Source organism: Pseudomonas sp. DSP3-2-3, assembly GCF_049898225.1.
GTDB lineage: Bacteria > Pseudomonadota > Gammaproteobacteria > Pseudomonadales > Pseudomonadaceae > Aquipseudomonas.
Map to the genome: position 1 here is coordinate 1 of NZ_JAFCXH010000012.1, position 110,649 is coordinate 110,649.

At 57.6% G+C, this 110,649-nt stretch carries 114 protein-coding genes, 5 tRNA genes and 2 pseudogenes (1 of these 121 only partly in view); 41 read left to right on the forward strand and 80 right to left on the reverse strand.

Annotated elements, in window-relative coordinates; genetic code table 11:
* Positions 1-266: 266 nt before the first annotated feature.
* The 10 genes from ACP7E4_RS15240 to ACP7E4_RS15285 form a co-directional block, all read right to left on the reverse strand.
* Positions 267-461 (reverse strand): helix-turn-helix transcriptional regulator, encoded by a 195-nt coding sequence (locus ACP7E4_RS15240; protein WP_426115967.1) that lies wholly within the window; start codon positions 459-461, stop codon positions 267-269.
* A gap of 39 nt (positions 462-500) precedes the next feature.
* Entirely contained in the window at positions 501-773 is a 273-nt protein-coding gene (locus tag ACP7E4_RS15245) for a pyocin activator PrtN family protein (protein WP_426115965.1), read from the reverse strand.
* A gap of 46 nt (positions 774-819) precedes the next feature.
* On the reverse strand, positions 820-1,029 hold the full coding sequence (locus tag ACP7E4_RS15250) for a DNA-binding protein (protein ID WP_426115986.1): 210 nt from the start codon (positions 1,027-1,029) through the stop codon (positions 820-822).
* Positions 1,030-1,238: 209 nt separating this feature from the next.
* Positions 1,239-1,481 carry a hypothetical protein gene (locus ACP7E4_RS15255; protein ID WP_426115963.1) on the reverse strand — a complete coding sequence of 81 codons (243 nt, stop codon included), beginning with the start codon at positions 1,479-1,481 and terminating at the stop codon, positions 1,239-1,241.
* Between the two features lie 70 nt (positions 1,482-1,551).
* The gene (locus tag ACP7E4_RS15260; RefSeq protein ID WP_426115961.1) at positions 1,552-1,737 is read right to left on the reverse strand and encodes a DUF3606 domain-containing protein; all 186 of its coding nucleotides are present in this window, start codon (positions 1,735-1,737) and stop codon (positions 1,552-1,554) included.
* A 344-nt stretch (positions 1,738-2,081) separates the two neighbouring features.
* Positions 2,082-3,065 carry a P63C domain-containing protein gene (locus ACP7E4_RS15265; RefSeq protein ID WP_426115959.1) on the reverse strand — a complete coding sequence of 328 codons (984 nt, stop codon included), beginning with the start codon at positions 3,063-3,065 and terminating at the stop codon, positions 2,082-2,084.
* Positions 3,066-3,139: 74 nt separating this feature from the next.
* The gene (locus tag ACP7E4_RS15270) at positions 3,140-3,403 is read right to left on the reverse strand and encodes a hypothetical protein (protein ID WP_426115957.1); all 264 of its coding nucleotides are present in this window, start codon (positions 3,401-3,403) and stop codon (positions 3,140-3,142) included.
* A gap of 56 nt (positions 3,404-3,459) precedes the next feature.
* Positions 3,460-3,684, reverse strand: coding sequence for a hypothetical protein (locus ACP7E4_RS15275; RefSeq protein ID WP_426115955.1), 225 nt, complete (start codon positions 3,682-3,684; stop codon positions 3,460-3,462).
* A 39-nt stretch (positions 3,685-3,723) separates the two neighbouring features.
* The gene (locus ACP7E4_RS15280) at positions 3,724-3,963 is read right to left on the reverse strand and encodes a hypothetical protein (RefSeq protein WP_426115953.1); all 240 of its coding nucleotides are present in this window, start codon (positions 3,961-3,963) and stop codon (positions 3,724-3,726) included.
* A 778-nt stretch (positions 3,964-4,741) separates the two neighbouring features.
* Positions 4,742-5,281, reverse strand: a complete 540-nt coding sequence (locus ACP7E4_RS15285) for a DUF4224 domain-containing protein (RefSeq protein WP_426115951.1) — start codon at positions 5,279-5,281, stop codon at positions 4,742-4,744.
* 320 nt (positions 5,282-5,601) lie between these two features.
* Between ACP7E4_RS15285 and ACP7E4_RS15290 the strand changes: the two genes are divergently transcribed.
* The 5 genes from ACP7E4_RS15290 (at position 5,602) to ACP7E4_RS15310 (ending at position 7,122) form a co-directional block, all read left to right on the forward strand.
* The gene (locus ACP7E4_RS15290) at positions 5,602-5,826 is read left to right on the forward strand and encodes a hypothetical protein (protein WP_426115949.1); all 225 of its coding nucleotides are present in this window, start codon (positions 5,602-5,604) and stop codon (positions 5,824-5,826) included.
* A 150-nt stretch (positions 5,827-5,976) separates the two neighbouring features.
* The gene (locus ACP7E4_RS15295) at positions 5,977-6,288 is read left to right on the forward strand and encodes a hypothetical protein (protein ID WP_426115947.1); all 312 of its coding nucleotides are present in this window, start codon (positions 5,977-5,979) and stop codon (positions 6,286-6,288) included.
* A complete protein-coding gene (locus ACP7E4_RS15300; protein ID WP_426115945.1) occupies positions 6,285-6,518 on the forward strand; it encodes a hypothetical protein in 234 nt (77 codons plus the stop codon). The genes ACP7E4_RS15295 and ACP7E4_RS15300 overlap by 4 nt, the downstream gene beginning before the upstream one ends.
* Positions 6,515-6,811, forward strand: a complete 297-nt coding sequence (locus ACP7E4_RS15305) for a hypothetical protein (RefSeq protein WP_426115943.1) — start codon at positions 6,515-6,517, stop codon at positions 6,809-6,811. Before ACP7E4_RS15300 ends, ACP7E4_RS15305 begins: the two co-directional genes overlap by 4 nt.
* The gene (locus ACP7E4_RS15310; RefSeq protein WP_426115941.1) at positions 6,808-7,122 is read left to right on the forward strand and encodes a hypothetical protein; all 315 of its coding nucleotides are present in this window, start codon (positions 6,808-6,810) and stop codon (positions 7,120-7,122) included. Before ACP7E4_RS15305 ends, ACP7E4_RS15310 begins: the two co-directional genes overlap by 4 nt.
* Before the next feature lie 481 nt (positions 7,123-7,603).
* Here the strand turns inward: ACP7E4_RS15310 and ACP7E4_RS15315 are convergent, their stop codons facing one another.
* From ACP7E4_RS15315 to ACP7E4_RS15335, 5 genes are all read right to left on the reverse strand, one after another.
* Entirely contained in the window at positions 7,604-7,822 is a 219-nt protein-coding gene (locus ACP7E4_RS15315) for a hypothetical protein (protein ID WP_426115939.1), read from the reverse strand.
* A gap of 183 nt (positions 7,823-8,005) precedes the next feature.
* Positions 8,006-8,260 carry a helix-turn-helix transcriptional regulator gene (locus ACP7E4_RS15320; RefSeq protein ID WP_426224895.1) on the reverse strand — a complete coding sequence of 85 codons (255 nt, stop codon included), beginning with the start codon at positions 8,258-8,260 and terminating at the stop codon, positions 8,006-8,008.
* Entirely contained in the window at positions 8,224-8,523 is a 300-nt protein-coding gene (locus ACP7E4_RS15325) for a pyocin activator PrtN family protein (RefSeq protein WP_426115935.1), read from the reverse strand. Before ACP7E4_RS15325 ends, ACP7E4_RS15320 begins: the two co-directional genes overlap by 37 nt.
* An 82-nt stretch (positions 8,524-8,605) precedes the next feature.
* Positions 8,606-9,142 (reverse strand): helix-turn-helix domain-containing protein, encoded by a 537-nt coding sequence (locus tag ACP7E4_RS15330; protein ID WP_426115933.1) that lies wholly within the window; start codon positions 9,140-9,142, stop codon positions 8,606-8,608.
* 215 nt (positions 9,143-9,357) lie between these two features.
* Entirely contained in the window at positions 9,358-9,600 is a 243-nt protein-coding gene (locus tag ACP7E4_RS15335; protein ID WP_426115931.1) for a hypothetical protein, read from the reverse strand.
* 113 nt (positions 9,601-9,713) lie between these two features.
* Here ACP7E4_RS15335 and ACP7E4_RS15340 point away from each other — a divergent pair.
* The 3 genes and pseudogenes from ACP7E4_RS15340 to ACP7E4_RS15350 form a co-directional block, all read left to right on the forward strand.
* Positions 9,714-9,980: pseudogene (locus tag ACP7E4_RS15340) on the forward strand (IS66 family transposase); the annotation flags it as partial.
* Positions 9,981-10,823: 843 nt separating this feature from the next.
* Entirely contained in the window at positions 10,824-11,306 is a 483-nt protein-coding gene (locus ACP7E4_RS15345; RefSeq protein ID WP_426115929.1) for a hypothetical protein, read from the forward strand.
* A 1,077-nt stretch (positions 11,307-12,383) separates the two neighbouring features.
* On the forward strand, positions 12,384-12,785 hold the full coding sequence (locus ACP7E4_RS15350) for a hypothetical protein (protein ID WP_426115927.1): 402 nt from the start codon (positions 12,384-12,386) through the stop codon (positions 12,783-12,785).
* A gap of 58 nt (positions 12,786-12,843) precedes the next feature.
* On the opposite strand, the gene ACP7E4_RS15355 is transcribed toward ACP7E4_RS15350, so the two are convergent.
* The 3 genes from ACP7E4_RS15355 to ACP7E4_RS15365 all read right to left on the reverse strand — a co-directional run bounded on the left by ACP7E4_RS15355 (position 12,844) and on the right by ACP7E4_RS15365 (position 15,323).
* Positions 12,844-13,464, reverse strand: coding sequence for a recombinase family protein (locus tag ACP7E4_RS15355; protein ID WP_426115925.1), 621 nt, complete (start codon positions 13,462-13,464; stop codon positions 12,844-12,846).
* 239 nt (positions 13,465-13,703) lie between these two features.
* Entirely contained in the window at positions 13,704-14,366 is a 663-nt protein-coding gene (locus ACP7E4_RS15360; protein ID WP_426115923.1) for a DUF4145 domain-containing protein, read from the reverse strand.
* A 357-nt stretch (positions 14,367-14,723) separates the two neighbouring features.
* Positions 14,724-15,323: a hypothetical protein gene (locus ACP7E4_RS15365; RefSeq protein ID WP_426115921.1), complete on the reverse strand. Its 600-nt coding sequence runs from the start codon at positions 15,321-15,323 to the stop codon at positions 14,724-14,726.
* A gap of 32 nt (positions 15,324-15,355) precedes the next feature.
* Between ACP7E4_RS15365 and ACP7E4_RS15370 the strand changes: the two genes are divergently transcribed.
* Both ACP7E4_RS15370 and ACP7E4_RS15375 read left to right on the forward strand, forming a co-directional pair.
* Positions 15,356-15,577: a hypothetical protein gene (locus ACP7E4_RS15370; RefSeq protein ID WP_426115919.1), complete on the forward strand. Its 222-nt coding sequence runs from the start codon at positions 15,356-15,358 to the stop codon at positions 15,575-15,577.
* A 129-nt stretch (positions 15,578-15,706) separates the two neighbouring features.
* Positions 15,707-15,997 carry a hypothetical protein gene (locus ACP7E4_RS15375; RefSeq protein ID WP_426115917.1) on the forward strand — a complete coding sequence of 97 codons (291 nt, stop codon included), beginning with the start codon at positions 15,707-15,709 and terminating at the stop codon, positions 15,995-15,997.
* Positions 15,998-16,028: 31 nt separating this feature from the next.
* Here ACP7E4_RS15375 and ACP7E4_RS15380 read toward each other — a convergent pair whose 3' ends face one another.
* Positions 16,029-18,326, reverse strand: coding sequence for a hypothetical protein (locus tag ACP7E4_RS15380; RefSeq protein WP_426115915.1), 2,298 nt, complete (start codon positions 18,324-18,326; stop codon positions 16,029-16,031).
* Positions 18,326-20,155 (reverse strand): hypothetical protein, encoded by a 1,830-nt coding sequence (locus tag ACP7E4_RS15385; protein ID WP_426115913.1) that lies wholly within the window; start codon positions 20,153-20,155, stop codon positions 18,326-18,328. The genes ACP7E4_RS15380 and ACP7E4_RS15385 overlap by 1 nt, the downstream gene beginning before the upstream one ends.
* 659 nt (positions 20,156-20,814) lie before the next feature.
* Between ACP7E4_RS15385 and ACP7E4_RS15390 the strand changes: the two genes are divergently transcribed.
* Positions 20,815-21,474 carry a DUF4145 domain-containing protein gene (locus ACP7E4_RS15390; protein WP_426115911.1) on the forward strand — a complete coding sequence of 220 codons (660 nt, stop codon included), beginning with the start codon at positions 20,815-20,817 and terminating at the stop codon, positions 21,472-21,474.
* 478 nt (positions 21,475-21,952) lie between these two features.
* Here the strand turns inward: ACP7E4_RS15390 and ACP7E4_RS15395 are convergent, their stop codons facing one another.
* From ACP7E4_RS15395 to ACP7E4_RS15455, 13 genes are all read right to left on the reverse strand, one after another.
* Positions 21,953-22,864: a hypothetical protein gene (locus tag ACP7E4_RS15395; RefSeq protein WP_426115909.1), complete on the reverse strand. Its 912-nt coding sequence runs from the start codon at positions 22,862-22,864 to the stop codon at positions 21,953-21,955.
* Between the two features lie 122 nt (positions 22,865-22,986).
* Positions 22,987-23,373: a hypothetical protein gene (locus ACP7E4_RS15400; RefSeq protein WP_426115907.1), complete on the reverse strand. Its 387-nt coding sequence runs from the start codon at positions 23,371-23,373 to the stop codon at positions 22,987-22,989.
* Between the two features lie 60 nt (positions 23,374-23,433).
* The gene (locus tag ACP7E4_RS15405; protein WP_426115905.1) at positions 23,434-23,988 is read right to left on the reverse strand and encodes a hypothetical protein; all 555 of its coding nucleotides are present in this window, start codon (positions 23,986-23,988) and stop codon (positions 23,434-23,436) included.
* 713 nt (positions 23,989-24,701) lie between these two features.
* Positions 24,702-24,977 (reverse strand): hypothetical protein, encoded by a 276-nt coding sequence (locus ACP7E4_RS15410; RefSeq protein WP_331150932.1) that lies wholly within the window; start codon positions 24,975-24,977, stop codon positions 24,702-24,704.
* 3 nt (positions 24,978-24,980) lie between these two features.
* Positions 24,981-25,223, reverse strand: a complete 243-nt coding sequence (locus ACP7E4_RS15415; protein WP_426115988.1) for a hypothetical protein — start codon at positions 25,221-25,223, stop codon at positions 24,981-24,983.
* A gap of 350 nt (positions 25,224-25,573) precedes the next feature.
* Complete coding sequence (locus ACP7E4_RS15420; protein ID WP_426115903.1) at positions 25,574-25,813, reverse strand: hypothetical protein; 240 nt, start codon at positions 25,811-25,813, stop codon at positions 25,574-25,576.
* On the reverse strand, positions 25,810-26,163 hold the full coding sequence (locus ACP7E4_RS15425; protein ID WP_426115901.1) for a hypothetical protein: 354 nt from the start codon (positions 26,161-26,163) through the stop codon (positions 25,810-25,812). The genes ACP7E4_RS15420 and ACP7E4_RS15425 overlap by 4 nt, the downstream gene beginning before the upstream one ends.
* A 1-nt stretch (position 26,164) precedes the next feature.
* Complete coding sequence (locus tag ACP7E4_RS15430; RefSeq protein WP_426115899.1) at positions 26,165-26,821, reverse strand: hypothetical protein; 657 nt, start codon at positions 26,819-26,821, stop codon at positions 26,165-26,167.
* Positions 26,821-27,066, reverse strand: coding sequence for a transcriptional regulator (locus ACP7E4_RS15435; protein WP_426115897.1), 246 nt, complete (start codon positions 27,064-27,066; stop codon positions 26,821-26,823). The genes ACP7E4_RS15430 and ACP7E4_RS15435 overlap by 1 nt, the downstream gene beginning before the upstream one ends.
* 125 nt (positions 27,067-27,191) lie before the next feature.
* Positions 27,192-28,064: a DUF6387 family protein gene (locus ACP7E4_RS15440; protein WP_426115895.1), complete on the reverse strand. Its 873-nt coding sequence runs from the start codon at positions 28,062-28,064 to the stop codon at positions 27,192-27,194.
* A 100-nt stretch (positions 28,065-28,164) separates the two neighbouring features.
* Complete coding sequence (locus tag ACP7E4_RS15445) at positions 28,165-29,478, reverse strand: tyrosine-type recombinase/integrase (protein WP_426115893.1); 1,314 nt, start codon at positions 29,476-29,478, stop codon at positions 28,165-28,167.
* 175 nt (positions 29,479-29,653) lie between these two features.
* A tRNA-Thr gene (locus ACP7E4_RS15450) sits at positions 29,654-29,727 on the reverse strand.
* A gap of 99 nt (positions 29,728-29,826) precedes the next feature.
* Positions 29,827-30,249, reverse strand: coding sequence for a pilin (locus ACP7E4_RS15455; RefSeq protein WP_426115891.1), 423 nt, complete (start codon positions 30,247-30,249; stop codon positions 29,827-29,829).
* Positions 30,250-30,471: 222 nt separating this feature from the next.
* Between ACP7E4_RS15455 and pilB the strand changes: the two genes are divergently transcribed.
* Genes pilB through yacG form a run of 5 tightly spaced genes read left to right on the forward strand, consistent with a single transcriptional unit; the run spans position 30,472 to position 35,084 of the window.
* A complete protein-coding gene (pilB, locus tag ACP7E4_RS15460) occupies positions 30,472-32,169 on the forward strand; it encodes a type IV-A pilus assembly ATPase PilB (RefSeq protein ID WP_426115889.1) in 1,698 nt (565 codons plus the stop codon).
* A 2-nt stretch (positions 32,170-32,171) separates the two neighbouring features.
* A complete protein-coding gene (locus ACP7E4_RS15465; RefSeq protein ID WP_426115887.1) occupies positions 32,172-33,389 on the forward strand; it encodes a type II secretion system F family protein in 1,218 nt (405 codons plus the stop codon).
* Between the two features lie 2 nt (positions 33,390-33,391).
* Positions 33,392-34,264 carry a prepilin peptidase gene (locus tag ACP7E4_RS15470; protein WP_426115885.1) on the forward strand — a complete coding sequence of 291 codons (873 nt, stop codon included), beginning with the start codon at positions 33,392-33,394 and terminating at the stop codon, positions 34,262-34,264.
* The gene (gene coaE / locus ACP7E4_RS15475; protein ID WP_426115883.1) at positions 34,261-34,884 is read left to right on the forward strand and encodes a dephospho-CoA kinase; all 624 of its coding nucleotides are present in this window, start codon (positions 34,261-34,263) and stop codon (positions 34,882-34,884) included. The genes ACP7E4_RS15470 and coaE overlap by 4 nt, the downstream gene beginning before the upstream one ends.
* Positions 34,881-35,084, forward strand: a complete 204-nt coding sequence (gene yacG, locus ACP7E4_RS15480) for a DNA gyrase inhibitor YacG (RefSeq protein WP_426115881.1) — start codon at positions 34,881-34,883, stop codon at positions 35,082-35,084. The genes coaE and yacG overlap by 4 nt, the downstream gene beginning before the upstream one ends.
* Before the next feature lie 23 nt (positions 35,085-35,107).
* Here the strand turns inward: yacG and ACP7E4_RS15485 are convergent, their stop codons facing one another.
* Positions 35,108-35,803, reverse strand: a complete 696-nt coding sequence (locus tag ACP7E4_RS15485; protein ID WP_426115879.1) for an energy-coupling factor ABC transporter permease — start codon at positions 35,801-35,803, stop codon at positions 35,108-35,110.
* Complete coding sequence (locus ACP7E4_RS15490; protein WP_426115877.1) at positions 35,800-36,267, reverse strand: hypothetical protein; 468 nt, start codon at positions 36,265-36,267, stop codon at positions 35,800-35,802. The genes ACP7E4_RS15485 and ACP7E4_RS15490 overlap by 4 nt, the downstream gene beginning before the upstream one ends.
* A gap of 307 nt (positions 36,268-36,574) precedes the next feature.
* Between ACP7E4_RS15490 and ACP7E4_RS15495 the strand changes: the two genes are divergently transcribed.
* From ACP7E4_RS15495 to ACP7E4_RS15510, 4 genes are all read left to right on the forward strand, one after another.
* The gene (locus ACP7E4_RS15495; RefSeq protein WP_020291059.1) at positions 36,575-37,204 is read left to right on the forward strand and encodes a DUF1780 domain-containing protein; all 630 of its coding nucleotides are present in this window, start codon (positions 36,575-36,577) and stop codon (positions 37,202-37,204) included.
* On the forward strand, positions 37,201-37,710 hold the full coding sequence (locus tag ACP7E4_RS15500) for an MOSC domain-containing protein (RefSeq protein WP_426115874.1): 510 nt from the start codon (positions 37,201-37,203) through the stop codon (positions 37,708-37,710). The genes ACP7E4_RS15495 and ACP7E4_RS15500 overlap by 4 nt, the downstream gene beginning before the upstream one ends.
* 39 nt (positions 37,711-37,749) lie before the next feature.
* Positions 37,750-37,923, forward strand: a complete 174-nt coding sequence (locus ACP7E4_RS15505; protein ID WP_020291057.1) for a DUF3094 family protein — start codon at positions 37,750-37,752, stop codon at positions 37,921-37,923.
* Between the two features lie 69 nt (positions 37,924-37,992).
* Positions 37,993-39,291, forward strand: a complete 1,299-nt coding sequence (locus ACP7E4_RS15510) for an NAD(P)/FAD-dependent oxidoreductase (protein ID WP_426115872.1) — start codon at positions 37,993-37,995, stop codon at positions 39,289-39,291.
* A gap of 166 nt (positions 39,292-39,457) precedes the next feature.
* Here ACP7E4_RS15510 and ACP7E4_RS15515 read toward each other — a convergent pair whose 3' ends face one another.
* Positions 39,458-39,958 carry a helix-turn-helix domain-containing protein gene (locus ACP7E4_RS15515; protein ID WP_426115870.1) on the reverse strand — a complete coding sequence of 167 codons (501 nt, stop codon included), beginning with the start codon at positions 39,956-39,958 and terminating at the stop codon, positions 39,458-39,460.
* A 69-nt stretch (positions 39,959-40,027) separates the two neighbouring features.
* Here ACP7E4_RS15515 and ACP7E4_RS15520 point away from each other — a divergent pair, with 69 nt between their 5' ends.
* Complete coding sequence (locus ACP7E4_RS15520) at positions 40,028-41,251, forward strand: MFS transporter (RefSeq protein ID WP_426115868.1); 1,224 nt, start codon at positions 40,028-40,030, stop codon at positions 41,249-41,251.
* Between the two features lie 177 nt (positions 41,252-41,428).
* Here ACP7E4_RS15520 and ACP7E4_RS15525 read toward each other — a convergent pair whose 3' ends face one another.
* Positions 41,429-42,274 carry an AraC family transcriptional regulator gene (locus ACP7E4_RS15525; RefSeq protein WP_426115866.1) on the reverse strand — a complete coding sequence of 282 codons (846 nt, stop codon included), beginning with the start codon at positions 42,272-42,274 and terminating at the stop codon, positions 41,429-41,431.
* Positions 42,275-42,409: 135 nt separating this feature from the next.
* Between ACP7E4_RS15525 and ACP7E4_RS15530 the strand changes: the two genes are divergently transcribed.
* The gene (locus ACP7E4_RS15530; RefSeq protein WP_426115864.1) at positions 42,410-43,822 is read left to right on the forward strand and encodes an MFS transporter; all 1,413 of its coding nucleotides are present in this window, start codon (positions 42,410-42,412) and stop codon (positions 43,820-43,822) included.
* Positions 43,823-44,387: 565 nt separating this feature from the next.
* Here the strand turns inward: ACP7E4_RS15530 and ACP7E4_RS15535 are convergent.
* From ACP7E4_RS15535 to rluD, 7 genes are all read right to left on the reverse strand, one after another.
* Positions 44,388-44,464: transfer RNA gene (locus tag ACP7E4_RS15535), tRNA-Pro, on the reverse strand.
* Positions 44,465-44,559: 95 nt separating this feature from the next.
* Positions 44,560-44,635: transfer RNA gene (locus tag ACP7E4_RS15540), tRNA-Lys, on the reverse strand.
* Positions 44,636-44,640: 5 nt separating this feature from the next.
* Positions 44,641-44,717: transfer RNA gene (locus tag ACP7E4_RS15545), tRNA-Pro, on the reverse strand.
* Positions 44,718-44,738: 21 nt separating this feature from the next.
* A tRNA-Asn gene (locus ACP7E4_RS15550) sits at positions 44,739-44,814 on the reverse strand.
* Between the two features lie 307 nt (positions 44,815-45,121).
* Positions 45,122-47,686 carry an ATP-dependent chaperone ClpB gene (clpB, locus tag ACP7E4_RS15555; protein ID WP_426115862.1) on the reverse strand — a complete coding sequence of 855 codons (2,565 nt, stop codon included), beginning with the start codon at positions 47,684-47,686 and terminating at the stop codon, positions 45,122-45,124.
* Positions 47,687-47,859: 173 nt separating this feature from the next.
* The gene (gene pgeF, locus ACP7E4_RS15560) at positions 47,860-48,588 is read right to left on the reverse strand and encodes a peptidoglycan editing factor PgeF (RefSeq protein WP_426115860.1); all 729 of its coding nucleotides are present in this window, start codon (positions 48,586-48,588) and stop codon (positions 47,860-47,862) included.
* A complete protein-coding gene (rluD, locus tag ACP7E4_RS15565; protein ID WP_065836188.1) occupies positions 48,585-49,547 on the reverse strand; it encodes a 23S rRNA pseudouridine(1911/1915/1917) synthase RluD in 963 nt (320 codons plus the stop codon). Before rluD ends, pgeF begins: the two co-directional genes overlap by 4 nt.
* A gap of 148 nt (positions 49,548-49,695) precedes the next feature.
* Here rluD and ACP7E4_RS15570 point away from each other — a divergent pair, with 148 nt between their 5' ends.
* The 4 genes from ACP7E4_RS15570 (at position 49,696) to ACP7E4_RS15585 (ending at position 54,071) form a co-directional block, all read left to right on the forward strand.
* Positions 49,696-50,712 (forward strand): outer membrane protein assembly factor BamD, encoded by a 1,017-nt coding sequence (locus ACP7E4_RS15570; RefSeq protein ID WP_331152877.1) that lies wholly within the window; start codon positions 49,696-49,698, stop codon positions 50,710-50,712.
* Between the two features lie 194 nt (positions 50,713-50,906).
* The gene (locus ACP7E4_RS15575) at positions 50,907-51,146 is read left to right on the forward strand and encodes a PP0621 family protein (RefSeq protein ID WP_080482337.1); all 240 of its coding nucleotides are present in this window, start codon (positions 50,907-50,909) and stop codon (positions 51,144-51,146) included.
* Complete coding sequence (locus ACP7E4_RS15580) at positions 51,136-52,728, forward strand: sensor histidine kinase (RefSeq protein WP_426115857.1); 1,593 nt, start codon at positions 51,136-51,138, stop codon at positions 52,726-52,728. The genes ACP7E4_RS15575 and ACP7E4_RS15580 overlap by 11 nt, the downstream gene beginning before the upstream one ends.
* A gap of 5 nt (positions 52,729-52,733) precedes the next feature.
* Positions 52,734-54,071, forward strand: a complete 1,338-nt coding sequence (locus ACP7E4_RS15585; RefSeq protein WP_426115984.1) for a sigma-54-dependent transcriptional regulator — start codon at positions 52,734-52,736, stop codon at positions 54,069-54,071.
* 105 nt (positions 54,072-54,176) lie between these two features.
* Here ACP7E4_RS15585 and thiO read toward each other — a convergent pair whose 3' ends face one another.
* The 7 genes from thiO to ACP7E4_RS15620 are packed head-to-tail and all read right to left on the reverse strand — an operon-like array spanning position 54,177 to position 61,103.
* Entirely contained in the window at positions 54,177-55,283 is a 1,107-nt protein-coding gene (gene thiO, locus ACP7E4_RS15590; protein WP_426115855.1) for a glycine oxidase ThiO, read from the reverse strand.
* A 26-nt stretch (positions 55,284-55,309) separates the two neighbouring features.
* Complete coding sequence (locus tag ACP7E4_RS15595) at positions 55,310-55,705, reverse strand: type IV pilin protein (protein WP_426115853.1); 396 nt, start codon at positions 55,703-55,705, stop codon at positions 55,310-55,312.
* 12 nt (positions 55,706-55,717) lie between these two features.
* Complete coding sequence (locus ACP7E4_RS15600; protein WP_426115851.1) at positions 55,718-58,903, reverse strand: pilus assembly protein; 3,186 nt, start codon at positions 58,901-58,903, stop codon at positions 55,718-55,720.
* Complete coding sequence (locus ACP7E4_RS15605) at positions 58,890-59,372, reverse strand: pilus assembly PilX family protein (protein ID WP_426115849.1); 483 nt, start codon at positions 59,370-59,372, stop codon at positions 58,890-58,892. Before ACP7E4_RS15605 ends, ACP7E4_RS15600 begins: the two co-directional genes overlap by 14 nt.
* A gap of 35 nt (positions 59,373-59,407) precedes the next feature.
* Positions 59,408-60,115 (reverse strand): PilW family protein, encoded by a 708-nt coding sequence (locus ACP7E4_RS15610; protein ID WP_426115847.1) that lies wholly within the window; start codon positions 60,113-60,115, stop codon positions 59,408-59,410.
* Positions 60,112-60,636, reverse strand: a complete 525-nt coding sequence (pilV, locus tag ACP7E4_RS15615) for a type IV pilus modification protein PilV (RefSeq protein ID WP_426115845.1) — start codon at positions 60,634-60,636, stop codon at positions 60,112-60,114. The genes ACP7E4_RS15610 and pilV overlap by 4 nt, the downstream gene beginning before the upstream one ends.
* On the reverse strand, positions 60,636-61,103 hold the full coding sequence (locus ACP7E4_RS15620; RefSeq protein WP_426115843.1) for a GspH/FimT family pseudopilin: 468 nt from the start codon (positions 61,101-61,103) through the stop codon (positions 60,636-60,638). Before ACP7E4_RS15620 ends, pilV begins: the two co-directional genes overlap by 1 nt.
* A gap of 132 nt (positions 61,104-61,235) precedes the next feature.
* Here ACP7E4_RS15620 and ACP7E4_RS15625 point away from each other — a divergent pair, with 132 nt between their 5' ends.
* Complete coding sequence (locus tag ACP7E4_RS15625) at positions 61,236-61,736, forward strand: GspH/FimT family pseudopilin (protein ID WP_426115982.1); 501 nt, start codon at positions 61,236-61,238, stop codon at positions 61,734-61,736.
* Between the two features lie 133 nt (positions 61,737-61,869).
* Here ACP7E4_RS15625 and ispH read toward each other — a convergent pair whose 3' ends face one another.
* The 6 genes from ispH to murJ all read right to left on the reverse strand — a co-directional run bounded on the left by ispH (position 61,870) and on the right by murJ (position 69,297).
* Complete coding sequence (gene ispH, locus ACP7E4_RS15630; RefSeq protein WP_426115841.1) at positions 61,870-62,817, reverse strand: 4-hydroxy-3-methylbut-2-enyl diphosphate reductase; 948 nt, start codon at positions 62,815-62,817, stop codon at positions 61,870-61,872.
* A 71-nt stretch (positions 62,818-62,888) separates the two neighbouring features.
* Complete coding sequence (fkpB, locus tag ACP7E4_RS15635) at positions 62,889-63,356, reverse strand: FKBP-type peptidyl-prolyl cis-trans isomerase (RefSeq protein ID WP_426115839.1); 468 nt, start codon at positions 63,354-63,356, stop codon at positions 62,889-62,891.
* Entirely contained in the window at positions 63,349-63,855 is a 507-nt protein-coding gene (gene lspA / locus ACP7E4_RS15640; protein ID WP_065836173.1) for a signal peptidase II, read from the reverse strand. Before lspA ends, fkpB begins: the two co-directional genes overlap by 8 nt.
* Complete coding sequence (ileS, locus tag ACP7E4_RS15645) at positions 63,848-66,679, reverse strand: isoleucine--tRNA ligase (protein ID WP_426115836.1); 2,832 nt, start codon at positions 66,677-66,679, stop codon at positions 63,848-63,850. The genes lspA and ileS overlap by 8 nt, the downstream gene beginning before the upstream one ends.
* Positions 66,676-67,626 (reverse strand): bifunctional riboflavin kinase/FAD synthetase, encoded by a 951-nt coding sequence (gene ribF, locus ACP7E4_RS15650; RefSeq protein WP_426115834.1) that lies wholly within the window; start codon positions 67,624-67,626, stop codon positions 66,676-66,678. The genes ileS and ribF overlap by 4 nt, the downstream gene beginning before the upstream one ends.
* Positions 67,627-67,758: 132 nt before the next feature.
* A complete protein-coding gene (gene murJ, locus ACP7E4_RS15655; RefSeq protein ID WP_426115832.1) occupies positions 67,759-69,297 on the reverse strand; it encodes a murein biosynthesis integral membrane protein MurJ in 1,539 nt (512 codons plus the stop codon).
* A gap of 251 nt (positions 69,298-69,548) precedes the next feature.
* Between murJ and rpsT the strand changes: the two genes are divergently transcribed.
* Positions 69,549-69,824: a 30S ribosomal protein S20 gene (rpsT, locus tag ACP7E4_RS15660; protein WP_341521313.1), complete on the forward strand. Its 276-nt coding sequence runs from the start codon at positions 69,549-69,551 to the stop codon at positions 69,822-69,824.
* Positions 69,825-69,999: 175 nt separating this feature from the next.
* On the opposite strand, the gene ACP7E4_RS15665 is transcribed toward rpsT, so the two are convergent.
* The 5 genes from ACP7E4_RS15665 to rplU all read right to left on the reverse strand — a co-directional run bounded on the left by ACP7E4_RS15665 (position 70,000) and on the right by rplU (position 73,810).
* Entirely contained in the window at positions 70,000-70,470 is a 471-nt protein-coding gene (locus ACP7E4_RS15665; protein WP_426115830.1) for a CreA family protein, read from the reverse strand.
* 29 nt (positions 70,471-70,499) lie between these two features.
* Positions 70,500-71,618 (reverse strand): glutamate 5-kinase, encoded by a 1,119-nt coding sequence (gene proB, locus ACP7E4_RS15670; RefSeq protein ID WP_426115980.1) that lies wholly within the window; start codon positions 71,616-71,618, stop codon positions 70,500-70,502.
* A gap of 103 nt (positions 71,619-71,721) precedes the next feature.
* Positions 71,722-72,945: an Obg family GTPase CgtA gene (gene cgtA, locus ACP7E4_RS15675; protein ID WP_020291030.1), complete on the reverse strand. Its 1,224-nt coding sequence runs from the start codon at positions 72,943-72,945 to the stop codon at positions 71,722-71,724.
* Positions 72,946-73,187: 242 nt separating this feature from the next.
* A complete protein-coding gene (rpmA, locus tag ACP7E4_RS15680) occupies positions 73,188-73,463 on the reverse strand; it encodes a 50S ribosomal protein L27 (protein ID WP_341521316.1) in 276 nt (91 codons plus the stop codon).
* A 32-nt stretch (positions 73,464-73,495) separates the two neighbouring features.
* Positions 73,496-73,810: a 50S ribosomal protein L21 gene (rplU, locus tag ACP7E4_RS15685; RefSeq protein ID WP_020291028.1), complete on the reverse strand. Its 315-nt coding sequence runs from the start codon at positions 73,808-73,810 to the stop codon at positions 73,496-73,498.
* 240 nt (positions 73,811-74,050) lie between these two features.
* Between rplU and ACP7E4_RS15690 the strand changes: the two genes are divergently transcribed.
* Complete coding sequence (locus ACP7E4_RS15690; protein WP_426115827.1) at positions 74,051-75,019, forward strand: polyprenyl synthetase family protein; 969 nt, start codon at positions 74,051-74,053, stop codon at positions 75,017-75,019.
* Between the two features lie 282 nt (positions 75,020-75,301).
* Entirely contained in the window at positions 75,302-75,544 is a 243-nt protein-coding gene (locus ACP7E4_RS15695; RefSeq protein WP_426115825.1) for a hypothetical protein, read from the forward strand.
* Between the two features lie 89 nt (positions 75,545-75,633).
* Here the strand turns inward: ACP7E4_RS15695 and ACP7E4_RS15700 are convergent, their stop codons facing one another.
* From ACP7E4_RS15700 to ACP7E4_RS15720, 5 genes are all read right to left on the reverse strand, one after another.
* The gene (locus tag ACP7E4_RS15700; protein ID WP_426115823.1) at positions 75,634-76,251 is read right to left on the reverse strand and encodes an FKBP-type peptidyl-prolyl cis-trans isomerase; all 618 of its coding nucleotides are present in this window, start codon (positions 76,249-76,251) and stop codon (positions 75,634-75,636) included.
* Between the two features lie 196 nt (positions 76,252-76,447).
* Positions 76,448-76,753: a DUF6482 family protein gene (locus ACP7E4_RS15705; protein WP_065836166.1), complete on the reverse strand. Its 306-nt coding sequence runs from the start codon at positions 76,751-76,753 to the stop codon at positions 76,448-76,450.
* A 141-nt stretch (positions 76,754-76,894) separates the two neighbouring features.
* Positions 76,895-77,383: a TIGR00645 family protein gene (locus ACP7E4_RS15710; protein ID WP_020291023.1), complete on the reverse strand. Its 489-nt coding sequence runs from the start codon at positions 77,381-77,383 to the stop codon at positions 76,895-76,897.
* Positions 77,384-77,552: 169 nt separating this feature from the next.
* Positions 77,553-77,882: a hypothetical protein gene (locus ACP7E4_RS15715; RefSeq protein ID WP_426115821.1), complete on the reverse strand. Its 330-nt coding sequence runs from the start codon at positions 77,880-77,882 to the stop codon at positions 77,553-77,555.
* Between the two features lie 254 nt (positions 77,883-78,136).
* Positions 78,137-80,572, reverse strand: a complete 2,436-nt coding sequence (locus ACP7E4_RS15720) for a Lon protease family protein (protein ID WP_426115819.1) — start codon at positions 80,570-80,572, stop codon at positions 78,137-78,139.
* 277 nt (positions 80,573-80,849) lie between these two features.
* Here ACP7E4_RS15720 and ACP7E4_RS15725 point away from each other — a divergent pair, with 277 nt between their 5' ends.
* The 4 genes from ACP7E4_RS15725 to ACP7E4_RS15740 all read left to right on the forward strand — a co-directional run bounded on the left by ACP7E4_RS15725 (position 80,850) and on the right by ACP7E4_RS15740 (position 84,332).
* A complete protein-coding gene (locus ACP7E4_RS15725; RefSeq protein ID WP_331152114.1) occupies positions 80,850-81,338 on the forward strand; it encodes a DUF3015 domain-containing protein in 489 nt (162 codons plus the stop codon).
* An 80-nt stretch (positions 81,339-81,418) separates the two neighbouring features.
* The gene (locus ACP7E4_RS15730) at positions 81,419-83,272 is read left to right on the forward strand and encodes a DUF4105 domain-containing protein (RefSeq protein WP_426115817.1); all 1,854 of its coding nucleotides are present in this window, start codon (positions 81,419-81,421) and stop codon (positions 83,270-83,272) included.
* Between the two features lie 135 nt (positions 83,273-83,407).
* Entirely contained in the window at positions 83,408-83,761 is a 354-nt protein-coding gene (locus tag ACP7E4_RS15735; protein ID WP_426115815.1) for a hypothetical protein, read from the forward strand.
* A gap of 73 nt (positions 83,762-83,834) precedes the next feature.
* Complete coding sequence (locus ACP7E4_RS15740; RefSeq protein WP_426115813.1) at positions 83,835-84,332, forward strand: GreA/GreB family elongation factor; 498 nt, start codon at positions 83,835-83,837, stop codon at positions 84,330-84,332.
* Positions 84,333-84,518: 186 nt separating this feature from the next.
* Here ACP7E4_RS15740 and ettA read toward each other — a convergent pair whose 3' ends face one another.
* On the reverse strand, positions 84,519-86,183 hold the full coding sequence (ettA, locus tag ACP7E4_RS15745) for an energy-dependent translational throttle protein EttA (protein WP_426115811.1): 1,665 nt from the start codon (positions 86,181-86,183) through the stop codon (positions 84,519-84,521).
* A 1,111-nt stretch (positions 86,184-87,294) separates the two neighbouring features.
* On the opposite strand from ettA, the pseudogene ACP7E4_RS15750 reads away from it, so the two are divergent.
* Both ACP7E4_RS15750 and glyA read left to right on the forward strand, forming a co-directional pair.
* Positions 87,295-90,450, forward strand: a pseudogene (locus ACP7E4_RS15750) (sensor domain-containing protein); the annotation flags it as partial.
* A gap of 225 nt (positions 90,451-90,675) precedes the next feature.
* Entirely contained in the window at positions 90,676-91,929 is a 1,254-nt protein-coding gene (gene glyA / locus ACP7E4_RS15755) for a serine hydroxymethyltransferase (RefSeq protein WP_331153157.1), read from the forward strand.
* A gap of 177 nt (positions 91,930-92,106) precedes the next feature.
* On the opposite strand, the gene yjiA is transcribed toward glyA, so the two are convergent.
* From yjiA to ACP7E4_RS15770, 3 genes are all read right to left on the reverse strand, one after another.
* Positions 92,107-93,084, reverse strand: coding sequence for a GTPase (gene yjiA, locus ACP7E4_RS15760; RefSeq protein WP_426115809.1), 978 nt, complete (start codon positions 93,082-93,084; stop codon positions 92,107-92,109).
* 209 nt (positions 93,085-93,293) lie between these two features.
* The gene (locus tag ACP7E4_RS15765) at positions 93,294-93,491 is read right to left on the reverse strand and encodes a YbdD/YjiX family protein (RefSeq protein ID WP_065836155.1); all 198 of its coding nucleotides are present in this window, start codon (positions 93,489-93,491) and stop codon (positions 93,294-93,296) included.
* 27 nt (positions 93,492-93,518) lie between these two features.
* Positions 93,519-95,594, reverse strand: a complete 2,076-nt coding sequence (locus ACP7E4_RS15770) for a carbon starvation CstA family protein (protein ID WP_426115807.1) — start codon at positions 95,592-95,594, stop codon at positions 93,519-93,521.
* 287 nt (positions 95,595-95,881) lie between these two features.
* On the opposite strand from ACP7E4_RS15770, the gene ACP7E4_RS15775 reads away from it, so the two are divergent.
* Complete coding sequence (locus ACP7E4_RS15775) at positions 95,882-96,250, forward strand: PilZ domain-containing protein (RefSeq protein ID WP_426115805.1); 369 nt, start codon at positions 95,882-95,884, stop codon at positions 96,248-96,250.
* 148 nt (positions 96,251-96,398) lie between these two features.
* Here ACP7E4_RS15775 and radA read toward each other — a convergent pair whose 3' ends face one another.
* Positions 96,399-97,766, reverse strand: coding sequence for a DNA repair protein RadA (radA, locus tag ACP7E4_RS15780; protein ID WP_020291009.1), 1,368 nt, complete (start codon positions 97,764-97,766; stop codon positions 96,399-96,401).
* A gap of 193 nt (positions 97,767-97,959) precedes the next feature.
* Between radA and mscL the strand changes: the two genes are divergently transcribed.
* Positions 97,960-98,406: a large-conductance mechanosensitive channel protein MscL gene (gene mscL, locus ACP7E4_RS15785; protein WP_426115802.1), complete on the forward strand. Its 447-nt coding sequence runs from the start codon at positions 97,960-97,962 to the stop codon at positions 98,404-98,406.
* A gap of 194 nt (positions 98,407-98,600) precedes the next feature.
* Here the strand turns inward: mscL and ACP7E4_RS15790 are convergent, their stop codons facing one another.
* Positions 98,601-99,377 carry a ferredoxin--NADP reductase gene (locus ACP7E4_RS15790; RefSeq protein WP_426115800.1) on the reverse strand — a complete coding sequence of 259 codons (777 nt, stop codon included), beginning with the start codon at positions 99,375-99,377 and terminating at the stop codon, positions 98,601-98,603.
* A 347-nt stretch (positions 99,378-99,724) separates the two neighbouring features.
* Between ACP7E4_RS15790 and ACP7E4_RS15795 the strand changes: the two genes are divergently transcribed.
* Positions 99,725-99,958, forward strand: coding sequence for a helix-turn-helix domain-containing protein (locus ACP7E4_RS15795; RefSeq protein WP_065836149.1), 234 nt, complete (start codon positions 99,725-99,727; stop codon positions 99,956-99,958).
* Positions 99,959-100,078: 120 nt separating this feature from the next.
* Positions 100,079-101,203: a methyltransferase gene (locus ACP7E4_RS15800; RefSeq protein ID WP_426115798.1), complete on the forward strand. Its 1,125-nt coding sequence runs from the start codon at positions 100,079-100,081 to the stop codon at positions 101,201-101,203.
* 44 nt (positions 101,204-101,247) lie between these two features.
* Here the strand turns inward: ACP7E4_RS15800 and ACP7E4_RS15805 are convergent, their stop codons facing one another.
* The 3 genes from ACP7E4_RS15805 to ACP7E4_RS15815 are packed head-to-tail and all read right to left on the reverse strand — an operon-like array spanning position 101,248 to position 103,927.
* A complete protein-coding gene (locus ACP7E4_RS15805; protein WP_020291004.1) occupies positions 101,248-101,421 on the reverse strand; it encodes a DUF2474 domain-containing protein in 174 nt (57 codons plus the stop codon).
* 52 nt (positions 101,422-101,473) lie between these two features.
* The gene (gene cydB / locus ACP7E4_RS15810) at positions 101,474-102,481 is read right to left on the reverse strand and encodes a cytochrome d ubiquinol oxidase subunit II (RefSeq protein WP_426115796.1); all 1,008 of its coding nucleotides are present in this window, start codon (positions 102,479-102,481) and stop codon (positions 101,474-101,476) included.
* A gap of 3 nt (positions 102,482-102,484) precedes the next feature.
* Entirely contained in the window at positions 102,485-103,927 is a 1,443-nt protein-coding gene (locus ACP7E4_RS15815) for a cytochrome ubiquinol oxidase subunit I (RefSeq protein WP_426115794.1), read from the reverse strand.
* Between the two features lie 409 nt (positions 103,928-104,336).
* Between ACP7E4_RS15815 and ACP7E4_RS15820 the strand changes: the two genes are divergently transcribed.
* Positions 104,337-105,590 carry an MFS transporter gene (locus ACP7E4_RS15820; protein ID WP_426115792.1) on the forward strand — a complete coding sequence of 418 codons (1,254 nt, stop codon included), beginning with the start codon at positions 104,337-104,339 and terminating at the stop codon, positions 105,588-105,590.
* A gap of 127 nt (positions 105,591-105,717) precedes the next feature.
* Here ACP7E4_RS15820 and ACP7E4_RS15825 read toward each other — a convergent pair whose 3' ends face one another.
* The 4 genes from ACP7E4_RS15825 to ACP7E4_RS15840 all read right to left on the reverse strand — a co-directional run.
* Positions 105,718-106,620 (reverse strand): alpha/beta hydrolase, encoded by a 903-nt coding sequence (locus tag ACP7E4_RS15825; RefSeq protein ID WP_426115978.1) that lies wholly within the window; start codon positions 106,618-106,620, stop codon positions 105,718-105,720.
* A 230-nt stretch (positions 106,621-106,850) separates the two neighbouring features.
* Positions 106,851-107,792, reverse strand: a complete 942-nt coding sequence (locus ACP7E4_RS15830; protein ID WP_426115790.1) for a choline ABC transporter substrate-binding protein — start codon at positions 107,790-107,792, stop codon at positions 106,851-106,853.
* Between the two features lie 261 nt (positions 107,793-108,053).
* Positions 108,054-110,264 (reverse strand): xanthine dehydrogenase family protein molybdopterin-binding subunit, encoded by a 2,211-nt coding sequence (locus ACP7E4_RS15835; RefSeq protein WP_426115788.1) that lies wholly within the window; start codon positions 110,262-110,264, stop codon positions 108,054-108,056.
* A protein-coding gene (locus tag ACP7E4_RS15840) for an FAD binding domain-containing protein (protein WP_426115786.1) crosses the window boundary here: on the reverse strand, positions 110,261-110,649 show its final stretch. The gene runs 601 nt beyond the window's last position; only the last 389 of its 990 coding nucleotides appear in the window; its start codon lies beyond the right edge, outside the window — the gene reads right to left on this strand; the stop codon is at positions 110,261-110,263. The genes ACP7E4_RS15835 and ACP7E4_RS15840 overlap by 4 nt, the downstream gene beginning before the upstream one ends.

Below are 110,649 nucleotides of genomic sequence, written 5' to 3' on the forward strand. Positions count from 1 at the left end.
GGGACTTCAGACTAACAATGCAAACCTGCGTCGCTGCGCTCCGACTGCCCGGCCGGATGAGCGTGGAACGGGTGGCCGGATGTTGGTGGACTGGGTGGCCAGATGGCGTGGAATGCGCAACCATATTGACCAGCAAAACCGAGTGAACAACCCAGATTTCTCTTAAACGTATACCTATACGTATACCAAAACCGATTTCCAATACCCGAAAGGGCACCATACTGCGGACTTGTTAATCTCGCGCTAAACCGCATCGATTCAAAGATTCAAATAGGACGAGTTGGATCAGACATCCATTTTATGATTTCCGACTCACGCCATGCTACTGAGTTGGGGCCTATCCTCACCTGCTTCGGAAATGTCCCCTGCCTGATCCGGCGATAAACCGTGTTTCGCCCAAGGCCGGTCGTGTGAAGCACCTCGTCGAGGCGCAGAAATCGATCAATGGGATTTTCGGACATTATTTCTCGCCCCCACGCTATGCCTGGCTCAAAGTCAGGCTATCGAGCCCGACGCCCCACAAGCCGATCATGCTCCGCCCTGGCTACCGCGTGCTGGGTGCCCAGATAATCGGCAAGGTCATTGACGTGGACGCCCTGCGCAGACTTCTGGCTGTTCTCCATTCGGACAATCACTAGGTCGATCAGGCCCGCCGCCACCTTCAGCTTGAGCTTCGCCGGCGTCAGATGGGTGAAGTAGTCGGCACAGATCCGCTCAAGGGGAATGATCACTTTGCCGTCGTACTGGGCTATGAGGAGGAACAGTGTTTTCATCAGGCCGAACTCCCTTCCCTGGCGCCGGGCTGTCAAAATGGCACGGTTAAAGCTCGCCGCCCATCCAGGCCTCGATAGCCTGGCGACTGTAGACTATTCGGTTGGCCGGATCGGTGCGCCAGTGCTTGCCCTCCAGCCACAGACCTCCAGAGCGATACTTGCGCGCCGCCTCGGCGCTGATGCCGAACACAGAGGGCAAAAGATCTCCTCTGAACCACGCCGCCGAAAAGGAATGCTCAGCTATCGGCTCAGCCACACGCTGCCTGTTTTGCTGGGCCGGCTCGTTGATTTCAACCCACTGCGAAAGATCCTGGATGGCGCCGGTAAGAGCTGCCTGTTTTTCAGCGACCGCGCTGAGTAGCTGGGGAAGTGTTCTAGGTCGCTTCATGTGACAGCCTCTTCAAAGGATGGCGTACCCCGCAACTAATAAGCCCGCCCCAGGGGAGGCTTAGTACCAAGGGCTGATCAATCCTCGGGATCTTTTGGCTCTTCAGGCCTCCAGCGCTGGATCAACTCCGCCATACCCGCGACGATTGTGTCGGAATTGCTTTCCAGGATCGCTAAATAGCTACGGACACTATTGTATGTCTCTTGGCCACCCTGGCGCTCAATCCACATCCGAATCTCGTCCACGCCCGAGGCAATGGCATTGATGTTCTGATTGAAGCGCGCGAGCAGGATAGGGGTTGGATCGTCTGGCAGGGACATTGCGTTTCCTCCTCAGGAAGAGGAAAGCGTAGACGAGAATGAAACCCCGACGCGTGGCCGGGGCCTTTGATCATGCTTTCTGCATAAGCTTGATCTTTCGCTCGACGGCGGTAAGGGAAACGCCCACCGCCTTTACTGCCGACTTGATCTCATCTCTTGAGACGTTGAATTTTTGGGCCCAATATTTGAGCTCGCCAACGTCGTCAACGTTTACGCTAATGTCGTCAGTGCCTCGCACTACTTTGCGCCTATCCATATGACTCCCCTTGTCTTTCGGGAATACATGGACAGCTTAGCCGGGTAGGAGAGTGGCCGTATGGTTTTGTGAAAATTGCGTGAAATTAATGAAAAAGCCCGGCGCTTGGCCGGGCTGATCTCAGGAGCAGGTGCCACCTTTATGATGCGAGCCCGTTCCGCCCGTGGGATGCGTACCCTTGGGGCACGCTGAGGCTGAGATTGATACGATCGAAAGCAGCGCGACTAGACCAGCGATAGCTATTGTTTTCATTATTGCCTCTATGCACTGCGAAATGCCGTACTAGGTTGTCGGCAGCTAGGGGCATTCCTTGAACGAAAGCCCGGCGCTGGGCCGGGCTTACATCACGGTTTGAATAAGTCAGGTTGATCGCCGAACAGCTTGTCTACAAAGTCTTCGTATTGCTCCTTAGTGGAAGAGATACGCGCTATACCTAGCAACTGGCCGAGTTGCTGCCTGAGGGCCTTGACGCCAACGTCAGATAGGAATTGATGAAGCTTTTTGTGTCGCTCATCACTACCGGCTCGCTGAGCTTGAGTTAACTCAAGGATTCGCCCACTACTTTTCGCTAGCGGCTTGTACACCTGATTGATAGTGAGGTGCATAAATTTCCAAGGCTTGTTTCGTTCCGGTTTAGGCAATTCATAGAGACGATACCACTCAGCATAGAGCTGATCCGGAAACTCCTTCTCGTATTCTCGAGCCTCTTCACGTACAAAGAATTTAAATGCCGCTACTACCTCTTCCCTAGTAGCGTCATATCCAGAGAGCGCATACACCAAGCCGGTGATGCCGGCTTTCGCAGATGCGTTTAAAATTACGTGAGCTTGCTTGGCGATATTGAGCTGGCTGGAAAGTAATTTCCCGTCCCGCTCGGCATCAATTATGGCTTTGCAGACATCGATCAAAATAGTAACGTCATAGCCATTTACGTTGCGAGGCGGCGCGTTGTGGCCCGCCGCTGGGCCTTGAAATACAATGGGTTTATCCAATTTTTCACGTAGTTCTGGCCCAATGTAATTCGACAGCGTTTTACCGCTTACAAATCTAGGAAGCCTACTACCTCCTTCACCAAGACCTAGCGCCTCACCCATGCCACGCTGACTGATAACGGCCGTCTTTTTCTCATCTCCCAGCACGTAGCATTCAACGTCCAGCCCAAAGTCTTCTTTAAAGCTGCCTTTATGAGTTGCCTGCAGCAACGGTTCGATCTTGGCCTCAACTTGCTTAGCTTTCCTAGCTAGCGCAACTTTGACTGGTTTCGGTGTCGGTGGAGCTACTAGCTCAAGATGAGGAGCGTCGCTATCGGACTGCTTTTTCTTCGCCATATCTACTTCCCTGAATTCGCACAGACGTAATATTTAGTTTGCAATGCTATTCCTACAGATCCCTGCCGCGCCAGCTACTCAAGCCCGACCCTGACGATCCGGCCGTCCTTCGCTTCATCAGCGTACGCTGAAATCCTTCCTTGCTCGTTTTTGAGCAGCTTGCATATGCTGAGGAGGGCTGCGGCGTCATCGGAATAACCGCCAGCGTCGATGCGTAGGGCGATGCTGTCCAGCTCAACCGCAGACCACCCAAGTATTGCTCCGGAGTCTTCAAGATCGAAAAACAACTCCTGTTGAGCTGTTCTCTCCCCGTCGAGCCCCTGCATGTCGTCTGTCATTATTCTGCTGCCCTAGCTTGCCGTTCGTTATTGGCTACGAATCCGCGCTGCGCCACCTACTTAGCAGTGCCGTCACCATTGACGCCTTTGTCGGCTTGACCAGCAAGAAGCTTTAGTTGAGCGGAGGTGTAACGAATTTGCTTTATCAGGTCTGATGTTTCGGCATCCATTAACCCTTCAGCTTTCCGGAGCTTGCCCAAGCCAGCCGCAGAAAATTCAAGATCCTCTGCGAGCCTGGAAAGTTCTGAAACCATGTGTGCCCTGGCAATCTCGGTGCTCATAAAAAAGGCTCCTGATCTTATAAATGTCGTCGCGCTTCCTCAGTTGATACTGGACCGCGCCACTACTCCTGTTCTAACTTCCTTCGCGTAGGCAACGGCCGCGTCCTCGATCTCATTCAGGTCGCGCGCCATCGTAAGCAGCTTTAATGACTCATCTTCGAGCCCTGCCTCACTCAATCGAACAGCCATGCCGAGCAGGCCTACTGACGTACGACGGAGCTTCTTCGCAGCCTTGCTCAAGTCCATCCGCATATCATTCGACGGTTTGTTGATGATCACAGCTGTCTCCGGCTAGCTTGCCAGGCTAAAAGTTTATACCCCGCTAAGTCTACATCGCTGCCTTATTCACGCGTTAAGGCCAATGCAATGGACACCCAGGCCCATTTCGCGCCATCCCTGTTATGGGCGCCTAGCAGCCTAGTTACACGCCGTACCGCTTGTTACCACCTGATGTGATGCAATATCTCCCCCCCCTGGGACCGATACACACATTCCCGCCCGAACAGGCACAGGAGTACTCACGCGCAGCTGGCGCCGGGCGCTGCTTGGGTTCGGCCGGCCGTACAGGCGTAGCTAGCTGGAGTGTTGGGCTATGACAGCCCGGCCCGTTGCAGAGCGACAAGGCACTGACCCACTGCGCTGGCAGGCCGTCGGCAGAAATCCTCGCCCAAGAGGAGTTAGCGGTTCTCTCATAAATCCTCACTTTGCCACCACGGCTGACCTTCGACACGACCTTGCCCTCTGGCCTATCGCGCACATTCAAGGTGTCAGTGTTTACAAACTCCTCGGGGGCGACGGTCTGCTCAGGTAAAAGCGCAGTCGGTGAGGGGGAATACGATAGGACTGGTGACGGAGGGGTAGAGACCGACGCTGTAGGCGCCTTATGTTCTCCAGGCTTACCGAAAAGCCACAGGACAAACACCAGCGCCATCAGAGGTAGGAACCATCCTTGTTTTGATTTGGCCACGTTCGACATCCACTGTCAGAGATAGCGCACTAGACCACAAGAGTTGGCCATCCGATAGTACTCAAGGCAAGCGTGGATGTAATTACCCGCCTACACGAGCTTATAGACGTGATTTCCGGCAGGCTGCTTTCTTGGCTTCCTGACGGATTTGACTGTGGGCGGGATGTACTCTGGCCACTGATCGTCCAGCCAGGCACCGTACCTTCTTAGGCTGTACATGACACGACCGTCGATCATCGCCCAGACGTCTTTCGGGATAGTTCCGGCCAGGCGCTTCCCCTCCAATGATCGCTTGGTTAGGCCTGTCAGTTCCGCCATCAATGCCTCTGTCACCTTGTCCCAATTGGCGCAATCTTCGTGGAGTTTGGTGGAGGAATCTCCTCCGGCCGTACTTGGGCCAGAAACCACGCTGCCAGTTCCCGCGCCCAACATTTTGATGAGCGCCTCCTTAGATATCTTCGGCGCCCCATCGCCGCCGATGATGAACGGTATGGATTTGGATCTGAGCCACCGGGCTTGAGCCACTGATTTGAATTGCCCAGTTAGGTCAATGATATCCGCAGGACTGAGGAAAAAAGGCGTTAAGGAACTGTCCATATTTGCAATCTCTGAGCTGGTGTCTAGCAGCATGGTAGGTCGCCCTTAAGCGCTTCACCACCTCCCCACTCAGATGCAAAAGTTCGCGAAGATCGCCAGGCACAAGATGTACGCATAGCTGCTCAGGTCCAGAAGTGCGCCTAGAACACTTCTACGATCTGCTCGCAAAATGGCCTGATTTCAAATCGCACCCTTCTGGATTTCAAATCCGGATCTTCGCTGGATCTAGAATCCGAGCAAGACTGAGTCGACTATCTGAATTTGGGGTATTCAATTATTTTTCACCCCCTAGTTGCGTGACTAGTCACGAAGGTATACCTTCACTCCATCGTAACTAGTAACAGGGAGGACGGATGATAGACGAAAACAAGGCCCCTCGGTCGGCAGCAGCCAGACAGCGGGACTACAAGGAGCGTCAAAGAGCAGCAGGCTACAAGCTCACGGCGCTATGGATTAACACGATATCGCAGGACGAGGGAAAGCAGGCGGCACGGGACGGTAAACCACTCAAGCCGATGGCGTCGAAAGACCCCTTAAGCTGGGCGGCCGGTTGGATCAGCGAGAAGGGTAAGCAGTAGATGGCTCAGAAGTGAGCCATGGTCGGATTTGAAATCCAGCCAAGATGTAAGCAGTAGAAGTCCGATATTCGGACATCAAACGAAATGTGCCAGGCCACTGCGCTAACAGTGGCCCGGCGACCACACAGCACTGTCTTTGGGAGTAGTGCCATGCAGAACCAACAGAATACCATTTGCCTGTTAAACGTGGCCGGGGAAATCCTGGGCACCATGAAGGTTTCGGCCTCGATCAAACTGGTCGACCTGACTCCGCTGAAAGCCCTAGGTGCGGCGCGCGTTGAATTGCTACCCGCTGACAATACGGACGATCTGCGCGACGTTCACGAAATCCTCCTTCTGCTCAGCGCCGCGCTGTTCATCATCGCAAGCCCTGGTACCCATCCGTTTGTGTCGAAGGTGCTGGCCACCATTGCGCAGCACACAGCCATGGCCTGGGCTGACGTGATTGGGGGTGCGCAATGAACGCCACCACCGACCGCCTGAGCCTTCGCACCCGGCTGGACCGATACTCCGGCCAACAGGTAATCGACAATGAAATGCGCTTGGCAAAGGATAAGGGATTCCCGCCATATGCCGTAGGCATCGTGGTCGGAACGATAAACGCTGTCCGTGCTTTCGGCGCAATCGATGAGAGCGCTTATTTGGCAGCGTTCAGGCTGCTTGCTGCCTCAAAAACGGGGGCCGCCCAATGAGTCGCTCACTCTACCAAGTCGCTTGCACGGGCCTCGATGACCTGTACTCGGTTCAGAATGGCTTCGATAACCTGCGCGCCATTTTCACTCTGATGCTGCGAACATTTCCAGAGGATCACACTGCGAACGCATTCGCCCAGCTTGGCATTCTTGAAGTAGAAGACTGGTCGAGCATGGTTGATCAGTGGGCAGACTGCATGGACAACGAGCTTGATGCTTTCGCGGCTGAAAGGCAGGCGTATCTCGTGAAGATCCGCCGACGTGTTGCGCTCCAAATAGGGGCCGCGAAATGAGCATGATGAACTGGAAAGACCTGTTGCTCGGCATGGAATCAATCAACGCTATGGAGCCCGATCACTTGGAGGCCGTGCGACAAGCGTCGGATAACCACATGCACATCCTGGCTCACGGCATATCAGGACTGGGTAGTCTGCTGGCCTGCGCAGCGGACAATGATGACACTGGGCTGAACACGGAGGCTGTAACCAATGTCGGCTGGATGCTCGAGAGCCTTGGCATCCTGATCAGCAACCTGTCCGACACGGCCGTGCATGCGGAGCGTCAGATCAAAGCGAGGAAGGGCAAAACTACGAAAAGTCCGTAGTATCAAAGGTCGCCGGCCTGCCCACCCTCGGGAAAATTTTCGCTAGGGTTCTGCGCGGCGGCATTAGCGGCGACGTCCCGCGCGCCACCTTTTGGTAACTCCGAAAATTTTCCGGGCTTCGGCGGCATCGCGCTTCACGACACCATCTAGAGATGTCCTGAGTTTTGAGGACAACTTTTTTTCGTTACTACCCTGATATTGGGTAGTTCCCCAGATCTGGGGAGGTGCCCCGAAAATTTGGGGCACCTATCCGGCATCAGTTTGAGGCTGGGCCGACATTGCGGCTCAGTGAGACGATTTGGTCTCACTAAGACTACCAATTTTGGTAATTTCGACGGCGCTCAGCGGGATGGTCCAATCCTGGGTCATCCGGTAATTACGCGATCGGTACCGAGCGTGGCGGAAACGCCACACAGTGTTGAATTCAACACACTGTGTTGATTTCTACACGGTGGCGGGTATGGCGCCCTAGCACACGCAATCAGCACTCGCCGGCGTATACAAGGTCCTCGAGATATGCCAGCGCCTCTTTGCGGCACCGCTCGGAAATGCATGGTGCCTGCTCAATCACCCGTCGGCAGCCTTCAATACTCTGGACCGCAAGCGCAAGTATCAGGTGGTTACTCAGCAGTCTTTCCTCTGTGAGCTCCTCCCGTAGCATATCCATTGGGGTCAAATACTCCTGCTCTGGCTTGCTCATTCCAGTCTCCAGACAATGGAAAAGGGAAATCATAGACGGGCAGCAGCACTGACTCTGCCGGACGGACAAATGGCCGTCGTGAATCTTTGAGCGCGCAGCGGCCTCACTGTATCCCGACTCGCCGGAGAACTTCCTAATTGTCAGATAGCGCATCTCCCGCTCCGCATTGGCGTGTAGGTTCGCTCACTGTGCGGGGCTGCGAGAGGACGCAATCTTGGAGCGACTCCAATCCGATACCTCTGACCTTATCCACGCGACTGAATTAGCGCCAAGCTTTATTTGGCAGGGGAACTGACCACTGGCTAGCATTCTGTAAATGGTGGTGTGGCTTACTCCAGTTAGCCTCAATACTTCGGGTAAACGAATGAATTCGATAGGCTGCTCATCAGGATGTGCCCTCATCACCCTTTCCTCCCTACGTCTGCGTCCGACGTACATATTCGGCCCATCAGACGATCATGCTCCGCCCTGGCTACCGCGTGCTGGGTGTCCAGATAATCGGCAAGGTCATTGACGTGGACGCCCTGCGCAGACTTCTGGCTGTTCTCCATTCGGACAATCACTAGGTCGATCAGGCCCGCCGCCACCTTCAGCTTGAGCTTCGCCGGCGTCAGATGGGTGAAGTAGTCGGCACAGATCCGCTCAAGGGGAATGATCACTTTGCCGTCGTACTGGGCCATGAGCAAGAAAATTGTTTTCATCGGAAAAGGCAATCTTCAACACACTGGGCTAGTCAGAAAGCGACTGACAAATGACCACGGATAGAGACTCCCACCGCGCCACTCATACTTGAGCCCCAGGCTCATCCGGGCCTCGCTGATCACTTAGCCTGCCAGCCAACACTTCAGCAATAATCGCCGCATTGCCATTCAGGGCCTTCAAGGAGGCATCGACCCAAGACGGGACATTGTCGTATCCCTGGGCCTCTGCAACGGTAACGAGGTACTTAAGCGCTGCGATTACGGTCAGCTGGTTCTGACAGAAGATTTCGAGTTGGCGCGCTAACTGAGCCCCTTTGGCCGAGAGTTGGCTTAAAAGCTCGGACTGACTGAGATACACGTTGAAAACAGAATCTAGTGGCTCCGCCACGCCGTCGTGGTCTGGAGGTCCCGAAGGCGGCACCGGTTTCCCTGTTAGGACGTAAATTACGTCAACGCCAGCTGTCAGGATTTTCGCTAAATAGTCAGCTCGTGGTGATCTCTTATCCAGTTCGTAGGCGCCTTGAGCGTTAACTTTAACCCCGCCCACGCGGCCGAGTTCACGCTGGGTCAACCCGATCCGAACTCGCTCTTGCTTTAGCCTCATGCCGATCGTCGACATTGATCGTTCCTTTTGTGATCGCGTCTAACCCGTGTGACAACTCAGCGACCAGCTTTACAAAAATACTTTCAATCAAACATCGGATGCTCACGGCGATGTTCAGACATGAGGAACTTCAAGGGGAGCACTCATCCCCAATAAACAGCACCTCCACGCCTCAGTATGGTCGTGAATCGAAAAGCTCGCCGCTCGCTGGCTTACTCAAAACCCTAGCGTCACACTCCTTCGGTTGGTATGGCGTGAGCGATTCGCATGATTAAATCGCTCATACCCTCAGCGATGTCATCTGCGTTGTCCTCAATTACGGCCAAGTAGCCGCGGATGTTATGCGCAGTCTCTCCGTCATCATGCGTCACAATCCACATCCGGATTTCGTCGATAGCAGAGCCTAGAGCGTTGATGTTTTGGTTGAGCCGTACGAGCAAAGCGGCGGTCGGATCGCGGGGTAAGGCAGACATGACGTTTCCTCCATAGAAGAGGAAAGCTTAGGACATTGGCATCAGCAGAGACGGCTATCTGACGAATCACAACCAAGAAAAAGCCCGCGATGGGGATCAACGGTATGCGTCCGGCGATCAGCAGAACACTTGATTACACCCTCAAACGCTGGGTAGCGCTGTCGCGCTACCTAGATGACGGGGCCGTACCCATAGACAACAATTGGGCCGAAAACCAAATCAGGCCATGGGCTCTTGGGCGCAAGAACTGGCTCTTCGCCGGATCACTGCGCAGTGGAAAACGGGCGGCGGCGATCATGAGTTTGATCCAGTCTGCCCGGCTAAATGATCATGACCGGTATGCTTACTTGAAAGATGTTCTCATGCGCCTGCCGACGTAGCTGGCGAATGAGATTACTGCGTTGTTGCCGCATAACTGGACGCGCGCTTAACTACAGAGGTGTGTTGGGCGTGGGCGGATGCTTACCCCATGCGGAACGAAGCAGGTGCTCTGACAGCGAAATCCCAATCAACGAGTTCAGCAGTTCGTAGAACGTATTCAGTAATTCATCGCCATATATCGTGGCCGTATCGATATTCTGCTGCTCAAGCAAACATCTAAGCCGAGCAAAATCGTCATCAACGCGTTCATGCGTTTTGTTAAGGCAGGGATTAAGCGAGGTGCAAAGATGGAGACTGCGTCTGTAGAGCGCACAAAACTCTCCCTGGCCGATCATAGGGGTCAGGATTGCACTAATTTCTCTCAGCGTTGCCACGACTGCTTCGGCAATTCTCGCAGCGCTCGGATTTTCACCGGATCGCTGCGCCGTCGAGACCACAATCTTATGGCTCCCGTCGCTCTCCATGGGCATGTGTCACGTAGTGGTGCGAGAACCCCGATCGTACACCTTATCTGCTGCGCAGCGGGGTTGTTTCCAGCATTAACTCCATCAGAGTGGGGGCTAGTGACACGACACATCGCGACCTAGATGGGCAGGTGCCGGTGAATACCCACCCGCGTTGGCGGCGGCGGAGCACCTCTATTTGGTTGGTCAGATAAGCAGTCTCAGTGAGACCATATCGGCTCAGTGAGACTATCAATGCTGGTAATTCCGATGCTCGCGGCTTGGGCGAAAGCGTCCCGAACTCAGGCTACCTCGGTAACCAGGCGCACGATCATAACTGCTGTATGAACTCGGCCGCCGCTACCGGCACCGCTAAAGACCTACCACATGGAGTGAAGCATGGAAGAAAATAAGCAATTTGCGGTCTACAGCGACTTCAGAGAAGGTTTCCTGATCGGCGTCGGACCAAGCTTGTGGCACTACGATGCAGAATGCGCGATTAGGTTTGAAACCGAGAAAGAGGCCCGCACAGCGGCCTCACGCAGGCAGGCCGATATGGCCGTTGCTGTGCGGCTGACCGAGCTGGATGGAAAGGTGGAGTTCGAGCCGTTGCCCAAGCTGGAAAAAGCTCCGCCAGGGACGTGGATTGTGACGATCACATACGCCAAAGCACCCGGAAAACTCTTCTACCTCGTCAGCGGCGGTAAAACGGTGAAAATGTCGACATCACCTGAAGATGCCAAAGGCTACAAATTTGAGCGGGACGCAAGGAAGGCTGTCGAAGCGATTAACAAAGGTGAGCAGCTTCAGGCGCAAACCCAGCAGAAGACAGGCCAAGTGCTGAGTTTTACGGCCGCCAACGATCTTCGACTTACTCAATGAGTATCCACGGCAATAAGATGTAAAACGCGGATACCAGCTGGTATGCCACATTGTGCGCCGGACCTCGAAAGATGGATGAGGGTAACGGTCAGCCAACGCAGCGGGCGGCAAAGGGTTTAATACCTGGCTGACCGGCCGGGCACTCAAGCCGCGACTGCGTGATTTTAGAACAGGAGCCACGCAGGCCATGAACGAAACGACCGAGGGCTTGCGCGCATCACGGGGTGGGGGAATGAATCAAGATCGTGTACAGCGAGAAACCCTATACGCCGAAGTGTGGGAGACCCCCATGCTCAAGCTCGCCCCGAAATACGGCGTATCCGCAGTCTTCCTACGCCGGGTCTGCGTCAGCTTGGACATACCATGCCCGCCGCGAGGCTATTGGGCGAAAAGGCATGCAGGCCGAAAGCCAAAGATACCTCCACTCCCGAAACTAAAACCTGGCGGTTATTTCGAATGGAGAAAAGGCGATCGGTTAATTGGGGGGAACGCTATTGAACCGACTGAACCAGAGCCCAAAAATGACCGGGCCCGCCGCACTCAGGTAATGGCATCGCTCTCCTCATTTACCAGTGGAAGAGTTGCTGGTGACAGCTATCTGAAACCCTTTAAGCGAAATTTGCCCGACTTCGTAGTTACGGAAAGCTCTTTAAAGCGGGCCGCAACGCTCCTCTTAAAGCTTGCTGGTGCCTTTCGCGGGCTTAATCACCGAGTATCCGTGGCATGCGGCGAACCTGGGTATACGCGCAAAGAGTTAGGGGTGGAAGGTGGCAGACTGAAGCGGTCAGCATTGGAAACCGACGTTTGGAGACCGGGAAGGCCGACATTGGTCTTTATCGGCGAAACCGCGATCGGCCTTACTATTTATGAGCAGACAGTCGACCGAGATATGGTTTATCTGGATGGCCAGTACGTGCCGGTAAAGGAAGCCAAAGTGATGAAACCAGGGCTATGGGACCGGAGAACCAAAACATTTTATCGCGTAAGCAGTCACCGCGTGGCCTCCAAGCGGCTGTGTCTGAGGCCTACAGCCCTTTTTATCGAGTCGAGTGGTCGGAGACTTGGACCGAGGACAACGTGAGCCTGGGTAAGCAGGTTGACGTCATTGTGTCGTCGTTATGCGCCCAGGCAGAGGCACTGGCATCACAGGTTTCGGCAGCGAACCGGCAGGCGGAAGAGGAGCAGAAGCAGTGGGAGCGACAACGTGTGATTGCACACGAAGAGTACCAGCGGTCGCTGATCAAGCAGGCTCGTGAAGACTCGCTTCGTAATTTGCTGAAGATAATCGACAGGTGGAGTGAAGATAGGCGGCTCCATGACTTTTTCGAAGACATTACGACTCGCGCGGGCGACATGAGCGACGAAGCACGAGAAGAGATTTTGTTGAAAGTGCAGGAGGCGAAGAATCTGCGTGCGAGCAGTGACAGTATCGGCTCGCTGCTGGCATGGGAAGCGCCGCCACCGAAACCCCCAGAATAGATAGCGCGATGATGTTCTTACCTTTTTAAGCTAAGCACGCGACTTCAGTTATCCCAGTCTAGGGAGTATTCGCCAGTTCCCGAATTCTAAGCACTGTCGTTGTTGAGCAATCGGCGTGCCGGGCAGCAGCCCGGATACCAAGCCCGGCCTTCAGCAACTCCTTCACTCGCTTATGGAGATCGGCGTCAACCGGCCTCCCCTGATACTTCCCCTCAGCCTTGGCCTTCTCAATCCCTTGCGCCTGGCGCTCACGTCGCTGCTCGTAATCCTTGCGGGCAATTGCCGCCATCATTTCTACAAGCATTGAGTTGATAGCGCCCAGCATCCGCCCGGTGAACTCGTCGCCTTGGGTATCCTGCATTCCCTGGTGACTAGTTGGCAGATCGAGCGCAACGATCCGCAGCCCCTTGGAGTCGATAGCAGCCTTTAGTTTCTGCCAGTCATCCACAGGCAAGCGGGATAGCCGGTCGATTGACTCAACCAGAAGTACGTCCCCCTTACGCGCGTCTTTTAGCAGGCGGAGCAGCTCTGGCCGATCCGCAGCCGCGCCACTGACATTCTCCAGGTACACGCTGGCGATGCCCTTGTTGTGGTCGTCGGCGAACTGCTCAAGCGCTGCTTGGGCGCGGCTGGCGTCTTGCTCTTCGGTTGATGCTCGGAGGTATGCGCGGATGAACATGATGGGTGCCTGTATCAGTTAGGGCGTTTCACTAATACTGTTGCACTATGGGTGTTACTTATCAAGCGAAAAACCTGAAAAAGGCAAAATGAGCCTGTATCTGGATAGGCATACCCTGTGCGCACTGATCATTTACCACCCGCTCGTGATTTCGACGGCAGCCCTACCGATAATCCTGACCGTCTTTGGCGAGAGGCGTCCTCTGGCTCAGATTGGAGCGCTTTTCTATGAACTGCTGATCACCTCAAGGTCGTAGCAAGGAAGCGCTCAACCTCATCGATCATCCCTTTTACGTCTCCGGTGTCAAATTCGTCCTTCTTACCGTGCGCGGCGCTATTGCGGATGGCCGCCATTGCGGTGATGCGTTTTTGCTGTAGCGAGTTATAGGCGCCAGCCTTGGCTAAGTCGTCGTTCATTTTGTTGAGACCGGCAGCGCTGATGCCGTTGTCGGCGCAGAGATTTATAAGGCTCGTCTCCAAAACAACGCCAGCGATAACAGCTGACGCAGACGCATACCCAGCAGCAAGCAGCCCGCTTGCCTGCTCAAGCTCGCTTGTGAAGACATCCGCTTGTACGAGATTACGGAGTGAGTTCAGGTAACCACCCTCGAAATCTTCTTTCGCCGCCAGAAAAACAGCTCTCATCCGTTCAAAACGAGCAATGCCGACATCGAACATTTGGTTTCCATCGGCTTCAGTGAACCGTTGCAGGTAACTAGATTCTTTACCGCAAACCCTTTCCAGCAGTGCTCTGACCTTAACTGACCAATTCAGAGTTGATTCCGGAGCCAGGTACTCTGTCTGAAAGCCTCTTCTTGGGTGCCCCGTCATAGTGGTGGCGTTTTGCAGTTGAATTAGCTGTTTCTCCAACTCGACGAAGCGCTTCTCAAACAATGTTGTCACTTTGAATTCCCTATGCTTGGATCGCCGAATAGTGTCCTAAGGCCATTACAAGTTCAAGATCACATTTTTAAGCTCACTTAGGCTCCGCACTGACTCATCGCTTCGGCTTTGCGGGCGATTAGAAGGCCGGGGCCGGCGAGAACTTAACTTTGGTGCGCTGGGGCAGCTCAAGATCATTTCGCGCACCTTTGACTGCGCGATAAATGGTGCGCGAAGAAGCGCGCGAAACCGGTGGCGCCGCTTGCCCTATTCTGGTGTTTTCGCGGATACATGCATGGATACCGTGGCCTGGGTACCACCGTGTAGAAATCAACACAGTGTGTTGAATTCAACACTAAGTGGCGGATCGGCCCCTCATCAGGCACCAGCCAGCAGTCGCGCCAAGCGATCCTCGTAGGGCTCTTCAAGTGAGCCCTCCCCCATGCCGTAAGCCTGGCGTTGCAGAGCGATCAGCGTTCTAGAGATATCCGCTAGCTCCTTCATAGATTTCATTCTGGATGGAAGGCTCGACATTTTCGCCGCCAGTTCTAGCGCGTCGGCGCCGTCCACATCATCACCTTTGAGCCTTTTAACCAGGTCAGCGACGTCACCACGCAAGTCAGTGACCGATTCCAGTTCATCCATCAGCTTGTCAGCCAATGCCAAGCAGCGACCAATATGATTGCGCTGACCTATCTGCGTGTCTGCGATAAGCGTGGCCGTTGCTTCGACCTGAAGCTTTTCAGTGATGGCGGTTTCCGTGGAAACCAGTTTGGAAACTTCAGCTTTGGAAACCAACGCCTCAGCTCTTGCCTGTACTTTGGCTTTGAGATCTCGGGACCACTTAAAGGCTTTCGCCCGCTTGTTGATCGCCGTATGCGAGACGCCTTGAGCCGCGCCGATCTCCCGAACTGAGAGAACACCAATTCTGTAGGACCGTTCAATAGCTTCCCAGTCCAGTGCTGCTTTCTTGATCATGCCTCGCCCACCATTAAGTCAATCATCACCGCATGCTCCAGCAGGCCATGTACCTGTTGCGCCTCAATTCCGGGGTTAGCGCCTCCGTCCAGCTTTCCCCGCGCATCCTGCGCATCTTCACCGTCTGCCACTTCAGCCCCAGCCTGGCCGCCCATTCAGCGGCCGGGAGGGTTATGCCGTTCCGAGTGATGGGCGTTGCGCCGGCACAGACCGTGCTGCGGATCGGCATCCGGGGAATAAACTTCGCGGTTTGATCAAAGGTCGCGCCTTGCATTTCGGCCATCTCGATAGTGCAGATGGCTTAAAACTTATGTGACTAGATCCTACGCATCACCCTGTGCTAACAATGCGATGACAACTGCCGTCATGGGAAAGGACAGACCATGGATATCGCTATATGGGTCATCGCCGTACTTTTAGTTTTCGTGTGCGTCCTGCTGTCTCGAACATTGTCAGCGCTCAATCGCATCGCCACCCTCATCACCGCCGCATCCGACATGAACGACGAGAACCAGCGCCAAATTTTTTCCTGCGTGCGCCGCATCCACATGGTGGAACACATGCTGAAAGGCATTCGCAGTAAGGGCGTTACCGACGTCGAGGAAAAGGTTCATATCCTGGACGGGGATCGAAGCAAGGAAGAATCGATACGTGACGAATTTATTTCGCGGTGACCGCCCGGGTTAGCAGGCGGCCGTTATCCGTCTACGGCCGGACTATTGTCGCTGGTAGCTCGACAGCTTCGCGTTTCGGCCTTACTGCCCAGACCTTGCTTCCCTCGGGCCTGTACGCTTCGTACCCTTCCCTGATGCTTGCTTCCCGTAGCGCGGCATTCGCAGCCATCACCGTCGGGTAAAAGCCAGACGTCGCGGCCTGCTCTTCCCGCTGCTGCCTTGCGGCCCGATTGCGCGCTGGAGCGCCACGGGCGGCAGCGGCGCTTCCTGCGTATTGACCTGCGGCCACCCCACCCACTGCCGGCACAACTCCGCCGACCAGTGTTCGCGGCTGAACGCCCTTCAATGCTGACAGGCCATCGGCAGATGTGAGCGCTTTGGCGAGTATCCGGTTTGAGCGCTCGTTGATTTTCGAACCGACTGCCCGCGGCAAAGAACGCAGAAGCGTATGCATGATGCCTGTAGCCGGATTGGCACCGGCGAACCCGGCAGCTACCAAATCACCGATGACGCCATTCGCCTCGTCCATTTCCGCCTGGCGTCGAGCCGTCGCACTATTCCCTAGCGCTCTTCCGCTGAGTTTCGACACGCTAATTTCATGCTTCAGTGAGTTTTCCCAAATGGCGCGCGAAGCGTCATCCGGAAGCATTGCAGCAACTTTTGCACGGCCATTTGGCGACCGTAGGTATTTGGTGACGTCCGGCATTGCCGCCGCATCGTTGCCGATCTTGCTGATGATCGAAGAGACGGCACCGATCCTCACCGCTTCTTGTTCGGATGGGTTGAGGCGTGCAAACTCAGAGGCCCAGCGTTCCGGGGTGACCTTTCTCTCCAGGATGTCAGCCCCCCGCTCGATGCCTTCCATGTACTGGCTGTGCCCGGCGAACACCGCGCGAGCCTTCGCATAGGTCGGCGCGCTAGCGTCCATGATCCCAACCAGCTCATTCCTGATTCCGATGATGTCGCGCGCTTCGGAGCGGGCACCACTACCAAGCAGGCTTTCTATCTGTCCATCGAGATTCTGCTTAATGACGTCCAGGTCTTTGGTTTTGGGTACCGATCGCGGCGTCACGACACCATCAGCGCCAACTTCCATGAATTGACCGTCGAAGGTGCGCCCTTGGTTGGCGGCGCGACGTTGGGCATCACGATAGGCCGTTTGCATGGCTGGCCTGCCCATAAGCCCCTGCAATTGTGGAGACCACGGCACCTCTTCGGCATGGGCTGCGGCGTACAGTGGCGCAGCCTCAGCAGAGCGTTGCGCCATTGTTTGATCGATCGCGGCGTCTGCCGATCTGCTTACCCCACTCAATGACTTCACTGTATTGGTGAGTCGCTCGCCTTGTGCGGCTTGGCGGTTGGTCAGGGTGTCCGTTACCGTTGTGCGCGCCTGGCCTGGCGAATTTGCTAGTCGCTCAACCAAGCCGCGCACGTTCTCGCCGCCGGCGTCTGCTGGGATGGCGGATCCAGGCTGCTGCGTAGCCAGCTCGTCATACTGCTGGCGGAACTGCTCGGGCGTCAGATTATCGCGATCAAGCGCCTTGTTGAGCTGAGCCTGCGCCCGCATCTCTGGGGATGTAATGGCATTGGCCGCTCCACGGACACCGCCTATTACGGCCGGCAGCGCACCGCCTACGACCGCACCCAGGGCTGCGCCCTGGAGTGCTCCCGGTACCCGTTGTCCAAGATCCCCCTCCGCTGAGCCTGCGCCATAAAGGCCGCCGTACACAGCGCCAATCCCGGCCCCTTGGGTAAAGGCACGGCCGACAGTTTGACCTGCCATGGATGCCCCTCCTGTGGCCAACGCTGGAACGACGCCGCCCGCGATAGATCCCGCGACTGAGGCGTACGGGTGCTGCTCCTGCCCCGTCTTCAACTGAGCCCGCTGATTAGCGACGTTTTCGTCATACCGTTCGCGCCAGCTATCTGCCGATGAACCGTTTTCAGGAATCGAAAAGAGGGGCTGTGCGGCGGCGTCGAGACCGGCAAGGATTTCATCCTGGAGGCCAAACGTGATCCCGTCGCCTGCGCTGCGTAGAGCAGCGGTGCCCGCGCCCACGTCTTGCTCCGTGTCGCTGAACGCCTTCTCATACCAGGGTCTATCCTGCGCACCTGCAGGTGACGAGGCGCCACCCCCCATCTGCGCGGCCGGTGTAATAATCGGAGCAGCCTCCCAAGCGTTCTGCACTGGCGTCGAGGAAGCGATACCCGGCTGCGGCTGATGTACAGCATGATCCGCATCCGCACCGTCTTCATTCCAAATTCCGGCGGTCGCCTTGGGCCTTGCGGCAGCCGGCACGATGATTGGAGAGTCATCCCAAGCGGCCATTATGGCTTCCTCCGGTGGTTGCCTTGCGGATCTATAAAGTCTGCACCCGACGGCAGTCTTGCAAACTGATCGGCCGTGCTGATTGTATAAACGGGCCCGCGTTGCTGGGTTGTGGCTTGTTGCGGTTGCTGACCGTTTTCGCCTTGGGTTTGCGGGGTTCCCTGCTGGTCAGGCTGCTGTGGGTCCGGACCGAGAATGCTATCCACACTCAAGGACTTAGCACCTTGGCTAGTGCGACGGTTGTTGAGCATTGCACCCCTGAGTGAAGCGGCTCGCATATTGAGCTGGCTGATTTCCGCGAGCCGCTGCCTTACGATCCCGGGGTCTTTGATGTTGGTGACGAGCTCATTCCAGGCTCGCTGAGCGTCACCGTCAGTTTGGGTGCCCTTGTTCAACGCCAGGCTTTGATTCCTGAGCTTTTCCAAAGTCGAATTGAGGGATGCATAATTCTTGCTGTTCTCGTCACTGGCCCCTATCGCATTGCGGGAAGCGCTGACGGCGTTTTCCCACGGTCCTAGGACTAGAGCACCACTTTCGAGCTGCTTGTCGATTCTGCCTAGCTCAGAGTTCATCGAGCGAGTACCGCCAATAGCCTCGATATCAGCATCTTCATATTTCTGCAGCGAGACTGGCAGGCCGGCTTTTTTATCGCTGTCTGCTCGGTAGTTATCCGCCCGCGCGTTTGCCTGGCCAATTTGCGCCTCGTTAAGCCGCCGGCCAGCATCATCCTTGCCGGTCGGATCTAAGGCCCTACGCAAGGCAGCCTGGTCTTCAGCGGTAGCGTCTGGGCCTAACGCTGCGGCGTGCAGACTCTCTAGGCGGTTGGCTTGGCGCTGCTGCTGATCGTCGGCAACACCCTGACGACGGTTGTCGATAATTGCCTGAGAGCCGGTTACCGCATTCGCCAAACTCTGCGTCGTCGCCTTACGCTCCTCATTGAACTGAAGCTCTCTGCGCGTAACCGGCTGGGTGCTGTCACGAACAACGTTGAAATGACTGTCTCTGGTCTGAGCTGCGATGGCGTTGCGCTGACGGTCTTGATCGGCGTATGCGTCACGCAGATCGTTAGCCTTTTGGAAGCGACCCATAGCCAGCGCTGAATCACCGGCAGCGGCTTGGCTGAACGTGCCGACCCCGTCGCCAAGATTTCGCGCCGAGCCCAGTGATGCGAGGTCGGCATTCCGTCCAGGCGCCGCTCCAGTGCCCGGCATGATGTCAGCCAGCGATACAGGACGCTGAGGCGCTGCAGGCACGGTTCGGCCGCCTGGCGATAGGTCTTCAAGCGCCATGGGTTGAGCGCCTTGTCTCGGCTGCATGGTTGCTGCCTGGGCTAGTCCCTGCGGCGCATATTGGGCCAACGAAGTCACACGCTGCTCGGGCGGCAACTTCGGGGCGGTGAAGTTGGTAGCAAGGCTGTTCAGTGACGATGGCGCATTGCTGAACGAGGCTTCACCGTTGGCGCCCACACCTGCATAAATGGCTGATCGCCCATCACCGACTCCGGTTGAAAAGGCGTCGGCCAAGCTGGCGGGCTTCTCTGGCTGAGGGCTCGCTTGTAGTGGGGCTGGACCGCCGATCTGTTGGCTGGCGCGACCAACAGGCCCACCGCTTTGTGCTGCAGGGCCAGTGCCAGTCGGGGATAGGTATTTTGCTGAGGTGTTGCTTACGTCGAAACTGGTTTGTCGGGTAACTGAGCCCAAATCAGCGAGGTTCATCCGCGCACTGCGGAGTTCGCCGGTTTGCTGGCCGAGTCTTGCCTTGAGCGCCGCGCGTTGAGCCGATGTCATTCCCGCTGTTCCGATGTCGCCGTCGAGATCGCCGGTTGCCATGTATGTTTACTCCGAAAGGGTTGAGCGTTAGTCACAAGTACAGATCATGTGACTGAGGCGCTCACCGCAACCGAAGACTGAAGCAATTCAAGCCGCCAATGACGTCCCGGATCTGGGAAGCGGTCCCCCTTGATGGAGCCTAGCGAAAGCCTCATCCCAGTTTGTGCCGCGATACCGGCGCATCTTCACGGTTTGCCATTTCAGGCCACGAAGCGCCGCCCACTCCCGCGCTGGTCTGTGCTGGCCATTTATCGAAACGACGGTTGCCGCCGCACAGATGCTGTTCTGCTCAGTGTTACGCCCCATTTCCGTGTCCCATCGCTAAGTGATGTTGCTGGTATATGTGACTGAGTAAAGGTGGGAAATGTGTTGATCGAGAATAGCCTGGCTTGGTTGAATTTGAATTCCAGCTGCGGCCGACTGGTAAGCATCGCTTAAAACAGCCCATCCTGAGGGCGGACGCTATGCCAGATTTAGACCCGGCACCACGTATCCCACTCAGGCATGAGATGCCGGAATGTTTGCCGGCATCTGCATACTTTCCGGCACTTCGGATCGGAATACAGAGAGACTCCAATGTCTAATACAAACTTTCCCGGGCCGCAGCGCAGTATCAGCGGCGCACAGGGACCCCATTTCTCCGAGATAAGGAATACAGAATGACGAAGTTGTTCAGGCGGCGATTTGACGAACTCGAGCGTCAGCTTGAAGAAATCGCCGCGTCTAAGACGACGTCGGTCAGTCAGTTGACTGGTACCCAAGCAGTCTATGTCGACCAAAATGCCCTGCTAAATTGGCAAATCAAAGCAAAAACCTTACTGACGGGAGCCTGTGGGGAAGGTTCCCACCATGTGCAAAGCCTGCAGTCGGCGCGGCATACGATGATGGGCTCGAATTACGATGTGCTCAAACAAATGCGAGCGGTATTCCTAGCCGCCAAAGAGGATTTTGAAGGCGGCTATCTCAATACTTTGCGAGACCTTGTACATGCAGAGGTTTTTGGCAGCGAACTAGAGCAGGCGAGTGAGTTGCTTTCCAGTGGTTACGCAACGGCCGCTGCGGTAATTGCCGGAGTGGTGTTGGAAACCACAATCCGAAACTTGTGCACAGATCACGGCATTGATCTCGGAAAGCTCGACAAGATGAATGCGGATCTAGCGAAGTCTGGGGTCTACAATTCGATCCAACAGAAACGTATCACGGCGATGGCAGGTATTCGGAACGCCGCCGCGCACGGTGACGCAGACAGATTCAATCCTGGAGACGTCAAAGGAATGATTGATGACGTCGAGCGCTTCCTGGCGCTTAACCTTCAATGACTTTTGGTCGGCGATGACGACAGGAGTGATGTGCTCAACTAGGAGCACATCTGCTCGTATCTTTGAGACGGATTATCGGCTCGGCTGAATGAGACGTCTCGGCCCCATCGAGTTGATTCGGTTCTACTTCCGATTTTATCGGTACCGCTTCCGAGCGGTGGAAACGCCACAGAGTGGATATCAGATTGTCGGCGTCAGCCTGCCTCAAGGTGTGGTCATGTTCACCATGCCCCTGGGGCACATCACCGTGGTCGGGTGGTGTGGTGGTGGCGTTTGCGTCCTCCCGACTGGTAACCACTTTCGGCTGGTTACTTTTGGTGGTTACCGCCACCGGTTACGGCGTGCGTTGTGGCCAGCGAGATAGACAATATGTTCTCAGTGAGATCATTTGCTCTGTTTTATCCGCGCCACGATTTCTGCAATCGCGTTTCGTGGCGCGGGATTTCTGAACATTGCCGGCCGAGCAGCGAGCGGGCCGTCATCCGATTAGGTTGCACAGGATGGATTCGCTCTCCGCCATACCATCGCGCTCACTAGCGACCAAATAGCGAAACACAGCCAACGCCTCGGTCTTGTCCCGTGGGCGGATCTCTGCCAACAAGCCGAATACAAACCAATCTCGGGCTGTCGATTCGGGCGGGCCATCACTGCCGTAAATATCGACGACATTGCGGAGCCAGTAGAGATGGCTCCAGTATTTCAACTCGCAAAGACAGTCAGTCAGCGTTCTAGGCATAAGGTCTGGGCGAGCGTGAAACCTGGCCGCTACCTCGTCTTTATCGAAGTCCAGCATGCTGCCGCGCCGCTGGAGGCCGTCCATAGCTTTGATACAGAATACCTCTGCGGCAGTGTCAGCAAACAGAGAATCGCCGAAACGAGCAGCCCCTTCCACCCTCAGCGCCTGATCCCTTACTGACTTGCTTGCCAGCGCTTCCAAATCAGCGAAGCCGATGGATGAGAACGTCGCGAATGGGTTGTCTGGATTAGTAAGCCGTAAGAATGCGGTGTATCGCCCTTCAAGCTCTTTGAGAGGCGTCTTGATCTTCTTCGCAGCCTCAAGAGCGGTTGCTATTGGGCCAGGCTGTCCGGTGGCGATTACACTGCGCAGCCAAAGCAATGCGTCGACCTCCTTGTCGCCTGTGACCCGTTGCTGTGACGGCAAGACCTGGACGGCCGGCGCGGTGCTGGCGCTAACGCGGATGGTTGGAAGCGTGAACAATGCCCGGTGCTGGTCGTTGTCACGAAATGCGCCTGAGCGTGAAACCAGGGTCTTCACCGTCCCCAGCGGTAAACCCGTCATCGTGGCCACCTCCCTTAGCGAGTGGCGGCGGCGCAGATCAATTACCTGATTGCGTAAATCCTCTGAAACCCTCTGTTTCAATGCATGCACGCTGTACCCTCCGTTGCTGGTTGATCGCTATCAGACTCCCGCACCAGGTGCCGGGAGCCCCATCCTTGTCAGCTTGCGGAAAACCAGCAAACAAGGATGGGGAGAACTAGCAGGCAAGGCTGCTACAGGCTGGTGGCGGCCATTCGTTTGAATGTCGCGAGACCTTCAACTGCCGACCTGCAGCCCTCTTGTGCCTTCACCGCCGAGCCAATCAGCGTGGCTGCGGCTTCGGGATCTTTCGCCCGCTGAGCTTGGGAGAGCAGATTGTAAAACAGCGCATCCAGCGCCTCGGCGTGCCCGGCAAGCATCGCCTCAGGCCGCGCAAGGTCGCCAGCAAGGACCAGGCTGATCTGGTGCTTAATATCCTCAATGATCTCCTGCTCGCCGAGTAGCGAGTACGGTTTGATGACGCTGATAAAAACAGCTGCTTTTAGCGCCGGAGATAGATCTACCAAGGAAAGATGCTTATCTGTATGGGTATTGGCGTCTGAGTGTGTCTGGTGACTCATGATTGAACTCCTAGTTGGTTGGTCGAGCACTGCGATATGAGAGTCGGCGGGGGCGGTTCCTCAGCTGCTAGGCTGTTCAAGCACCCTTAAACTGTTCTGCACTAGATCGTGACTATGAGCGGCGTAGAACGCCTCGCAGAGCGGGCCACGACCTGCCCAGACTTCGTTTTCAATGTCAGCACTGTCCTCGACGTTTGCCTCGAAGATCAGGCCGCGCAATGTCCTGCAACGCTCTAAGTGAAGCTCGGAGCGACGGGCAGGGTTCACGTTGAGGATGTCGCAAAGCCGATCGAAGCCGAGGCGTTCGGCCACCGCGCTGCCGTCAGAGGACAGCAGACGTCCGAGTTCCACCAGCCGCGCGCGTGCGTACTCATACTCGGCAGCACGATGAGTGTCGGCGAGCTCTACAAGCATTTCGATGTCGCGAGCTGAGCGCGGCAGATCCCGGCTGATCTTCAGCACTGTTCGCAGAAAGTCTTTGCGCTCGCGCCAGATGCCGTCGCGGACAGCGAGGAGGATCCGGCAGGTCCGACGGGTGACGATCAGCAGAGTTCCGGGCGTTACGCCTGGCTTCGATGCGATTGCATGCAGGTCGCTCACTAACTTAGGGATCATTGCGAGCCCCTCCAATGACGGCTAGGAAAGTGAAGAGAAGATGTATGGGTATGGTTTACGTAGGAGTGGTCCATATTTGGTACCTGTAACCTCTGAAAAGCGTGTCCACAGGTACCAAAAACGACACCTGTGGATACGTTTAATGGCTGCAATGGTCCATATTCGATACCTGTGGAATTGCCACAGGTATCGTTTTTGGACCGGTAAGAATCGAAAGCTTTGGTTTTTCCCACTCGTTAGACGGCGCCTTATTGTTCCAGCACGGCATCCATGTGAGCCGCCAAGTGCGCGTTTTCGATTGGGTACGGCTGCAGAACAGGCTTTCATCTACAAGCACGATGAATCCTGCTTCGACGAGCTCGTTGAACACCCTCATGGCAAGAGTTCGAGAACAGGGTATTTCCTGCCCCGCCTGACGTACGCCAAATCCCACAGGGCCCGCCGGCGTCCAGTGTCGTTGCAATAGTGTGATGAGCGCCTTCGCCTGGGCACTCAAGCCAAGGTATGCCGGAGAGGCCAGCAAGCGACGTTGTGTCACTACCACCCCCCCGACGCTATCGAAAGGTAGGCGACTCTTCTTTCTCATTTAGCGACTCAAGCGCAGTAGAGACGCGTTTATAGGGTCGGTTAATCCCGCCGCTGCGCTCCACTGCAGGCTGACTGACGTGTGCCTGTTGAACACCAAGACGGGGAACAAAGCGACGGCTCTTAAGCTACTCATTGGCGATTCTCCCGGCGAAGGCTCGACATACCTGGCCATTGTTGATGGCGCGCCAATAAGTGAATTCATCGATCGACTCGGCGAGACCGGATGTCACCACCGCCAACTGGTTGCGCATTACCTGGCGCCCGCATTCGGCATCTGCAGCGCACAGAAACGGGCCAAGCAACGCCTTTACGACCTTTGGATGACTAACATAAAAAAGCTCGGTGGCTTTCTTTGGGCAAGCCGGGGCCGTTGGCGCAAGTGCGCCTTTTTGAATTTTCATGTTCTAGGCCTTTTGGCTGGCGGCGCTGCGCTGGCTGAGCGGAGGAACTTTCATGTGCGAAGCTGAGGTACCCAGACTGCAAGCGTCTTTGGCATCCAAGCTTCGGGCCTTGTCCATGTGCGTGTTGTAACGAGCCAAGCGAACGCTCAGCGAACTGTCTGCATGGAGCGCGGCGATGGCCATGGCGCGATGTGCGGCCGCTTTTCCGGATGTGGCGGGCGGATTTTGAGTGCTTGAAAACTGCATAGGTGATGCTCCTTTCGCTGCGGAGCTACCGGCTTCACTTGCACATGAAAGGCGGTAGCGCTGTGCAGGTGTGCAAGATCGGGGCAAAAGGAACCCGACAGGACCGAAGTCCTCCCACACAGCACCACCATAAAATGCAGGCGAAAAAAAACTCCGCGCTGTTTGGTGGAGCTTGTGCTCCTTATGCTTGCCGGGCTTGCACACCCAGATCGCTGAATTGGCAGCGACGGGTAAACAATACAGACCGACCCCGCCTGATGCAACCACGGGTTTCGGATCCCTTGGCGTTGGCGTGAATATAATCTCGCGTGCAAACCGGCCGCATCGCTGGCTATTAATGGTCAGGGGCATTAGTGCAACCCTCCAGGCGCATCATGGGTGTTGAGACGGGCCACATCGATTGCCTTCATCAGTGTGTCGCGGCCGAGCCCTTTGCTCTGGAGGATCGTAGCCAGGCTTAGAAAAGCAGCCATCACCACAACCTCCGGGGGCGTCTGGTTGCTATTGGCATAATTGACTATGTTCGGCAGTAGCTCATCGAACAGAAAGTCCTGATGATCTTGAACGGTATGTCCTGCGTATGAAGTCATGCCGCCACCTCACGACGCTGGCCCGCAGCGCTCGCCAACATCGCGAGCAGAAGCATGGCTCGCGACCTTTGAGCCACTGGTAGGGAATAGCGAACCACCCTGCATGGACTACCCCAGTTGTTAGGAACAGCCTCGGCATGACGGGTGAACGCTAAGCCGTGATAGTTGCAAAGCCTGCTAATCGTTGTATGCAGGCAATGCTCGCCGATGCGCTCTGCCTCAAACCGATTGAGGCTATGCCCATCAATCATATGGGCGAGAACACGGCAGATCTTGTTCGGAGCAGTAGCAGTGGTAACATCGCCGTGCGACAGGCTGCTTTGTTCTACGGAACGGGTGGCCTTTTTCATTCTAGACTCCCTGCATCAGGTCAATGCGAGCGCGTAGTACCACGGTGCGTTCAGCCGCGGAAACACCATCAGCCATCATCAAGCGGTCGATAGCTTCCAGATCCTTCATGGTTTGACAGTCAACCTCGCCAGCAAAGGCAGACATTACCGTCTTTGGCTTTGCGGGAGCTAGACGCTCACGAGGCGCCTCCTTGGTCGGTAGATTCTTTTCGAGGAATGCCAGAAGCGGCGTTTTCTGAACGGGTGCGTTACGAGCGGCGATCCACTTCGCGTAAGAAATGGCGAGGTCAAGGTGGAGCCATACCCCTGGAAGGTAATCAATCTCGCCCAGAATGCCGCCATGCTCAGTAAGCTTGGCTCGTCGACCGATGTCGCCGGGCACCCGCTCTGCGATCCTGGGAGCTTTGAGTCTTCGAAAATATTCGTCCTGCTGAGCAGCAACCACACTTACGTCAGCATATTTTTCGGCCAGCGGCAGCCCGGCATTAGTGGCCAGGTCATGGATCTTGGGGAGCTGGTCTTTGTTGATAAGGAAACCTATAGCCGGAACCGGCTGGGCCGCTACTTGCAGCACCGACGAGTTGAACATTTTTCCGCGAATGGCGAGGACGAATAGTCCGTCTTTGATAACGCTAAGTTCGTTGTTGATCGCGGCCATTATGCTGCCTCCCCGCGACTCTCAAGGCGACGGCTCAGGTACGCCATGAACTCCGCACGCACAAAGTAGATTCGCCCCCGGCGGTGGTCGCCCTCGCGGAGAGGTTTTGGAAAGGTGTTGTCACGTGCGCGGAGCTGGTCTACCGCGCCGGGCGACCGGCGCAGTTCAGATGCGATTTCCGCTTTGGTCATCAGCGCTGGGAGCGCTTCAGGCTTCGGGGTTGAGGTAGGTTTGATGTTGAGCATTTCCGTTCTCCTGTGTTGATAGGAGTTACGTTAATGCCCGGAACGTTTGGGGTCGCGGCGAGTAAACTAGCGAGAAACTTGACGGAACAAATGTTCCTTAGAAAGCTTCCGACCGCTTCTAAATCTCACTCTCCATAGCCGACAAACGCCTTCAACTTGGATAGATCCCGCATAAGTGGGGCCGCATATTTATTGTGAGTGGTTTTCCGGATGTCATCATGCGTCCGGTAATGACCGTCGCACAGTGCTTCAGCGTACATGGGCCAAGTCACATTTGTGTCGGTCTCCATTGCCCATAATGCCAAATCGAGATAGGGAAGCAGCTTGTACTTTGTGTAACGGTCGTATGTTGCTTTCCGGGTCTTGTCTTCATCTCCCGGCAACCTGGCCTTGCCCTTCCTTTTGAGTTCACCAGCGACTGCCTCAGGCGTAGCCTTTGAGGTCAGAGCGTCCCTATTTCTCGCAGCATCAAGCCATAGCTGAAAGGCCGCTCTGAGGGCGGCGTCGGTTGCGCCAAGGTCGACTTGAATCACTGCTCGGGGGGGCTTACGAATATCGTAGTAATCCATGACTACAGGCTGCTGGGAAAGTCGCTCATGCCGAAAAAATGATGCTTGCGGGTTACGAATAACTCTCCAGCGCTGAGTTGCCGTCTTATCGCAAAGTCCAAATCTGCGGGCGTCTCGATCTCGATCGGCTTGGCTCATTAGATCCATCACTCGTAGATCGCCAATAGGCTGAGCATCTGGCATCGCGAGACCTGTAACTGGCACCGACTCAAGCGGCCTCATCCTCATAGCCCTGGCTTCGTCAGCGACATGGATACGCCACAACCGATCCTCTAGGGCCTGGCCAATTTTCTCCCCGAACACGTAGCCATGCAGTAAAGACTGGCGTCGACATAGCTGCTCATACCATTGAAGGGCGCCGAAATCCTCGGTGCCTCGATAGCTTTGAATATTGAACCACGAAGGCGGAAAAGAACTTTCTGTTCCCATTGATTCGCCCTCCCAGGCGCCCCCACTGTGAATAGATAGGCTGACCAAGCAGGTGGGAAGCCTGCGATTCGCCCCGTCGGGCTAGATCAGCCAAAACTTGTCATGCGCGCTTGATCGTCACCACGTTGGCGGCATTCTCCCCACGGTGAGCAAAATCGAACGGAGTTATATGCTTTTCACGGTTTGCGTCGATGTAGTCCGCCCACCACTGAAGCATGAGGCGGCGCTCGTCGAGCATCTGGGCGCGGTGAACATAAGCTGCCCGGACAGAGTTTTGCTCCTTGTGGCTCATCTGCCGCTCTACAACGTCGCGTGACCATAAGCCGGACTCGACCAGTGCCGAGCAAGCCATGGTCCGGAAGCCATGACCGCAGACGTCGACCTTGGTGTCATAACCCATGCGCCGTAGGGCTTTATTGATCGTCGCATCGCTCATGGCCATCCATGATTTATGGTCCCCAGTAAAAACCAACGCGTGCTTGCCTGTCAGGGACTTCAGCCGGTCGACTACTTCAAGCGCTTGCCGGCTGAGCGGTACCATGTGCGCGGTGCCCATCTTCGAGCCACGCACCGAATGCTTTACGCCCTCTATGGCAGCCCGTTGTCCAGGTATCTCCCACATGGCTTTGCCCTGGTCTATCTCGCCCCATCGTGCAAACCGCAGCTCGCTAGACCTAATGAACACCAGCAGTATCATTTTCAGCGCTAGGCGTGTAAGCGGCCTACCCGTGTCGCCCTCGATCTTCTGCAGCAGTTCGGGCAGTCGATTCAGTGGCAGCGCGGGGCGGTGGACCGTCTGCGCGGGCGCGGTGATGCCAACCAGGTCGCGCGCTGGATTGCTGTCGATAAAACCGTGCTGGACCGCGTAACGAAGAATGCCCTCCTGATAGTTTCTCAGGCGGCTGGCCAAATCCAACGACTCGCGCGCCTCTGCCGCTTTCAGTGGCGGGATAAGGTCGCGAGCTTTCAATTCGGCTACAGGACGTTTGCCCAGATCAGGGAACAAATGGTTTTCAAGACGGCGCATGACCGTATTGGCGTGGCCAGGCGACCACTTTCTGACGTTGGCCGCATGCCACTCGCGCGCCATCAGCTCAAACGTCTGGAGTCGCTCCGCTGCCGCTTGGCGCTTTGTCTCTTTGGCATGCTCCATTGGATCGATCCCGACAGCCAGATTCTCAAGCGCGGCTGAACGCTTGCTGCGAGCCGCTTTCAGACTGAGTGCTGGATAGTTGCCGAACGTCGCGAGACCCGGCCGACCGTCTGGACGCTTGTACTTGAACCGCCAAACCTTCACCCCGCTCTTCTTCACCAGCAGGAAAAGGCCCTGGCCATCAAAGAGGGTGCTGTCTTTTTCTTTGGCCTTCGCTGCTTCGCATTTGGTGTCGGTAAGGGGGGGTACGGTGCGTGCCATAGGTATACGTCTCGAAATCGAACCGCTGATATACCTATGAATATACCTAAAAAGCGTGGTAACAGAAAGGAACAGAACGCAAGAACGCACAACCCCGCATAAGCGGGGCTGGCGTATCAAGCGTTCTAAAGGGTTACAGCGAGGTACCGCATGGAACAGAAAAGAACGTGTTCGGTGCCGAAAACAGGAATCGAACCTGCGACCTTCGCGTTACGAGTGCGCTGCTCTACCGGGCTGAGCTATTTCGGCTGTAAACCCAAAATGCTAGCGAAAAAAAGAGAACCCACCATCTAGCACGATGCCCCCCCTTAACGCCACCGGATAGAACCCTAAACCCACGACTCAAACTTAGTTTTTGACATAACCTTGGGTTTCACAACCACCGGAATAAACCCAAGTCAGAACGCCGCTGGTCAAAGTTGGAGTCAGAGTACAAGTTTCTGTGCTCACAATGCCCTTGAAATTGTTGGGTACGCCAACGACCGCCGCCGTGGTAGCAGTGACACTCACGCTATTCAGTGCACCGCCGGCTTTCGCTGCTGGCAATGTCAAGCCGAGCTCCTCAACAGTGTCACATGCTGCTAGGGAGGACTCTTGAGCAACACATACGCCAATCGCGGACTTCACTGGAGCCATCGCACTAGTGACTTCAGTATAGGCGGCCTTCTTAATATATGACTGATATGCGGGCAGCGCAACGGCCGCCAAAATCCCGATGATCGCAACAACGATCATCAGTTCGATAAGAGTAAAACCTTTCTGTGCCTTCATGGATACTGCTCCGCTGCGTCAATAAGATGTTGCCTACCCAGACAAAAGCATAGGTCGTGCCAACAAAATATTACCGCCTTCTATTACTCGCTTCGTCTCAATAGCGACTTTCAGCGTGAGCTTCCACGCACAAACTGACAAATTTCGTCACATTGCCTTGCATCATTGGCAGCATCGCCTGACTACGCTATAAACCTCACACTGTCTGTGTCTGGTGGTTTTATGAGTGATGTTGTCCTCACCGGTTTGGCCAAACAATTGGTTGTCGCCGAGCTTCTGAATGAAAAAGCTGCGCAGCAAGCTTTCCAGCAAGCACGCCGCGATAAGGTTTCGCTGGTCAACTATCTGGTCCAGAACAAGCTGGTCAAGGCACTGGTTCTGGCGGAAATGGCGTCCGATCAGTTCGGGATTCCGTTCTTCGATCTGAAATGCCTGGATAAGGAGAGCCAGCCCAAAGGACTGGTCAGCGAAAAACTCATCCGCCAGCACCAAGCGCTACCTTTATGGCGGCGCGGCAACAAACTGTTTATCGGGGTGTCAGATCCATCCAATCACCAAGCCATTACAGATATTCAGTTCAATACCGGGCTCACTACTGAAGCCATACTTGTAGAAGATGACAAACTCGGCGATGCAATCGAAAAGTTTTTCGACTCCGGTAGCGGCATGGGGGAAATGGCCGATGTCGACTTGGGTCTAGAAGTCCAGTCTGCAGAGGACGCCAAAGAAACATCCATCGCAGGCCAGGACGATGCAGACGATGCGCCAGTGGTGCGCTTCGTCAATAAGATGCTGATGGACGCCATTCGCCTGGGCTCATCTGACTTGCACTTTGAACCTTATGAGAAAATGTTCCGGGTGCGCTTGCGTACCGACGGTATCTTGCACGAAGTTGCCAAGCCGCCGATCCATCTCGCCAGCAGGATCGCTGCACGCTTGAAAGTTATGGCCAGCCTGGATATTTCCGAGCGACGCAAACCTCAGGACGGGCGCATCAAGCTGCGCATCTCGAAAACCAAAGCCATCGATTTCCGGGTCAATACGTTGCCGACGCTTTGGGGCGAGAAGATCGTGATGCGGATTCTTGACCCCACCAGCGCCAAAATGGGTATCGATGCACTGGGTTATGAACCGGAACAAAAAGAGCTGTATCTGGAAGCGTTGCGCCAGCCTCAGGGCATGATTCTGGTCACCGGACCTACCGGGTCCGGTAAGACTGTATCGCTGTATACCGGCCTTAATATCCTCAACACCGTTGATATCAATATTTCCACTGCCGAAGACCCGGTGGAGATCAACCTTGAAGGTGTGAATCAAGTAAACGTCAATCCGCGTCAAGGAATGGACTTTTCCCAAGCCCTGCGGGCCTTCCTGCGTCAGGATCCCGACGTCATCATGGTTGGCGAGATTCGCGACCTGGAGACAGCCGAGATTGCCATCAAGGCTTCGCAGACCGGTCACCTGGTATTGTCGACCCTGCACACCAACAGCGCTGCGGAAACGCTGACCCGCTTACACCATATGGGCGTTGCGGCATTTAACATTGCCACGGCCATTAACCTGATCATTGCTCAACGATTGGCGCGCAAGTTGTGCCCGCATTGTAAAAAAGAAGCGGATATACCCCGGGAAACCTTGATCAAAGAAGGCTTCCCGGAAGATCAGATCGGCAAATTCAAGATTTATGCGCCGGTTGGGTGTGATCTGTGCAACGGAGGTTACAAGGGGCGCGTCGGGATTTACGAGGTGGTCAAGAAAACCCCGGCGCTGGAACGGATCATTATGGAAGAAGGCAACTCTCTGGATATTTCCATCCAGATGCGCAAGGACGGCTTCAATGACCTGCGTACGTCAGGCCTGATGAAGGCCATGCAAGGCATTACCAGCCTCGAAGAAGTCAACCGCGTGACCAAGGACTGACCATGGCCAGCAAAGCAGTAAAAGTCGGCACCTACACATGGGAAGGCACGGACAAGAAAGGCGCCAAAATGACCGGCGAATTGACCGGGCATAATATTGCCTTAATCAAGGCGCAATTGCGCAAACAGGGTATCAATCCGCTAAAAGTGCGAAGGAAATCCGTTTCGATTTTTGGCCAAGGCAAAAAAATAAAGCCGCTGGACATCGCGTTTTTCTCTCGCCAAATGGCGACAATGATGAAAGCGGGCGTTCCGTTGTTGCAGTCTTTCGACATTATTATCGAAGGTGCCGACAACCCGAATATGCGCAAATTGATTGGTGACGTTAAGCAGGAAGTCGCAGCGGGGAATAGTTTCGCCACTGCACTGCGGCAACAGCCCAAGTACTTCGACGACCTCTATTGCAGTCTTGTAGACGCCGGCGAACAGGCGGGCGCACTGGAATCCCTGCTCGACCGGGTGGCCACTTACAAAGAAAAGACTGAAGCACTCAAGGCTAAAATCAAAAAAGCGATGACCTATCCAATCGCCGTGCTAATAGTTGCATTCATCGTTTCGGGCATTTTGCTGATCAAAGTGGTTCCGCAATTCCAGTCGATATTTGAAGGATTTGGAGCAGACCTGCCCACTTTCACCCTGATGGTGATAGGACTTTCCAACATCGTCCAGGAGTGGTGGCTCATCATTTTTGGAATAATGGTTGCCGCATACTTCCTATTTAAACGTGCCTACAAGCAGTCCCAGAAATTTCGCGACAGCATCGACCGAGGCTTATTGAAGCTACCCGTCATCGGTCCATTGCTTTATAAATCAGCGGTCGCTCGTTATGCCCGAACACTGTCAACCACTTTCTCCGCTGGCGTACCTTTAGTCGAAGCACTGGATTCCGTAGCGGGAGCAACCGGCAACGTTGTCTTCCGAAATGCCGTAATGAAAGTGCGGCAAGATGTATCGACCGGCATGCAGCTCAATTTTTCCATGCGCTCGGTCGGTGTTTTCCCCAGCCTCGCGATTCAGATGACTGCCATCGGCGAAGAGTCAGGTGCACTTGATTCAATGCTCGATAAAGTCGCTACTTATTACGAAGACGAAGTGGACAACATGGTCGACAGCCTCACCAGCCTTATGGAGCCTATGATCATGGCGGTATTGGGCGTTATCGTAGGCGGTCTGGTTATCGCAATGTATCTACCGATATTTAAACTCGGAAGCGTCGTCTAACAATGTCCCTCCTCGACTTCCTGGCCACCTCCCCCATCGCCTTCGTCCTATCCACACTGATACTGGGCCTGTTAATCGGCAGCTTCCTCAACGTCCTGATCTATCGCCTGCCAAAAATGATGGAACAGGACTGGAAAGCGCAGTCCCGGGAAATGCTCGGTCTTCCTGCCGAGCCTGCGGGTGAGACGTTCAACCTGATCCTGCCGCATTCGCGCTGCCCGCATTGCGCGCATCAGATTCGCCCTTGGGAAAACCTGCCGGTGCTGAGTTATCTATTGCTCGGCGGCAAGTGTTCGAGTTGCAAGGCGCCGATCAGCAAGCGTTACCCACTCGTGGAGCTGGCGTGCGGCGTGTTGTCGGCATTTATCGCCTGGCATTTCGGCTTCGGCTGGCAGGCCGGGGCGATGCTGGTGTTGACTTGGGGTTTGCTGGCGATGAGTTTGATCGATGCTGATCATCAATTGTTGCCGGATGCGCTGGTGCTGCCGTTGTTGTGGCTGGGGCTGATCGTCAACTCGTTCGGGTTGTTCACCAGCCTTGGCGATGCGCTGTGGGGCGCGGTGGCGGGTTATCTGACGCTGTGGTCGGTGTTCTGGCTGTTTAAATTGGTCACTGGCAAGGAAGGCATGGGCCAGGGCGATTTCAAGTTGCTCGCCATGCTCGGCGCCTGGGGCGGCTGGCAAATATTGCCGTTGACCATCCTGTTGTCCTCGCTAGTCGGCGCGGTTCTGGGCCTGATCATGCTGCGTGTGCGCAACGTGGCGACCAGCACGCCGATCCCCTTTGGTCCCTATCTGGCCATCGCAGGCTGGATCGCTTTGCTCTGGGGTGGTCAAATAACCGCCTCTTATTTGCAGTTTGCCGGTTTCAAATGACCAACAGCGTTTTCAAACCCTGGATTCTCGGCCTTACCGGTGGCATCGGTAGCGGCAAAAGCGCGGTAGCGCAGTGTTTCATCGGCCTTGGCGTTCACGTGGTCGATGCCGATCACGCGGCGCGCTGGGTGGTGGAACCGGGCCGGCCTGCGCTGGTGAAAATCGTCGAGCATTTCGGCCCCACCGTTTTGCAAGCCGACGGCACCCTCAACCGCAGCGCCCTGCGCGGCTTGATTTTCGAAGATGCCGAGCAGCGCCGCTGGCTGGAAGCCTTGTTGCATCCGTTGATTGCGCAGGAAATCCAGCGCGATCTGGCCAGTGCAACTTCGCCCTACGCCATTCTGGTTTCGCCGCTGTTGATCGAGTCAGGCCAATACAAGCTGACCCAGCGCGTGCTGGTGATCGACGCGCCGCAACAGCTGCAAGTGCAGCGCACCATGCTGCGCGACAGTTCCAGCGAGGAGCAGGTCCAGGCGATTCTCAAGGTGCAGGCCAGTCGCGAAGAGCGGCTGAAACATGCCGACGAAGTATTGGTCAACGACCGCGATCACGCCTGGCTGCAAAGCGAAGTCGAGCGGCTGCATCATTTCTATTTAACGTTGTCTGGAGGCCAGTCATGAGCCAAGCAAAAACCGTCGATTGCCCAACCTGCGGCGCACCTGTGGAATGGAGCGCTGCCAGCCCTGCCCGGCCGTTCTGTTCCGAGCGCTGCAAGCTGATCGATCTGGGCGCCTGGGCGTCGGAAGAACATGCGATTCCGGTCAGCCCGGATGCCGAAGACGAACTGTTTTCCGGTGATTTTCCCGAACGCGGCCATTGACCAAAGCGACACTTGCGCGCGGCTCAGGTGTCATCGCCTGGGCGCCCATCATTCCAGGGCGCTGACAGGTAGCGCGTCCGATTGAACGTCTCCAGACATTCCGGGCTGAACACCACCAAAGCGCTGACGATCATGCCGTTGATGAAGGCTTCGGGGAAGATGATCAGCCACAGGTAGCCGATAAAATCCGACAGCCAGATCGGCATTTCGAACAGCCCTTCGAACCACAACAGACCCAGCGCCAGCAACAGGCACAACAATGCCGCCAACGCCGCAGCGAGAAATCCCGAGCAGAAGATGTACACGAACGGGCTTTTCGGTTGCGCCCGCTCGACGAACATCGCGCAGGCTTCGGTGACCAATACCGGCAGCCCTATGAACAGCAAACCGTTGACCCCAAGCGCCGCCAGATCCTGACGACCCAGCGCCACCAATCCCAGCTGCGCCACCAGCCCACCAAGAATCGCCAAAGGCCAATCCAGCAGCAAGGTCACGGCGGTCATGCCGATAAAGTGATACGACACGCCGGTGTCGAAATCCCGCCGCACCAGCCACAGCAAAAACAGCGCGAACACCGTTCCAAACAACAGATGCTGACGGCGGCTATCGGTGAACAGCTCAACCCAGGGCGAACGCCAGATGGCCCAGCACAGCACCGGCACGTACAACAGCCAGGCTGTGGTCATGGTTTCCGGAGTCAGGACCTGCGCGCTGATCATGGTTGTTCAAGCGCCTCCCGTAATTCGTCCGGGCCGTTGAATTCGCGACGCTCCACCAGTTTGCCGTCCCTGAGTTGCAGCCACTGCACTTTGCTCGGATCGCCGCCGTAACCGGGTGCGATCAACGCTTCGCGGTCCAGCGCGACGCGATAGGAGTAGACCTTGCGCATTTTCGGTACGGCGAAAAACTGCGTGATCAAAGCAGGCATCGGTTTGATATCGGCGATGAACACCGTGCGGCGCGCTTCGAGAAAGCCTTTGGGCTTGTCCTTGAGCGCCTTCTCCATGGTCTTGCCGGCGCTCATGCTGCTGGCGACCAAGATCGTCTGGGTATTGTGCTGGTCCATCGCATAAGGCTGGTCGAACTGGTCCAGCAGACTCCATGACGGCACAGGGTCGCCGATTTCGATGGCCTGCGCGGTCAGTGGCAGCAAGATCAATAACAGGATTGGCCAGAGCTTCAAACGTGGGTTCTCCAGGATCGGTTAAAGACACAGGATAGCCGAGATGGCCATCCTAAATCCGTTGGAGATAGCCGTGTTGCTGAAACGGCACTGTCGCCCGGCAAACACTGAACATGTGGGACCGGATTTATCCGGGAAGGCGGTATTTCTGACGACGAAGTGCAGTGAATGAAACGGCCTCTTCCCGGATAAATCCGGTCCCACACGGTCCTCGTCGGTCAGATGCTTATGCGGTGCCTGGTGAGAGCGAGGCTTGGCGACTAAACAACCTTTCAGTTATCGCGAATTGAACGCTAAGCTTGGGCCTATGGATGACTCTGACTACCTTCGCCTGCTCACGATCCAGGCCGAACAAGCCAACGCGTTTCTCTCCAATGCGCGAAAGTGGGAGCGTGAGCGATGGGTTTGTCAGCGCCTGCTACAGGGCTTGAACATACCGCATCGCAATGAAGATTTTGCCGCCGCCGGGCAGGAACCGCCGGATGTGCTGTTTCGCGACGCCTGTTTCGAGGTGTTTTTCGTGCTCGACGAAGGCCGTCGGCTCAACGACGAGTGGCGTGAAGAACTGGCGCGTCGGCGCAGCGCGTTTTCCCTGAGCCAGTTGGTGCGGCGGGAAGCCAAGCCCAAGCGCATCCCCGCGCCCGAGTTGCTGCAACGCCTGGGTCCGACCTTGCGTAAAAAAGCCCACAATTATCGCGAACGCGGCCTGGATCTGGGCGAGCTGGATATCATCGCTTTCGCCAGCCTCAAGCGCGAAGTGCTGGATCTGAACAGTCATTTCCCACCGCCCACCGAATACCTGCGCCAAGGCTGGCGGTCGTTATCGCTGGTCGGCCCCACGTTTGCCAGGGTGCTGTTTGCCCATCCCGGCGCACCGGATTTTCTGCGGACCAATCTGGGTCGCAGTGTTGTCTTCGATGTTGGAATCAGTTTATGAGCCCCCTGCAAGAACTGCTGGCTGATGTGCCTCAGAGCGGCTGCGTGCGCTGGATCGGCGTGCGCCCCGAATCCCGCGCCGAGATGATCGAGCTGGAAGCCGTGGAAGCCCGGCGAGAAGCGGGCCTGACCGGCGACCATTCGCGCCCAGGCCCACGTAACGCCCGCCAGGTAACGTTGATTCAGTGGGAGCATCTGGCAGTGGTTGGCTCGCTGCTCGGTCGCGCAGCAGATCAACCCATCGTGCCGCAGGATTTGCGGCGTAATCTGGTGATCAGCGGCATCAATCTGTTCAGTCTCAAAGGCCGACGCTTCAAGGTTGGTCAGGCTATTCTCGAAACTACCGGTTGGTGCCAGCCCTGCGCCCGCCTGGAGCAACGGCTTGGGCATGGCACGTTTCAAGCCGTACGCGGGCATGGCGGCATCACCGCCCGAGTGATCCAGAGCGGAATTATTCGCCTTGATGACTCATTGCGCGTCGAACCCCTGGATTTCATCGCCGACTAGCCGTTCTATCCAACGAGGCAGCTTTTAAAGAGAGGCTTTATGTCCAGCCGTCTGAACCCTGAAGACCAACAGCGTGTCGAAGAGTACCTGCAAGCTCCCCAGCATCAAGTCGAGCGCCGGCCTTTTCGGCCATGGCTGCTGCTGATCGTGGTGGTGTTTGTTGTGGTTGGCCTGGGCCTGTTGAGCCGTTTGTTGAGCTATCTGACGCTATGAGCTGCCTGTTCGCGCTCGCGCAGATTGAGTCTCGCCCCCCGAATTCTTCAAACCTTATGAGATATCCCTATGACGCATCGTATTGTCATCGTTGGCGGAGGCGCCGGCGGTCTGGAGCTGGCTACCCGTCTGGGTAAGACCCTGGGCAAGAAAGGTACGGCCAGCGTCACGCTGGTGGACGCCAATCTGACCCACATCTGGAAACCGTTGCTGCACGAAGTGGCAGCAGGCTCGCTCAATTCCTATGAAGACGAGCTGAACTACGTGGCGCAAGCCAAGTGGAACCACTTTCAGTTTCAGCTCGGGCGCATGACTGGCCTGGACCGCGAGAAACGCCAGTTGCATCTGTCGGCAACCCTGGACGAAAACGGTCTGGAACTGGTGCCTGCGCGCAGCCTGAACTACGACTCGCTGGTGATTTCGGTCGGCAGCACGACTAACGACTTCAACACCAAGGGCGCGGCGGAACATTGCCTGTTCCTCGACACCCGTCTGCAAGCAGAAAAGTTTCACCAGCAACTGCTCAATCAATACCTGCGCGCCCATGCTGGCCAAACCGACATTACCGAAGAAATCACTGTGGCCATTGTCGGCGCGGGTGCGACCGGGGTGGAGCTGGCGGCCGAGTTGCACAATGCGGCACACGAACTGGCGGCATACGGCCTGGGCCGCATCAAGCCGGAAAATCTGCGCATCACGCTGATCGAGGCAGGTCCTCGCGTACTCCCGGCGCTGCCTGAGCGAATCGGCGGTCCGGTCCACACCACGCTGGAAAAACTCGGTGTCACCGTCCTGACCAATGCGGCGGTCAGTGAAGTCACCGCCGACAGCCTGATTACCGCCAGCGGCCAGGTTATCCCGGCCACGCTGAAGGTCTGGGCGGCCGGCATCCGTGCGCCGGTTTTCCTGCATGAACTGGACGGTCTGGAGAGCAACCGCATCAACCAGTTGCAAGTGCGCACTACCCTGCAAACGACCCGCGACGACAATGTCTTCGCCTTCGGCGACTGCGCAGCCTGTCCGCAGAAGGGTTCGGACCGCAACGTCCCGCCCCGCGCCCAGGCGGCCCATCAACAGGCCTCGCTGCTGGTTAAATCCCTGCGCCTGCGGATCGAAGGCAAGCCGCTGCCGGACTATAAATACACCGACTACGGCTCGCTGATTTCCCTGTCCAAATTCTCCGCCGTGGGTAATTTGATGGGCAACCTGATGGGCAGCGTGATGCTCGAAGGCTGGCTGGCGCGGATGTTTTACATCTCACTGTACCGCATGCATCAAATGGCGTTGTACGGCACCTTCCGCACCCTGATGCTGATGCTCGGCAGCCGCATCGGCAAAGGCACTGAGCCACGGATGAAGCTGCATTGATGTAACGTCACGCGTAAATGCCCGACCCGCTGGAGCGAGGCTTGCCCGCGAATCAGGCGCCTCGTTGTACCAGACCCACCGCGTTATATTTGTTCGCGGGCAAGCCTCGCTCCAACAGGCCTAATCTCCAGACGCAAAAAAGCCCGATTCAAGCGCAAGGCTTCAATCAGGCTTTTTTGTGAAGAATGAGCCCCTCACCTGATAGACCAGTCGGCATGGCTTTCTCTGGGTTTATATAGCCGGATCTGGCCAGGTTCTGATTTTTCCTTACGCCGCCCCGCTTTCCCGCGACCTCCAGGAGCCGCTTGAAGGTGGCGCATTCCATATGTGACGGCGCAGGGCACTCGGCGACGTGTCGGAGCGTGTCGCGGAGCGCGATCAATTCGCGGATATGCCGATCAATCTCGTCGGCCTTTTGATGAAGCCCGCCGCGCGGTAGGTCTGGCATGCCGTTGCTGCCGAACATCCCGGCGATCTCTTCAAGCGAGAATCCTGCCAGTTTACCCATCGTGATCAGCTTGAGTTGCAACACGACTTCGGCCGGAAACTGCCGGCGCAACCCGTGCCGTGAAACCGAGTAAATCAGCCCCACTTCCTCGTAGTAGCGTAGCGCCGAGGGTTTGATTCCGGTCTGTGCCGACACCTCTCCGATATCCAGAAATTTCATGCTTGACCTCAAGCCGACTTGAAGTGGCAGCATGCTCTTGAACGGACCTTCGAGCAAGAGGACAAGACGATGCAACAGGCTGAAACACTCACACAAGACAGGAAACAATCGGGGGTTACGGTCACGCTGGCTCTGGCGATGCTACTGGCCTCGCTCGGCACCAGTATCGCCAATATTGCACTGCCGGCGCTGGCCGAGGCATTTTCCGCGCCCTTTGTCGAGGTGCAGGCGGTCGTCATCGCCTATCTTGCAGCTATGACAATCACAGTCGTCATAGCCGGTCGGCTCGGCGACAATCATGGACTGAAACCCCCGCTGCTCGCGGGCATTGGCCTGTTCTTCATCGGTTCGCTTTTAGGCGGTCTTGCGCCGAACCTGTGGTCGCTGATCGGTGCGCGTGCACTTCAGGGCATCGGTGCGGCCTTCCTTATGACGCTTTCCATGGCGCTGATGCGTCAGACGGCGAGCGAAGCGAGCGTAGGGCGAGCCATGGGCCTGCTCGGCACGGTCTCGGCGCTGGGCACGGCGCTCGGTCCTTCGCTGGGTGGGCTGGTGATCCCGGCAATGGGATGGCGCGGCATCTTCTGGATGCAGCTCCCGTTAGCGGCCATCGCCTTGTTTCTGGCTTTCACCCTGTTGCCGAGCGACGCCGGTAAGGAGAAGGCACCCTCAGTAAGTCTGTGGTCCGTGCTGAATACGGGCCTGGTTCCCAATCTTCTCGTCAACCTGCTGGTCGCCGCCGTCATGATGACGACGCTCGTGGTCGGCCCGTTCTATCTCGGCCTCGGGCTCGGCCTGAAGGAACGATTGGTGGGGTTCCTCATGGCGATTGGTCCGGTGATCTCAATCTTCAGCGGCGTTCCCTCCGGGCGACTGGTTGATGCTTGGGGGAGCAGCCGGGTGCTGGCGATTGGGCTCGTCCTCATGGCCGTCGGTACCTTCCTTCTGGCGCTCTTGCCGAACATGATCGGAGTCGTTGGCTATGTACTCTCAATCATCGTCCTGACGCCGGGCTACCAGCTCTTTCAGTCCGCCAACAACACCGCCGCGCTGGCGGATGTTTCATCGGACCGACGCGGCACGGTCTCAGGACTCCTCAGCCTGTCGCGGAACATTGGGTTGATCGGGGGTGCATCCATCATGGGGACGGTCTTCGCCTTTGGCGTCGGGACGGAAGAGCTTGCCCATGCCGCTCCTGCGGCGATTGCCAGCGGCATGCAGCTCACCTTCCTGCTCGCTGGTGGAATGATAACTGTCGCGATCGGCACCAACGTTTTTGTAAAGCGGTCGTAACCAGCATTGCTGTTAGCGGAACAGGATCAGGAGATGCAGCATTTCTGAACAGCTGCAGGCAGCGAATCTTCTCAGGTCTAAATTGCCACCAATGTAGCGGCGCGGGGCCTTCGTTCGTTTCCATCGCTTGCCGAACATTCGACGACACGGCTGGTTCTTTCGCCGCGAGTGCCTGGACTATCGTTCGGGCTTTTGAGCGGAACGGACGCCATCGCGCCTTTCGGTAACCGCAAAATAATGGCCCGGCGAGTCACCAAAAGCGCGCCGGAACATCGTGATGAAATTGCTTGGCGCGGCATAACCGAGGGCGTCCGAGACCATGCCGACGGAATCACCTCGGGCCAGCATTTCGAGGGCGTGGGTCAAACGCGCCTGCTGTCGCCACTGGGCAAAGCTCAACCCCGTCTCGGCCAGAATGAGACGCCGCAGCGTGCGCGACGAAATCGCCGCCCATGTCGCCCATTCGTCGAGCGTTCGGTCATTCTCGGGACGGGCGAGGATCGCGTTGGCGATGCGCACCAGTCGCGGATCGGATGGCATCGGCAGATGCAGCCGCTCTTGCGGTGCCTGCGCGATCTCGTCGAGCAGAACGGCGGCGACGCGATCCTGATCCGGTTGCAGCGTGTCCATGGTGCTCCATGTGACGGCCCTCCGAACCAGCGCGCGCATCAGTTCCCCGATGCCGATCACACGGGGGGCGTCGGGCAGATTGCGTCCGGCATCGGGGGCAATGAAGACGCTCCACCCACTCAGCGCACCACTGACGCTGACCGCATGAGCGACGCCCGGCGGAATCCAGCCAGCGCGGTGCGGCGGCAGCAGCCATGAACCATGCGCCGTCCGAACATGAATGAGGCCGCTTTCGACGCACAGCACCTGCCCGCGCCGGTGCGTGTGCCAGTCATATTCCCGCGTTCCCAGTCGATACTCCGTGCCGGGGTCATCATTGCCCCACACGGCAATCAGCGACGGGCCATCGAGTCTGTCGCTGAGATCCAGGGAAGTCGACGAATCTATCGTCATGTCGTTTGGCCGTCTCTCAGTATTTTATGTCCATATATCGATACCACTCATAACCTGTTTCAGTCGATCCTGGAAGGCGACACAAACGGTCTTCCAGACGGATGCGCCGTGATCCAACCCGATGAGGTGCATTCGATGTCTTCTGTTTCCGCCGCCCCGGTGGTTCCATCCTCCCTTTTGCGTAGCGGTGTTCCGGCGTGGATTGCCGCAGTGGTAGCCTGCCTGTGCTCGTTCATGGTCGTCATGGACGGAGCCATCGTAAATGTCGCGCTTCCCGCCATTCGGGCCGATCTCGGCATGTCCGCCATTGGCCAGCAATGGGTTGTCGATGCCTATCTGCTGTCTCTCGGCGGGTTCATGCTGCTCGCGGCGCGTGCGAGCGATATCTACGGTCGCCGCACCATCCTTCAGGCGGGTCTCGTCACCTTCACTCTGGCGAGCCTGATCGGCGGCTTCGCGACCAACGGCCCTATGCTGTTGGCAGCACGGGCGGTTCAGGGCCTCGGTGCTTCGGCGCTCGCGACCTCGACGCTGGCCGTCATCATCTCCGTCTATCCCAAGGGAGCCGGCCGCGAACGGGCGATCTCCTTCTGGGCCGCATCAGGGGCTATCGCCGCCGCCTTCGGCGTCATCATCGGCGGTGTGCTGGTGAGCATTCTGAGCTGGCGTTGGGTCATGTTCGTCAACGCGCCGATTGGTGCGCTTCTGAGCTTGGTCGTTGCGACCTGCCTCGCACCGCAGCCCCATGGCGAAGATCGCCTCAAGCTCGACATACCGGGCGCGATCTCGATCACGCTCGCGATCGGCAGCTTCATCTACGGTATCACCCAATCGGTCTCGTTGGGCTGGGGATCGCCCGTCGTCCTTGGTGCCCTCGGCATCGCGGCTGGCCTGCTTGCGCTGTTCGTCGGCATCGAAAGCCGCACCGACCAGCCCCTGATCCGTTTGAACGTCTTCCGGCATCGCAACATCCCGGTCGGTATCGTCATGGTCATGGGCCTTGGCGCATCGTTGACGGCGTCCATGTTCTTCATCTCGCTCGTCCTCCAGCAGATCGCTGGTTACAGCCCGATGGACACTGGCCTGGCCATGCTGCCGATGGCGTTGCTCCTGGCCGTCACCTCCATCTCGTCGCGCTATCTGCGCGATGCCGGTTTCGACCGTCTGCCGTTCTTCGGCGGGTTGATGGCTGCCGCAGGACTGGTCTGGCTGGCTTGGGTTCCTGCCGCGCCCATCTATGTCGCCGATATCCTGTGGCCGTCACTGCTTGTCGGCGGCGGACTCGGCCTGATGATCATGACGGCGACGCACGCGGTTCTTGCCGGCATTCCCCATGTCGAATCCGGTCTGGCCGCAGGGCTGCAAAATACGGCTCGCCAACTCGGCGGCGCTGTGGGCATCACTGGCCTCGTGACGCTCGCGCACACCAGCGGAGGCTCGGACGCGCTCGGCCAACTGGCCGGATACCACGCGGCGTTCATTGCGACGGGCGTGATCAGCGCGGTCTCGGCGCTCGCCTCGCTGCTGCTCCGGCATGACCACGCCTGATCCTCAGCCATAGGAGCATCGCCATGGCGATCGATGAAACCTACCAGGCTCAAACAGAACGGGAGTGCCAATAAAATCTCCGATGAAAGCGTTGCTTCACCCAAAACGGATAATAGCCGGCAAAATCGAAGAGCCGTTATCCACAGATGAGATCGCGTTTGTTGGGAAATTTCTGGATTGGCTTAGGCATCGAGGGGCGGACGCAGATGCTCAGTTGCTTCTGGACAGTCGCAGCTCGTTATCAGAACAGTTGAAAGCCACAAGAGGCAGTTTCGAGGGCATCGCCTGCGTCAACCGCCCCAGCTGATGCTCCTGAGGAAGAATCAGAGGTCGTCAAACATAGCACTGTTGAGGCGGACATACAGAAATGAAAATGCCCAGTCTCTTAGCTTTTGGCTTCGAGACCGGGCACATTCCAATTTGACATCATCGACACCCAGCGCTATGTTTCGCGGCAGACGGCTGCTTGCCTGAGTGTACGACCACTTCAGAACATAGAAACCGTGCTTTCGACTGACCATGACCTGCCAGTCTTAACAATCTGACGCAAACGCTTAAGCGAAAATGGTCGGGGTAAGGGGATTCGAACTCCTGACATCCTGCTCCCAAAGCAGGCGCGCTACCGGACTGCGCTATACCCCGGTAAATCAAGGCACCTCAATAAGCTGCCTGCGACCTGATACAAGTGGCATCAGATCTTTAAGATTCGGCCCCAACATTACTGTTGAGGCCAAAAATGGTGGGTCGTGTGGGATTCGAACCTACGACCAATTGGTTAAAAGCCAACTGCTCTACCAACTGAGCTAACGACCCAAAAATGGTCGGGGTAAGGGGATTCGAACTCCTGACATCCTGCTCCCAAAGCAGGCGCGCTACCGGACTGCGCTATACCCCGATACAGCTACATAGTGAAATCTGGCTCCACGACCTGGACTCGAACCAGGGACCCAGTGATTAACAGTCACTTGCTCTACCAACTGAGCTATCGCGGAACTTATCGATTTCAGATGCAACTTTTACAACTTTACAACCTTGAACTAACGCGCTGTTAACTTGTTAATTCGTTCTCTTCGCTGTGTTTGCATCGCTGCGTTCACGTCTCTGAGGCGCGCTATTCTACAATTTTAAAAACAGGTGTCAACCCCCTAAATTGCTTTGAAGACAATGATTTGCGATTTTTTTTCAGATCGCCTTTGGAACAAGACAAATCTGGGGATTGCGCCCAATCAACCCTTGCAGCAATCAACAGCCGCCGCTGGCCCGCGATAAATCTTTGCGGGCAAGCGGCCTGGCTATTTATCAACCAAACACGATCTCGTCGTTCACCACAGTGCCGGTGACGCTCGAACCGGGCATCAAGCCGCCCGACAGGATCAACTGCGCCAACGGGTTCTCGATCCAGCGCTGGATCGCACGCTTGAGCGGCCGTGCGCCATACACCGGGTCGTAGCCAACCGCGATCAACTTGTCCATCGCCTCAGGGCTCAGTTCAAGCGTCAGCTCGCGCTCGGTCAGACGAGCACGCAAGCGACTCAGCTGAATATCGGTGATGCCGGCGATCTGGTCGCGAGCCAATGGCTCGAAGATCACCACCTCATCAATACGGTTGACGAACTCCGGCCGGAAGTGAGTGCTCACCGCATCCATTACCGCCGCGCGTTGCGCCTCACGATCGCCCACCAGCTCCTGGATCTGTGCGGAGCCCAGGTTGGAGGTCATAACGATAACCGTATTGCGGAAATCCACCGTACGGCCATGGCTGTCGGTCAGGCGTCCGTCTTCGAGCACTTGCAGCAGGATGTTGAACACATCCGGGTGCGCCTTCTCGACTTCATCCAGCAGGATCACCGAATAAGGCTTGCGACGCACCGCCTCGGTCAGATAACCGCCCTCTTCATAGCCGACATAGCCTGGCGGCGCACCGATCAGCCGCGCCACGGAATGTTTCTCCATGAATTCGGACATGTCGATTCGCACCATGGCCTCTTCGGTGTCGAACAGGAACTCTGCCAACGCTTTGCACAGCTCGGTTTTACCCACGCCGGTCGGGCCGAGGAACATGAACGAGCCGCTTGGGCGATTCGGGTCAGACAACCCGGCACGGGAACGGCGCACGGCGTTGGAGACGGCAACTACCGCTTCGTCCTGGCCGATCACGCGCTGGTGCAACAGGCTTTCCATTTTCAACAGCTTGTCGCGCTCGCCTTCGAGCATCTTCGCTACCGGAATTCCGGTCCACTTGGATACAACTTCAGCGATTTCTTCTTCAGTTACTTTACTGCGCAGCAACTGGTTCTCTGGCTTACCGTGCTGGTCGACCATTTGCAGGCTGCGTTCCAGGTCCGGAATGATGCCGTACTGCAATTCAGCCATGCGGTTCAGATCGCCACGCCGACGCGCGGCTTCCAGTTCCTGACGCGATTGTTCGATTTTCTGCTGGATCTGCGCGGAACCGGTGACTTCGGCTTTTTCCGACGTCCAGATCTCTTCGAGATCGGCGTACTCGCGCTCCAGACGAACAATCTCTTCCTGAAGTTTTTCCAGACGCTTGATCGCCGCTTCATCGTCTTCTTTCTTCAGCGCCTGGGATTCGACCTTGAGCTGAATCAGGCGACGCTCAAGGCGATCGAGCACTTCGGGCTTGGAGTCGATCTCCATGCGAATACGGCTCGCCGCTTCGTCGATGAGGTCAATGGCCTTGTCCGGCAACTGACGGTCGGTGATATAGCGATGACTCAGCTTCGCCGCCGCAATGATCGCGCCGTCGGTAATGGCCACTTTATGGTGAACTTCGTAGCGCTCTTTCAGGCCACGCAGAATCGCGATGGTGTCCTCTTCGCTCGGTTCTTCCACCAGCACTTTCTGGAAGCGCCGTTCGAGGGCCGCATCCTTCTCTATATATTGGCGATATTCGTTGAGCGTGGTCGCGCCGACGCAATGCAGCTCGCCACGGGCCAGAGCCGGCTTGAGCATGTTGCCCGCATCCATCGAGCCTTCGCCTTTACCGGCGCCGACCATGGTGTGCAGTTCGTCGATGAACAGGATGATCTGCCCTTCCTGCTTGGACAGCTCGTTGAGCAGCGACTTCAGACGCTCTTCGAACTCACCCCGGAACTTGGCGCCCGCGATCAGCGAACCCATGTCCAGCGACAGCAGGCGCTTGCCTTTGAGGCCGTCCGGCACTTCACCATTAATGATGCGTTGCGCCAGACCTTCGGCAATGGCGGTTTTACCCACGCCAGGCTCGCCGATCAACACCGGGTTGTTCTTGGTCCGGCGCTGCAGCACCTGGATCGTGCGACGAATTTCATCATCGCGGCCAATCACCGGATCCAGCTTGCCTTCTTCGGCGCGCTTGGTCAGGTCGACGGTGTATTTATCCAGAGCCTGACGCGACTCTTCGACGTTGGCGTCGTTGACTGCCGCGCCGCCGCGCAAATTGGTGATGGCATTTTCCAGGGCTTTCTTGCTGACGCCCTGGCCGAGCAACAATTTGCCCAGCTTGCTGTTCTCGTCCATGGCGGCGAGCAGCACCAGTTCGCTGGAGATGAACTGATCGCTTTTTTGCTGGGCCAGACGATCAGCCTGATTCAGCAGGCGCGCCAGATCCTGTGACATATTGACGTCGCCGGTGGGGTTCTGGATTTTCGGCAGCTGGTCGAGCTCTTTGCTCAACTCCTTGCGCAGGCTGTTGACGTCAAAGCCTACCTGCATCAGCAACGGCTTGATGGTGCCGCCTTGCTGCTCAAGCAACGCCTGCATCAAATGTGCAGGCTCAATGGCCGGATGGTCGAGGCCGACCGCCAGTGATTGGGAATCAGATAACGCTAACTGTAATTTGCTGGTCAATCTATCGATACGCATTTGTCACCTTCCTATATAAGCAGGCCGGAGCAATGAACACACACCTATGACGAAAACCTGCTGGATGCCAAATAGATGCGGGCGATTGTGCGAGATTCAAGCGTGGTTTGATTGATGCAGGTCAGAGTTGTGCCGAACAAGCCTAGCTGGCTCAGGGGCAGACTGCAGGACGATCAGACGTGATCAATCCAGATCAAGGACGCGAAACGACCGATTCGGGAGTTTCGGCGGTAGGAATAAAAACGTGAATCGGTAAAGGTATCGAAACCGCCGCCATACACAGCAGTAATTCCGTGGGCTGCAAGACGCAAACGCGCCAGGCCATAAATGTCGGCCATGAAGCGCCCGGGGTTTGCGCTGGGGATAAAAGCTTCGTCGGTTTGCGGATGGGTGCCTATAAAAGCTTCACGCACTTCCGGCCCGACTTCGAATGATGGCTGGCCGATAGCCGGACCGAGCCAGACCATGATTTGCGCGGGCGGCACGTCCAGGCTGTCGGCGGTTGCTTCCAGAACCCCGGCCGCCAGCCCGCGCCATCCGGCATGAGCCGCAGCGACGCGTTCACCATCAAGGGTACAAAACAAGGCAGGCAGACAATCGGCAGTCATGATGGTGCAAGCGATGCCGGGAGTTGCCGTCCAGCTCGCGTCGGCTTCCATGACGCGTGATGGATCGGCTTCAGCCACTACCACGCCGTGGACCTGTTTCAACCAGGCGGGACGAATGTTCAACGTTGAAGTGAGGTGCAGACGATTGCTGGCGACGGCGTCCGGATTGTCATCGACGTGATCGCCCAGATTCAGGCTGTCGAACGGCACCAGACTGACGCCGCCCTCGCGGGTTGTGACACAGGCTTTGATTCCCGCAGGCGCGGGCCAGTCGGGAATCAGCCAGTCATTCACCCGATGAACGCCTCGCGATCTTGCTTGAGCAGCGACAGCAACCAGACGAAATCGTCAGGCAACGGCGATTCCCAGCTCATACGCTTACCGGTGGTCGGATGATCCAGTTCCAGGAAACGTGCGTGCAGGGCCTGGCGCGGGAAGCTTTTCAGCGACTCGACCATGGTCACACTCGCCGCTGGCGGGATACGGAACCGACCGCCGTAGGCAGGATCGCCGACCAACGGGTAGTTGACGTGCGCCATGTGTACGCGGATCTGGTGGGTACGACCGGTTTCCAGCTTGACCCGCACATGCGTGTGGGAGCGGAAACGTTCGAGCACGCGGTAATGACTGACGGCTTGCTTGCCGCCTTCCATGACTGCCATGCGCTGACGTTGCTGACCGTGACGGCCAATTGGCGCGTCGATTTTGCCGCCGGCTGTGACCACACCGATCACGATGCACTCGTAAACCCGGCTGACTGTACGGTTTTGCAGCTGAGTCACGAGTTGGGTCTGCGCCTGAATGGTCTTGGCGACCACCATCAGACCAGTGGTGTCTTTGTCCAGACGATGCACGATACCCGCACGCGGGACATTGATGATGTCTGGAACGTGGTGCAGCAAGGCATTCAGCAGTGTGCCATCGGCATGACCGGCGGCAGGATGAACAACGAGGCCGGAAGGCTTGTTGATCACCAGGATTTGATCGTCCTCGTAGACGATATCGAGCGCAATATCCTGCGCAACCCATTCACCTTGGGCTTCCTGTTCGGCAATGAGCTGCAAAACAGCGCCGCCATGCACGATGTCACGCGGACGCAAAACGTCCCCGTCCACTGTCAGGCGACCGTCTTTGATCCAGGCGGAGAGGCGCGAGCGCGAGTGCTCAGCGAATAATTGTGCGGCGACTTGATCGAGGCGTTGACCGCCCAAATCGGACGGCACCTCTGCGCGAAGTTCTATATTTTCGGACATGGCCAGACTAGGTGGCGGCTAGCCTTTGGTTTCGGCAGCGCGCTTGTGGTTAAATACGGCGTCTTTTGCCCCGGGGGTTCCGCGGGGCGCCCATCATAACAGGACGGTCACGCCCAAGACAGCGACCGTTATAGGGACGCAAGCCGCCATGCAAGTGAAACACCTGCTGCTGATAGCCATCCTCGCACTCACCGCTGCCTGTTCGTCGAAGGAAGTGATCGACGAAAATCTGAGTGAAGTCGAGCTGTACCAGCAGGCGCAGGCCGATCTGGGTAATAACAGCTATAGCACTGCCACTGACAAGCTCAAGGCACTGGAATCGCGCTATCCGTTCGGTCGCTACGCTGATCAGGCGCAGCTCGAACTCATCTACTCGAACTACAAGAGTGGTGAACCGGAGGCTGCGAAATCGGCTGCCGAGCGCTTCATTCGCCTGCATCCGCAGCATCCGAACGTGGACTACGCCTACTACATGAAAGGCCTGACCTCTTTCGACCAGGATGTCGGCCTGCTCGCGCGCTTCCTGCCGCTGGACCAGACCAAACGTGACCCGGGCGCAGCACGCGATTCGTTCAACGAGTTTGCCCAGCTGACCAGTCGTTTCCCGAATAGCCGTTATTCGCCGGATGCCAAGCAGCGCATGATTTATCTGCGCAACCTGCTGGCCTCCTACGAAATCCACGTCGCCGACTACTACCTGACGCGTCAGGCCTATGTCGCTTCAGCGAACCGCGGCCGCTACGTGATCGAAAACTTCCAGGAAACCCCATCGGTGGGCGACGGCCTGGCGGTAATGGTCGAATCCTACCAGCGTCTGCACCTGGACGACCTGGCAGCTACCAGCCTTGAAGTGCTCAAGACCAACTACCCGAACCACCCGCAACTGGTGGACGGTCAGTTTGTGCCGCGTGAAGCCGAAGCCGACAACCGTTCGTGGCTGTCCAAGGCAACACTGGGTCTGATCGAGAGCAGCCCGCCGCTGCCACCGGGTCAGACGCGTGCCAACCAGGACGTGATCAAGCAGTACGAAGATGCCAAGGAAGCGATCCCGCGCGAGCTTCTGCCTGAAAACCAGGACGAAATCGACGAGCAGGAACACGAAGCTGAAGGCAATAACAACAATCGCTCGTGGTTCAGCTACATGACGCTGGGCGTCTTTGACTGATTCATCTGCGTATAAGAAAGAGACCTTCGGGTCTCTTTTTCGTTGGAGCGAGCCTTGCCCGCGAATCAGACGCCGCAGAGGATCAGAGCTGATGAGGCTTTCAGTGGGACCGGGGACAACGAGCAATCTACTACAGAGACACAACAGACCCACCTTCGCTACACTGCGAAATCTCAATCACCAAGCTGGTAGTCATGATTCGCTTAATTATGTGGGTTGCGCTGATCGCGGCAATCGTATGGTTCATCAAGCGTCTGCTAAACCCTCCCGCAAAGAAGACCAGGGCACAAGCGCCCGAAATTGCCGCCGCCCCCATGGTTCGTTGTGCGCAATGCGGTGTTCATCTGCCTCGCGACCGCGCTTTAAGCCAGGATCAGCAATGGTATTGCAGCGAGGCGCATCGGCTAGAAGGCCCTGCCGCACGTGATCGCTGAGGCTCTTTCCCTCGGCAGTCCACAAGCCCAGCGGATTCTGCGGCTGTACCACCTGTATCGACTGACCATTGGCATCATGCTGGTCCTGTTGATCTCCAGCGGCATGGACGCCGAGCTGCTGGAATTCGTCAATCCGAACCTGTTTCGGACCGGTTGCTGGCTGTATCTGGTATTCAACATCCTGGTCGTGGTGCTGCTGGATCGACCGGGCCACAAGGCGCAACTTTTCGCCCTGGCCATGGCCGACGCCATCATGCTCTCGGGTTTGTTTTATGCCGCAGGCGGCCCACCTAGCGGCATCGGCAACCTGTTGATTGCATCGGTGGCGATCAGCAATGTCCTGTTGCGCGGACGCACCGGTATAGTGATCGCGGCCGTTTCGGCCATTGGCATTATTTACCTGACGTTCTACATCAGCTTCAGCAGCCCTTCCGCCGCCAGCCACTACGTGCAAGCCGGCTCGCTGGGCGCCTTGTGCTTTGCTGCTGCGCTTTTGGTGCAAGCGCTGACCCGCCGACTGCACATCAGCGAAGTGCTGGCCGAACAGCGAGCCACTGATGTTCACAACCTGGAAGAACTCAACGCGCTGATTCTGCAACGCATGCGCACCGGGATTCTGGTTCTGGACGCCCGTCGCCAGGTGGTGCTGGCCAACCAGAGCGCGCTGATCCTCCTCGGCCATGAAAACCTGCTGGGCGAGACCATCGACAGTTACTCGCCGCAACTGGTCACGCGCTTTCGCCAATGGCTGATCAACCCGGTTCTGGTGCCGCAGAGCATTTCCACTTCCGCCATCGGACCAATCCTGCGGCCGACATTCGTCGCGCTCAATCGTGGCGAGCAGCGCCAGACCCTGATTTTTCTCGAAGACCTTTCGCAGATTTCCCAACAGGCGCAACAACTCAAGCTGGCCGCGCTGGGTCGTCTGACCGCCGGCATTGCCCATGAAATCCGTAATCCGCTGGGCGCCATCAGCCACGCGGCGCAACTGCTGCATGAGTCCGAAGCGCTGGAGGGCGGGGACCGCCGCCTGAACCAGATCATTCAGGACCAGTCGCAACGCATGAACCGGGTCATTGAAAACGTGCTGCAACTGTCGCGACGCCGACAAGCTGAACCGCAAATGCTTGATCTCAAGGCCTGGCTCGAACAGTTCGTTGCCGAGGCGCACAACTGCGCAGCGCCCAATCAGACCATTCATCTGGACATCGCAGCCGCGCCGCTGGCCACCCGCATGGACCCGGAACAGCTCACTCAGGTATTGAGCAATCTGCTGCAAAACGGTTTGCGCTACAGTGGTAAGCAGCATCCACACGCGCAGGTCTGGCTTCGGCTGTTTCAGGACTCGCGCAGCGAATTGCCGGTACTGGAAGTGCTCGACGACGGCCCCGGCGTAGCTGACGAACATTTGAGCAAGCTTTTCGAGCCGTTCTACACCACCGAAAGCAAGGGCACCGGCCTGGGCCTTTATCTTTCGAGAGAGCTTTGCGAGAGCAATCAGGCACAGCTGGACTACACATTTCGGGAAGGTGGCGGCAGTTGCCTGCGCATCACCTTCGCTCACCCGTTGAAGTTGAGTTGACCATGATCCAGCGACAGAAAATTCTGATCGTCGACGATGAACCAGACATTCGCGAACTGCTGGAAATCACCCTTGGCCGGATGAAGCTCGATACCCGCAGCGCCCGCAATGTCAAGGAAGCCCACGACTGGCTGGCACGCGAAGCCTTCGACTTGTGCCTGACCGACATGCGCTTGCCGGACGGCAACGGCCTGGAGCTGGTCCAGCACATCCAGCAGAGTCATTCACAAGTGCCGGTGGCGATGATCACCGCCCACGGCAACCTCGACACCGCGATTCACGCGCTCAAGGCCGGGGCGTTCGACTTCCTGACCAAACCCGTGGACCTGGGCCGTCTTCGTGAGCTGGTGAGCAGCGCCCTGCGCCTGCAAGCGCCCAGCCAGAGTGAACGCAGCATAGACCGCCGCCTGCTGGGCGATTCGCCGCCCATTCGCGCCCTGCGCCAGCAAATCGACAAACTGGCACGCAGCCAGGCGCCGATCTATATCAGCGGCGAATCCGGCAGCGGCAAGGAACTGGTGGCGCGCCTGATTCATGAACAGGGGCCGCGCAGTGAACGCCCCTTCATTCCGGTCAACTGTGGGGCCATTCCTACCGAACTGATGGAAAGCGAGTTCTTCGGCCATCGCAAAGGCAGCTTCAGCGGCGCCCACGAGGACAAGCCAGGACTGTTTCAGGCAGCCAACGGCGGTACGTTATTTCTCGATGAAGTCGCTGACTTGCCGCTGGCGATGCAGGTAAAACTGCTGCGCTCGATTCAGGAAAAATCCGTGCGCAGCATCGGCGATCAGCAGGAACAGATCGTCGATGTGCGAATCCTCTGTGCGACCCACAAGGATTTGAGCGCGGAAGTGGCGGCCGGACGTTTTCGTCAGGATTTGTACTACCGCCTCAACGTCATCGAGCTGGCGGTTCCACCATTGCGGGAACGTCGCGAAGACCTTGATCAACTGACGGCGCATGTTCTACAGCGCTTGGCGCACGGCTCGGGACAGGCTGCGGCACGGCTTGAACCACAAGCGTTGTCGGCCCTGAAAAGCTATCGATTTCCGGGAAACGTGCGCGAACTGGAGAATATTCTGGAGCGCGCCTACACACTGTGCGAAAACCAGCGCATCGACATTGGTGACTTGCGTCTGACACAAACCGCCAACCCGCTCGAACAGGACGAACACAACCTCGCCGACATCGACAACCTGGAGGACTACCTGGAAAACATCGAACGCAAGATCATCCTCCAGGCCCTGGAAGAAACCCGCTGGAACCGCACGGCTGCGGCCCAGCGTCTGAATCTGACGTTTCGGTCGATGCGATATCGGTTGAAGAAGCTAGGGTTGGAATAGATTCTAAAACTGTAAGAGCGAGGCTTGCCCGCGAAGGCTTCGTTTCAGACGATGGATATGTCGAATGGAATACCGATTCGCGAGCAAGCCTCACCCCTGCAGGTCTCAGAGACTGAGCACCCTACCCTGCGGCGCATACGGTGCGGCATCGATCAGCGGCTCGCGCCCCTGCATAAGATCGGCAAGCAGCTGACAGGACGCCGGCGCCAGAACCAGCCCATTGCGGTAATGCCCGCAGTTCAGCCAGAGCCCGTCGAACCCGGTCATCGGACCGATGTACGGAATTCCCTCCGGCGAACCGGGACGCAAACCAGCCCAATGGCCCACAACCTGCGCATCGGCCAGTGCCGGGATCAATTCGATTGCCGACGCCTTCAGGCTTTCCAATGCAGCATCGGTGGGCGTCTTGTCGAAGCCTTCATGCTCCAGAGTGCTGCCCACCAGAATATGCCCGTCTCTACGCGGAATAGCGTAGCGCCCTTTGGCGAGGACCATGCTCGACAGGAAATCCGATGCGCACTTGTAGAGGATCATCTGGCCTTTGACCGGCTCCACCGGCAAATCCAGTCCAAGCGTCTTGAGCAACTCACCGCTCCAGGCCCCGGCAGCCAGGACGACCTGATCGGCCAGAATATCGCCAGCTGCAGTGCTCACACCCAGAATGCGATCGCCATCCCGAACAAAACCACTGACCTCACACTGTTCATGAATCGTGACATTCGGCAGCGCCAGCAAGGCTGCCATCAGCGACTTCACCAGTCGCGGATTACGCACATTGGCGACGTTGGCCATATAAATCGCGCTTGAATAACCTTCGCCAAGCACCGGCACAGCGTCGTGCACGGCAGAGACTGCAACGGCGCTCAACGGACGATTATTCTGCGCAGCCCAATCCAGCGCCTGCTGCTCGTCATCCAGATCCAGCCAGTACAGCCCCGTGGTATGCACCTCGGGATCAATCCCGGTCCGCCCAAACAACCGCTCGGCCAACTGTGGATAGAAATCCTGCGACCAATGCGCCAGCGCCGTCACCGCCGGACTGTAGCGCCACGGATAAAGCGGCGAAACAATCCCGCCACCGGCCCATGAAGACTCCTGGCCGACATTGGAACGATCCAGCAGAACGACACTTTCCACCTCGGCAGCGAGGTTGAGCGCCGTCAACAACCCAATGACCCCACCGCCGACAATCACAACGTGTTGCTTGGACATCTTGCTCTCTATGTCAAAAGTAGAAGTCAGCGGCTCCAGCAGTCTTTGCTGGCTACACCGCTGGTTGCGCCTGGGTTGGTGCGCGCACCGGTATTCGTAATCGTGAACACACCGCACTTGTCGTTGAGCATCATCCCCTTCCCCGTTGCTCCCAGCGTGAAATCCTGTGCGTTGAGGGTCGCGGCGATGGTGTAGTAACTGTTACCGGCGCTCAGCCCCGTCGCGTTCTGATAGGTGCCATTTTTCGAATAAAACCGCTCGAGCGACTGAGTCTGCTCCGACAACAGGCTGGCGATCTCAGCACGATGGGTGCGCTTCACATATTCCGTATAACTGGGGTAAGCCACTGCCGCCAGAATACCGATAATCGCCACAACGATCATGAGCTCGATCAAGGTAAAGCCTTTGGATATGTTGCGCATGGATCGCCTTCCCTACTGGATTTGTCGCCACATGATTCGTTGATACGCATTGGCAGTACCGCCTTTTTCCAGCAGTTTTTTGACAGCACCTCCGCTCGAATCAATCAGGTATTTGTTGTCGTTGGCGCCGGAAGTACCGGCCACAATAGAAGCCAGATTCGGGATCCCGGTCCCCACCGCAAGACCACTGACAACGGAATCAGTCGATGAGATGTCAGAATCGCCGTTGGTATCCAGCACCTGATAATTCAACATGCCGCCTTTAGCCGCATCCAGCTCAAACAGCCGACCGGTACCGGTACTTTCACACGGATCGGTTGAATTTACAGACGCAGTGGTGAAGATGATTCGGCCTCGACTCGTCTGCGCAGGATAGATGATTCGTTCACCCAGGTATGGGGCGGTGGTCGATAACGCCATATACCAACCTTTCTTCACACTCCAGTCGACGTCGTTCGTAGAGGAACGAAAGTATGTATTACCGTCACCTGTGATGGTCGTTGGATCTATAGTCTGCACCTGAAGATTACCCTGCGTAATACCGCCCGCCCCCGCATCTGCGTCCCAGATGGCATAAAAGGCCTGCTGACCCGTCGTGGTCTTATCAGCAGTCTCGCTGAATTTCCCGGTGCCAAAATAAACCATCTTGCCATTGGTGGGGTGATCGATCAGAAGCGGTTGGACTGTAATGGGGCGCGTGCCATCGACAGACGCGGTGAAGAGCGGAACGCCATTGAATGCGACCTTCCAGGTATCGGCAGTTGCACCACTCAAGTCGAACTTCCAAAGACGCCCCTTCAAATCGCCTGCATACGCAGCTTGAACAACATTCTGCGAGTTGACCTTGAGCCTGACCGATGAGAGACCGTTGTCCGTCTCGCCCGGCGTGATGATCGGAGTCTGGATTTCCTTGATCAACGCCCCCGTATTGGCATTGAGTACAAAGAGCGAAGCCCTCCCGGTAAAGCTGCCATAGCCATTGCCTACTACGACGATGCTAGTGCCATTGGTATCGGCCATTCGCGCCACATCTGGCTTTGAATAAGCGAAACCAAGGTTGTTAAAGACATTACCAGTGTTTGACGTCTCAGGCGGCTTGACCTCCCAAAGCGCGACAGGGACGTTATTGCTCTCGTACAACTTAATTGCGTAATAGGCTTTGCCACCAGCGCCGGTGCCGGCAAAAGCAATAGTTCGCCAGGACGTGCCTAGTTGAGCGTCGAATACGGCTATTTGACCGTCGGCAGTAAACTTGTGCACTCCGGAACCGTAACCCGGCGTAGCGATAGTTGCCAGGGAAGCAAGCGCAGTCGAAGGCATATAGGCGTAACGGCGGGTACCGTCAGCGTTAAGCACGTTAAAAAAACCATCATTGGCATTGACCAGAAGACTGTAACTCATGCCGCCGGTACCGGCTTTCGCCGCAAGATACGTGGTGTACGAAACATTGCCGGTAAGGTCGGCAGAAGTTTTGTCTGCAGGTAACGCAGCAGTCAGCGGCGAGTTGATGATATCCCCAAGTAACCTCGTCCGAGCACGCAATTTGGCATTGGCAGTACCCTTGGTCCAAGCGATTAACTGGGCACCAGTCACACCGGTGGGCAATCCGGTGTTGAGGATTGTCTTCTGATCTGCCGAAAAATTATCATAATCCAGAGTAATTTTCGTAGGGGTGACAGCCGTGCTCCAGGACTCGAAAACCGGAGCAGTTGCACCACTGACAACAAGCGTATCAGTGCTCCATATCGCGGGGTTAATCACTGCGCCAGTCGTCGCATTCAAGTTGAAAGCGTTGATAGTGCCATGCCAGTCGGTGGGGTCGTAGAGGGTTTGATAGAAGCGGGTGCCGGCTTGCAGCGTCGTCGAGTTAGCAGCCCCACCACCACCAGAACCGGCTTTGGCATATATATCACTCAAAGCAAGGTTCAGGGCGCTTGTCAGGCCAGCGTTATCATTGGCTTGAAAATATTTGCCATGCCCATGGGTATCGTTGGCAGCATCAATCAACATCTGGTTATCCAGAGTAAATCCAATAGTGTAGGTACTAAGGTTTTGCTTCGGAAAACCTGCCGTATCCCAACTTTTACCGGTTAAATCTCCTGCTGGAGTTCTGCTATCCTTGCGCATGTCGATGTCATAGGCAAACTTGGCGATATCATCCAGATATAAAGTATCGCCTTCACCGTCACCCGTCAGATTTGGCCCGTCGTTATTTACCAGATCCCAATTGGGTAATTTACGATCAGTATCGTCAGGGTCGTTCGAGGGGAAGTTTCTGTCGTAAGTCGGCAAACCATCGGTAATCACAACGCCGTAGTTTTTTTGGCAGCGGTACTGAATAGGACTCGTAAAAGTGCTCGGCGAACCGGAATAGGACGGCGAAGGCGCAAGACCACGAAAATATCGCGTGACTTGATAATAAGTCTCAGCGAGTGGCGTATTAGCTTCCGCTGTCAGTAACGAAATGGCTTTGCTAAGAGCCTTATAGTTGGCGGTAGCTGTAGCCTGGTCGACACCCGTTTGATAAGCATTGGCCGGGACAACGGCAAGATCCACAACGTTCTGCTTGATATTACCCCCAGGTCCCCGGTCAGAACCCGTTACCGGGTTGTAGGCCGCCAGCCCAATACGGAGAGAGCGGTTGCCATCAACAAGGCCTTGGGCGACAGAGATAGCCGTTGTCATCCGACTTTCTGTTGGAATTGAAGCGACGCTTATACCGGCATTTACCTGAGATACCAGATAAGACAAATAGTCTATCGGGTACCGCGTGGTACCTCCTCCAGCGGGATCTGCCAGCGTTAAACACACGCTAACAGTGCGGCTCTTATAAAAACCATAGGCTCCATTACTACAGCCGACACGGCCAAGGTTGCCAACAAAAACATAGTCAGCAGTACCGTTACTTACTCTGTCGCCCTGCGAATACCTTGAGCAGATAAACAGAAAACAGTCGCCACCCTCTACTTTGTAAACAGACGGCCACGCCAGATCAGGATTAAAACCAGAAGCCAGTAGAATCGTATCCATACTCCCGGAGTTATCGACCTGCAACATGACATTGGGTGTCACCGCCGACGAACTCAATAGGGGCACCTGCGCCGGTGTAAACGCGTAAGCCGGAGCCATCACATACAACGCCAACAACGCGCCGTATAAATACTTCAAGCCACGGCGTAGCGTTTTAACAATTGGCATAGATACTCTCCAGCACAGTTCTCGACACACCTTGGATACCAACGGCTGTGACGCGGTAGAGCAGTACCGAGCCTGTGCAGGTCGGAGGACGACTGATTGGGGTGGCGGTGGTACCCAGGTTCTGAATGCCGTAATACCCAGTGGTGCCTACTGCGTACCAGCGAACACCAGAAGTAGAGTTCGTACCCTCAGCTGCCACTGTGATGGACTCGCTCGGAGGTGCGCAGGTTGCAGTCGTCGCACATTTCGTCAGAACATACCCGCTCACCTGAATCGAAGACTCTCCCACTCGCAACGCAGCTTCAGCAGTCTGGAATGACTGATTGCGGAACGTCACGCTGCCGGCCATTTTCTCCTGCAGCGTCGCACTCTGCATTGAGGAGATGCCTATTAATGTCAGCAGCAGCAAAAAGACCAGACTAACCAACAGGACCATACCCCGCTGCTGATCACGGAACATCGTCGACATTCGGCATGGTCCTGTCTTCATAGAATTAAGCCCGCTCAAAATCGATTACGCAGGGCAGCGACTACGCTGTAAGTCTGAGTCCGCACGCGGTTATCAGGGTCTTGCAACGTCAATTTGATTCGCACACTGCGGATGTTTGCTGATGTACCCGTAGTAATAACGCTGGTGTAGGACATCGGATACCCCGCTCCCATGCCAAAGGAAACTTCCAGGCTGGCGACATTGCTGAGTATCGTCTGCGGCGCATCGGTGCCGATTCCGGCTTTAAACTTCAAGTCGGTTCCGCTCAGGGTGTAGGCCAGTTGCCGCAATGGAAAGGCCGTCAGTCCGGGAGGCGTGACTTTTCCTAAATAGATCTGATTGGTGGTCTGACAATCGGAAGCCACTGTCCAGGTGGACGTAGAGCCGGAAGTGCCTACGTCAGCAGAAATCAGCGTCAATGCCTTGGTAGTGTTATCCCAGAGAATCGGCGTATTGAAAGCAGTGGGCTTGGCAATGGAGCCGGTGACAAGCACGGCACTTTCCAGACTCATGCAGCCGAACATGCCGGTCATGCGAATTTCCTGCATCAACTTGCTCAACACAAACCGCGCGTCTTCCTGCATTCGCGCAGAAGAGTTCTGCGACATGAAAGTGGTACGCGATGAAACAAAGATCTGCGTGATACCCAGCGTGACGACAAGACCCAAGACCAGCGCAACCATGATTTCAACTAGGCCGAAGCCCTTGCTGAGCTTTTTCATGGGCTCACCACATCAGCGCCGACTCTTGAGCTAAGCACGAAGGTCCGCTTGGTCGCCGGATTGCTGGTATCGCCGGTTGCCTGCGCGCTAGAGCCAACAGCCCGGGCGTCATCCCACTCGATAGTGATGGTCACTACCGGTTTGGCGATGACGATTTTGCTGTTGGCGCCGGTGTCGCCCGCAAAGTTGGTGATGTTGGCTTTGAAATCGTACAGATCCTGATCGCGAGCATTGTTCAGATTGGCAGCGGGCGCAGCACTCAAGGAGGCCAGCGCATAGCTGCCCAGCACATCGTTCACGCCATTGCTTGATGCATTGCCATCCACGTTCGCGCGAATGCGATCCATCATGTCGTAGGCAATGAAGCTGGCCTGACTGGTCATGGCCGCGCTGTCGGTGTATTTCAAAGCATTAAGCTGGATCGCCGCTGCGCCGAGCAAACCGATAGCCAGTATCAGCACTGACACCAGCACTTCTATCAGCGTCATCCCTGTCTGTGTACTGCGACTACATTCGGTCATCAGCAGCTTCCGCCCAAAACAACTCGTCCATTCAGACAAACGTTGACTGTTTTGCTAATCGTGCCCAGCGCGTAGGCCATGGCCACCGCAGTGCCAGGTGCCTGCAGACCGCCCAGATTATTGAACTCGATCGCCGTGACATTCGTTGCAGTCACCGTTGCGCCGCTGGTCATGGCACCGATCCGACGCAGGGCTTTGTCAGCGATTGGAGCAGACGACAACACAACCATCAGTTCGCTATTCCAGGCCGTTCCGCTCACCGGCAGGACTTTCGTAGCCACCCCCCTGTTTATCGCCTCCAGCCGCGCATAGTTGAGCGCCCGCTGCAAATCGCTGACTTCGGTATCGGCTTTTGAATTCCTGATGACACTGCTGAAACTCGGAATCGCAATCGCCGCCAGAATACCCACCAAGGACACAGTGACTAACAATTCGATCAGGCTGAAGCCCTTGGCGCGGTGGCTCATTGAGTGTCTCCTAGACGTTACAACTATAGGGCAGCGGCTGCGTCCTGAAGTTGACTGAAGGATATACGGTTGTTTAGTCAGGACGAATGCCCGGATGGCATTCAGGTGAAGTATTTTCAGGGAGGAATGCTCATGAAGCAGGCAGGTTTCACGCTTGTTGAACTGATGGTGACGCTGGTGGTGCTGTCGGTGATTTCGCTGGTGGCGCTACCGGCGCTTGGGGAAGTGATCGATGCGCAGCGGCGACTGGATGCGGCGCAGCAGTTAGCCAGCGGCATACGCACGGCGCGCACGGAAGCGATCCTGCGTAATCAGGTGGTGACCATCCACAGCATCGACGCTGACTGGAGCAATGGCTGGCGAATCATTGCGGATAAGGATGGCAAGGGGCCTGACGAAGATGACCCGGTGCTTGTGGAGCGGGCGGCGAGTGGCAAAGCCAGGGTTGTAGGAAACACGACTGTCGCGAGCCGAATCAGCTTCAATGGCCTGGGCGCACCCATTAGAGTGTTCAACGGAACGTTGTCTGTCTGTTTGAAGAATCAACCTGTCAGCCATTATCGAGTGATCATGGCTGCGACCGGACGGGTCAGAATTGAAAGCCGGGAAAAGCCCGAGGCATTATGCGGGTAACAGAGAGATTCCACGCACCTCCCGTGGGACCGGATTTATCCGGGAAAGGGCAAGATCAGGCAACACACCTGAGGCGCCTGGAGTGACGCCTTCGCGAGCAAGCTCGCTCCCACACAAGCGTTGCTTCAAAGCATCACAACAAGGACTTGACGCGCAATTCCTTGGGCATCGAGAAGGTGACGTTCTCCGCACGACCGGCCAGTTCGTCTGCGCCGATGGCGCCCCAGGCGTGTAGCTGTTGAATCACGCCGCGAACCAGAACTTCCGGGGCAGAGGCGCCAGCGGTGATGCCGATGCGCTCGACGCCTTCGAACCAGACGCGCTGCATGTCTTCGGCGCCGTCGATCAGGTAGGCCGGGGTCGCCATGCGCTCGGCGAGTTCCCGCAAACGGTTGGAGTTGGAGCTGTTCGGGCTGCCGACCACCAACACCACATCACATTCGTCAGCCAGCAACTTGACCGCATCCTGACGGTTTTGCGTGGCGTAGCAGATGTCGTCCTTGCGTGGCCCGCCGATGGCCGGGAAACGGCTGCGCAATGCGTCGATGACCCGGCTGGTGTCGTCCATGGACAACGTCGTCTGGGTCACGAACGCCAAGGATTCAGGGTTGCGCACTTGCAGGTTGGCGACATCCTGTTCGTCTTCCACCAGATAGATCGCGCCGCCGTTGCTGGCGTCGTACTGACCCATGGTGCCTTCCACTTCGGGATGGCCCTGGTGGCCGATGAGGATGCACTCACGACCGTCGCGGCTGTAACGTGCCACCTCGATGTGAACCTTGGTCACCAGTGGGCAAGTTGCGTCGAATACTTTCAAGCCGCGCCCGGCGGCTTCAGTGCGCACGGCCTGAGAAACACCGTGAGCGCTGAAAATCACGATGACGTCATCCGGCACCTGATCCAGCTCTTCGACGAAGATCGCGCCACGTGCGCGCAGGTCTTCGACGACAAATTTGTTATGAACCACTTCATGGCGCACATAGATCGGCGGACCAAACACTTCCAGAGCACGATTGACGATTTCGATCGCACGGTCCACTCCAGCGCAGAAGCCGCGGGGGTTGGCGAGTTTGATTTGCATAGCGTGCCTCGTGTCTGCGTGCGAAACAGCCCGACCGGAGTCGGGCTGATTTTCTAACCCAATGTCAGGCTTCAGATAGCCTTGACCTCGAAAATCTCGACTTCGAAGTTCAGGGTCTTGCCCGCCAACGGGTGATTGAAATCGATGGTCACCTGCTCATCATCGAATACCTTCACCACGCCTGGCAGCTCAGTATTGGCCGCATCGTTGAAGATCACCAGCAGGCCCTCGGACAAGTCCATGTCCTTGAACTGCGAACGCGGGATGATCTGGACGTTTTGCGGGTTTGGCTGACCAAAGGCGTTTTCCGGCAGAATCTGCACGGTGCGCTTGTCGCCAGCCTTGAAGCCGAACAATGCAGCTTCGAAGCCAGGCAACAGGTTGCCATCACCCACCTTGAACGTGGCCGGAGCCTTGTCAAAGGTGCTGTCCACCGTGTCGCCGTTTTCCAGACGCAAGGCAAAATGCAGGGTGACTTCGGTGTTCTGACCGATGCGCTGCGCTTTCGCGGCGTTGTCGGCCAATAACTGTTCAGTCATTAACGGGCTCTCCGGTTTTCTTGCTCTTGAACATATCCAGCGCCAGCATGATTGCACCGACGGTGATCGCACTGTCGGCAACGTTGAATGCCGGGAAGCGGTATTCGTTGCGCCAGTGCACAAAAATGAAATCGATCACATGACCCAACGCGATGCGGTCATAGAGGTTGCCCAGAGCGCCCCCCAAAACCAGCGCCAGCGCCACGGCGAGCCAGGTTTCATCCCGGCCCAGACGTTTGAGCCAGACTACCAGCACCGCACTTACCACTACCGCGATCAAGGCGAACAGCCAGCGCTGCCAGCCCGAACTGTCGGCCAGGAAGCTGAATGCCGCGCCGGTGTTGTAGGCCAGGGTCCAGCTGAAATAGTCCGGAATCACGATGATCTGCTGATACAGGCTCAGCGTGTTTTCGAAGTAATACTTGCTGGCCTGGTCGATGACCAGGACCAGCACGCTCAGCCAGAGCCAGGCCAGACGGCCGAAACCTGCCTTAGGCATAGTGACGAACCTCACCCGAACCGCTGATATTGTCGACGCAACGACCGCAGATTTCAGGATGCTCCGGATCTACGCCGACGTCTGCACGGTGATGCCAGCAACGGGCGCACTTCGGATGACCGGACTTGACCACCTTCAGCTTCAGGCCGGTCACCTCGGTCACCACCGCATCGGCAGGCGCATCAAGTACCGGAGCGACACTGGCAGTCGAAGTTATCAGCACAAAACGCAGCTCATTGCCGAGCTTGGCGAGGTCCGCAACCAGCGAGTCCTGGGCATACAAGGTCACTTCAGCTTGCAGGTTGCCGCCAATGGCCTTGGCTGCCCGCAGGTTTTCCATTTCCTTGTTGACCGCGACTTTGACTTCCATGATCCGCTCCCAATAGGCGCGGTCCAGTTCGAAGTCAGCCGGCATTTCGCTCAGGCCTTCGTACCAGGTGTTGAGCATCACCGATTCGTTACGCTCGCCCGGCAGGTACTGCCACAGCTCGTCGGCGGTGAACGCCAGGATCGGCGCGATCCAGCGCACCAGCGCCTCGGAGATGTGGAACAGCGCGGTCTGGCAGGAGCGCCGTGCCGTGCTGTCGGCTGCCGTGGTGTACTGACGGTCCTTGATGATGTCCAGATAGAACCCACCCAGTTCCTGCACGCAGAAATTGTGGATCTTCGAGTAGACGTTCCAGAAACGGTATTCGCCGTAGTGTTCCTGCAGTTCACGTTGCAGCAGCGCAGCGCGATCCACGGCCCAGCGATCCAGCGCGAGCATTTCTTCAGCCGGCAGGATATCGGTCGCCGGGTTGAAGCCAGTCAGGTTCGAGAGCATGAAACGTGCAGTGTTGCGGATCCGCCGATAGGCGTCTGCGCTGCGCTGCAGGATCTGATCGGACACCGCCATCTCGCCGGAGTAGTCAGTGGCGGAAACCCACAGACGCATGATGTCGGCGCCCAGGGAATCGTTGACCTTCTGCGGCGCAACCACGTTGTTCAGCGACTTGGACATCTTGCGACCGTTTTCGTCGACGACGAAACCGTGGGTCAGCAATTCGCGATACGGCGCGTGGTCGTCCAGCATGCAACCGGTCAGCAAGGACGAGTGGAACCAGCCACGGTGCTGATCCGAGCCTTCAAGGTACAGATCGGCACGCGGGCCGGTCTCGTGGCCCATCGGGTGCGAACCGCGCAGGACATGCCAGTGCGTGGTGCCGGAATCGAACCAGACGTCCAGGGTGTCGGAGATCTTGTCGTACTTGGGCGCTTCGTCACCGAGCAACTCGGCGGCGTCCAGCTTGAACCAGGCTTCGATACCTTCCTGCTCGACACGCAGGGCGACTTCTTCCATCAGCTCAACGGTACGCGGGTGCAGCTCGCCGCTTTCCTTGTGCAGGAAGAACGGGATCGGCACGCCCCAGTTGCGCTGACGCGAGATGCACCAGTCAGGACGATTGGCGATCATCGAGTGCAGGCGCGCCTGACCCCAGGCCGGTACGAACTGAGTCTCTTCGATGGCTTTGACGGCACGTTCGCGCAGGGTTTCGCCGGTTTGCGGCTGCTTGTCCATGCCCACGAACCACTGCGCGGTGGCGCGGTAGATCAGCGGCGACTTGTGGCGCCAGCAGTGCATGTAGCTGTGCGTGATGGTTTCGGTGTCTAGCAGGCTGCCCACTTCGGCCAGTTTGTCGATGATGTTCTGGTTGGCCTTGAAGATGAACTGGCCACCAAAGAACTCCAGCGACTCGACATACACGCCGTTGCTCTGCACCGGACTGATGATGTCATCGTTGGTCAGGCCGTAGCTTTTGCTGATCACAAAGTCGTCGACGCCATAGGCGGGCGAGCAGTGAACAATGCCGGTACCGGCACCCAGCTCGACGTAGTCAGCCAGATACACAGGCGACAGGCGATCGTAGAACGGGTGACGGAAGTTGATCAGCTCCAGTTCAGCGCCCGTAGTGGTGGCGATCACAGTGCCTTGCAGCTTGTAGCGCGCCAGGCACGACTCGACCAGCTCCGAAGCCAGCACCAGCAATTTGTCACCGACATCCACCAGCGAGTATTCGAACTCGGGGTGAACGTTCAACGCCTGGTTGGCAGGGATGGTCCACGGGGTGGTGGTCCAGATAACGATGGATGCAGGCTTGCTCAACTCAGACAAACCGAAGGCATTGGCCAGCTTGGCTTCATCGGCAATCGGGAAAGCCACGTCGATGGTCGAAGATTTCTTGTCCTGGTATTCGACTTCCGCTTCAGCCAGGGCCGAACCGCAATCGAAACACCAGTTCACAGGCTTGAGGCCCTTGAACACGAAACCGCCCTTGACCATTTCCGCCAGGGCACGGATTTCTCCAGCTTCGTTGGCGAAATCCATGGTGCGGTACGGATTGTCCCAGTCGCCCAACACGCCCAGGCGGATGAATTCGGCTTTCTGGCCTTCGATCTGCTCGGCCGCGTAGGCACGGCACAGCTCGCGGGTCTTGTCCGCAGGCAGGTTCTTGCCGTGGGTGACTTCAACCTTGTGCTCGATCGGCAGGCCATGGCAGTCCCAACCCGGAACGTAAGGCGCGTCGAAGCCCGAAAGGGTTTTCGAGCGGATGATCATGTCCTTGAGAATCTTGTTTACGGCGTGACCGATGTGAATATTGCCGTTGGCATAAGGAGGGCCGTCGTGCAGGACGAACTTCGGACGATCCTTGCCAATTTCGCGCAGCTTCTGGTACAGGCCAATGCTGTCCCAGCGCTGCAGAGTTTGCGGCTCGCGCTGGGGCAGGCCGGCCTTCATTGGGAAGGCGGTGTCCGGAAGGTTTAGCGTGGCTTTGTAGTCGGTCATTTAAGGCTCTTCGTTAGCGGTTGGCCATGCCAATGGGCACGGGCGGCGGCGACGTCCGCATTGATCGCCGTCTTGAGCGCCTCCAGTGAGGCGAATCGCTGCTCATCACGCAGCTTGTGGTGGAAAGCCACCGTCAAACGCCGGTCATACAGGTCACCGGCAAAATCCAGAAGATGCACTTCAAGGTGGGCACTGCCATCACCTGCCACAGTCGGGCGCACGCCGATATTGGCGACGCCCGGCCAGGTCTTGCCGTCGATGCTCGCACTGACCAGATAAACCCCGGTCAGCGGTACACGACGACGCTTGAGTTGCACGTTGGCCGTGGGCGTACCCAACTGGCGCGCCAGTTTCTGGCCGTGCAGCACTCTTCCGGTAATCCGGAACGGACGACCGAGCATGCGCTCGGCAAGGGTGAAGTCCGCCACAGCCAAGGCATTACGCACCTTGGTGCTGCTGACCCGAACACCATCGATCTCGACGGTCTGCGCCGCCTCGACCGTGAAGCCCTTGGTGGCACCCACGTGTTGCAGAAAATCGAAATCGCCGATCCGGTCACAACCGAAACGGAAGTCGTCGCCCACTTCGAGATGTTGTACGCCCAGGCCCTGGATCAGCACCGTTTCGACGAACTCGGCAGCACTGAGCTCACTCAAGCGTTGATTGAAAGCCAGGCACAACACCTGATCAACGCCCTCGGCGGCGAGCAATTCCAGCTTGTCGCGTAAACGCGCCAGACGGGCTGGAGCGGTGGCCGGGGCGAAGAACTCACGCGGCTGCGGCTCGAAAATCACCACGCAGCTGGGCAGGCCCAACTCGACAGCACGATCCCGCAAGCGCGCCAGAATAGCCTGGTGGCCTCGGTGAACACCGTCAAAGTTGCCGATAGTGGCGACGCAACCCCGATGTTGGGGAAGCAGATTGTGAAGGCCTCGAACCAGCTGCATAACGCGCTTCTTGCTCATAAAGTGGCCGATTATAACCACACACAGCCCTGGACGACAGGCAACACGCCAAGGCAAAACAACAGTCGTGCGCCCATAACGGCAAAAATCGACGACTACCCTTTGAATCCCTTCCTACATTACTGCACTGCGGGCGAAGTCTTTCAGACGAAAGCCCAGTGCCAGAAGCATCACGAAATACGTCGCCAGCCCCGCAGCCACCAGACCACCCAGGCGAACGAAGCGCTCCAGCATATGCCCCTCGTCCCACGCCGGCATGAAGTGCATGAGTCCCAGCAGAACGCCCGACATCACCGCCACCGCCAGGACCAGCTTGAATAAATACTTTGTCCAGCCCGGCTGCGGCTGAAACAAATCCTGCTTGCGCAGCTGCCAGAACAGCAATCCGGCATTGATGCAGGCACCGACACTGATCGCCAACGCCAGGCCCGCATGTTGCAGCGGACCAATGAACGCGAGGTTGAGCAACTGAGTAACAATGAGGGTGAAAATCGCGATTTTCACCGGGGTACGAATATTTTGTTGTGCATAAAAGCCGGGCGCCAGCACCTTGATGACAATGATGCCCAGCAGGCCGACGGAATAAGCGATCAATGCACGCTGGGTCATGGCCGCGTCCATTGCGTCGAATTTACCGTATTGAAACAGAGAAACGGTCAGCGGTTCTGCGAGGATGCCCAAGGCAAGCGTGCATGGCAGGACCAGCACGAAGCACAGGCGCAAACCCCAGTCGAGGATCCGCGAATACTCATGGCGGTCCTTGCTGGCGTAGGTTTTGGAGAGGATTGGCAACAAGATCGTGCCGAGCGCAACGCCCAGCACACCGGATGGCAATTCCATCAAACGGTCGGCGTAGTACATCCACGATACCGATCCGGCCACGAGAAACGAGGCAAATATCGTATTGATAATCAGAGAAATCTGACTCACGGAAACGCCAAGGATGGCCGGCAGCATCTGCTTCATTACCCGCCAGACGCCTGAGTCGCGCAAATTCAGGCGCGGCAGGACCAACATGCCGATCTTTTTCAGGTGTGGCAGTTGGTAAAGAAGCTGCAACAGACCACCGACCAGCACCGCCCAACCCAGCGCCATAACCGGCGGATCGAAATATGGAGTCAGGAACAGCGCGAAAAAAATCATGCTGACGTTGAGCAGGGTCGGCACGAAGGCCGGAACGGAGAAGCGATTCCAGGTATTGAGGATCGCGCCCGCCAGCGATGACAGCGAGATCAGCAATATATAAGGAAAGGTCACCCGCAACAGGTCGGACGTCAGCGCGAATTTTTCCGGCGTGTCAGCAAAGCCGGGGGCCGTGGCCCAGATGACCCAAGGAGCGGCAATAATGCCCAACAAGGTCACCAGCGCCAACACCAGGGTCAGCAAGCCGGTCACGTATGCCACGAAGGTCCGCGTCGCCTCTTCGCCCTGCTGGCTTTTATATTCCGCCAGAATCGGCACGAATGCCTGGGAGAACGCGCCCTCGGCAAAGATCCGGCGCAGCAGGTTGGGCAGTTTGAATGCGATAAAAAAGGCATCCGTTGCCATTCCGGCACCGAAAGTTCGCGCGATGATCGTGTCCCGGATAAAGCCCAAAACCCGGGAAAGCATCGTAATAGAGCTAACGGCAGCCAATGATTTGAGTAGATTCATTAAGGAATTATTGCCTTGGCTAAAGGACCGGGCGATTAACCTGTCCATTTATGCGATACTCCGCGCCGCAAAAGCCCAGAGTCAAAGTCGGCGAGTTTACAGGTCGCGCACCGGAAATAAATATCCCGGTCAAACACAGCGACCACTCAGCGGAACACATCAACTGCCCTTGACAACACATCAACTCATCGGCATGATTCGCGGCCTATTTTGTTTGCTATTTCCTAAAAAGTCTTTCGAGGAGCTCGACGGTGGCCAACACACCTTCCGCCAAAAAACGTGCAAAACAGGCTGAGAAGCGTCGCAGCCACAACGCCAGCCTGCGTTCCATGGTTCGTACCTACATCAAGAATGTAGTTAAAGCCATCGACGCAAAAGACGCTGAAAAAGCGCAAGCTGCTTATGTTCTGGCTGTGCCAATCATCGACCGTATGGCCGATAAAGGCATCATCCACAAGAACAAGGCTGCTCGCCATAAAGGTCGCCTGAATGGTCACATCAAGGCTCTGAACCTTGCTGCTGCCTAAGCGACACGCTTGTTAAAAAACCGACCTCAGGGTCGGTTTTTTATTGGGTTGGATTTGGTGACGAATCCCAAAGCGCTGAAGCGAGGCTTGCCCGCGAATCGTAATTTCAGCCAACACGCCCAGCGCCTGGCATCACCTGTTCGCGGGCAAGCCTCGCTCCAACGAGCCCACTACCTCATGGCGCTGGCGCGGGCGTCCACGGCAGGATCGGAATCGCTGTCACGGCATTCTGCGGGCTGCCTTCGATGATGCGATCGCTATAGACCAGATACACCAGCGTATTGCGCTTCTTGTCCAGGAAACGCACGACCTGCATGGTCTTGAAGACCAGCGATGTGCGCTCCTTGAACACCTCATCACCATCCTTCAGGTTTTCCTTGAAGCGGATCGGCCCGACCTGGCGACAGGCGATGGACGCCTCGGCGCGATCTTCAGCCAAGCCGAGACCGCCCTTCACTCCCCCGGTCTTTGCCCGGGACAAATAGCAGGTCACGCCTTCGACCTTGGGGTCATCGAATGCTTCGACCACAATCCGGTCGTTCGGCCCGACAAACTTGAACACGGTCGAAACCTGACCAATCTCTTCAGCCGATGCCAGCAGCGGAAACGCCAGCAGCAACCCCAATATTCCTTTCATGAAGCGCATCAAATCTTCCTTCCAGCAAAAAAGCCCGATCAAACCAGAATCAGATTATCCCGATGCACCAGCTCTGGCTCGGCCATATAGCCAAGCACGCGCACGATGGCGTCGGATGACTGACCAATAATCTTCTGTGCCTCAAGCGCACTGTAGTTACTCAAGCCCCGTGCAACCTCGCGGCCATCCGGCGCGACACAGACCACCATCTCACCGCGACGGAAGCTGCCTTGCACCAGCTTCACGCCCACGGGCAGCAGGCTTTTGTGATCAGTGCTCAGCGCCTTCACGGCACCGGCATCGAGCACCAGCGTGCCACGGGTCTGGAGATGCCCCGCCAGCCATTGCTTGCGCGCTGCGAGCATTTCACGCTCTGGCGACAGCAGCGTACCGAGTCGCTCGCCAGCCTTGAGCCGCGCCAGGACGCGCTCGATGCGACCACCGACGATGACCGTATGCGCCCCGGAACGAGCCGCCAGCCGCGCCGCGCGCAACTTGGTCTGCATGCCGCCACGACCCAATGCGCCGCCCGCACCACCCGCAACAGCGTCCAGCGCCGGATCATCGGCACGCGCTTCGTAGATCAACTGGGCTTCTGGGTTGTTGCGCGGATCGGCGTCGAACATGCCGTCGCGGTCGGTCAGAATCACCAACAGGTCAGCCTCGACCAGATTCGCCACCAGCGCAGCCAGCGTGTCGTTGTCACCAAAACGAATTTCATCGGTCACGACCGTGTCGTTTTCGTTGATGACCGGGATGACACCCAGCTCGACCAGCGTACGCAGAGTGCTGCGGGCGTTCAGGTAGCGTTTGCGATCAGACAGGTCGTCGTGGGTCAGGAGGATCTGTGCGGTATGCCGGCCATGCTCGGCAAAGCTCGATTCCCACGCCTGAACCAGGCCCATCTGACCAATAGCGGCGGCAGCCTGCAGTTCGTGCATGGCACTGGGTCGTACCGTCCAGCCCAGACGACTCATCCCGGCCGCGACAGCCCCGGATGACACCAATACCAGCTCAACGCCCGCTTCATGCAGCGCCACCATTTGCTCGACCCACACACCCATCGCCGAACGATCAAGGCCTTTGCCGTCTGCCGTAAGCAGGGCACTGCCGATCTTCACCACCCAGCGCTGGGCGCCCGTCACTTTGCTGCGCATCATCTTCCAACCTTAGCCAGAGAATTTTGGTAGATACAAATTCGAGAAACCGGATACAAAAACGCCGCTTATAAATAAGCGGCGTCTAGTTTACTGCACCCGATCAGTCACGGACGTAAATGATTTCCGGACCATCTTCATCGTCCTCATCATCTTCATCCCAATCGTCTTCACCAATGTCATGCACGCTCTTCACGCCGCTGCGGCGCAATGCACGCTGATCATCCAGCGCTTGCAGCTGGGCACGCGCTTCATCTTCGATACGTTGATCCAGCTCGGCCAGCTCTTCAGCATAGCCAGGCTCTTCGACCAGACGCAGATTGCGCTCTTCGAGATAACGCATGATGTCGCGGCTCAGCTGCTCGGTGCCTTCTTTGGCAATCGCAGAGATCACATAGACCGGACCGGTCCATTCAAGACGATCGACGATTTCCTTGACCCGGGCTTCGTGCTCTTCTTCCAGGATCTGGTCGCACTTGTTCAGCACCAGCCAGCGGTCACGCTCAGCCAGGGACGGGCTGAACTTGACCAGCTCGTTGACGATGATTTCAGCGGCGTCTGGAGCACTGGATTCATCCAGCGGCGCCATGTCGACGAGGTGCAACAGCAGACGGGTCCGCGCCAGGTGCTTGAGGAAACGAATCCCCAGGCCCGCGCCATCGGAAGCGCCTTCGATCAGACCAGGAATATCGGCAACAACGAAGCTTTTCCAGCGATCAACACTGACCACACCCAGGTTCGGGATCAGGGTGGTGAACGGGTAATCGGCAACTTTCGGCTTGGCAGCGGACACCGAGCGAATGAACGTGCTTTTACCGGCGTTCGGCAAACCCAGCAGACCGACGTCAGCGAGAACCTTCAGCTCCAGCTTGAGATCGCGCTGATCACCGGGCTTGCCCGGCGTCGTCTGACGTGGCGCACGGTTGGTGCTGGATTTGAAACGCGTGTTACCCAGACCGTGCCAGCCGCCCATGGCAACCAGCAGACGCTGACCAGCCTTGGTCAGGTCGCCGATGATTTCCTGGGTGCTCGCATCGATAACGGTGGTACCGACCGGTACGCGCAGCACCAGCTCTTCACCTTTCTTGCCGGTGCAATCGGCGCTGCCGCCATTGGAACCGCGCTCGGCGTCGAAGTGACGGGTGTAACGGTAGTCGACCAGGGTATTGAGGTTTTCGTCGGCGATCATATAGATCGAGCCGCCATCGCCACCGTCGCCGCCGTTAGGACCGCCGTTCTCGATGAATTTTTCGCGACGGAAGCTCATGCAACCGTTGCCGCCGTCACCGGCCTTTACTCGAATGGATACTTCATCAACAAATTTCATAACGCACGCCTCCCGCCACAGGGACGAGCTGAACAACATAAATTCATAAGACTCTTGCAAAAATGAGCGTTGCGATACCGATCAGAAACCAGCGACCTCAAGGGGTCAACATCACAACAGCCCGCACAAACAGTTTTGCAAGAGACTCACCAAAAGCTTTTACAACCTATAACCAACAACCAACAACCTTCAAAAACGAAAAAGCCCCGTCGCGAGACAGGGCTTTTCCAGCTGCTGCATGATTACGCTGCGGAGACTACAGTCTTCGGAACGATGCTCACGTAGCGACGACCGAAGGCGCCTTTAACCTGGAACTTGATCACGCCTTCCACTTTCGCGAACAGGGTGTGATCTTTACCCATGCCTACGCCGTAGCCAGCGTGGAATTGGGTGCCGCGCTGACGCACGATGATGTTGCCCGGAATGATAGCCTGGCCGCCATACATCTTAACGCCAAGGCGTTTGGCTTCTGAGTCGCGACCGTTACGGGTACTACCACCAGCTTTTTTGTGTGCCATGAGTCAATTCTCCAAATGAGGATTAGGCTGAATTAAGCCTGAATACCGGTGATTTTGATCTCGGTGTACCACTGGCGGTGGCCCATACGCTTCATGTGGTGCTTACGACGACGGAACTTGATGATGCGGATTTTGTCGTGACGACCTTGGGAGATCACTTCAGCAACAACGGTGGCACCAACAACAACTGGAGCGCCGATGTTCACGTCGTCGCCATTGGCAACCAACAGAACGCGATCAAAAGTAACGGATTCGCCAGTGGCGATTTCCAGTTTTTCGATCTTCAGGTATTCACCTGGGGCAACCTTGTATTGCTTGCCACCGGTTACGATTACTGCATAAGACATGGTATTTCTCCGTAAATCCTGCTCACCCAGCTCTTTATAAGTAGAGTATTGGCTGGCATGGCTGCTTGGGGCTGGAACGGCCCGTTTGCAATTGCGTAAGGCAGGTGCTGCCCAGGAAAGTTAGGGTGCGCGATTGTACGCAAGGCGCAAGACTGATGCAAGAGCCCAAACGTCATGCCTTGACACCTTCGGACCCGCAACCTAGCATGCGGCGCATCCCTTCTGGAGCACCTGTCGCTGATGCAACCTCAAGCCTTCTACCGCGCGGTGGCGGACGATTTTAGTGCCGTTGACGTCATTATCAAGAAGCAGCTGACGTCGCGCGTACCGCTGGTCTCGAAAATCGGTGACTACATCACTTCGGCCGGTGGCAAACGCCTGCGCCCGTTGCTGGTACTTTTGTGTGGCAAGGCCCTGGGCCGCGAAGGCGATGACCTGCGCCTGCTGGCCGCCACCATCGAATTCCTGCACACCGCAACCTTGCTGCACGACGACGTCGTGGACATGTCCGGCATGCGCCGTGGCCGTTCGACCGCCAATGCGCTGTGGGGCAATGCGCCCAGCGTACTGGTCGGTGACTTCCTTTATTCGCGCTCGTTCGAAATGATGGTTGAGCTTGGCTCGATGCCCGTCATGAAGATTCTGTCGAAAGCGACGCGGGTGATTGCCGAAGGCGAAGTGCTGCAGCTGTCGAAGATCCGCGATGCAAGCACTACCGAAGAAACCTATATGGAAGTGATTCGCGGCAAGACAGCCATGCTGTTCGAAGCCTCGACGCACAGCGCCGCAGCCTTGTGCAATGCGAGCGAAGCACAGAGCGAAGCCCTGCGCACGTTCGGTGACCATCTGGGCGTTGCCTTCCAGCTGGTTGACGATCTGCTCGATTATCGCGGCGACGCGGAAACCCTGGGCAAGAACGTCGGCGACGACCTGGCCGAGGGCAAGCCTACCCTGCCGCTGATCTACACCATGCGCGAAGGCACGCCGGAACAGGCCGCTCTGGTGCGTCAGGCCATTCAGAAAGGCGGTCTGGAAGATCTGGAAAGCATTCGCAATGCTGTCGAGCAAGCCGGCGCGCTGGATTACACCGCGCAACTGGCCCGGGATTACGTCGCCCGCGCCATCGCCTGCCTGGATGCCCTGCCGCCTAGCGAGTACCGCGATGCGTTAGTGGAGTTGAGTGAGTTTGCGGTAGCACGTACGCACTGATCGCCCCGCCGCACTCAAAAAGCCCGTCAATGTGACGGGCTTTTTGTTGGGACTTCCACCGCCTTTGATTTTGTGGGAGCAAGCTTGCTTGCGAAGGCGGCATTCAACGATCTGAAGATGCATCGACAGTACTGGCCTTTTCGCGAGCAAGCTCGCTCCCACGACCTGACGCCTTAGTGACCCACATCAACCACTCGGCGCAAAATGCGAACAATTCTCAATAGAGACTTGCTATTCCATCAATAAGAATTATTCTCATTGGACTTACCAAGGAGAAGACACATGACTTACTTGATCGATGCATGGCTGGATCGCCCGCACCCTTACCTCAGGATTCTTCACCGGGAAACGGGCGAAGTCTGTGCGGTCCTGGAAGAGGAAGCGCTGGATGAATTGCGTGATCAGGGTGATCTGGACGTACATGACCTGAGTTCGAGCGAACCGGTCGTGCTCAAGGAGCTGGTGCGCAATCTTTTTCTGTTCTGCTATGCGCGAGCGCTACGTCCGGTGGGAGAGTTGCACTGACCATGAGCCACCGCACTCCCCAACCGAACGTCGATGCTGAACGAACCAGGGCGATTCGTTCAGCAGTCAACTGATGCGACCAGAGTCGATCAGAGAACGTCCAGCAACTCGACGTCGAATACCAGCACGCTGTGCGGCGGGATGCTGCCAACGCCTTGAGCGCCGTAAGCCAGCTCGCTCGGCACGTGCAGACGCCATTTGCTGCCGGCATTCATCAATTGCAGTGCTTCGGTCCAGCCTGGGATAACGCCGCCAACCGGGAATTCAGCCGGTTCGCCACGATCGTAGGAGCTGTCGAACACAGTGCCGTCGATCAACGTACCGTGGTAATGCGTACGCACCTGATCTTCGCGCGACGGCTTGGCGCCATCACCGCTGGTCAGCACTTCGAACTGCAGGCCGGAAGCCAGAGTGGTCACGCCGTCGCGTTTGCCGTTCTCGGCCAGGTAAGCCAGACCAGCGCCCGCAGCCTGTTCAGCCTTGGCAGCTGCTTCGGCCTGCATGATGTCGCGGATGACTTTGAAGCTGGCGGACATTTCTTCCTGACCTACACGGCTTGGCTTGCCACCGAATGCATCGGTGAGGCCGGCCAGGATTGCATCCAGGTTTACGCCTGGTGGCGGATTGTCACGCAGCTGGTCGCCCAGTTGACGGCCGATGCCGTAGCTGACGCGGGTTTCATCGGTAGACAGGTTAACTTCGGACATATCGCTGCTCCGCAAGGGGAACGCTCAAACAAAGCGCCCCGAACCAAAAGGGCAAGCAGCCTAGCACAATGAAGGTTAAGCCTGTTGCGCAGACTGGGTGGGAGCGAGCTTGCTCGCGAAAGGTCCAGTACATCCAACAGATTACTGCGGCTGTAAACATTATTCGCGAGCAAGCTCGCTCCCACCCACGCCCGTCTCACCACTTCGAATGAAAACTGATCGGCACGCGCAGCGGGTCGCGCTTGTCCATCGGCATGCCGCACATTTCGTCATGGACCACGGCATGGACGAGGTGAAACGGTAAGGGCGGCAAGTCCTTGAGCAGCTCTCGGGCATGCTCGACAGAGCGCAAATGCATGATTTCGCCGTTATCGTCATTCAGGTAGCCCACCGTGCCCTGCAATCGCGCTTGCAGCAGGTAGATACCGCCTTCGATGGAGATCAGGTTCAGTTCGTCGATGCTTCCTGCGTTGGCATGCCTTGCCAGTTCATATGCGTTCATTTGCTATCCCTCTAAAAAGCTACACGACTGTTATGCAAAACCATAGACACCGTATAACAACATAGCGGATCCAAACGCCGGCAACGACACCGCCCGTCCATCTCGCGATGGCCGGGCGGCGTGGTGAAGCGGGGAACTGGATCAGTGCTTGGTCAGCTTGTCCAGATAACCCATGGCAAAGGCCGATACCACGAAGGTCATGTGGATGATCACATACCACATCAGGTATTGCGGCTCGATGTTCTTGGCGTCCATGAACACCCGCAACAGGTGGATCGAGGAAATCGCAACGATGGATGCGGCCACTTTCATCTTCAACGAGGAAGAGTCCATGGTGCCCAGCCAGTTGAGCTTTTCCTTGCCTTCATCGATATCCAGTTGCGAGACGAAGTTCTCGTAACCCGAGATCATCACCATCACCAGCAGGCCGCCAACCAGCGCCATGTCGATCAGCGACAGCAGCACCAGAATCAGGTCTGATTCGGCCAACGCAAATACATTGGGCAGAACGTGGTAGATCTCCTGGAAGAACTTCAGGACCAGCGCCAGCAAACCCAGAGACAAACCGAAATAAAGCGGCGCCAGCAGCCAACGCGAGGCGTACATGGCATTTTCGATAAAACGTTCCATTAAAACTCACAGGTGGTTGGAAGTGCCGGCGAGTATACCAGCAGCTCCGGAATTCACTGAACGCAGTTAAACAGCGAGTAAAGGACTGTAGCGAACGATGCCACTGCTGCCTTCCATGCCTGGAGCATGGGTTGCAAGACATCGCTGAAGAAAGGAGTTGAGTCTCCGGTCAGAACGGCGAAGTTCTTCTGGGCTTGGTGGCGTCACCGTTGAGACGGCGCAGTTCGCCTTGCAGATGCACGCTCCAGATGGGTATATCGTCGGTCACGTGATAGCCCTGCAGGGCAAGGCTTTCGGCAATGGCCATCATCACCGACTCAGCGGCCAGAGAACCGTGGAACGGCCCTTGAACCTTGATTGCAGAAGGTTGACTCCCTGACATTCCTGCGGCAAACAGCAACGTCCACATGCCGTTGTCACCTGAGAGGGGCCGGATTGCGCATTCGATTCGGGTCATCAGACCCAGGCATTGGCGAGTAAGACAGAGGCTACGCAACATGGCGAGCTCCTCGTTGATACGGTATTCACCTCCCGATACTGCTGAAGCGGCGCGTCAGTCCCTTTGACAACCGTGGTAACAAGACAGGATAGAAGAAAAGCCGGAATCGAAGGGAGCCGTGGATGAATGGTCGTCGGGCGGGCAATCACACAACCCAGTGGGAGCAAGCTTGCTTGCGAAGGCAATATTTCAACACCAGTAATGTGCTGGATGTAAAACGGGTCTTCGCGAGCAAGCTCGCTCCCACAAATATCTCAAGCCTTGAGTTCAGGCGCCAACTGCGCGGGCTCCTTCTCCAGTTCTTCCTTCAAGTCCTCATCACTGAGCATTTCGGCGATGTCGCGCAGACGCTCCACCACCCGCGCATTGACGCTGCCTTCAGGAAACTCGCCATTTTCGTCCGGCTCGCCGGCAGGTTCGCCCACCAACAGGCTCAACGCCTCGTCGGCCTGACGCACCGCATAGACATGAAACTGCCCGGCACGCACCGCTTGCAGCACGCGCTCGTCCAACATCAATGTGGCGACGTTGGCTTGCGGAATGATTGCGCCCTGCTCACCAGTCAGGCCACGCGCCTCGCACAGTCGGAAGAAGCCTTCGATTTTCTCGTTAACCCCGCCCACCGCCTGCACTTCACCAAACTGGTTGATCGAGCCGGTGATTGCAAAACACTGCTTGAGCGGGGTTTTCGACAAGGCCGAAATCAGCGTGCAAGCTTCACCCAATGACGCGCTGTCGCCGTCCACGTAACCGTAGGATTGCTCCAGAGCGATGCTCGCGGAAATCGCCAGCGGGAATTCCTGGGCATAACGGCTGCCCAGATAACCGGTGAGGATCATCACGCCTTTGGAGTGGATCGGCTGGCCGAGATTGACCTCACGCTCGATGTCGACAATGCCGCTGCCGCCGGGGTAAACCGTCGCGGAAATCCGCGCAGGCACACCGAACGCCGAGTCGCCAACCTCCAGCACCGTCAGGCCGTTGCACTTGCCAACGGCCGCGCCGTCGGTGTCGATGAGGATGATGCCGGCCAGCATGTCGTCGAGAATCCGCGCCGAGACTCGCCCGGTGCGCGTCGCCTTGGCCTTGAGGGCTCGCTCGATGTGCCCGGCGTCGGTCTTGTCGTCGTTGGCCAGTTGGCGAATGAAGTCCGCTTCGCTGACCAACTGAAACAGATCACCGATTTTCGCCGACAAACGCCCCTGATGCTCAGCCAGACGTGCGCTGTAGGTCGCCAGGCGCGCCACCGCATCGGCGGTGAGCGGCGCCATGCCCTCTTCCGAGGTGCGGGTTTTCAGCAGTTGCGCGAACTGTTCAAGGGTTTCGTCGTACATCGGGATGTCTTCGTCGAAGTCCACCAGTACACGAAACATTTCCTGAAAGTCCGGATCCAGGTCTTGCAGGGTGTAATACAGCGAACGCGCGCCGATGATGATGACTTTGACCTGCAACGGGATCACTTGCGGCGTCAGGCTCACGGTCGCCAGACGCCCCATTTCACCCAGCGGCGATTCCATTTTCAGCTTGCGTGATTGCAGCGCTCGCTTCAGGGCATCCCAGACGTAGGGCTCGCTGAGCATTTTTTCTGCTTCGAGCACCAGGAAACCACCGTTGGCCCGGTGCAACGCACCCGGTCGCAACTGCCGATAGGTGGTGTAGAGCGCGCCTTGATCAGTGCTGTATTCGATGCGTCCGAACAGATTGTCGTAGGTCGGATGGGGCTCGAACACTACCGGCGCGCCGCCACTGGCGGAATGACCAACCACCAGGCTCGGACTGTATTGCTCTTCGAGCAGCTTGCGGGCCTGAGCGTCGGTGTTGCTTTCGTCGACCAGTTGTTCCACCACGGTTTTCAGCAGGTAAACCTGCATCGCTTGCAGATAAGCGCACACCGCGGCGTTTTCCGCGTACTGCTCGGACAACGGCGCCAGCAAGGGTTGCAGGGCCAGGGTGATGGTTTCTTCGTTGAGCTGGCGCAGCAGATTGCTCGATTCGCGCTTCCACTGCGGCAGGCTGGCCAGTTCTTCGTTCAGGCGCTCTTCCAGCATCGAGATGTCGTCATGAAAGCGTTCGCGATCCGCTTCCGGCAACTGGGAAAATTCGGCTTCGTCCAGTGCCTTGCCATCCAGCATCGGTGTAAAGGCGATGTTGGTGCTGTCGCGGTACAGGGCGATGTCTTTTTCCAGAGACAGCCGCTCGATCACGTCCAAAGCCTTGTCATAGCGCTGATTGAACGCGCGGTCGATGGCGCTTTTCTTCTGCTGGTAGGACGGGTGCTCGAACACCGCCGGGAACGTCGCCAGCAGGTTATCGATCAAGCCACCGATATCGGTGATGAACTGGTGCGCGGTGCCTGGCGGCAGCTCCAGAGCGCGTGGCTCGCGGGGTTCATCGAAATTATTGACGTAGACCCAGTCGCAAGGGGTCTGCATGCGCTTGCCCTCGGCCTTGAGGTAGCGCTTTACGAACGAGAAACGGCCGGTGCCGGGCTCGCCCATGACAAATACGTTGTAACCGGGGCGCGGCATGGCGACGCCGAATTGCAGGGCTTCGACTGCTCGTTCCTGACCGAGCACTCCGCGAAAGGGTTCCAGATCATTGGTCGTCGAAAAGCTGAACTGTTCAGCGGAAAACGGACGGGTCAGCGCTTCAGGCGCAAGACGCAGGCTGGCAGCAACTGGATCGGGCATCGGGCATCCTTACATCACGGGGCAGATGACGGCATTCTGGCGCTCGCTGCACATGACTTGCAAGGCAGGATAATCCTCAATGGCTTATTGGTTCACCCAGCGTCCAACCAGACAAGCGGGCGTTTTGCCGAATGAACAATTTGTAATAAACAGCGGAACCCTTGGAACCTGCCTAAACTCCAAGTTCCGCGTACCAGAAAAATACAACTCTGGCCGCCTTGGCGCTTGCACTGGCCATGAACCCTGACCCTTGGTTGAATATAAAGAGAACAAAGCTATGAAACGGATTCTTCTTGGTACTCTCTTCGCAGCTGTTTCCATCAACGCAATGGCCCAGGCTCCAGGCGGCCCGGATTGTGGCTGGGGCAACATGCTGTTTGAAGGTCAGCGCGGCACGCCCGCTCACTTTCTCGCATCGACCACCAATGGCACCTCCGGTAACGCCACTTTCGGCATGACCTCGGGCACTAACGGTTGCTCCACCAACAGCGCGCTGACCTACGGCGGCAAATCCTGGATTGCCATGAACGGCATGATGGACGAACTTTCCAAAGACATGGCCATGGGTCAAGGCGAAGCGCTGACCACTTACGCGGTGGTATTGGGCGTTGCACCGGAAGACCGTGCGCATTTCGCCGCAGTCACCCACGAGCACTTCAACCAGATCTTCAGCAAAGCCGACGCTACTGCTGACGACGTCCACAACAACACCATCAACGTTCTGAAAAACGATCCAACCCTGGCGAAATACGCTACCCAGGCTTAAGCTCGTTGCGCCTGCCCCTCTGTCCGGAGGGGCAGGAGTTGTTGCGCTCCCGCGCCCGATCCCCTGACTAGTTGCTCTCTATGCTCAAACGCCTTGTGTATTTGGCGCTGTTTGTCTGCGCCCCGCTGTGCGCCGCTCCCCATGCGAGCGATGCCCGTTTGCAGCAACTGGCCAATGAGCCGTTCTGGATTTCCCTGGGCCACTACGAAACCGCCAAGCTCGGCGGCTGGCGCAGCTATGTCGATGATCCCAAATTCTTTCTCGCCGCCAACGGTGCCCATGACCCGAAGGCTGAGCTGAGCGCCACCCTGGACGCGATTTACGCGCCAGCCAGTGCTGGCGAAAAACATGCGCAATGCGTCTATCCAGCCCGCACCCGCTGGTTGCGCGACCAACTGAAGCTGACTGATCTGCCTTCGGTTGAGTGCAAGGAATTCAGGCAATGGTTCAAGGATGTCGCCCCGGACAGCGCGGTGCTGATCTTTCCGGCCGCGTACCTGAACAGCCCGTCGTCGATGTTCGGTCACACCTTGCTGCGCATCGATCAGGCTGACGTCCAGACCAATCACACCGCCCTGCTCAGCTATGCGATCAACTTCGGCGCCTACATCGAAGGCATGGACAACAGCATTCTGTACGCCTGGAAAGGCCTGATGGGCGGTTATCCCGGTTTGTTCGCGCTGGTGCCGTATCAAGAAAAACTCTCGGAATACCGCAGCCTGGAAAACCGCGACCTGTGGGAATACCGACTGAATCTGACCCCGGAAGAAACCGGGCGCATGGTCGAGCACGTCTGGGAGCTGAAACAGATCCGTTTCGGTTACTTCTTCTTCGACGAAAATTGCTCCTATCGCCTGCTGGAACTGCTTCAGGTCGCTCGCCCAGGCTTACAGCTGACTGAACAGTTCCCGCTGACCGCCATCCCGACCGATACCGTCAAGGCCGTCAAAGCAGCCGGGCTGGTGGAGAAAATCGATTACCGCCCATCACGGGAACGCGAGCTGCTGGAGCGCGCCAAACCGCTGAACAGCGACGAGCAACAATGGGTGCTGCAGGTCAGCGCCGATCAGAAACAACTGCAAAACGCCGATTATCTTGCCCAACCCAAAGAGCGTCGGGCGTTGATTCAAGACGCGGCGTATCGCCTGGAACGCTACCGCGCCAACGGCCTGGAACGTGACAGCGAGCGTTCGCAACGCAGTTTCGAGCTGCTGCGCGCCATCAATCAGAATCCGCCACCCGCGCTGGACATCGCCCGCCCGGGCTTGCCGGAAGACGGTCATCAATCCCGCACCTGGCAGATTGGCGCAGGCACCCGGGACGACAAGGCCTTTGCCGAGTACGGCTTGCGCATGGCCTATCACGATCTCAACGACAACGCTTACGGCTTCCCGCTGGGCGCGCAGATCGAAATCCTGCAACTCAAACTGCGTCAGTACGAAGGCAACAAGTGGCAGCTGCAACAATTGGATCTGGCCACCATTCGCTCACTGACACCGCGCAACGAATTGCTGCAACCTTGGTCCTGGCAAGTGGCCGGTGGGCTGGAGCGGGTGCTGGGCAAGCATGGCGACGAAACGCTGGTCAGCCATGTGAACGGCGGCGCGGGCGGCACCTGGCAGCTGGGCGAAGACGTGCTGGGCTTTGCGCTGGGCACGGTGCGGGTCGAGCACAACAACGACTTTGCCGAATTCGTCTCGCCAGCTGCCGGGTTTAATACCGGTGTGCTGTGGCGCAATCCGCTGGGCAACCTGAGCCTGGAAACCAAGGGCGATTACTTCACCAATGGCGAAGTACGCCGCAGCATCAGCCTGAATCAGCAATGGGAGTTGTCGCGCAACCTCGGCCTGCGCCTGAGCGCCCAGCGCGAATTCAGCCAGCTGACCTCGCCGCAGAATGAAGTGATGCTTGAAGTGAAGTGGTATCACTATTGAAGTTGCAAGCGGCAAGCGGCAAGCGGCAAGCGGCGGGCTTGAAGCTTGCCGCAAAATCACAGATTTCCTACACGTCTTTAACGAATAACTCACAGACCGGCTCCTAGACTTTAGCCACAAGTCGAGGAATCCGTGATGAACGTGCGTTGGGCTGTGCTGTGGTTAGTGGTGCTGGTCGCTGGTTGTCAATCGACTCATGAGCAGTTATTGGCCGAAGGTTATCCTCCGGCATTCGCCGACGGGTTTCAGGATGGCTGCGGCAGTGGTCGGCAGGCGGCGGGATCAATCGGCGGGCAATACAAGAAGGATGTGCCGCGCTACCTCAAGGACGCGACTTACGCCCAAGGCTGGAGCGACGGTTTTCGGCAGTGCCAGAGCATGCTGGAAAGCCGCGACCGGCTGGACACAGAGCACATCTGGAACGACCGTGATCGCGCCTGGGAGCAACAGAAAACCCAAGGTGAAGCCAAGGCTTACCGTTCGCACTGAGCGGGCTGGATAGAGATCCAACGAAACTAATCAGGCGCAAGCGTGGCCCAAATCTCATGAACAGGAGAACCCCATGAGCCGCGCCTTCGTCAATGAAGATAACGCCGCTGCGGACGCCAGCCAGCCGGTCGAGCGCCTCGTCAGCCAACAACCCAACTACGTCACCGCCCAGGGTTTGCTGCAACTGCAGAACCGGGTCGCCGAACTTCAGGCGCAACACAGCGCGCAATCGGCGCTGGTCGACAACTCGGACAAACAGCGCCTGGCCGACCTTGAGCGCGATCTGCGCTACTTCAATCAGCGCCTTCTGAGTGCTCAGGTAGTTACGCCTGCGATTTCAACGGAAAAGGTGCAGATCGGTAGTTGGGTGACCTTCGCCGACGAACAAGGCACCGAGCAGCGCGTGCAACTGGTCGGCGAAGATCAGGCCGACGCCGCTGCCGGCTTGATCAACTGGGGCTCGCCGCTGGGCCGCGCGCTGCTGGGCGCGCAACCGGGCGATGAAGTGCTGTGGAGACGCCCGGCCGGGGATCAGTTGATTGAAGTGGTGCTGATTGAGGCGAATGTGTAATCCCATCCCTTCTAAAACATGATTACCCGTGCAGACTGTGTGGGACCGGCTTTAGCCGGGAAGAGGTCAGTACATCCGCTGCATCCACATCGTTAGAAACGCCGCCTTCCCGGCTAAAGCCGGTCCCACGATGCACCAAAAAAAAACGGAGCCCGAAGGCTCCGTTTTTTGTGACACCTGAACAGATCAGGCCAGTTTCTTGTGCCGTACCCGGTGTGGCTGGGCGGCGGCATCGCCGAGACGCTTTTTGCGGTCGGCTTCGTACTCGGTGTAGTTACCTTCGAAGAAAACCGCTTGCGAGTCATCTTCGTAGGCCAGGATGTGCGTCGCCACACGGTCCAGGAACCACCGATCGTGAGAGATCACAATGGCGGCGCCAGGGAAGTCCAGCAGCGCTTCTTCCAGCGAACGCAGGGTTTCCACGTCAAGGTCGTTGGACGGTTCATCGAGCAGCAGGACGTTGCCGCCTTCTTTCAAGGTCAATGCCAGGTGCAAGCGGCCACGCTCACCACCGGAAAGGTCCTTGACGAACTTCTGCTGATCGCCGCCCTTGAAGTTGAAACGACCGACATAAGTACGCGACGGGATTTCATAGTTGCCGATGCGGATCTGATCAGAGCCATCGGAGATCTGCTGGAACACAGTCTTGCTGCCGTCCAGGTCGTCACGGCTTTGATCCACGCAGGCCAGCTGCACGGTTTCACCGATTTCGATGCTGCCCGAATCCGGCTGTTCCTTGCCCATCAGCATGCGGAACAAGGTCGATTTACCGGCACCGTTACCGCCGATCACGCCGACGATTGCGCCTTTGGGCATGGCGAACGACAGGTTGTCGATCAACACACGATCGCCGTAACCCTTGCTGACGTTCTTGAACTCGATGACTTTGTCGCCCAGACGCGGACCGGCCGGGATATAGATCTCGTTGGTCTCGCTGCGCTTCTGGAATTCCTGCGACTGCATTTCCTCAAAGCGTTGCAGACGAGCCTTGGATTTGGACTGACGCGCCTTGGCGCCCTGCCGAACCCATTCCAGCTCTTCTTTCATGGCCTTTTCATGGGCCGATTGCTGCTTGGATTCCTGGGCCAGACGGTCGGACTTGGCTTCAAGCCAGCCCGAATAGTTGCCCTCGTAAGGAATGCCCGCACCGCGGTCGAGTTCCAGAATCCAGCCGGCGACGTTATCCAGGAAGTACCGGTCGTGCGTGATCGCAACCACGGTGCCCGGGAAATCGTGCAGGAAATGCTCAAGCCAGGCGACAGAATCGGCGTCCAGGTGGTTGGTTGGTTCGTCGAGCAGCAGCATGTCCGGCGCGGAGAGCAGCAGGCGGCACAAGGCTACGCGACGTTTTTCACCACCGGAAAGAACCGCGACTTTCGCGTCCCACGCAGGCAGACGCAAGGCATCGGCGGCGACTTCCAGCTGACGCTCAAGGTTGTGCCCGTCGCTGGCTTGCAGGATGGCTTCGAGCTTGGCCTGTTCGGCGGCCAGCTTGTCGAAATCAGCATCCGGCTCGGCATATTCGGCGTAGACCTGACCCAGACGCGCCTGGGCGTTCTTGATCACGCTCACGGCTTCTTCGACCACTTCACGTACAGTCTTGGTCGGATCCAGTTGCGGTTCCTGCGGCAAATAGCCAATGTTCAGCTCGGGCATCGGCCGTGCTTCGCCATCGAACTCGGTGTCGACACCGGCCATGATTTTCAACAGAGTCGATTTACCCGACCCGTTCAGGCCGAGAACGCCGATCTTGGCGCCCGGAAAGAACGAGAGGGAGATATTTTTGAGAATTTCCCGCTTCGGCGGCACAACTTTGCTCAGCCGATGCATGGTAAAGACGTATTGGGCCATGGAATAAAAACCTGGTGTATGTGGCTATTAAATAGGGCTGAATAGAGCGCGAGCTTAGAGCCCCGTCCTGAAAAAAGCTTTTTTTATCGACGGCACTTGCCGTTTGACGTTTCCGAGCCTTGAATCAAGCACAGCACTAGGCGATGAACGATAGAGTTGGGATCGGGATCATTAAATGCAAGCAGTGGAATCACTCATGCAGAAATCAGGGCCGCGCGTCGGGCAAAGCTACCCGAATGCGCTCGGCAGGGCAAACCATCCGGCCTAACGGGACTGGCACTTTGCCACAACTAAAGGCATGCTAGCCGCCCTTTGGGCGTCCGGCTTATAGTGCATTTCGCATTAGCTGCCCCACCGATCGTGTGAAAACGTAATTGCAGGAGTTTTCACGCCGTCTGTTCAGTCCAGTAGTCAGGATCAGAGCTTGTCCACACCAATTCACCCATATTCAACGCGTATGGCAAAAGGCGCGACCGCCACGCCTTTGCGCGGCTCATTGAAAGGTGCGCTGGCGGCTTTGGTGCTGCTGATGCTGGCGCTGTTGTTGTGGCAATTGATCGAGCAGTTCCAGCAGACTCAGGATCGCCAGCGGCAACGCAGTCTCGACTACAGCATGCAGTTGGCTGACCGCCTGAGCCTGAACATGGCGCTCAGCGCCCAGGTCGGCCTCAATTTGCTGGCCGACAGCTCGCAGCAACCACAAGACCCGACCGGATCGACCGAGGTTGCAGCTCTGCGGCAATCCCTGCCTTCGTTGCGCAGTATTGCCTTGCTCGATGCTACCGGCAGTGTAATCGCCGATAGCATCGACAACGCGCGCGACACCGATGTTCTGAAAAAGACCATGCAACAGGCAGCGGGCCGGCCTTATTACTACGACAATGCGACCGATGGCTCAGTCATCTACCTGTTGGTGCGCAAACCCGGCGAGGTTCGGGAATACTGGGCATTGCGGATGGCACCAGAGGCCTTGAAGGCTCTGGCCCGACAGACCGTTCAAGATTTTCAGCCCCTGTGGCGCCTGGAAAACCGCAGCACCGAACGCATGCTGTTTCGTGACAGCCCGCCAGATAACAAGCCGAGCGGCAGCAGTCTAGGGGATAACGAAACGGTGTTGCTCCAGCCGTTGACCAATAGCGATTGGCAACTGCGTGGATTGTTCGACGCGCAGAAAGCGCGGGCGCAACTGCTGCCGCCCTTGATCGGCAAGTGCCTGATTGGCCTGTTGTGTTCAATCCTGCCGCTGCTGGCATTGGTCAGCCTGCGTCGTCGCCAGCGCCAACTGCACGAAAGTCGCCGCCGTTATCAGGAGATTTTCGAAGGCACCGGTGTGGCCATCTGCGTCCTGGACATGTCCGGCCTGCCGGCTCATCTGGATGCCTTGAAACTCAATACTCGCGATGATCTGGAAGACTTGCTGCAGACTCAGCCTGGCCAATTGAAGGCGCTGTTGCGGCAACTGCGTATCACCGAGGTCAATCAGGTCGCACTGAGCCTGCTCAAGGTTGAATCCAGCCAGCAGGCCTGGGAATACTTGATCGAAGGCTGCCCGCGTACTCGTCAGGGCATCGGCGAACAGGTGCTGCACGCGGTGCTGTCTCGGCAAAACCAGCTCGAACTGGAAATCCGCCTGACTCAGGATGATGGTGAAGACCAGCATTTATGGCTGGTGCTACGCCTGCCGGAACACATCGACGACTTCCATGCAGTAATCCTCAGCATCGGCGACATTACCCGGCGCAAGCAGGTCGAGTTGTCATTGCAGGAGCGCGAGAGTTTCTGGTCCGACGTGGTGCGCACCGTGCCGGACCATCTCTATGTTCAGGACGTGCTCAGCCAGCGGATGATCTACAGCAACCATCACTTGGGGCACACGCTGGGTTACAGCAAGAACGAGCTGATGCGGATGGGCGAGTTCTTCTGGGAAATCCTTCTGCACCCCGATGATGCGCAGAGTTATCAGGACATGCGCCTGCGTCAGCGTCATCGAGGCCATAGCGAGCTGCTGCATTGCCTGCTGCGCTTTCGTGACAGCAACGGCAAGTGGCGGCGCTTTGACATTCGCGAACAGGCGCTGGCCCGCGACAAGGACGATCAGGTCACGCGCATCATCGGCGTTGCCAAGGACATCACCGAACAGCTGGAAGCCAGCGAATCCTTGCGTGACAGCGAACAGCGCTATCGCATGCTCGCCGAGAGCATCAGCGATGTGATTTTCTCCACCGACAGTCAGCTCAAACCCAACTATGTAAGCCCTTCGGTGAACACCGTCCTGGGTTACAGCGCCGAATGGATTCTCGAAAACGGCTGGGACACGACATTCGCCAACCCTGCGCAACTGGCGGACATGTACGCGCTGCTGGCGCGCATCGGTAAAGCACTGGACCAGCCCGACGAATTGCAAAAGCTGCGCCTGGAAGTGCCCACCCAGCTGTTTCTGTTCGACTCCCTGCGGGCCGACGGCCGAAAAATCCCCATAGAGCTGCGTCTGGTGCTGGTCTGGGACGAGCACGGTGTGTTCGAAGGCATCCTCGGCGTCGGGCGCGATGTCAGCCAGCAGCGACGGGCGGAAAAAGACCTGCGCATGGCGGCCACGGTGTTCGAGCATTCCACTTCCGCCATCATCATTACCGACCCGGCTGGCTATATCGTCCAGGCCAACGAAGCGTTCAGTCGAGTCAGCGGCTACGAAGTCGCGCAAGTGCTGGATCAGTTGCCGACCATGCTGACCGTCGACGAACACCAGGAAGCGCACCTGCGCTACATCGTCAAGCAACTGCATCAACGGCGCAGCTGGGAAGGCGAAGTGTGGCTCAAGCGCCGCAGCGGCGAGCATTACCCGGCATGGGTTGGCATCAACGCAGTGCTCGACGATGAAGGCGATCTGGCCAGTTACGTGTGCTTCTTCAGCGACATCAGCGAGCGCAAGGCCAGCGAGCAACGCATCCATCGCCTGGCCTACTACGACGCCCTGACCCACCTGCCCAACCGCACGCTGTTTCAGGATCGCCTGCACTCGGCCTTGCAACAGGCTGAACGGCAGCAGTCGTGGGTGGTGCTGATGTTCCTCGACCTTGACCGTTTCAAACCGATCAACGACTCCCTCGGCCATGCTGCCGGCGACCGGATGCTCCAGGAGATGGCCACGCGCCTGCTGGCCTGCGTTGCCGATGACGACACCGTGGCGCGCATGGGTGGCGACGAATTCACCTTGCTGTTGCAACCGGGCGCCACTCGCCAACTGGCCTTGAACCGCGCAATCAACGTTGCGGAAAAAATCCTGACCAGCCTGGTCACTCCGTTCGTGCTCGAAGGCCGTGAGTTCTTCGTCACGGCAAGTATCGGCATCGCGCTAAGCCCGCAGGATGGCAATGAGCTCAGCCAGTTGATGAAAAACGCCGACACGGCGATGTATCACGCCAAGGAACGCGGCAAAAACAACTTCCAGTTCTATCAGGCCGACATGAACGCCTCGGCGCTGGAACGCCTTGAGCTGGAAAGCGACCTGCGCCACGCTCTGGAGCAGAAAGAATTCACCCTCTTCTATCAACCGCAGTTCAGCGGCGACGGCAAACGCCTGACCGGCGCCGAAGCCCTGCTGCGCTGGCGCCATCCGCGCCGTGGACTGGTATCGCCCATCGAATTCATTCCGGTGCTCGAAGAACTCGGGCTGGTGGTGGAAGTCGGCGATTGGGTCCTTGCCGAAGCCTGTCGCCAGCTCAAGGCGTGGCATGTGGCCAAAGTCCGCGTGCCCAAAGTCTCGGTGAACATCTCGGCCCGGCAGTTCTCCGACGGCCAGCTCGGCACGCGGATCGCCACTATTCTCAAGGAATCCGGCCTGCCACCGGCATGTCTGGAGCTGGAACTGACTGAAAGTATTCTGATGCGCGAAGTCAGCGAAGCGATGCAGATTCTTGACGGCCTCAAATGCCTGGGCCTGAGCATCGCGGTCGACGACTTCGGCACCGGGTACTCGTCGCTGAATTACCTCAAGCAATTCCCCATCGACGTGCTGAAAATCGACCGCACCTTCGTCGACGGCCTGCCATCAGGCGAACAGGATGCGCAGATTGCACGGGCCATCATTGCCATGGCGCACAGCCTGAATCTGGCGGTCATCGCCGAAGGCGTCGAGACCCACGAGCAACTGGAGTTCTTGCGCGAACATGGCTGCGATGAAGTCCAGGGCTACCTGTTCGGCCGCCCAATGCCGCCAGGGCGCTTCGAAGCGCAGTTCAGCAATGATGCGCTCTTCATGCTCGACTGATTTGGAGCTACTTACAGCAGCTCACATCAGTCGAGCATGAAGAGTAGCTGCAAGCTTCGAGCTACAAGCCTCAAGCAGAAGCAGACCTGGCTCTGCCTTTAGCTTGCAGCTTGCAGCTTACCGCTTGAAGCCCGCTTATCCACAACGTAACTGCGTTTCATATCCCTTCCAAAAGCGGTTAGGTTAGAATGCCCTCCTTTTCTGCCCCGATCCTTGAGGACCGCCATGTTCAGCCGTGATTTGACTCTCGCCAAGTACGACTCCGATCTCTTTGCCGCAATGGAGCAAGAAGCTCAGCGCCAGGAAGAGCACATCGAGCTGATTGCCTCGGAAAACTACACCAGCCCAGCGGTCATGGAAGCTCAGGGCTCGGTCCTGACCAACAAGTACGCCGAAGGCTATCCAGGCAAGCGTTACTACGGCGGCTGCGAATTCGTCGACGTGGTTGAGCAACTGGCCATCGACCGCGCCAAAGAGCTGTTCGGCGCCGATTACGCCAACGTTCAGCCCCACGCTGGTTCGCAAGCCAACAGCGCGGTTTACCTGGCACTGCTGCAAGGCGGCGACACCATTCTGGGCATGAGCCTGGCTCACGGCGGTCACCTGACTCACGGCGCCAGCGTCAGCTCGTCGGGCAAGCTGTACAACGCTGTGCAGTACGGCATCGACGGCAACGGCATGATCGACTACGACGAAGTCGAGCGTCTGGCCGTTGAGCACAAGCCGAAAATGATCGTGGCCGGTTTCTCTGCCTACTCGCAGATCCTCGATTTCCCACGCTTCCGTGCCATCGCTGACAAAGTCGGCGCGTACCTGTTCGTCGATATGGCTCACGTTGCCGGTCTGGTTGCTGCGGGCGTTTACCCGAACCCGGTGCCTTTCGCTGACGTCGTGACCACCACCACGCACAAGACCCTGCGCGGCCCACGTGGCGGCCTGATCCTGGCTCGCGCCAATGCCGAAATCGAGAAAAAGCTGAACTCGGCAGTTTTCCCTGGCGCACAAGGTGGCCCGCTGGAGCACGTTATCGCGGCCAAGGCCGTTTGCTTCAAGGAAGCGCTGCAACCTGAGTTCAAGACTTACCAACAGCAAGTAGTGAAGAACGCCAAGGCCATGGCTGGCGTGTTCATCGAGCGCGGCTTTGACGTGGTTTCCGGCGGCACTGAAAACCACCTGTTCCTGCTGTCGCTGATCAAACAGGACATCTCCGGTAAAGACGCCGACGCTGCCCTGGGTCGCGCGTTCATCACCGTGAACAAAAACTCCGTACCGAACGATCCGCGCTCGCCGTTCGTGACTTCGGGCCTGCGCTTCGGCACCCCGGCCGTGACCACTCGTGGCTTCAAGGAAGCAGAGTGCAAGGAACTGGCTGGCTGGATCTGCGACATCCTGGCTGACCTGAACAACGAAGCCGTGATCGACGCAGTACGCGAAAAAGTAAAAGCCATCTGCGCCAAACTGCCGGTCTACGGCGCTTAATCAGTGCGTTTTCAGCAGTAACGAAAAGCCCGTCATTCGATATGAATGACGGGCTTTTTTAGCTGCGACATCCCTATCGTCGTGGGACCGGCTTTAGCCGGGAAGAGGCCAGAACATCCGACACATATGCGTCATTACAAAGAGCACCTTCCCGGCTAAAGCCGGTCCCACGTCTGCTTACACTGAAACTCTTGCAAACCCCTCCCGAATCTTCTCCTCCGGCAACTCATCGGCGATGAACACGATCACGCTTTCGCGCTTTTCGTCTTCGGCCCATTCGGTATCCCAGTCGAAGCCATAAAGCTTCAGCACGCCCTGGAACACCATGCGCCGAGGCTCGTTGACGATGCTCAGCACGCCTTTGTAGCGCAGCAATTGCGGGCCGTGCTCTTCCAGCAGTTCGTTCATGAACTCGCTGAGCTTGTCGAGATCCAGCGGTTTGTCGCTGCGCAGCACCAGGCTGCTGATCCGGTCGACGGAATGGCCGGCTGGCGCCACTGGCCGCAGGCTCATGCCGCCACCCAGATCGGCGTTCAGGTTGAAGCCGCGCACGTCCAGCAACTCGGCCAGATCGATCTTGCCGTGCTCGACCACCCGAATCGGCGCACGTCGGTTGATGCGCGTCAGCCGCGCGCTGAGGGCCTCGAATGCCGCGTCATCCACCAGATCGCGCTTGCTGACCAGCAAACGATCGGCAAAGCCGATCTGGGCCTGAGCGATGGTTTGCGCCAGATGCGTATCGGCGTTGGCCGCGTCCACCAGGGTGATGATCCCATCGAGGATGTAGCGCTCTCGCAGCTCTTCATCAATGAAGAAGGTCTGCGCCACCGGAGCCGGATCGGCCAGCCCGGTACACTCGATCACCAGACGATCAAAGGCGATTTCGCCGCTGTCCAGACGCTCGAGCAGCAGGAACAACGCTTTGGTCAGGTCGGTGTGAATGGTGCAGCACACGCAGCCGTTGGACAGGGTCATGACTTGCACCGGCTCCGAACCCAGCAATTGGGTGTCGATACCGGCATCACTGAATTCGTTCTCGATCACGGCGATTTTCAGGCCGTGTTCGGCCCTGAGCAGATGGCGCAGCAACGTGGTCTTGCCGGCACCGAGAAAACCGCTGAGCACGGTGACGGGAATGGGTTGTGCGATGATCATGGGTGCTCCTGTACTGATAAGCAAAATTATTGAATTTAGCGCAATCCTGTGGGACCGGCTTTAGCCGGGAAGAAGTCAGTCCATTCGCCGTGTTTGCACCTTTTGAAACACCGCATTCCCGGCTAAAGCCGGTCCCACAGGAGGTAATCACCACACAAACAAAAACGCGCCACGACTAGCGTGGCGCGTTGTTCAGATCAGCCTGCCGATCAGCAGCATTTCGGCCCACCCTTGCCGCCGTATCGGGCTTCCTGGCGTTCCCGGAAGAACGCCTCGTAATCCATCACCGGCTTGTCGGGGTGTTTGACCTGCATATGTGCGACGTAGGTGTCGTAGTCGGGCATGCCCACCATCAGGCGTGCGGCCTGACCGAGGTATTTCCCGAGTCGACTCAGGTCATTGAACATAAGCAGATCCTCTTTTCAGTTGGCTCTTCACACTTGAGTCGGCGTGGTCAAAGCGTGGAACGGAGCTTCCTTGTCGGTACGCTCCTTCTTGCCCCATGCCGCAATGCCGATTTTCAACGCGTAGAACAGAATGCTGAACACCACGAACAGGAACAAGGCGGTCAGCGTCGCGTTGGTGTAAGCGTTGAAGATGACATGCTGCATCTGGTCCATGGTCTTGGCCGGAGCCAGGATCTGACCGGCGTCAGCGGCAGTGCTGTATTTCTTGGCCAGGGCCAGGAAGCCGACCGCCGGGTTGGCGTCGAACAGCTTGATGAAGCCCGCCGTCACGGTGCAGATCAGCAGCCAGGTGGCTGGCAACATGGTCACCCAGACATAACGTTGACGCTTCATCTTGATCAGAACGACCGTCGCCAGCATCAGCGCGATCCCGGCCAGCATCTGGTTGGAGATACCAAACAGCGGCCACAGGGTGTTGATCCCGCCCAGCGGATCGATCACGCCTTGATACAGCAAGTAACCCCACAGCGCGACGCAACCACCGGTGCCGATGGCGTTGGCGGTCCAGGACTCGGTGCGTTTCAGGGCTGGCACGAAGCTGCCCAGCAAGTCTTGCAGCATGAAACGACCGGCACGCGTACCGGCATCAACTGCGGTCAGAATGAACAGCGCTTCGAACAGGATCGCGAAGTGGTACCAGAAAGCCATGGTGCTGGTGCCCGGCAACGCCTGGTGCAGAATCTGCGCGATACCGACCGCCAGAGTCGGCGCACCGCCAGCACGAGCCAGCACGGTGTTCTCGCCGATGTCCTTGGCCACTGCGGTCAGTTGATCAGGCGTGATGGCAAAGCCCCAGCTGGTCACTGTCTGCGCAACGGTCACCACGTCGCTACCGACGATGGCCGCCGGGCTGTTCATGGCGAAGTACACGCCTGGCTCGATCACCGAAGCGGCAACCATTGCCATGATGGCCACGAAGGATTCCATCAACATGCCGCCGTAACCGATGTAACGGGCGTTGGTTTCGTTATCCAGCAGTTTTGGCGTGGTGCCCGACGAGATCAGTGCATGGAAGCCCGAAACCGCGCCACAGGCGATGGTGATGAACAGGAACGGAAACAGCGCACCTTTCCAGACCGGACCGGTACCGTCGGTGAACTGAGTCAGCGCAGGCATTTTCAGCTCTGGCGCAAGGATCAGAATGCCGATTGCCAAGGCAACGATGGTGCCGATTTTCAGGAAAGTAGACAGGTAGTCACGCGGCGCCAGCAGCAACCAGACCGGCAGCATGGCCGCTACGAAACCGTAGCCCACCAGCATCCAGGTGATCTGCACACCGGTGAAGGTGAACATCGGCGCCCACTCCGGACTGGCGGCAATCTGCCCACCGGCCCAGATCGACAGCAGCAGCAACACCACGCCGATGAGCGAGATTTCCCCGATACGACCCGGACGGATGTAGCGCATGTAAATGCCCATGAACATCGCCGTCGGGATGGTCGCCAGCACCGTGAACATGCCCCATGGACTTTCGGCCAGGGCCTTCACGACGATAAGCGCCAGCACCGCAAGGATGATGATCATGATCAGGAAGCAGCCGAACAAGGCGATGGTGCCCGGAATGCGGCCCATTTCCTCGCGCACCATGTCGCCCAGCGAGCGACCGTTACGGCGTGTGGAGAGGAACAGGATCATGAAATCCTGTACCGCACCGGCCAGCACCACGCCAGCAATCAGCCACAGCGTACCGGGCAGATAGCCCATCTGCGCAGCCAGAACCGGGCCGACCAGCGGACCCGCGCCAGCGATGGCCGCAAAGTGGTGACCGAAAAGAATGTGTTTGTTGGTCGGCACATAGTCCAGACCGTCATTGTTGACCACTGCCGGAGTTGCCCGCAGCGGATCGAGTTGCATGACGTGCGTAGCGATGAACAGACTGTAATAGCGATACGCGACCAGATAAATGGCAACTGCTGCCACTACGATCCATAGCGCGTTGATTGCTTCTCCGCGGCGCAAGGCCACGACCCCCAGGGCACAGGCCCCGATAATTGCAACGATCAGCCAAGGCACATGGCGCATGAGGCTATTATTATTTTTCATTTTTTTATTCCAGCAGAATGACTAGAAGACCAACGATGCGAGTTTAGCTCCGTCGCTGTGAAAGGCCACCCCCCACGAAGGTATACAGCGCAAAAGAATTAACCGATGCAGTCCGTCAGAAAAGGCCGATTGAAATAAGCACAATGCGTACAGGAACTTCGCCTGATAAATATCCAGTTGAGAACTGTTCGACAACTCCGAACAGGTCTATCGTCCAGAGATGCGGCGCTGCTGACGAGCGTCGATCCGCTGACGTATAGTCACTCGATTACAAGAGAACTGATCAGATGACCGACTCCCAGACAGACCGCCGACGTTTCAAGCGCATTGCCTTCGATGCAAAAACCGAACTGCGCCAGGGTGACAAACAGTGGCAAGTGCAGTTAGTCGACCTATCGCTTAAAGGTCTGCTCATCCAGCGTCCCGCCGCGTGGCTGGCCGACACCGGCAAGCCATTTTCGGTGGATATCCGCCTGAGTGACGAGGCTCAGGTGCAGATGGATGTCCAGTTGACCCATGACGATCATCAGCAACTGGGGTTTGTCTGCCTGCACATTGGCCTGGACTCGATCAGCCATCTACGCCGCCTGATCGAGCTGAACCTGGCTGACCACGATGAGCTGGACCGTGAACTGGCGGCGCTGATCGCGGTTTAAAACGTAAACGATGCCCCCGGTTTGCACAGATTCGGTAGGACCGGACTTGTCCGGGAAAGCGGCGGGCCTGTCACGGAAGATCTTCAGCGCTGGCAATGACGCCTTCCGGGACAAGTCCCCTCCTACCTGAGTGTCGTTAGCGCCACCCTCACTCAAACAATGCATCCAAAGCCTGTTCCAGCCGCGTCACGCCAATGATCTGCAACCCTGGCGGTGACTCCTTCGGCGCGTTGGCTTTGGGCACGATGGCGCGTTTGAAGCCGTGTTTGGCCGCTTCTTTCAAGCGCTCCTGGCCGCTGGGCACCGGCCGCACTTCGCCAGACAGCCCGACTTCGCCAAATACCAGCAAGTCGTGCGGCAGTGGACGATTACGCAGGCTGGACATCACGGCTGCCATCAAGGCCAGGTCGGATGCGGTTTCCAGCACCTTGACGCCGCCGACCACGTTGAGGAAAACATCCTGATCATGGGTAGGAATTCCGCCGTGGCGATGCAGGACCGCCAGCAGCATGGCCAGGCGATTCTGATCCAGCCCGAGGGTTACGCGGCGTGGATTGGCCAAATGGCTGTCATCCACCAACGCCTGTACTTCGACCAGCATCGGCCGCGTGCCTTCCCATGTCGCCATGACCACGCTACCCGGGACTTCTTCCTGAGCGCGTGTGAGAAAGATCGCGGACGGGTTGGAGACTTCTTTCAGCCCTTTGTCGGTCATGCCGAACACGCCCAGCTCGTTGACCGCACCGAAACGATTCTTCACCGCCCGCAGCAGACGCAGACGTCCATCGGATTCGCCTTCGAAGTACAGCACCGTATCAACCATGTGTTCGAGGACCCGAGGACCAGCCAGCGCGCCCTCCTTGGTGACGTGGCCGACGAGGAAAATCGCCGTGCCGCTTTGCTTGGCGTAACGCACCAGCAACGCGGCGCTTTCACGCACCTGGGAAACACCGCCCGGCGCGGATTGCAGTTGCTCGGTGAAAATCGTCTGGATGGAGTCGATGACCATGACTTTCGGCTTTTCGACCTTCGCCGTGGCGATGATGCTTTCGATGCAGGTTTCGGTCATGACCTTGAGCTTGTCTTGAGGCAAGCCCAGACGACGGGCGCGCATGGCGACCTGCTGCTGCGATTCCTCGCCGGTGACGTACAGCGCTGGCATCTGTTCGGCGATGGCGCACAGGGTTTGCAACAAAATGGTGGATTTGCCGATGCCCGGATCGCCGCCAATCAGGACGACGGAGCCATCGACCAGGCCGCCGCCGAGTACGCGGTCCAGCTCGGTGGAATTGGTGGTAAAACGCGGAATTTCCTCGACGCTGACTTCGGCCAGGGTGCGAATCTGCGCCTGCTGGCCGGTCCAGCTGGAACGGCCACTGGGCGGCGCCGCCGAGCCGCTTTCCAGAACGGTTTCAACCAGTGTGTTCCAGGCACCGCATTCGCTGCACTGACCGGCCCACTTGGGAAACGTCGCACCGCATTCGGTGCAACCGTACATGCGTTTGGCCTTGGCCATGACCACCCCATTCGTAAAAGTCGGCAATCATAACGCAGGTGGCCGCCACTGCGTTCCAAAGCCTTTATGCCCTGTGTTTTTGCGTGTTTCGGTAAACTTCTACGAAGGAGCCCGGTCGATTGCAGGTGAAGCACGTTGCGCAGAGCTGAATTACACTGCATTGACCCAACTCATCTGTAACAAGGAATGACCCATGAGCGTACTAAGCGAGTTCAAAGCCTTTGCCGTCAAAGGTAACGTGGTCGATATGGCCGTCGGTATCATCATTGGTGCGGCATTCGGCAAGATCGTTTCGTCGTTCGTCGGCGATGTAATCATGCCGCCCCTCGGGCTGCTGATTGGCGGCGTGGATTTCAGCGACCTGGCGGTCGTTCTGCGACCTGGCGAAGGCACGGCGCCTGCGGTAATGCTGGCCTACGGCAAATTCATCCAGACCGTGATCGACTTCATTATTGTGGCGTTTGCCATTTTCATGGGCGTAAAGGCCATCAACCGCCTGAAACGCGAAGAAGCCAAGGCTCCGACCTTGCCGCCAGTGCCAAGCAAGGAAGAAGTCCTGCTGGGTGAGATCCGCGATCTGTTGAAAGAGCAGAACACACCTGCGGCACCAATCACTGTTGATCCGCTGCGTCCGGTTTGATTTGACGCAATACCTGTAGGACCGGATTTATCCGGGAGAGCGGCATTCGATGCGCCAGATTCGCATCGAATGTACCGCCCTCTTCGCGTCAGCCCGTTGGAGCGAGGCTCGCCCGCGAATCAGGCGCCTCGATGGACCTGACATACCGCGTTATCGTTCTTCGCGGGCAAGCCTCGCTCCAACGGAACTGGATTTCACCAATACGTTTCCACTGCAACCTGTCCCGGACGGCGGCTCAAGCTAAGATTCATGTCACGCTCCTTGAGCAGGGCGCGGGTGTCTTCGACCATTTGCGGGTTGCCGCACAGCATCACTCTTGAATGCTCGGCATCCATGTCCAGCGCCGCTGCCTTCTCCAGATCGCCGCTTTCCAGCAGGTGAGTAATCCGCCCGTGCAACACGCCGGGTGGCTGTTCGCGGGTCACCAAGGGCAGGAACAGGAACTTGTCGGCATATTCAGCCAGGTACTCGCGCTCGGTCAGGGTGGCAATCAGCTCCTGATATGCCAGCTCTTTGGCCTCACGAACGCTGTAGACCAGGATGATCCGTTCGAATTTTTCCCAGACTTCAAAATCCTGCAGGATCGACAGAAAGGGAGCGATGCCGGTGCCGGTGGATAAAAGCCACAAGTCACGGCCATCGACGAAACGATCAAGGGTCAGATAGCCGAATGCCTGTTTTTCGATCAGCAGCGAATCGCCTTCGCGCAGCCGGCTGAGTTCGCTGGTGAATTCGCCATCCGGCACCACGATGGAGAAGAACTCCAGGAACTCGTCATGAGGCGACGAAACCATCGAGTAGGCACGCCACACAACACTGCCGTCAGCCTTGGTGACACCCAGGCGGGCGAACTGCCCGGCCCGGAAGCGGAAACCCGCGTCGCGCGTGGTGCGCAGGGTAAACAGGCTGGGAGTGAGTGGCGTTACATTCAGCAGGGTCTGCCGAGTGAATTTGTCTGCACTGGCGGTCATGGTCAACCTGCAAGCAAGAAAAGAAGGTGATCAGTGTCCCGCAAAGCCTGGCAGATAAACACCACCGGTTTGTAGTGGTATCCCTGCGGGGCAATAAACAGGCTGAAGATTTAGAATCTTTCACTCTTGCAGCTATAGCGAGACGGTCCGCCTCCGGACTTGAATTCGGCGTAACCGCAGTGACACGCAGCTCCCACCGTTGTGAATCTTTACAACGTCGGGAGCAGGCCAGGAATGCCAGCATCCATCCGTCCACTAACGTTTCAGCGCCAAATTTCTCTCAAGGTTTTTTCCTACACTTGGAGTCTCGACGCATGGAATGAGTGAAGGGCAGCACGGAGGCGAGAATGGATAGAAGTTCAGTCAGCTCGTTGCAGGGAGTGTCTGACAAACACCTGACCCCACGAGAAATAGAAATTCTGCGATGGTCCGCCGAGGGCAAGACAGCGGCAGATATCGCCATCATCCTCAGCATGAAAGAACGAACCGTACACTTCCACGTGGCAAACGCCGTGCAAAAAATGGGCGCGTGCAACAAGATCTCGGCGGTGGTCCAGGCTGCGTTAAGCGGCATGTTCTGAGCAAAGGACAAACGACAGAGTGCCAAGCGGCAAAAAGCACGTAAAATCACCGTCTTCTGCGAGCCCGCGCACCATGGGCTTATGTGCCAACACGCTGATTGCCCCTGAGTTTGCCTGCCCATGCCCCTGCTTATCACACCCTTTGCCCAGCTCGATCTGATACGCCAACCGGAACAGCAAGATGAGCCATTGCAGGCATTTGACGCTGCCGATGAATACTTGCTCAACCACGTGGCCGAGCAAGGCGTGACATTGCAGAGCCGGGTGCTGGTGCTCAATGACAGCTTCGGCGCGCTGGCCGCGAGCCTTGCGCAACATGCGACGGTCATCAGCAGCACGGATTCGTTCCTGGGCGCTCACGGCCTGGAAAAGAACCTGATCCGCAACAACATGGCTTACGACTCGGTGCCGATGATTCCGGCGAGCGAGCCGCTGCAGGGGCCATTTGACTGGGTGCTGATCCGGGTGCCGAAAACCCTCGCGCTACTGGAAGAACAGCTGATTCGTTTGCAAGGCCAGCTGGCGCCGGGCGCGCGGGTCGTGGCGGCGGCAATGGTCAAGCATCTGCCACGGACGGCCGGAGAGTTGCTTGAGCAATATGTCGGGCCGGTGACCGCCTCGCTGGCAGTCAAAAAAGCGCGACTGCTGTTCGCGACGCCGCAACCCGGCGAAATCCAGCCCTCGCCCTACCCGACCACCTATAAGCTTGATGATCCCGTCATCGAGCTGGCCAACCACGCCAATGTTTTCTGCCGCGAAGGCCTGGATATCGGCACCCGCGCATTCTTGCCGCATCTACCGAAAAACCTGGGTTCGGCACGGGTTGCAGATCTGGGTTGTGGCAATGGTGTGCTGGCGATTGCCAGCGCGCTGGCTAACCCGCAAGCCCATTACACGCTGGTGGACGAGTCGTTCATGGCAGTGCAATCGGCTGCGCAGAACTGGAAGACGGCAATGGGCGAGCGCGAAGCAGTCATCCGCGCCGATGACGGGCTCGCCAGCCAGGAACCCGATTCCCTCGACGTAATTCTCTGTAATCCGCCCTTCCACCAGCAACAGGTGGTCGGCGATTTCCTCGCCTGGCGCATGTTTCAACAGGCACGCTCGGCACTGGTCGTCGGTGGCGCACTGTATGTGGTCGGCAATCGCCATCTGGGCTACCACAGCAAGCTGGCGCGGCTGTTTCGCGGTGTCGAGCAAGTGGCTGCCACGCCCAAGTTCGTGATCCTCAAAGCCCGCAAATAAGCTCCAGAAATGCCGCGCCCAGTGGGCGCGGGATGGGATTCGTGTCAATGAGTGCGCATACCTGCGGCAGTCATGAACATCCGCAGCAGGCTGGCGACGATATACAGGGCGAACACACTGCCCGCCCAGATACCGATCAACCAGGCTACGCGCTGCCAGAGCGGCTTTTTCAGGGCCGGGTCCTGGTCATCGTCATGAAAGGATTCTTTGCCAGACATCGCCAATCTCCTCTATCAATGGCTCCGGCGCTGAGCGCCGGAGGCCGGTCTGCTAGTGATAGCCGTCTTCATGGGTGACCTTGCCGCGGAACACGTAGTAGCTCCAGAAGGTGTAACCCAGGATGAACGGGATGATGAACAACGTCCCGACCAGCATGAAACCCTGGCTCTGCGGTGGCGATGCGGCGTCCCAGATGGAAATCGACGGCGGCACGATGTTCGGCCACAAGCTGATACCCAAGCCGCTGTAGCCAAGGAAGATCAGCACCAGCGTCAACAGGAACGGCGTGTAATTCGCATTGCGGGCCACAGCCTTGAACAGACCGTACATGGTCACCAGCACCAGAATCGGCACCGGCAGGAACCAGAACAGATTCGGCAACGTGAACCAGCGATCGGCGATGTCCGGGTGGGCCAGCGGCGTCCAGAGACTGACGATGCCGATCACCGCCAGAACCGCGAACGCCAACGGCCGCGCCAGATCGTGCATCGCCTTTTGCAGCGTGCCTTCGGTCTTCATGATCAGCCAGGTACAGCCCAGCAGCGCATAGGCGACAATCAACGCCACGCCGCAGAACATCGTGAACGGAGTGAACCAGTCCAGTGAACCGCCAGCAAATTGCCGGTTGACCACCGGGAAACCGTCAATAAACGCCCCCAGCGCGACCCCCTGGAAGAACGTGGCCGTCAGCGAGCCGCCGATAAAAGCCTTGTCCCACAAATGGCGCTTGGCGGCGGTGGCCTTGAAGCGGAACTCGAAGGCAACACCGCGAAAAATCAGCCCGATCAGCATCAGGATCAATGGCAGATAGAGCGCCGACAACACTACCGAATAGGCCAGCGGGAAGGCGCCGAACAAACCCGCGCCCCCCAGGACCAGCCAGGTTTCGTTGCCGTCCCAGACCGGCGCGACGGTGTTCATCATCACATCGCGGTCGTGCTCTTCCTTCATGAACGGGAAGAGGATGCCGATGCCCAGGTCAAAGCCGTCCATCACGACATACATCATGATGCCGAAGATGATGATGACGGCCCAGATCAGCGGAAGATCAATACCCATGGCTCAATGCTCCTTGGTCAGGCTGTCGTGGTTGTCATGGTCTTCGGCGCCTTCTTCAGCGGCGGAGAGCGGACGAGCCGGAGTACGTTTCTGACCGGGGCCGCCGTGTTTGGGCGTATCGCCTTCATTGACCACCGGACCTTTGCGCACCAGACGCATCATGTAGCCAAGACCTGTCCCGAACAGCAGGAAATACACCACCACAAACAGCACCAGGGTGATGGTCATCTGTTCGATGCTGTGTCCGGAAGACGCGTCCCTGGTGCGCATCAGGCCGTAAACGACCCATGGCTGGCGACCGACTTCCGTAGTGATCCAGCCCGCCAGAATCGCAATCAGGCCTGAAGGTCCCATCCACAATGTCAGGTACAGGAACGGACGTGACTTGTAGAGCGCGTCACGCCTGCGCAGCCAAAGGCTCCACAGCCCGGTGAAGATCATCAGGAAGCCGAGGCCGACCATGACCCGGAACGACCAGAACACAATGGTCGAATTTGGCCGGTCTTCGGGCTTGAACTCCTTGAGCGCCGGGACTTGCTTGTCCAGGCTGTGGGTCAGGATCAGGCTGCCCAGATAAGGAATTTCCACGGCAAAATCAGTGGTTTCGGTTTTCATATTCGGCAGACCGAACAGGATCAACGGCGTCGGCTCGTCACCGACGTTTTCCCAGTGACCTTCAATCGCGGCGATTTTCGCGGGCTGATGTTCAAGCGTATTCAGGCCATGGAAGTCGCCGATCACGGCCTGTACGGGTGCGACCAGCAGCGCCATCCACATGGCCATGGAAAGCATCTTGCGTATCGGTGGCGTGTCGCGACCGCGCAGCAGATGCCAGGCCGCCGACGAGCCCACGAAAAACGCGGTTGCGACGAACGCTGCCACGGACATGTGCGCCAGGCGGTACGGGAACGATGGGTTGAACACCACCGCGAACCAGTCGGTCGGGATCACTCGACCATCCACGATTTCAAAGCCTTGCGGGGTCTGCATCCAGCTGTTGGAAGACAGGATCCAGAAGGTCGAAATCAAGGTGCCGATAGCTACCATGACCGTCGAGAAGAAGTGCAGGTTGCGGCCGACGCGATTCCAGCCGAACAACATGACGCCGAGGAAGCCTGCTTCGAGGAAGAACGCCGTCAGCACCTCGTAGGTGAGCAGCGGACCGGTGACAGCCCCCGCGAAATCGGAAAACCGGCTCCAGTTGGTGCCGAATTGATACGCCATGACCAACCCGGAAACCACACCCATACCGAAGTTGACGGCAAAGATCTTCGACCAGAAATGGTACAGGTCACGGTAGACGTCTTCTCGGGTCTTCAGCCACAGCCCTTCGAGCACAGCCAGGTAACTTGCCAGACCAATGGTGATGGCAGGAAACAGAATGTGGAACGAAATGGTGAACGCGAACTGAATTCGGGCGAGATCAATTGCCTCCAAACCGAACATAGGTCTTCCTCTATCAGGTTATACAGCTGGTGACCCGAGGCCATCAGCGACTGCCCCCACAAATATGGAGCACGGCAGGGTGGAATTGTTCTGTGTTGTTTCTGGCATGGGGGATCTGTTGGTTGCGCCGACACACGATTGCTTTATGCGCATTGACGCAGGTCAACCAACGATCAAAGAGTAGACCCATTTGAACGTGTGCTCTGTGTGGTCTTTTGTCGCGTGACGTCTTGCCTCACCCCGCAAAGGCCCGCCCAGTCGGGTCTTCGGAGTTTTCTGACATCGAAGTGGAATTTGTAACCGGCGCGCCGGCGGCAAAAAAATAGCGACGGCATAGACCTTAGTTTCACGCAATGCGTTGTTACAAAGTGATAATCTCGGCCATCCCCCCGCCAGGCCGCTGTAACTCATGCCGACTCAAACCCCCGTTCTGTTGCGCAATCATCGTCCGTTCGTCGCTTTCTGGTTCGCCCGTATCTTCACCGCCAGTGGTTTTCAGATGCTGACGGTGGCCATTGGCTGGAATCTTTATCAGCTGACCGGCAACGTTCTGGACCTGGGTCTGGTGGGACTCGTGGAATTTGTCCCGCGCGTGCTGTTCATGCTGCACACCGGGCACGTCGCGGATCGCTATGACCGCCGCAAGATCGCCGCGCTCTGCCAGACCGCCCAGGCATTGATCGCCCTGGCGCTGTTCATCGGCAGCAGCACCGACAGCGTGACGCGGGAGATGATCTTCATTCTGGCGTTCGCCCTGGGCGCATCCCGCTCCTTTGAAATGCCTGCGACCCAGGCGCTGCTGCCGAGCATCGTGCCCAGCTCGCTGTTTCCCCGAGCGGTAGCATCAGCGCAGTCGGCTCAGCAGACCGCGACCATTGTCGCGCCGGCGCTGGGCGGCTTTCTCTATGCTTTTGGCAGCAGTTGGGTCTACGGCCCGACCGTCTTGCTGTATGTGATTGCCTGCATCCTGATGCTCAGCCTGCCGGCTCGCCAGATGGCGTTGAACAAGGGCAAGGCAACGCTGGATTCGCTGCTGGCCGGGATTCGCTTCATCCGCAGTCGCCCGGACGTGCTCGGCGCGATTTCGCTGGACTTGTTTGCGGTATTACTCGGCGGCGCAACGGCGCTGCTGCCGGTGTTCGCCAGCGATATCCTGCTGACCGGCCCGTGGGGCTTGGGTTTACTGCGTTCGGCACCGGCTGTGGGAGCGCTGGGCATGTCGTTGTGGCTCGCGCACTTCAACGTCGAGCGCAACGTGGGACGCGTGATGTTTACCGCCGTCGGCGTGTTCGGGGTGGCGACCATCGCGTTCGGCTTGTCGACGTCGTTCTGGTTTTCCCTCGCGGTACTGGTCGTGCTGGGCGCGGCAGACATGATCAGCATGGTGATCCGCGCCTCGTTCGTGCAACTGGAAACCCCGGATGAAATGCGCGGCCGCGTCAGCGCGGTCAACGGGCTGTTCATCGGGGCGTCCAATCAGCTGGGAGAGTTCGAATCCGGCTTGACCGCGCACTGGTTGGGCACCGTCCCGGCAGTAGTGCTGGGCGGCGTCGGCACCCTGGCGGTGACCGGAATCTGGATCAAACTGTTCCCGACCCTGGCCAATCGCGACCGGATGCGGGATGTGGTGGAAGAGGCCGAGGTGCAGAAGGCGGCTGTGTAACTTCATTCTCGGACAACGGTGGGAGCTTGGTGGGAGCGAGCTTGCTCGCGAAGCGGCTTGCATGCGGCGCAAATCTAGGTCGCAAGCAACTGAGCCTTCGCGAGCAAGCTCGCTCCCACTACTGATTTCAGTGCTCGCTCCAAGAAAACGCGCCGATGAGCCACCTATACAACTCATCAGCCTCCTCCGCCTGCCCCTTGGCCCGCAGACAGCCGTGGACCAACCCGCCGCCCCAGTAAAAACGCGTGGCAACGCCCGCCTCGCGCAGCTTTTGCTCATACACCGTGCCGTCATCGCGCAAAGGATCGAACTGCGCGACGGCAATGAACGCCGGGGCGAGCTGGCTGAAGTCCTGGGCCAGCAAGGGCCACGCATAAGGCGACTGCATGTGCTCAGGTTTGGTCGCGTAAAGCGCCTGATAACAATCAATATCCACGCTGCTCAATAGCGGCGCATCGGCACATTCACTGCGCGACGGTAAATCCGCCGCTCCGCCCAACGCCGGATAAATCAGGACCTGAGCGCAAGGCTGACGCTGTCCCGCATCGCGCAACCCCAGGCACAACGCAGCCGCCAGGGTCGCCCCCGCGCTATCTCCGGCAACCGCGACTTTTAGTGGATTGATGTGCAGCCAGTCCGCTTGCGCCTGAACGCCGTGCCAGACCGCCACACAATCTTCGAATGCCGCCGGAAACGGATGCTCCGGCGCCAGGCGATAGTCCACGGCGATCACCACGCAGCCCAGATCAAGGGCAAGATCAGCGCAGATGAAGTCGTGGGAATCCAGATCGCCCACCACCCAACCACCGCCATGCAGGTAAAGCGCGCAATTGGCAGCGGTGTCCGGGGAAAGGCTGTCAGGTCGATAGCTGCGAACGGGCACATCAGCCAATTCGAAATCCGTAACCACAAGACCTGCCGGGCGTGACGGGTTAAACGCCCGGCACATCTTCGAATAGGCCGCGCGTTGCTCGCTCATAGCCGAAGCGGAGGAGCTGAAGGTCTGGGTCCGGGCGACGAACCCGGCCATTTCGGCAGATAGAGGGTAATGGGTGGTCACAAAAACTCCGTTTGGCGCAGGAGCATCTGACTGATGAAGAACCCGTGGGACCGGATTTATCCGGGAAGAGTGCGGCTCACTCAATGCATTTCGTCGTCAGAAATGCCGCCTTCCCGGATAAATCCGATCCCACCTGTTCGGTGTTTGCCGGACGACAGCTCCGTGTCAACAACACGGCGAAATCTACTACGAGTCCAGCGCTACTTCCCGATTGCGGCAACAACCGCCAGCGCTGCGTCCTTGCCATCAAAGGTCGTCACGCCGGCCAGCCAGCGTTGCAAATCTTCAGGATGATCCTTCAGCCATTGCTTGGCGACATCATCCGGCGCTTTACGGTCCATGATCGGCACCATCAGCTGGCTTTCCTGAGCGGCGGTGAACGTCAGATTGGTCAGCAATTTGCTAACGTTCGGGCAACGCTGGGCATAGTCCGGAGCGGTCACGACGGAGACAGTCGCGGCGCCTTCCTGCGGACCAAATACGTCTTCGCTGCCAGTCAGGTAATCGATTTTCATGTTGATGTTCATCGGGTGCGGAGTCCAGCCGACAAACACCACCCATTCGTTGCGTTTGACCGCGCGCTGCACTGCCGCCAGCATCCCGGCTTCACCCGATTCCACCAACTGGAAGCTGCCGAGGCCGAACTGGTTCTTGGCGATCATGTCCTTGATATTGGTGTTGGCGCCGGTGCCGGGTTCGATGCCGTAGATCTTGCCACCGAGCTTGTCCTTGAATTTGGCGATATCGCCGAAGGTCTTGAGCCCGCCAGCCGCCACATAATCCGGCACCGCCAAGGTCGCCTGGGCGTCGCTCATGCTGGGTTTATCGAGGACCTTGACCTGATTGGCCGCCAGGAACGGGGCGATGTTCTTGTCCATCGCCGGCTTCCAGTAGCCGAGGAAGATATCCAGACGCCCGTCGCGCAAACCGCCAAAGACAATCTGCTGCGCGGCGCTGGTCTGTTTGACGTCATAACCCATGTTTTGCAGCAGGACCTGGGCAACCGCGCTGGTGGCGATCACGTCGGTCCAGTTGACCACGCCCATGCGAACGTTCTGGCACGCTGCGGGTTCGGCAGCCAGCAACGCTGTACTGCTCAGCATCAATACACCGCAACTGATATGACGAATAAGTTTCTTCATGCGTGCTCCCTCGGGTCGGCTCGATATTTTTGGTTTTTTCAAGCATCAGCGGCAATACGAGTGCTGCCGGAGTGACCAAATTACGCAGCAGTGCGCTGCACGAAACGCACCAGCGCGACCTGTGCTTGCACTCTGGCGACATTGAGGGCTCGCGCTGTGGAGCGGACTTGATGGGAGCGAGCTTGCTCGCGAATAGGCCAGAACCACCGCCTTTGCGAGCAAGCTCGCTCCCACACAGACTGCACAGGTAAGTACTACCCGTTAAAGCACCTTATCCAGCGTAATCGGGAAATCCCTGACCCGCTTGCCGGTTGCGTGATAAATCGCATTGGCGACTGCCGCTGCAACACCCACGATGCCGATTTCGCCGACCCCCTTGGAACCCAGTGCATTGACGATCTCGTCGTCTTCTTCAACGAAAATCACATCAATGTCGCCGATATCGGCATTAACCGGAATGTGGTACTCGGCGAGACTGTGGTTCATGTGACGCCCCAGGTTATGGTCGGTCTGGGTTTCCTCATGGAGTGCCATGCCAATGCCCCAGACCACGCCACCGAGGATCTGGCTGCGCGCCATTTTCGGATTGACCACCCGCCCTGCGGCGATGGCGCTGACCACCCGACTGACCCGAATGCTGCCCAAGTCTTCGTCCACCTGCACTTCAACGAAAACCGCCGAATGCGTCGCCGTGGCATAAGCCTCGCGCTTCTTGTCCGGCTCGGCGTCGATCTGCACCTCAAGCCCGTCAGGCAAACCGCTCAACACTTCGGCCAATGCCAACTGCTGATCGCCCAACTGCAAGTAACCTTGGGCAAGGGTCATCTGATCGGCGCGGCCAGAACTCCATTGCGCATCGACCTGACAGGCCGCTTCGAACAGTTTCTCGCGCAATGCCTTGCTGGCCTGCTGCACAGCGGTGCCCACCGAAGAAACGGTGAAGGAACCGCCCTGCAATGGCGCGGTGGGCAACGAGGAGTCGCCAAGCAAAAAACTGACGTCTTCGACTGCAACACCCGCAGCCGCGGCCGCGATCTGGGTCATGACGGTGTAGGTGCCAGTGCCGATATCAGTGGTCGCGCTGCTGACGATCAACTTGCCGTCCGCGCCGAGACGGGCCTTGGCGCTGGCCTTCATTTGCATGGCTTCCCAGACGCCACCGGCCATGCCCCAACCGATCAACTGCCGACCTGCACGCATGCTGCGCGGTTCCGGGTTGCGGTTGCTCCAGCCGAAACGCTCCGCGCCCTGCGCGTAACAGGCGCGCAATTCCTTGCTCGAATAAGGCTTGTCTTCGTTGCCATTACGCTCGGCGAAATTAATCAGGCGCAGTTGCACCGGGTCGATTGCCACGGCGCAGGCCAGTTCGTCCATGGCACATTCCAGGCCGATCAGGCCCAGCGCGGCACCCGGCGCGCGCATGTCCAGCGGCGTGAAAACATCCAGTGGCGCGAGTTTGTAAGTGAGCTGAACGTTATCGCACTGATAGAGCATGCCGCTCCATTCCACGACGTGCTCGGTGAAGTCTTCGAACCGTGAGGTCTGGCCGATGGCCTCATGCGCGATCGCCAGCAGCCGACCATTGGCCGCAGCGCCCAGACGCAGATGCTGCAAGGTTCGCGGCCGATAGCCGAAGGTGAACATCTGCTGCCGAGTCAACGTCACGCGTACCGAACGCTTCAACTCCAGCGCCGCCATGACCGCGAGCGGCAGCTGGTACTGCGGACGCAGCCCGGAACCGAACGCGCCACCGACAAAGGCGGCGAACACGCGGATCTTTTCCTTTTCGATGCCGAATACTTTGTGCAGGTAATCCTGACAGTTCTGCGGGCCTTGGGTCTTGTCGTGGACATGCAGGCTGCCGTCGGCCTGATACAGCACGGTGGACGCGTGGGGCTCCATCGGATTGTGGTGCTCGATAGGCGTGCTGTAGTGAACGTCGACGCTCAATGCTGATCCGGCAAATTCAGCCTTGAAGTTGCCGCGCGGCTTGGGCAGTTCGGCCGGTGCATCCTGGGAGTCTCCCTGTGCGGCGAGCAAATCCGTCTCGTGGCCTTCAACCAGATATTCGATGCGCACCAATGAACCGGCGTAACGCGCCAGCTCCAGGGTTTCGGCCACCACCAGCGCCAGCGGCTGGCCGCTGTACAGCACTTGATCGTTATACAGCGGACGAAATGGGGAGCCGTCGGCCGAGTCGGCGTCCTCGTAATTCTCATCGTCGCTGGCGAGGCGGGGACGGTTCTTGTGATCCAGAACCATCACCACACCGGGCACCTGCAACGCCTGGCTGATATCGATATGCGTCACGCGGCCACGAGCAATGGTGCTGGACACCACGCTGCCATGCAGCAAACCGGTTTCCGGGTATTCACCGGCATAACGCGCCTGGCCGGTGACTTTGAGCCTGCCGTCAACGCGGTCCAGCGGTTGGCCCAGGGGTGACGACGGTGGGTTTGTCAGGCTGTTCATTGGGCGTTTGCTCCCACAGCGGCATCGCTCAAGGCACGAATGATCGCCCGGCGCGCCAGCTTGATTTTGAAGGCGTTGTGTTCCAGCGGCTGCGCATCCTTGAGCAGCGCATCGGCTGCTGCGGCGAAGTTCTCCCGAGACACCGGTTTGCCTATCAGCGCTTGCTCAACGGCCTTGTCGCGCCACGGTTTATGCGCGACACCGCCCAGGGCAAGGTGCACGTCGCGAATGATTCCACCGTCCAGCTCCAGCGCAGCGGCGACGGACACCAGCGCGAATGCATAAGACGCACGGTCCCGAATCTTCAGATAATTGTGGTTGGCAGCGAAACCGGCTGGCGGCAGCTCCACCGCAGTGATCAGTTCGTCGTCAGCCAGTTGATTGT

Excerpts from the sequence above, each read along its gene's own strand:
- radA (WP_020291009.1), bottom strand. The coding sequence starts at position 97,766 with ATGGCCAAGGCCAAACGCATGTACGGTTGCACCGAATGCGGTGCGACG.
- ACP7E4_RS15405 (WP_426115905.1), bottom strand. The coding sequence starts at position 23,988 with ATGATCCCTAAGTTAGTGAGCGACCTGCATGCAATCGCATCGAAGCCA.
- ACP7E4_RS15440 (WP_426115895.1), bottom strand. The coding sequence starts at position 28,064 with ATGGGAACAGAAAGTTCTTTTCCGCCTTCGTGGTTCAATATTCAAAGC.
- ACP7E4_RS15270 (WP_426115957.1), bottom strand. The coding sequence starts at position 3,403 with ATGACAGACGACATGCAGGGGCTCGACGGGGAGAGAACAGCTCAACAG.
- ACP7E4_RS15320 (WP_426224895.1), bottom strand. The coding sequence starts at position 8,260 with ATGTACGTCGGACGCAGACGTAGGGAGGAAAGGGTGATGAGGGCACAT.
- ACP7E4_RS15420 (WP_426115903.1), bottom strand. The coding sequence starts at position 25,813 with ATGACTTCATACGCAGGACATACCGTTCAAGATCATCAGGACTTTCTG.
- ACP7E4_RS15495 (WP_020291059.1), top strand. The coding sequence starts at position 36,575 with ATGGATGACTCTGACTACCTTCGCCTGCTCACGATCCAGGCCGAACAA.
- ACP7E4_RS15260 (WP_426115961.1), bottom strand. The coding sequence starts at position 1,737 with ATGGATAGGCGCAAAGTAGTGCGAGGCACTGACGACATTAGCGTAAAC.
- ACP7E4_RS15345 (WP_426115929.1), top strand. The coding sequence starts at position 10,824 with ATGGAAGAAAATAAGCAATTTGCGGTCTACAGCGACTTCAGAGAAGGT.
- ACP7E4_RS15605 (WP_426115849.1), bottom strand. The coding sequence starts at position 59,372 with ATGTCGACGATGTTCCGTGATCAGCAGCGGGGTATGGTCCTGTTGGTT.
- ACP7E4_RS15300 (WP_426115945.1), top strand. The coding sequence starts at position 6,285 with ATGAACGCCACCACCGACCGCCTGAGCCTTCGCACCCGGCTGGACCGA.
- ACP7E4_RS15700 (WP_426115823.1), bottom strand. The coding sequence starts at position 76,251 with ATGTCCGAAGTTAACCTGTCTACCGATGAAACCCGCGTCAGCTACGGC.
- ACP7E4_RS15715 (WP_426115821.1), bottom strand. The coding sequence starts at position 77,882 with ATGTTGCGTAGCCTCTGTCTTACTCGCCAATGCCTGGGTCTGATGACC.
- coaE (WP_426115883.1), top strand. The coding sequence starts at position 34,261 with ATGACCAACAGCGTTTTCAAACCCTGGATTCTCGGCCTTACCGGTGGC.
- ACP7E4_RS15510 (WP_426115872.1), top strand. The coding sequence starts at position 37,993 with ATGACGCATCGTATTGTCATCGTTGGCGGAGGCGCCGGCGGTCTGGAG.
- yjiA (WP_426115809.1), bottom strand. The coding sequence starts at position 93,084 with ATGATCATCGCACAACCCATTCCCGTCACCGTGCTCAGCGGTTTTCTC.
- ACP7E4_RS15275 (WP_426115955.1), bottom strand. The coding sequence starts at position 3,684 with ATGAGCACCGAGATTGCCAGGGCACACATGGTTTCAGAACTTTCCAGG.
- rpmA (WP_341521316.1), bottom strand. The coding sequence starts at position 73,463 with ATGGCACACAAAAAAGCTGGTGGTAGTACCCGTAACGGTCGCGACTCA.
- ribF (WP_426115834.1), bottom strand. The coding sequence starts at position 67,626 with ATGCAGCTGGTTCGAGGCCTTCACAATCTGCTTCCCCAACATCGGGGT.
- rplU (WP_020291028.1), bottom strand. The coding sequence starts at position 73,810 with ATGTCTTATGCAGTAATCGTAACCGGTGGCAAGCAATACAAGGTTGCC.
- ACP7E4_RS15325 (WP_426115935.1), bottom strand. The coding sequence starts at position 8,523 with ATGAAAACAATTTTCTTGCTCATGGCCCAGTACGACGGCAAAGTGATC.
- thiO (WP_426115855.1), bottom strand. The coding sequence starts at position 55,283 with ATGTCCAAGCAACACGTTGTGATTGTCGGCGGTGGGGTCATTGGGTTG.
- ACP7E4_RS15815 (WP_426115794.1), bottom strand. The coding sequence starts at position 103,927 with ATGTTCGGTTTGGAGGCAATTGATCTCGCCCGAATTCAGTTCGCGTTC.
- pilV (WP_426115845.1), bottom strand. The coding sequence starts at position 60,636 with ATGACCGAATGTAGTCGCAGTACACAGACAGGGATGACGCTGATAGAA.
- ACP7E4_RS15285 (WP_426115951.1), bottom strand. The coding sequence starts at position 5,281 with ATGCTGCTAGACACCAGCTCAGAGATTGCAAATATGGACAGTTCCTTA.
- ACP7E4_RS15315 (WP_426115939.1), bottom strand. The coding sequence starts at position 7,822 with ATGAGCAAGCCAGAGCAGGAGTATTTGACCCCAATGGATATGCTACGG.
- ACP7E4_RS15520 (WP_426115868.1), top strand. The coding sequence starts at position 40,028 with ATGCAACAGGCTGAAACACTCACACAAGACAGGAAACAATCGGGGGTT.
- ACP7E4_RS15620 (WP_426115843.1), bottom strand. The coding sequence starts at position 61,103 with ATGAGCCACCGCGCCAAGGGCTTCAGCCTGATCGAATTGTTAGTCACT.
- yacG (WP_426115881.1), top strand. The coding sequence starts at position 34,881 with ATGAGCCAAGCAAAAACCGTCGATTGCCCAACCTGCGGCGCACCTGTG.
- ACP7E4_RS15830 (WP_426115790.1), bottom strand. The coding sequence starts at position 107,792 with ATGAAGAAACTTATTCGTCATATCAGTTGCGGTGTATTGATGCTGAGC.
- ispH (WP_426115841.1), bottom strand. The coding sequence starts at position 62,817 with ATGCAAATCAAACTCGCCAACCCCCGCGGCTTCTGCGCTGGAGTGGAC.
- fkpB (WP_426115839.1), bottom strand. The coding sequence starts at position 63,356 with ATGACTGAACAGTTATTGGCCGACAACGCCGCGAAAGCGCAGCGCATC.
- ACP7E4_RS15310 (WP_426115941.1), top strand. The coding sequence starts at position 6,808 with ATGAGCATGATGAACTGGAAAGACCTGTTGCTCGGCATGGAATCAATC.
- ACP7E4_RS15805 (WP_020291004.1), bottom strand. The coding sequence starts at position 101,421 with ATGTCTGGCAAAGAATCCTTTCATGACGATGACCAGGACCCGGCCCTG.
- lspA (WP_065836173.1), bottom strand. The coding sequence starts at position 63,855 with ATGCCTAAGGCAGGTTTCGGCCGTCTGGCCTGGCTCTGGCTGAGCGTG.
- ACP7E4_RS15595 (WP_426115853.1), bottom strand. The coding sequence starts at position 55,705 with ATGCGCAACATATCCAAAGGCTTTACCTTGATCGAGCTCATGATCGTT.
- ACP7E4_RS15515 (WP_426115870.1), bottom strand. The coding sequence starts at position 39,958 with ATGAAATTTCTGGATATCGGAGAGGTGTCGGCACAGACCGGAATCAAA.
- ACP7E4_RS15765 (WP_065836155.1), bottom strand. The coding sequence starts at position 93,491 with ATGTTCAATGACCTGAGTCGACTCGGGAAATACCTCGGTCAGGCCGCA.
- ACP7E4_RS15265 (WP_426115959.1), bottom strand. The coding sequence starts at position 3,065 with ATGGCGAAGAAAAAGCAGTCCGATAGCGACGCTCCTCATCTTGAGCTA.
- ACP7E4_RS15820 (WP_426115792.1), top strand. The coding sequence starts at position 104,337 with ATGCCGACTCAAACCCCCGTTCTGTTGCGCAATCATCGTCCGTTCGTC.
- ACP7E4_RS15800 (WP_426115798.1), top strand. The coding sequence starts at position 100,079 with ATGCCCCTGCTTATCACACCCTTTGCCCAGCTCGATCTGATACGCCAA.
- ACP7E4_RS15455 (WP_426115891.1), bottom strand. The coding sequence starts at position 30,249 with ATGAAGGCACAGAAAGGTTTTACTCTTATCGAACTGATGATCGTTGTT.
- ACP7E4_RS15790 (WP_426115800.1), bottom strand. The coding sequence starts at position 99,377 with ATGACCGCCAGTGCAGACAAATTCACTCGGCAGACCCTGCTGAATGTA.
- ACP7E4_RS15385 (WP_426115913.1), bottom strand. The coding sequence starts at position 20,155 with ATGGCAACCGGCGATCTCGACGGCGACATCGGAACAGCGGGAATGACA.
- ACP7E4_RS15575 (WP_080482337.1), top strand. The coding sequence starts at position 50,907 with ATGATTCGCTTAATTATGTGGGTTGCGCTGATCGCGGCAATCGTATGG.
- ACP7E4_RS15720 (WP_426115819.1), bottom strand. The coding sequence starts at position 80,572 with ATGCCCGATCCAGTTGCTGCCAGCCTGCGTCTTGCGCCTGAAGCGCTG.
- mscL (WP_426115802.1), top strand. The coding sequence starts at position 97,960 with ATGAGCGTACTAAGCGAGTTCAAAGCCTTTGCCGTCAAAGGTAACGTG.
- ACP7E4_RS15380 (WP_426115915.1), bottom strand. The coding sequence starts at position 18,326 with ATGGCCGCTTGGGATGACTCTCCAATCATCGTGCCGGCTGCCGCAAGG.
- ACP7E4_RS15600 (WP_426115851.1), bottom strand. The coding sequence starts at position 58,903 with ATGCCAATTGTTAAAACGCTACGCCGTGGCTTGAAGTATTTATACGGC.
- ACP7E4_RS15330 (WP_426115933.1), bottom strand. The coding sequence starts at position 9,142 with ATGTCGACGATCGGCATGAGGCTAAAGCAAGAGCGAGTTCGGATCGGG.
- ACP7E4_RS15610 (WP_426115847.1), bottom strand. The coding sequence starts at position 60,115 with ATGAAAAAGCTCAGCAAGGGCTTCGGCCTAGTTGAAATCATGGTTGCG.
- ACP7E4_RS15255 (WP_426115963.1), bottom strand. The coding sequence starts at position 1,481 with ATGTCCCTGCCAGACGATCCAACCCCTATCCTGCTCGCGCGCTTCAAT.
- cgtA (WP_020291030.1), bottom strand. The coding sequence starts at position 72,945 with ATGAAATTTGTTGATGAAGTATCCATTCGAGTAAAGGCCGGTGACGGC.
- glyA (WP_331153157.1), top strand. The coding sequence starts at position 90,676 with ATGTTCAGCCGTGATTTGACTCTCGCCAAGTACGACTCCGATCTCTTT.
- ACP7E4_RS15730 (WP_426115817.1), top strand. The coding sequence starts at position 81,419 with ATGCTCAAACGCCTTGTGTATTTGGCGCTGTTTGTCTGCGCCCCGCTG.
- ACP7E4_RS15465 (WP_426115887.1), top strand. The coding sequence starts at position 32,172 with ATGGCCAGCAAAGCAGTAAAAGTCGGCACCTACACATGGGAAGGCACG.
- ACP7E4_RS15710 (WP_020291023.1), bottom strand. The coding sequence starts at position 77,383 with ATGGAACGTTTTATCGAAAATGCCATGTACGCCTCGCGTTGGCTGCTG.
- ACP7E4_RS15295 (WP_426115947.1), top strand. The coding sequence starts at position 5,977 with ATGCAGAACCAACAGAATACCATTTGCCTGTTAAACGTGGCCGGGGAA.
- ACP7E4_RS15410 (WP_331150932.1), bottom strand. The coding sequence starts at position 24,977 with ATGAAAATTCAAAAAGGCGCACTTGCGCCAACGGCCCCGGCTTGCCCA.
- ACP7E4_RS15705 (WP_065836166.1), bottom strand. The coding sequence starts at position 76,753 with ATGAACGCATATGAACTGGCAAGGCATGCCAACGCAGGAAGCATCGAC.
- ACP7E4_RS15375 (WP_426115917.1), top strand. The coding sequence starts at position 15,707 with ATGGATATCGCTATATGGGTCATCGCCGTACTTTTAGTTTTCGTGTGC.
- ACP7E4_RS15835 (WP_426115788.1), bottom strand. The coding sequence starts at position 110,264 with ATGAACAGCCTGACAAACCCACCGTCGTCACCCCTGGGCCAACCGCTG.
- ACP7E4_RS15795 (WP_065836149.1), top strand. The coding sequence starts at position 99,725 with ATGGATAGAAGTTCAGTCAGCTCGTTGCAGGGAGTGTCTGACAAACAC.
- ACP7E4_RS15400 (WP_426115907.1), bottom strand. The coding sequence starts at position 23,373 with ATGAGTCACCAGACACACTCAGACGCCAATACCCATACAGATAAGCAT.
- ACP7E4_RS15365 (WP_426115921.1), bottom strand. The coding sequence starts at position 15,323 with ATGATCAAGAAAGCAGCACTGGACTGGGAAGCTATTGAACGGTCCTAC.
- ACP7E4_RS15505 (WP_020291057.1), top strand. The coding sequence starts at position 37,750 with ATGTCCAGCCGTCTGAACCCTGAAGACCAACAGCGTGTCGAAGAGTAC.
- clpB (WP_426115862.1), bottom strand. The coding sequence starts at position 47,686 with ATGCGTATCGATAGATTGACCAGCAAATTACAGTTAGCGTTATCTGAT.
- ACP7E4_RS15305 (WP_426115943.1), top strand. The coding sequence starts at position 6,515 with ATGAGTCGCTCACTCTACCAAGTCGCTTGCACGGGCCTCGATGACCTG.
- ACP7E4_RS15445 (WP_426115893.1), bottom strand. The coding sequence starts at position 29,478 with ATGGCACGCACCGTACCCCCCCTTACCGACACCAAATGCGAAGCAGCG.
- ACP7E4_RS15690 (WP_426115827.1), top strand. The coding sequence starts at position 74,051 with ATGCAACCTCAAGCCTTCTACCGCGCGGTGGCGGACGATTTTAGTGCC.
- ACP7E4_RS15525 (WP_426115866.1), bottom strand. The coding sequence starts at position 42,274 with ATGACGATAGATTCGTCGACTTCCCTGGATCTCAGCGACAGACTCGAT.
- ACP7E4_RS15825 (WP_426115978.1), bottom strand. The coding sequence starts at position 106,620 with ATGGCCGGGTTCGTCGCCCGGACCCAGACCTTCAGCTCCTCCGCTTCG.
- ACP7E4_RS15775 (WP_426115805.1), top strand. The coding sequence starts at position 95,882 with ATGACCGACTCCCAGACAGACCGCCGACGTTTCAAGCGCATTGCCTTC.
- pilB (WP_426115889.1), top strand. The coding sequence starts at position 30,472 with ATGAGTGATGTTGTCCTCACCGGTTTGGCCAAACAATTGGTTGTCGCC.
- ACP7E4_RS15435 (WP_426115897.1), bottom strand. The coding sequence starts at position 27,066 with ATGCTCAACATCAAACCTACCTCAACCCCGAAGCCTGAAGCGCTCCCA.
- ACP7E4_RS15665 (WP_426115830.1), bottom strand. The coding sequence starts at position 70,470 with ATGCGCTTCATGAAAGGAATATTGGGGTTGCTGCTGGCGTTTCCGCTG.
- ACP7E4_RS15695 (WP_426115825.1), top strand. The coding sequence starts at position 75,302 with ATGACTTACTTGATCGATGCATGGCTGGATCGCCCGCACCCTTACCTC.
- murJ (WP_426115832.1), bottom strand. The coding sequence starts at position 69,297 with ATGAATCTACTCAAATCATTGGCTGCCGTTAGCTCTATTACGATGCTT.
- ACP7E4_RS15530 (WP_426115864.1), top strand. The coding sequence starts at position 42,410 with ATGTCTTCTGTTTCCGCCGCCCCGGTGGTTCCATCCTCCCTTTTGCGT.
- ACP7E4_RS15425 (WP_426115901.1), bottom strand. The coding sequence starts at position 26,163 with ATGAAAAAGGCCACCCGTTCCGTAGAACAAAGCAGCCTGTCGCACGGC.
- ACP7E4_RS15335 (WP_426115931.1), bottom strand. The coding sequence starts at position 9,600 with ATGTCTGCCTTACCCCGCGATCCGACCGCCGCTTTGCTCGTACGGCTC.
- ACP7E4_RS15370 (WP_426115919.1), top strand. The coding sequence starts at position 15,356 with ATGCTCCAGCAGGCCATGTACCTGTTGCGCCTCAATTCCGGGGTTAGC.
- ACP7E4_RS15735 (WP_426115815.1), top strand. The coding sequence starts at position 83,408 with ATGAACGTGCGTTGGGCTGTGCTGTGGTTAGTGGTGCTGGTCGCTGGT.
- ACP7E4_RS15770 (WP_426115807.1), bottom strand. The coding sequence starts at position 95,594 with ATGAAAAATAATAATAGCCTCATGCGCCATGTGCCTTGGCTGATCGTT.
- ACP7E4_RS15485 (WP_426115879.1), bottom strand. The coding sequence starts at position 35,803 with ATGATCAGCGCGCAGGTCCTGACTCCGGAAACCATGACCACAGCCTGG.
- proB (WP_426115980.1), bottom strand. The coding sequence starts at position 71,618 with ATGCGCAGCAAAGTGACGGGCGCCCAGCGCTGGGTGGTGAAGATCGGC.
- ACP7E4_RS15245 (WP_426115965.1), bottom strand. The coding sequence starts at position 773 with ATGAAAACACTGTTCCTCCTCATAGCCCAGTACGACGGCAAAGTGATC.
- ACP7E4_RS15470 (WP_426115885.1), top strand. The coding sequence starts at position 33,392 with ATGTCCCTCCTCGACTTCCTGGCCACCTCCCCCATCGCCTTCGTCCTA.
- ACP7E4_RS15240 (WP_426115967.1), bottom strand. The coding sequence starts at position 461 with ATGTCCGAAAATCCCATTGATCGATTTCTGCGCCTCGACGAGGTGCTT.
- ACP7E4_RS15500 (WP_426115874.1), top strand. The coding sequence starts at position 37,201 with ATGAGCCCCCTGCAAGAACTGCTGGCTGATGTGCCTCAGAGCGGCTGC.
- ACP7E4_RS15625 (WP_426115982.1), top strand. The coding sequence starts at position 61,236 with ATGAAGCAGGCAGGTTTCACGCTTGTTGAACTGATGGTGACGCTGGTG.
- ACP7E4_RS15390 (WP_426115911.1), top strand. The coding sequence starts at position 20,815 with ATGACGAAGTTGTTCAGGCGGCGATTTGACGAACTCGAGCGTCAGCTT.
- ACP7E4_RS15570 (WP_331152877.1), top strand. The coding sequence starts at position 49,696 with ATGCAAGTGAAACACCTGCTGCTGATAGCCATCCTCGCACTCACCGCT.
- rluD (WP_065836188.1), bottom strand. The coding sequence starts at position 49,547 with ATGTCCGAAAATATAGAACTTCGCGCAGAGGTGCCGTCCGATTTGGGC.
- ettA (WP_426115811.1), bottom strand. The coding sequence starts at position 86,183 with ATGGCCCAATACGTCTTTACCATGCATCGGCTGAGCAAAGTTGTGCCG.
- ileS (WP_426115836.1), bottom strand. The coding sequence starts at position 66,679 with ATGACCGACTACAAAGCCACGCTAAACCTTCCGGACACCGCCTTCCCA.
- ACP7E4_RS15355 (WP_426115925.1), bottom strand. The coding sequence starts at position 13,464 with ATGTTCATCCGCGCATACCTCCGAGCATCAACCGAAGAGCAAGACGCC.
- ACP7E4_RS15290 (WP_426115949.1), top strand. The coding sequence starts at position 5,602 with ATGATAGACGAAAACAAGGCCCCTCGGTCGGCAGCAGCCAGACAGCGG.
- cydB (WP_426115796.1), bottom strand. The coding sequence starts at position 102,481 with ATGGGTATTGATCTTCCGCTGATCTGGGCCGTCATCATCATCTTCGGC.
- ACP7E4_RS15740 (WP_426115813.1), top strand. The coding sequence starts at position 83,835 with ATGAGCCGCGCCTTCGTCAATGAAGATAACGCCGCTGCGGACGCCAGC.
- ACP7E4_RS15430 (WP_426115899.1), bottom strand. The coding sequence starts at position 26,821 with ATGGCCGCGATCAACAACGAACTTAGCGTTATCAAAGACGGACTATTC.
- ACP7E4_RS15725 (WP_331152114.1), top strand. The coding sequence starts at position 80,850 with ATGAAACGGATTCTTCTTGGTACTCTCTTCGCAGCTGTTTCCATCAAC.
- ACP7E4_RS15415 (WP_426115988.1), bottom strand. The coding sequence starts at position 25,223 with ATGCAGTTTTCAAGCACTCAAAATCCGCCCGCCACATCCGGAAAAGCG.